Source organism: Bacteroides sp. Ga6A2 (assembly GCF_000702225.1).
In the GTDB taxonomy this organism is placed as follows: Bacteria; Bacteroidota; Bacteroidia; order Bacteroidales; family Bacteroidaceae; genus Ga6A1.
This window is the reverse complement of the sequence record NZ_KL370874.1, coordinates 1-104,832: the sequence shown is the minus strand read 5'-3', so window position 1 is coordinate 104,832 and position 104,832 is coordinate 1. Positions and strand designations below refer to the sequence as shown.

General features: G+C 45.0%; 75 protein-coding genes and 2 pseudogenes. 53 read left to right on the top strand and 24 right to left on the bottom strand.

Annotation, left to right across the window (positions count from 1 at the left end; all coding sequences use genetic code 11):
* The first annotated feature begins 545 nt into the window (after positions 1 to 545).
* A complete protein-coding gene (locus T538_RS0115920) occupies positions 546 to 758 on the top strand; it encodes a hypothetical protein (RefSeq protein ID WP_031535656.1) in 213 nt (70 codons plus the stop codon).
* Positions 759 to 770: 12 nt separating this feature from the next.
* On the opposite strand, the gene T538_RS0115915 is transcribed toward T538_RS0115920, so the two are convergent.
* Complete coding sequence (locus tag T538_RS0115915) at positions 771 to 1,694, bottom strand: DMT family transporter (RefSeq protein WP_031535654.1); 924 nt, start codon at positions 1,692 to 1,694, stop codon at positions 771 to 773.
* 70 nt (positions 1,695 to 1,764) lie between these two features.
* Here T538_RS0115915 and T538_RS0115910 point away from each other — a divergent pair, with 70 nt between their 5' ends.
* The 20 genes from T538_RS0115910 to T538_RS0115815 all read left to right on the top strand — a co-directional run bounded on the left by T538_RS0115910 (position 1,765) and on the right by T538_RS0115815 (position 34,489).
* Entirely contained in the window at positions 1,765 to 2,592 is an 828-nt protein-coding gene (locus tag T538_RS0115910) for an AAA family ATPase (protein ID WP_031535652.1), read from the top strand.
* A gap of 3 nt (positions 2,593 to 2,595) precedes the next feature.
* Positions 2,596 to 3,624, top strand: a complete 1,029-nt coding sequence (locus T538_RS0115905; RefSeq protein WP_031535651.1) for a DUF4435 domain-containing protein — start codon at positions 2,596 to 2,598, stop codon at positions 3,622 to 3,624.
* Between the two features lie 24 nt (positions 3,625 to 3,648).
* Positions 3,649 to 4,548 (top strand): AraC family transcriptional regulator, encoded by a 900-nt coding sequence (locus T538_RS0115900; protein WP_031535649.1) that lies wholly within the window; start codon positions 3,649 to 3,651, stop codon positions 4,546 to 4,548.
* A 15-nt stretch (positions 4,549 to 4,563) separates the two neighbouring features.
* Complete coding sequence (locus T538_RS0115895) at positions 4,564 to 5,856, top strand: glycoside hydrolase 5 family protein (protein ID WP_051656189.1); 1,293 nt, start codon at positions 4,564 to 4,566, stop codon at positions 5,854 to 5,856.
* A 1,604-nt stretch (positions 5,857 to 7,460) separates the two neighbouring features.
* On the top strand, positions 7,461 to 9,002 hold the full coding sequence (locus tag T538_RS0115890; RefSeq protein ID WP_155993320.1) for a hypothetical protein: 1,542 nt from the start codon (positions 7,461 to 7,463) through the stop codon (positions 9,000 to 9,002).
* A gap of 179 nt (positions 9,003 to 9,181) precedes the next feature.
* A complete protein-coding gene (locus T538_RS0115885) occupies positions 9,182 to 10,459 on the top strand; it encodes an acetylxylan esterase (RefSeq protein WP_031535641.1) in 1,278 nt (425 codons plus the stop codon).
* Positions 10,460 to 10,682: 223 nt separating this feature from the next.
* Positions 10,683 to 13,937, top strand: coding sequence for a SusC/RagA family TonB-linked outer membrane protein (locus tag T538_RS0115880; RefSeq protein ID WP_031535639.1), 3,255 nt, complete (start codon positions 10,683 to 10,685; stop codon positions 13,935 to 13,937).
* Positions 13,938 to 13,950: 13 nt separating this feature from the next.
* Positions 13,951 to 15,699, top strand: coding sequence for a RagB/SusD family nutrient uptake outer membrane protein (locus tag T538_RS0115875; protein WP_031535637.1), 1,749 nt, complete (start codon positions 13,951 to 13,953; stop codon positions 15,697 to 15,699).
* A 30-nt stretch (positions 15,700 to 15,729) separates the two neighbouring features.
* Positions 15,730 to 17,259, top strand: coding sequence for a hypothetical protein (locus T538_RS0115870; protein WP_031535636.1), 1,530 nt, complete (start codon positions 15,730 to 15,732; stop codon positions 17,257 to 17,259).
* 90 nt (positions 17,260 to 17,349) lie between these two features.
* Positions 17,350 to 17,898 (top strand): DUF4369 domain-containing protein, encoded by a 549-nt coding sequence (locus T538_RS17405; protein WP_197025809.1) that lies wholly within the window; start codon positions 17,350 to 17,352, stop codon positions 17,896 to 17,898.
* Positions 17,899 to 18,033: 135 nt separating this feature from the next.
* The gene (locus tag T538_RS0115860) at positions 18,034 to 19,878 is read left to right on the top strand and encodes a DUF6057 family protein (RefSeq protein ID WP_031535634.1); all 1,845 of its coding nucleotides are present in this window, start codon (positions 18,034 to 18,036) and stop codon (positions 19,876 to 19,878) included.
* A 15-nt stretch (positions 19,879 to 19,893) separates the two neighbouring features.
* Positions 19,894 to 21,357, top strand: a complete 1,464-nt coding sequence (locus T538_RS0115855) for a TolB family protein (RefSeq protein ID WP_031535633.1) — start codon at positions 19,894 to 19,896, stop codon at positions 21,355 to 21,357.
* Between the two features lie 121 nt (positions 21,358 to 21,478).
* The gene (locus T538_RS18535) at positions 21,479 to 21,619 is read left to right on the top strand and encodes a hypothetical protein (RefSeq protein WP_155993318.1); all 141 of its coding nucleotides are present in this window, start codon (positions 21,479 to 21,481) and stop codon (positions 21,617 to 21,619) included.
* Positions 21,620 to 22,291: 672 nt separating this feature from the next.
* Positions 22,292 to 25,525, top strand: coding sequence for a SusC/RagA family TonB-linked outer membrane protein (locus tag T538_RS0115845; protein ID WP_051656187.1), 3,234 nt, complete (start codon positions 22,292 to 22,294; stop codon positions 25,523 to 25,525).
* Between the two features lie 80 nt (positions 25,526 to 25,605).
* Positions 25,606 to 27,474: a RagB/SusD family nutrient uptake outer membrane protein gene (locus tag T538_RS0115840; RefSeq protein ID WP_031535630.1), complete on the top strand. Its 1,869-nt coding sequence runs from the start codon at positions 25,606 to 25,608 to the stop codon at positions 27,472 to 27,474.
* A 12-nt stretch (positions 27,475 to 27,486) separates the two neighbouring features.
* Complete coding sequence (locus tag T538_RS0115835; protein WP_031541539.1) at positions 27,487 to 28,263, top strand: hypothetical protein; 777 nt, start codon at positions 27,487 to 27,489, stop codon at positions 28,261 to 28,263.
* Between the two features lie 67 nt (positions 28,264 to 28,330).
* Positions 28,331 to 30,106, top strand: coding sequence for a DUF6057 family protein (locus tag T538_RS0115830; protein WP_031535626.1), 1,776 nt, complete (start codon positions 28,331 to 28,333; stop codon positions 30,104 to 30,106).
* Positions 30,107 to 30,113: 7 nt separating this feature from the next.
* Complete coding sequence (locus T538_RS0115825; RefSeq protein ID WP_034539391.1) at positions 30,114 to 31,619, top strand: TolB family protein; 1,506 nt, start codon at positions 30,114 to 30,116, stop codon at positions 31,617 to 31,619.
* 247 nt (positions 31,620 to 31,866) lie between these two features.
* Positions 31,867 to 33,162, top strand: a complete 1,296-nt coding sequence (locus tag T538_RS0115820; protein ID WP_031535622.1) for a hypothetical protein — start codon at positions 31,867 to 31,869, stop codon at positions 33,160 to 33,162.
* A gap of 97 nt (positions 33,163 to 33,259) precedes the next feature.
* Positions 33,260 to 34,489 carry a hypothetical protein gene (locus tag T538_RS0115815; protein WP_031541538.1) on the top strand — a complete coding sequence of 410 codons (1,230 nt, stop codon included), beginning with the start codon at positions 33,260 to 33,262 and terminating at the stop codon, positions 34,487 to 34,489.
* A 99-nt stretch (positions 34,490 to 34,588) separates the two neighbouring features.
* Here T538_RS0115815 and T538_RS0115810 read toward each other — a convergent pair whose 3' ends face one another.
* Positions 34,589 to 35,887, bottom strand: coding sequence for an ATP-binding protein (locus T538_RS0115810; protein ID WP_031535618.1), 1,299 nt, complete (start codon positions 35,885 to 35,887; stop codon positions 34,589 to 34,591).
* Positions 35,888 to 36,876: 989 nt separating this feature from the next.
* Here T538_RS0115810 and ilvD point away from each other — a divergent pair.
* From ilvD to T538_RS18530, 8 genes are all read left to right on the top strand, one after another.
* Positions 36,877 to 38,685, top strand: coding sequence for a dihydroxy-acid dehydratase (gene ilvD, locus T538_RS0115805; RefSeq protein WP_031535615.1), 1,809 nt, complete (start codon positions 36,877 to 36,879; stop codon positions 38,683 to 38,685).
* A gap of 2 nt (positions 38,686 to 38,687) precedes the next feature.
* The gene (ilvB, locus tag T538_RS0115800) at positions 38,688 to 40,385 is read left to right on the top strand and encodes a biosynthetic-type acetolactate synthase large subunit (RefSeq protein WP_031535613.1); all 1,698 of its coding nucleotides are present in this window, start codon (positions 38,688 to 38,690) and stop codon (positions 40,383 to 40,385) included.
* A 7-nt stretch (positions 40,386 to 40,392) separates the two neighbouring features.
* Positions 40,393 to 40,950, top strand: coding sequence for an acetolactate synthase small subunit (gene ilvN / locus T538_RS0115795; protein WP_031535611.1), 558 nt, complete (start codon positions 40,393 to 40,395; stop codon positions 40,948 to 40,950).
* 14 nt (positions 40,951 to 40,964) lie between these two features.
* The gene (locus T538_RS0115790) at positions 40,965 to 41,714 is read left to right on the top strand and encodes an acyl-[acyl-carrier-protein] thioesterase (protein ID WP_031535609.1); all 750 of its coding nucleotides are present in this window, start codon (positions 40,965 to 40,967) and stop codon (positions 41,712 to 41,714) included.
* A gap of 125 nt (positions 41,715 to 41,839) precedes the next feature.
* A complete protein-coding gene (gene ilvC / locus T538_RS0115785) occupies positions 41,840 to 42,883 on the top strand; it encodes a ketol-acid reductoisomerase (protein ID WP_031535607.1) in 1,044 nt (347 codons plus the stop codon).
* A 424-nt stretch (positions 42,884 to 43,307) separates the two neighbouring features.
* The gene (locus tag T538_RS0115780) at positions 43,308 to 43,538 is read left to right on the top strand and encodes a hypothetical protein (RefSeq protein WP_031535605.1); all 231 of its coding nucleotides are present in this window, start codon (positions 43,308 to 43,310) and stop codon (positions 43,536 to 43,538) included.
* A 61-nt stretch (positions 43,539 to 43,599) separates the two neighbouring features.
* A complete protein-coding gene (locus tag T538_RS0115775) occupies positions 43,600 to 45,858 on the top strand; it encodes a hypothetical protein (protein WP_155993314.1) in 2,259 nt (752 codons plus the stop codon).
* An 82-nt stretch (positions 45,859 to 45,940) separates the two neighbouring features.
* Complete coding sequence (locus T538_RS18530) at positions 45,941 to 46,096, top strand: hypothetical protein (protein ID WP_155993312.1); 156 nt, start codon at positions 45,941 to 45,943, stop codon at positions 46,094 to 46,096.
* A gap of 613 nt (positions 46,097 to 46,709) precedes the next feature.
* Here the strand turns inward: T538_RS18530 and T538_RS0115765 are convergent.
* Positions 46,710 to 48,197 (bottom strand): TolB family protein, encoded by a 1,488-nt coding sequence (locus T538_RS0115765; protein WP_081835052.1) that lies wholly within the window; start codon positions 48,195 to 48,197, stop codon positions 46,710 to 46,712.
* Between the two features lie 53 nt (positions 48,198 to 48,250).
* Between T538_RS0115765 and T538_RS0115760 the strand changes: the two genes are divergently transcribed.
* The 4 genes from T538_RS0115760 to T538_RS0115745 are packed head-to-tail and all read left to right on the top strand — an operon-like array spanning position 48,251 to position 54,789.
* Positions 48,251 to 49,855, top strand: coding sequence for a DUF6057 family protein (locus tag T538_RS0115760; protein ID WP_155993310.1), 1,605 nt, complete (start codon positions 48,251 to 48,253; stop codon positions 49,853 to 49,855).
* A 20-nt stretch (positions 49,856 to 49,875) separates the two neighbouring features.
* Positions 49,876 to 51,681 carry a DUF6057 family protein gene (locus T538_RS0115755; RefSeq protein WP_031535597.1) on the top strand — a complete coding sequence of 602 codons (1,806 nt, stop codon included), beginning with the start codon at positions 49,876 to 49,878 and terminating at the stop codon, positions 51,679 to 51,681.
* Between the two features lie 13 nt (positions 51,682 to 51,694).
* A complete protein-coding gene (locus T538_RS0115750) occupies positions 51,695 to 53,158 on the top strand; it encodes a TolB family protein (protein ID WP_031535594.1) in 1,464 nt (487 codons plus the stop codon).
* Positions 53,158 to 54,789, top strand: a complete 1,632-nt coding sequence (locus tag T538_RS0115745) for an RluA family pseudouridine synthase (RefSeq protein WP_031535592.1) — start codon at positions 53,158 to 53,160, stop codon at positions 54,787 to 54,789. Before T538_RS0115750 ends, T538_RS0115745 begins: the two co-directional genes overlap by 1 nt.
* 3 nt (positions 54,790 to 54,792) lie before the next feature.
* On the opposite strand, the gene T538_RS0115740 is transcribed toward T538_RS0115745, so the two are convergent.
* From T538_RS0115740 to T538_RS0115725, 4 genes are all read right to left on the bottom strand, one after another.
* Complete coding sequence (locus tag T538_RS0115740) at positions 54,793 to 55,947, bottom strand: glycosyltransferase family protein (protein WP_155993308.1); 1,155 nt, start codon at positions 55,945 to 55,947, stop codon at positions 54,793 to 54,795.
* Positions 55,948 to 56,152: 205 nt separating this feature from the next.
* Entirely contained in the window at positions 56,153 to 56,878 is a 726-nt protein-coding gene (locus tag T538_RS0115735; protein ID WP_031535588.1) for a DUF3592 domain-containing protein, read from the bottom strand.
* Positions 56,879 to 56,881: 3 nt separating this feature from the next.
* Positions 56,882 to 57,664, bottom strand: a complete 783-nt coding sequence (locus T538_RS0115730; RefSeq protein ID WP_051656186.1) for a M15 family metallopeptidase — start codon at positions 57,662 to 57,664, stop codon at positions 56,882 to 56,884.
* A gap of 131 nt (positions 57,665 to 57,795) precedes the next feature.
* Positions 57,796 to 58,671 (bottom strand): nucleoside phosphorylase, encoded by an 876-nt coding sequence (locus T538_RS0115725; RefSeq protein ID WP_031535584.1) that lies wholly within the window; start codon positions 58,669 to 58,671, stop codon positions 57,796 to 57,798.
* A 308-nt stretch (positions 58,672 to 58,979) separates the two neighbouring features.
* Here T538_RS0115725 and T538_RS0115720 point away from each other — a divergent pair, with 308 nt between their 5' ends.
* The 6 genes from T538_RS0115720 to T538_RS17915 all read left to right on the top strand — a co-directional run bounded on the left by T538_RS0115720 (position 58,980) and on the right by T538_RS17915 (position 65,124).
* A complete protein-coding gene (locus tag T538_RS0115720; RefSeq protein WP_031535582.1) occupies positions 58,980 to 60,440 on the top strand; it encodes a rhamnulokinase in 1,461 nt (486 codons plus the stop codon).
* Between the two features lie 30 nt (positions 60,441 to 60,470).
* Positions 60,471 to 61,724: an L-rhamnose isomerase gene (locus T538_RS0115715; protein ID WP_031535580.1), complete on the top strand. Its 1,254-nt coding sequence runs from the start codon at positions 60,471 to 60,473 to the stop codon at positions 61,722 to 61,724.
* 82 nt (positions 61,725 to 61,806) lie between these two features.
* Positions 61,807 to 62,841, top strand: coding sequence for an L-rhamnose/proton symporter RhaT (locus T538_RS0115710; protein WP_031535578.1), 1,035 nt, complete (start codon positions 61,807 to 61,809; stop codon positions 62,839 to 62,841).
* A 19-nt stretch (positions 62,842 to 62,860) separates the two neighbouring features.
* Positions 62,861 to 63,682, top strand: coding sequence for a rhamnulose-1-phosphate aldolase (gene rhaD, locus T538_RS0115705; protein ID WP_031535576.1), 822 nt, complete (start codon positions 62,861 to 62,863; stop codon positions 63,680 to 63,682).
* A gap of 120 nt (positions 63,683 to 63,802) precedes the next feature.
* On the top strand, positions 63,803 to 64,498 hold the full coding sequence (locus T538_RS0115700; RefSeq protein ID WP_031535573.1) for a hemerythrin domain-containing protein: 696 nt from the start codon (positions 63,803 to 63,805) through the stop codon (positions 64,496 to 64,498).
* On the top strand, positions 64,495 to 65,124 hold the full coding sequence (locus T538_RS17915; protein ID WP_051656185.1) for a response regulator transcription factor: 630 nt from the start codon (positions 64,495 to 64,497) through the stop codon (positions 65,122 to 65,124). Before T538_RS0115700 ends, T538_RS17915 begins: the two co-directional genes overlap by 4 nt.
* Positions 65,125 to 65,235: 111 nt before the next feature.
* On the opposite strand, the gene T538_RS19265 is transcribed toward T538_RS17915, so the two are convergent.
* The 5 genes and pseudogenes from T538_RS19265 to T538_RS0115675 all read right to left on the bottom strand — a co-directional run bounded on the left by T538_RS19265 (position 65,236) and on the right by T538_RS0115675 (position 69,332).
* On the bottom strand, positions 65,236 to 65,376 hold the full coding sequence (locus tag T538_RS19265; RefSeq protein WP_081835051.1) for a FeoB-associated Cys-rich membrane protein: 141 nt from the start codon (positions 65,374 to 65,376) through the stop codon (positions 65,236 to 65,238).
* Between the two features lie 146 nt (positions 65,377 to 65,522).
* Positions 65,523 to 65,918, bottom strand: a complete 396-nt coding sequence (locus tag T538_RS0115690; protein WP_031535570.1) for a hypothetical protein — start codon at positions 65,916 to 65,918, stop codon at positions 65,523 to 65,525.
* A 57-nt stretch (positions 65,919 to 65,975) separates the two neighbouring features.
* Positions 65,976 to 66,389, bottom strand: coding sequence for a hypothetical protein (locus T538_RS0115685; RefSeq protein WP_031535568.1), 414 nt, complete (start codon positions 66,387 to 66,389; stop codon positions 65,976 to 65,978).
* A gap of 994 nt (positions 66,390 to 67,383) precedes the next feature.
* Positions 67,384 to 68,691 (bottom strand): annotated as a pseudogene (locus T538_RS19065) (family 43 glycosylhydrolase); the annotation flags it as partial.
* Between the two features lie 200 nt (positions 68,692 to 68,891).
* Positions 68,892 to 69,332, bottom strand: coding sequence for a hypothetical protein (locus T538_RS0115675; RefSeq protein ID WP_031535563.1), 441 nt, complete (start codon positions 69,330 to 69,332; stop codon positions 68,892 to 68,894).
* Between the two features lie 580 nt (positions 69,333 to 69,912).
* Here T538_RS0115675 and T538_RS0115665 point away from each other — a divergent pair.
* A complete protein-coding gene (locus tag T538_RS0115665; RefSeq protein WP_031541533.1) occupies positions 69,913 to 70,116 on the top strand; it encodes a hypothetical protein in 204 nt (67 codons plus the stop codon).
* A 230-nt stretch (positions 70,117 to 70,346) separates the two neighbouring features.
* Positions 70,347 to 72,728 carry a hypothetical protein gene (locus T538_RS0115660; protein WP_155993304.1) on the top strand — a complete coding sequence of 794 codons (2,382 nt, stop codon included), beginning with the start codon at positions 70,347 to 70,349 and terminating at the stop codon, positions 72,726 to 72,728.
* A gap of 336 nt (positions 72,729 to 73,064) precedes the next feature.
* On the opposite strand, the gene T538_RS18525 is transcribed toward T538_RS0115660, so the two are convergent.
* Entirely contained in the window at positions 73,065 to 73,241 is a 177-nt protein-coding gene (locus tag T538_RS18525; RefSeq protein WP_155993302.1) for a hypothetical protein, read from the bottom strand.
* Between the two features lie 104 nt (positions 73,242 to 73,345).
* Between T538_RS18525 and T538_RS0115650 the strand changes: the two genes are divergently transcribed.
* From T538_RS0115650 to T538_RS0115640, 3 genes are all read left to right on the top strand, one after another.
* Complete coding sequence (locus T538_RS0115650; RefSeq protein ID WP_369795017.1) at positions 73,346 to 76,267, top strand: M16 family metallopeptidase; 2,922 nt, start codon at positions 73,346 to 73,348, stop codon at positions 76,265 to 76,267.
* A gap of 227 nt (positions 76,268 to 76,494) precedes the next feature.
* Complete coding sequence (rbr, locus tag T538_RS0115645) at positions 76,495 to 77,148, top strand: rubrerythrin (RefSeq protein ID WP_081835049.1); 654 nt, start codon at positions 76,495 to 76,497, stop codon at positions 77,146 to 77,148.
* A 339-nt stretch (positions 77,149 to 77,487) separates the two neighbouring features.
* Positions 77,488 to 79,458 (top strand): TlpA family protein disulfide reductase, encoded by a 1,971-nt coding sequence (locus T538_RS0115640; RefSeq protein WP_081835048.1) that lies wholly within the window; start codon positions 77,488 to 77,490, stop codon positions 79,456 to 79,458.
* A gap of 89 nt (positions 79,459 to 79,547) precedes the next feature.
* Here T538_RS0115640 and T538_RS0115635 read toward each other — a convergent pair whose 3' ends face one another.
* From T538_RS0115635 to T538_RS0115600, 8 genes are all read right to left on the bottom strand, one after another.
* On the bottom strand, positions 79,548 to 79,874 hold the full coding sequence (locus tag T538_RS0115635) for a DUF2149 domain-containing protein (RefSeq protein WP_031535551.1): 327 nt from the start codon (positions 79,872 to 79,874) through the stop codon (positions 79,548 to 79,550).
* Between the two features lie 2 nt (positions 79,875 to 79,876).
* On the bottom strand, positions 79,877 to 80,464 hold the full coding sequence (locus T538_RS0115630) for a MotA/TolQ/ExbB proton channel family protein (RefSeq protein WP_031535549.1): 588 nt from the start codon (positions 80,462 to 80,464) through the stop codon (positions 79,877 to 79,879).
* An 18-nt stretch (positions 80,465 to 80,482) separates the two neighbouring features.
* Positions 80,483 to 81,169 carry a hypothetical protein gene (locus T538_RS0115625; protein ID WP_031535547.1) on the bottom strand — a complete coding sequence of 229 codons (687 nt, stop codon included), beginning with the start codon at positions 81,167 to 81,169 and terminating at the stop codon, positions 80,483 to 80,485.
* Entirely contained in the window at positions 81,169 to 85,305 is a 4,137-nt protein-coding gene (locus tag T538_RS0115620) for a cobaltochelatase subunit CobN (RefSeq protein WP_031535545.1), read from the bottom strand. The genes T538_RS0115625 and T538_RS0115620 overlap by 1 nt, the downstream gene beginning before the upstream one ends.
* Positions 85,306 to 85,317: 12 nt before the next feature.
* On the bottom strand, positions 85,318 to 87,642 hold the full coding sequence (locus T538_RS0115615; protein ID WP_031535543.1) for a TonB-dependent receptor: 2,325 nt from the start codon (positions 87,640 to 87,642) through the stop codon (positions 85,318 to 85,320).
* A 13-nt stretch (positions 87,643 to 87,655) separates the two neighbouring features.
* A complete protein-coding gene (locus T538_RS0115610; protein WP_081835047.1) occupies positions 87,656 to 88,165 on the bottom strand; it encodes a calycin-like domain-containing protein in 510 nt (169 codons plus the stop codon).
* A 25-nt stretch (positions 88,166 to 88,190) separates the two neighbouring features.
* On the bottom strand, positions 88,191 to 89,777 hold the full coding sequence (locus T538_RS0115605) for a PepSY domain-containing protein (RefSeq protein ID WP_051656183.1): 1,587 nt from the start codon (positions 89,775 to 89,777) through the stop codon (positions 88,191 to 88,193).
* A gap of 318 nt (positions 89,778 to 90,095) precedes the next feature.
* Positions 90,096 to 90,539: a hypothetical protein gene (locus T538_RS0115600; protein WP_155993300.1), complete on the bottom strand. Its 444-nt coding sequence runs from the start codon at positions 90,537 to 90,539 to the stop codon at positions 90,096 to 90,098.
* Between the two features lie 220 nt (positions 90,540 to 90,759).
* Here T538_RS0115600 and T538_RS0115595 point away from each other — a divergent pair, with 220 nt between their 5' ends.
* Positions 90,760 to 91,647 carry a hypothetical protein gene (locus tag T538_RS0115595; protein WP_051656182.1) on the top strand — a complete coding sequence of 296 codons (888 nt, stop codon included), beginning with the start codon at positions 90,760 to 90,762 and terminating at the stop codon, positions 91,645 to 91,647.
* Between the two features lie 73 nt (positions 91,648 to 91,720).
* Here the strand turns inward: T538_RS0115595 and nifJ are convergent, their stop codons facing one another.
* Both nifJ and T538_RS0115585 read right to left on the bottom strand, forming a co-directional pair.
* Complete coding sequence (gene nifJ / locus T538_RS0115590; protein WP_031535534.1) at positions 91,721 to 95,290, bottom strand: pyruvate:ferredoxin (flavodoxin) oxidoreductase; 3,570 nt, start codon at positions 95,288 to 95,290, stop codon at positions 91,721 to 91,723.
* A 57-nt stretch (positions 95,291 to 95,347) separates the two neighbouring features.
* Positions 95,348 to 96,526 (bottom strand): ATP-binding protein, encoded by a 1,179-nt coding sequence (locus tag T538_RS0115585; protein WP_031535532.1) that lies wholly within the window; start codon positions 96,524 to 96,526, stop codon positions 95,348 to 95,350.
* A 150-nt stretch (positions 96,527 to 96,676) separates the two neighbouring features.
* Between T538_RS0115585 and T538_RS0115580 the strand changes: the two genes are divergently transcribed.
* From T538_RS0115580 to T538_RS0115545, 8 genes are all read left to right on the top strand, one after another.
* Positions 96,677 to 97,876: a hypothetical protein gene (locus tag T538_RS0115580; RefSeq protein ID WP_031535530.1), complete on the top strand. Its 1,200-nt coding sequence runs from the start codon at positions 96,677 to 96,679 to the stop codon at positions 97,874 to 97,876.
* Positions 97,877 to 98,049: 173 nt separating this feature from the next.
* Positions 98,050 to 99,357 carry an inositol-3-phosphate synthase gene (locus T538_RS0115575; RefSeq protein WP_031535528.1) on the top strand — a complete coding sequence of 436 codons (1,308 nt, stop codon included), beginning with the start codon at positions 98,050 to 98,052 and terminating at the stop codon, positions 99,355 to 99,357.
* 134 nt (positions 99,358 to 99,491) lie between these two features.
* Positions 99,492 to 100,730 carry a sigma-54 interaction domain-containing protein gene (locus T538_RS0115570; RefSeq protein WP_031535526.1) on the top strand — a complete coding sequence of 413 codons (1,239 nt, stop codon included), beginning with the start codon at positions 99,492 to 99,494 and terminating at the stop codon, positions 100,728 to 100,730.
* Positions 100,717 to 101,235: an LptE family protein gene (gene lptE / locus T538_RS0115565; RefSeq protein ID WP_031535524.1), complete on the top strand. Its 519-nt coding sequence runs from the start codon at positions 100,717 to 100,719 to the stop codon at positions 101,233 to 101,235. Before T538_RS0115570 ends, lptE begins: the two co-directional genes overlap by 14 nt.
* A gap of 4 nt (positions 101,236 to 101,239) precedes the next feature.
* On the top strand, positions 101,240 to 102,154 hold the full coding sequence (locus T538_RS0115560) for a tetratricopeptide repeat protein (RefSeq protein ID WP_031535522.1): 915 nt from the start codon (positions 101,240 to 101,242) through the stop codon (positions 102,152 to 102,154).
* A 10-nt stretch (positions 102,155 to 102,164) separates the two neighbouring features.
* Positions 102,165 to 102,533, top strand: a complete 369-nt coding sequence (secG, locus tag T538_RS0115555) for a preprotein translocase subunit SecG (RefSeq protein WP_031535520.1) — start codon at positions 102,165 to 102,167, stop codon at positions 102,531 to 102,533.
* 305 nt (positions 102,534 to 102,838) lie between these two features.
* On the top strand, positions 102,839 to 103,795 hold the full coding sequence (locus T538_RS0115550) for a calcium/sodium antiporter (protein WP_031535517.1): 957 nt from the start codon (positions 102,839 to 102,841) through the stop codon (positions 103,793 to 103,795).
* Between the two features lie 186 nt (positions 103,796 to 103,981).
* Positions 103,982 to 104,215: a hypothetical protein gene (locus tag T538_RS0115545; protein ID WP_031535515.1), complete on the top strand. Its 234-nt coding sequence runs from the start codon at positions 103,982 to 103,984 to the stop codon at positions 104,213 to 104,215.
* 125 nt (positions 104,216 to 104,340) lie between these two features.
* Here T538_RS0115545 and T538_RS0115540 read toward each other — a convergent pair.
* Positions 104,341 to 104,826 (bottom strand): annotated as a pseudogene (locus T538_RS0115540) (IS1595 family transposase); the annotation flags it as partial.
* Between the last annotated feature and the right edge of the window lie 6 nt (positions 104,827 to 104,832).

Here is a 104,832-nt window from a genome sequence, read left to right as displayed (position 1 = left end):
GAACGTCCAAGGAACGTCCAAGGAACGTCCAAGGTATACGCAGGGTATATGTAAGCTATATGTTGGCTATATGTTATCTATATTTTAGCTATATGTAAACTATATGTTAGCTATATGTAGGGTAAGCTAGATTAGGTGATGGGTAGATTATGGTGAAGTGAAGTAAGTCGATAGTAAGGGGGTAGTAAGGGGATAGCAAGGGGATAGCAAGACGAAAGGTTCGTCCAATATAGGTTATGGGAAAGTTGAAAATCGAGGATGTAAAACAATCTGGGAGAAGAGAAGAAAGTTGATAATCCCGAACAGATAATTGTAAATTGTCCATTGTCAATTATGAATTCTGAATTGTGAATTCTGAATTGTAAATTGTGAATTGTGAATTCAGAATTAAATAGACGAAGAGCACATTTTATGGCGCGAACCGCTGTAAAATGTGCTCTTTTCTGCTTTTTGTCAGTAAAGTGTATGGAAAAGTACAAAAAAAGTTTGTGCAGAATGTTTAAAATGCTATTTTTGCATAAAATTCAAGCTTTAAAACAAGTATTATGAGTTCAAAACAGAATCACAGTCATTCATTCTGGACATCTAAGCACAAGTGGGATTACTGCATTATCGGACTTAGATATTTCACTTCGCCATTCAGAGTCTACAAGTTGGCTCACGGCAAGGCTGAGGCTCACGAGCACGAGCATAAGATAATGCATGCCCTTAAACTGAAGCATATCGTGCATAGTCGCAGCAATCAGAATAACGGTTAAGGAAGAAGTTTTTTACTTCTTCTTCCTTTCTTCCTCAATCTGTTGTCTTGATTTGCTCTGAGTAACGAGCCATACACCCGAGAATACCGCAACGATTGCTATAGCCTGACTCCAGCCAAATATTCCAAGTCCAACGGCTGCGCTGACAATGCACGAAACTGTTGGCTGAACGTAATTGTACATGCTCACAACGGTAGGGCGGAGCGATTTCTGTCCCTTCATCATAAGTATGTACGAGATGAACGTGGCTGCAAACACAACGTAGAAACATTCGGCCCATGTGGCGATGCCGATGCTTGCCCAGTCGAGTTGCGAGATGTTGCCGTATGATATCGGCAGCGCAACGATTGTGGCATAAAGGAACATCCACTTCATGCAGGTTATGACCGTGTATTTGCTTATCAGTTTTCTGAATATAGCCAGATAACTTGCAAAACTCAGTTGTGCCAGAAGGCAGAGTATGTCGCCCGTAAGGTTACCGTCGCTGCTTGTTGCGCTGCTGCTTCCGATGATGAGAATGAGCGCGCCAACCACGCCAAGTCCCACGCCAAGAATCTTCTTGCCCGTGATAGGCTCTTTCATGAAGATAGCCGACAGTATGAGCGTGAAGATAGGCATCGTCGTAGTAACGATGCTCGCATTTATAGGCGATGTCTTCGACAGTCCCACGATGAAGCAGCATTGGTTGCATACAATGCTCAGCATGGCGGCGAAGAAGAACATAATCATGTCGCGTCGCTCAACCTTTTCTCTTTGTACAAACAGCGATGTTATCCAAAAGCATACGGCTGCTCCTGCCGTTCTGAAAAGAACCATGTCAAGGCCTGTTATCCCGTTTGCCATGGCTGCCTTACCTATCGGCGCCATCAAGCCCCAAATAATGCCTGCCATCAACATGCAGGCATGACCTCTCCAATCTTTTTCCGAATTATCCATTTTTCTCAATTTTTTTGCAAAGTTACGGAAATATAATATATATTTGCAATAAATCCTAAATTAAAGTACAATGGAGAAGGTACAGGCTGAATATATTCAGCAAATCGAAATCTATTCGATGTGGGGACTCAAGCATATTGTTTGGAAACTGCGTCCCGATGTAAATATCCTGAGTGGCGTGAATGGTATTGGCAAGAGTACCATTCTTAACACCTCTGTCAGTTCTCTGTCCGAGATGAACGGCGAACTGCCGATGCCGCAGCATCCGGCGGTACACCTCACGTTCTATCCCGAGAACGCCACGTCTATCCGCTACGATGTGATACGCAGTTTCGACCGTCCGCTCATACACTTCGAACTGCTCGAGAAGATGATTGACCGCAAGGTGCATACTGAACTCGACTGGCAGTTGTACAACCTTCAGCGTCGCTATCTCGACTATCAGGTAAACATCGGAAACAAGATGATAGACATGCTGTCGTCCGACGACCCAGAGGAGCAGGCTAAGGCTTCGAGCCTGTCTGTGCCTAAACGCATGTTTCAGGATATGATAGACGAGTTGTTCAAGGATACGCGCAAGAAGATAAACCGAAAGACAAACGAGATAACCTTCCTGTACGGCAAGGAACTGATATCGCCCTATAAACTGTCGAGCGGCGAGAAGCAGATACTTGTCATTCTCCTTACCGTGCTCATTCAGGACCAGCAGCGGTGCGTCCTCTTCATGGACGAGCCCGAGGTGAGCCTTCATGTAGAGTGGCAGCAGCAACTCATCTCACTCATCCGCAAGCTGAACCCTAATGTGCAGATTATTCTTACCACCCATTCGCCTGCGGTAATAATGAATGGCTGGATTGATGCCGTCACCGAGGTGAGCGACATAACACAAGACATTTAAGTTATGGGAAAACGACTGACTGATAACCTTAGTTCACTTTACATCGGCGCGGCAAACAAGTTGAGGTCAAACAAGACGAGGCGTAAGATTGTGGCGTATGTAGAGAGTTATGATGATATATTGTTTTGGCGAACGGTGCTGAAGGCGCACGAAACCGACGAATATTATTTCGAGGTGATGCTGCCTTCGAAAACATCGTTGCAGCGTGGCAAGAAGGCAGCCTTGATGAATGTTCTGGGCGAGAGTCAGTTGGGCGAGAACATGGTTGCCTGCGTAGATGCCGACTACGACTACATGCTTCAGGGACGCACCCCTACATCGCGCATGATTCTCGAGTCGCCATACGTCTTTCACACCTATGTCTATGCCATCGAGAATTACCAGTGCTGTGCTGAGAGCCTTCACGACGTGTGCGTAATGGTAACGCTCAACGACCACGAGGTTTTCAACTTCGTAGAGTTCATGAAGATTTATTCGCAGATAATCTATCCGCTGTTCATCTGGTCGGTATGGATTTACCGTTCAAACAGATACAAGGAGTTTCCGCTGATGGACTTTTGCGACGAGGTACGCATTGACGGCTTCAATATGTACAGTCCCGAAAAGTGCATCGAGCGACTTCGCCATCGCGTAAACAAAAAGGTGGCTTTCATGCAGAAACATTATCCAAATGCGCGCCACGACTTTGTTCCGCTGAAGGAAGAACTGGAGAAACTCGGCGTTCATCCCGAAAACACATATCTCTTTATTCAGGGACATTTCCTTATGAACAACGTTGTCATAAAGATTCTCGAACCTGTTTGTGCCATGCTGCGCCGCGAGCGTGAGAACGAGATTCGTCAGTCGAGCGGTCACGACAAGCAGAAGTACAACGAACTTACATGCTACGAGCGCAGCCTTGGAAGCGTAGACACCATGCTCCGAAAGAATACTCAGTTTGTTTCGCTGCCTATCTACAAAAAAATGAATGAAAAAATAGATACTTTTTTAACATTGGGAATGAAGAAAAATGTTATATTTGCAAGCGAATAACTGAATTTGACAAAGGCTACTGATATGAAATCACGACAGAATAACATAATACAAGAAATAACCCCGCTCGCAAACCGTGAATGTCTGTATATTGCAAAGAGAGTGAAAGACTATTTCACTTATCCAATACACAGCCACGTAGAGTTCGAGTTGAACCTTATTGTGAATGCACGCGGCGTTAAGCGCATAGTAGGCGACAGTTCGGAGGTTATTGGCAACTATGACCTTGTGCTCATAACAGGCGCAAACCTTGAACATGCTTGGGAACAGTACGAATGTAAGGGCAAGGATATGGAAGAAATAACCATTCAGTTTAACTGGGATTTCGAGAAGGACGATTTCTTCCTGCGCAATCAGTTCGACTCCATAAGGCAGATGATTATCGATGCCCGTGTAGGCTTGGCTTTCAAAGAGCCGACGGTGAAGCGCGTCTATCCGCTTCTCGAAGATGTGGTTAACGAGACCGACCAGTTCCGCGCTCTCCTCAAGTTCCTCGAGGTGCTTTACATCATGTCGCAGAGCGATGATGCTTATCAACTCGCGTCGCCATCGTTTGCCAACGTAGATGCCAAGTCGGACAGCCGGCGTATTCTGAAAGTTCAGTCGTATATCGATTCTCACTTCAAGGAAGAACTCCGTCTGCCTGTTCTTGCCAGCATGGTTAATATGACTCCAGTCAGTTTCAGCCGTTTCTTCAAACTCCGCACGGGGCGCAATGTGTCAGAATACATCATCGACATAAGGCTCGGACATGCTTCGCGAATGCTTGTCGATTCAACCGACTCCATTGCCGAGGTGTGCTACGGCTCTGGATTCAATAACCTCTCTAACTTCAACAGGATTTTCCGTAAGAAGAAAAAATGTTCGCCGAAGGAATTCCGCGAGCAATACCATAAGAAAAACAAAACAAAAACTAAAATTTAAGAATTCGAAAATTGTATGAAGAACACATGCTTTGTGGGATTCCTGTTGGGACTCCTATTGATGGCTTTGCCTTCATCTGCACAGACAAATCCGTTTGTACGTGTTAAGGACGGTCAGTTTCTAAGAAACGACAAACCTTATTATTATGTAGGCACAAATTTCTGGTTTGGAGCAATTCTTGGTTCAGAAGGGCAGGGCGGCAATCGCTTGCGTCTGTGTCAGGAACTCGACTTTATGAAGAGCAAGGGCATAAACAACCTTCGCGTTCTGGTCGGGGCAGACGGCTGCCGGAATGTTCCGTCGAAGGTTGAGCCAACGTTGCAGACGGCTGCGGGTGAGTATAACGATACTATTCTTGCCGGTCTCGACTTCCTTCTCGACGAGATGCACAAGCGCGATATGGTTGCTGTCCTCTACCTCAACAACTCGTGGGAATGGAGCGGCGGCTATGGCTTCTATCTTGAGCAGGCAGGCGAGGGCAAAGCGCCGCTTCCTTCGGTTGACGGCTGGCCTGCGTATATGGATTTCGTCAAGAAATTTGCCCAGAGCAAGAAAGCACATCAGATATTCTATGATTATGTGAAGTTTATCGTTGGCAGAACAAACCGCTATAACGGCAGGAAATATGTTGACGACCCTACAATCATGTCGTGGCAGATTGGCAACGAGCCTCGCGCCTTCAGCGAGGATGCCAAGGTTAAGACAGCCTTTGCCAAATGGATGGCGGAGACTTCGGCTCTTATAAAAGGCATGGACGCCAACCACATGGTTTCGACAGGCAGCGAAGGTCTTCACGGTTGCGAGTATGATGCCGCTCTTCTCGAAAAAATCCATGCCGACAAGAATATCGACTACATAAATTGTCATCTGTGGCCCTACAACTGGGGGTGGGCGCACGAGAAAACCCTTCTCGAGGATCTCGACAACAGTTGCAAGAAGGCTAAGGAGTATATAGACAAGCATCTTGTTCTGGCAAAGAAGTTGCAGAAGCCGCTTGTGATGGAGGAGTTTGGCTATCCTCGCGATGGCTTCCGTTTCGACAAGAATGCTTCGACAAAGGCGCGCGATGGCTTCTATAAGTATGTCTTCGGTCTGATTGTCGAGGATAGTCAGAACAAGGGACTTTTTGCCGGCTGTAACTTTTGGGCTTGGGGCGGATTTGCCAATCCGCAGCACACAAACTGGAAGGTGGGCGATGACTATACTGGCGACCCGGCTCAGGAACAGCAGGGCTTGAACTCTGTCTTTGCATCGGATTATACTACGTTGCAGATAATTTCTGACATGGTTAACAGGTTTGGAAGATGAGTTTGCAATTCACAATTGACAATTGACAATTCATAATTCATAATTCAGAATTGCTTTCTTCTGCATACTTGTAGGCAATTCATGTCACTTAGTACTTAGTCCTGCCGAATCACAAATTCGGCAGAACCGCTCTGTTAAGTCGAATTTGCCGCTCGAACTCTGTTCGCTTGCTACCAAAGGGACGCAAGAATTCGACTTTGAAAAGAATAGGGAATTTGTCGCTCGACCTATGGTCGCTTGCTACCGAAGGGGCGCAAGAATTCCCACCGCTGAAAAGCGTCTGTTTTTGATGCGATATTTTGTCGCTTTGCGACAATGCGAATTGCAAATTCGGCAGAACCAGAGTGGGAATTTGCAAATTTGACTGTGTGGCGCAAGAAGTGTTGGGTATATACATTTATGCTTAAAAAACTACAATTTGTGAAGCATTGCAGACGCTGAAAGCGTCTCCGCTCAATAACCGTAGGTCGAAACGACCTACGGTCTAAGACGCAAATTACGGCAAGCACTCTGAAAGAGTGCCCCGACTGACTCAATATGGGCGACAGCTTTTAAAGTCGATGGTAGTGTAATTTCTGTCCGCGGATCATACTGAAACTTCGTTATTTTTGAACTGTTATGCCTTCTTCATCTTTCTGAAATGTCATTTTATGATGAAGAAAACTGTATCTTTTTCCATGATTTGGCAAGTAAGTATACATGCTGTAATCTTTTATAAATGCTTTTTTCGATATGTATGGTTTGTTAACATGTGTGTGTTTTGTTAACTTTTTATTGATAAAGCAGATAAAATATTATTTTTGTAAGTTGTTGAAAAATAAATATTTATAAAATATAGAAGAAAAATGAAAAATAATGCGAATTATTTGTAACATATTTTAAGTGGATTTTGAAAAATATTTTATAGTTTTGTATCGGAAATAAGAAGTAATTAAATAAAAAAATAGGGAAAGCATATTCTAATATCATTACATTTGAAGTTAATAATTATCGTGAGATATAATTTTGTGCTGTTATTTTGAATTCTCATATTGATTCTAAATTTACAGTTTACTATTATCAAAACTCAAAGGCTTTGCGTGGAGCAAGGTCATGGTGTAAAAAATTACTGTTTATCTAAATTTTATAAGCCTTAAATAAAATTAAGAGCTTTTGGTTTTAAGTGGGTTATAGATTTTAATAATAGCCAAAAAATCATAAATGAACTAGTTTCCGCAAGAATGTTGAGTAAACTTTCTTGCGGTTTTGCTTTTTAGGACTATCTATTCACAGAAAAAGCTTTTTTGCTTCGATTTTACTTGTTGAATTGTCGTAAAACGTAATTTAGCACACTACTTAAACTGAAAGTCCAAAATGCTATATACTTGTAAAACAGGGTTATTTTGTTGAAATCGGTTCACACCTTATTGTATATAATAGATGCGCCATTTGCAATCTCGAAACAACAAAAAAACGCTTTTTTGCTCTATTTGAACTCTTAAAAAATGTTAAAATGTTAAAATTTATCTTAACAAACTAAAATAATTCCGTTTTTATTTGATGGTATAAAAAAAATACTTATTTTTGCCGGTGTAATTCTATTGTAAATCTAAAGTAAGGTTGAGATGAAAAAAATACTTTTCACATTGGCGATGCTTATATTCTGCGCAACGGTTTTTGCTCAGAACTATAACTATACGAGTTTATATAGCCCTGCTAATAGTGTATATACTTCTTCGTCTTGCGATATCGATGCAGGAAAGGAGGCGTATTTTAAACCGACACAGAGTTCAACAGAGTATTCTGGCTTTAAGTTCAATCTGTCGGCTAAGGTCTCTGGCTTGCAGATTATCGTTTACAACAAGTCTAATCAGGTTGTGAATACAGTTACCATGCCTTCTACTGTAAGCAAGTTCGACGTATCTGTTGCAGCTGCTAATGGTGTAGTTGGCAAGATTGGACTGAAGAATACTGGCTCCTCAAAGGTTACTTTGAAGGCTCCTACCGTAATGTTCGTTAAGAGAAAGGTTAGTTCTAATGTGAAAGGTATCTTGTCATACTTCTCTATAGGAAATGCATATCCAGATGCGTCAACAGCAACAATTTCTGCTGCTCCTTCGGGAAGTACAGGTACAGTTACAGCAACCTTTGCTGCTGGTCAGGAGGTTGGATGGGGCGTGCCTCATGATATTTCTGCATTCAAGGCTTTTGTTGTTACGTTGGATGCAGCAGCAACAACAAAGTACATTGTTTCGCTTAATTATAAGAATGGTTCAAAGACTAGTAGCGATACATGCTGGATTTCAAAGGGAAAGACAACAGGTGTTGTGCGCATTACCTCTAACGACCGTGCATATCTTGAAAGTGTGAAGATTAAGGCTGAGGCTGCTGCAAGTGCAGTAAAAATCAAGGCACCGTTCTTGTTGTCAAATCAGACATTTACTGTTGCTGGCGGGCAGGTTACAGATGCAGGCATAGGTACTTCTTGGACTACTCCGGGCGAAGCAGGCGAATGTTCTCTCACCGAACTTTATGATTTGTCTGCACAGACAATGACAACTGCAACATATACTGTTCCGAATTCAACTTCACAGACTGTGGTTTGCGATTTCAACTTCAACGATCGCTTCTTCTTGTGGAATTACCCTACAAAGCGTAATTTCATGAAGGTTACAAATTCCACTTCGTCAAATGTGTTCTATTCAGTAGACTATGTAGTGGTTAAGTTTAAGAATGCTTTGAGCCTTGGCTCAGACGACTATATCAGACTGAGTATTGCACCAAGTGCAACAATGACAGACTTCTGGTCAACTGAATCTACAGTCAGAAATGGTCAGGTAGTTGTTCTTGATGTTGCAAATGCAAAGAACTCAGCCGGTACAAAGATTACTCAGGTTCAGCGTTCAAGCATTCAGTGGATTAAGTTGATGAAGCACTTGAAGGGTACTGGTATCACAGTTGTGGATGCATATTGTGTCTTGTCAAGTACTGGCTATCAGGGAGTTGATGAACTTGAGGCAGACGACCTTGAGGTTGTATCAACAGAGTTCTATTCTGTAAAGGGACAGAAACTTGAAGTTCCTTCACCAGAAGGTGTAACTTTGGTGAAGAAAACGTACTCAGACGGTTCTGTTAAAACCACGAAGGTTTACGGATGCCGATTCTGAGAAAAAAGAAAATTTGTTACTTGAGATTTAAAATAGAATAAGGCGAAGCGAATTTGTTTGTGAAAACAGATTCGCTTCTTTAGTTTATTTGTGCAATGATTAGATAAAATAGTACAATGCTACCAGATCTTTTTGTTCTACCTTTGCGTTATAACAAATACAAAACTATGATTGATAATATGAAAAGACTTATTTTGTCCTTACTCATGGCTTTTATTTGCACCTTATATATATGTGCACAGATAAGAGGCAAGGAAATTAGCGTAATGGTTACTCCTGACCGTGATAACTGGACTTATAAAACTGGTGAAACCGCTACGTTTACAATACAGGTTTACAAGGCGCAATGCCTGCTGAAGGGTGCTGTGATAGACTATGAGCAGGGCGAGGAAATGTATCCCGAAGTTACGAAAAATAATGTCACGTTGAAAGATGGAAAACTGGTATTGAGAGGCAAGCTTTCCAAGCCCGGATTCTATCGCGTGAAGGTGACGGCAAAGGTTAACGGAAGAAATTACGATGGAATGGCTACCGTAGCATATAGCCCCGAGAACATAAAGCCTTGCGCCGAGATGCCATCGGATTTTGATACCTTCTGGACTAATTCGCTGAAGGAAGCCCGAAATACTCCGCTTGAGCCTACGATGGTGCTGCTGCCAGAACGTTGCACAGAAAAGGTAAACGTCTATCAGGTAAGTTTCCATAATATCCGATGGGGCAGCAGAACGTACGGAATCTTGTGCGTGCCGAAGGCTGAAGGCAAATATCCGGCGTTGCTCAGAGTGCCGGGAGCAGGAATCAGGCCATATTACGGCGATGTGCAGACTGCCGAGAAGGGTGCAATAACATTAGAGATTGGAATCCACGGCATACCTGTTACTTATACGCAAGACTATTACGATAAACTTTTCAATGGTGCTTTGTATAACTATTGGGAGAGCAACAGCGACGATCGCGATGCCTTCTATTACAAAAGAGTCTTTGTCGGTGCAGTAAGGGCAGTCGATTTTATCTGCTCTCTGCCTCAGTTCAATGGCAAGCAACTCGGCGTGTCTGGTTCGAGTCAGGGCGGTATGTTGTCTTTCGTTACGGCGGCCCTCGACAGTAGAGTTACATTCTATGCCGTTGTCCATCCGGCAATGTGCGACCATACTGCATCGTTGAAGAAGCAGCCATGCGGTTGGCCACATTATTTTTACGGAAAGAAGGCCGATGACAAGAAAGTGACTGTAAGCCGTTATTACGACGGAATAAACTTTGTTCGCAGAATAAAAGTGCCGGGATGGTTCTCGTTTGGCTATAATGATGATGTTGTTGCGCCAACATCTATGTATGCAGCATATAATACCGTTTCTGCCCCTAAAGAGTTCAAACCTTATTTGCAGACTGGTCATTATTGGTATCAGGAGCAGTATGATGAATGGAATGAATGGATGTGGAAACAGATGGATTTGTAGAAATTAACGTTCGTTTTTTGCTAACTGAACTTTACATTATGCAAAAGTTGCAAATGTTAAATATTCTTAATGATAAAATAGTTTAAAAAAACGAAAAAATAGTATTATTGTTGTATGTACTTAATGTATATTTTTGTAATAGAAGTAAAAGAGAATAGCCATTAATTTAACAAACCAGAGATTAACAAAAAAGGTTATAAACCTTTAATTTAGTACAGTAGATATGGATTTAATTACTAGAAAACAAGCGCTAATGGCAGGAGCATGTATTGCCTTCTTGCTGGGCGGTACTCCTGTGCAAGTATTCGCCTCTAATGCTTCAGTACCTGTTGAAGCAAGCGCACCGACACAGAAAGTCGTGGGTACTGTAGTTGATCAGAGTGGTGACCCGATTATCGGCGCAAACGTGCTGGTAAAAGGTACACAGAATGGTACAATTACAGATTTTGACGGACACTTTACTATTGAAGTGCCAAAGGGAGCAACACTTGTTGTCTCTTACATTGGCTATCTTCAGCAGGAAGTGAAAGTTACCGGCGACAATTTGAAAATTCAGTTAGCAGAGGACTCTAAGAGCCTCGAAGAAGTTGTGGTAGTTGGTTACGGTGTTCAGAAGAAGAAACTCGTAACTGGCGCAACTGTTCAGGTGAAGGGAGATGAAATTGCTAACCGAAACACCGTGAGCCCTCTGAGTGCATTGCAGAACCAGAGCCCGGGTGTTAACATCGTACAGACATCTGGTAAGCCGGGTGCAGGATTCAACGTTAACATTCGTGGTGCGGGTACAAACGGAAATACCACTCCATTGTATGTTATTGACGGTGTTGCAGGTGATATCAACTCTTTGAACCCTGCCGATATTGAGAGCGTTGATGTACTGAAGGATGCCGCTTCTTGTGCCATCTATGGTGCGCGAGCAGCCAACGGCGTTATCTTGGTTACTACAAAACAAGGTAAGTCGGGCAAGGTTTCTGTAAGTTATGACGGAAGCATTGGCTGGCAGAACATGGTTAAGATACCAAAACAACTCAATGCCAAGCAGTATATGGAAGTTATGGACTTGACCAGAATGAACGACGGCAAGGAGGCTCACGACTGGTCTAAGTATATTCCAGCAGATAAATTGGCTGCTTATCAGAACGGCACAGACGAGGGTACAAACTGGCTTGAAATGCTGCGCAACAAGAATGCGGTAACTACAAGTCATGCCTTGACATTATCAGGCGGTTCAAACTATTCTAAGTTTGGTGCTGGTGTAGGCTATCAGTATCAGGACGGTATCATTGGTGGCAAACTTGCTCCGTCTGATTATTCTCGTTTCACTATCCGTCTGAACTCCGACCACGTTTTGTGGCGTTCGGGAGATAGAGACGTCTTGACTCTTGGCGAGAATATATATTTCCAGCACACAACCAACAGAGGTATCCAGATTGGTAATATGTATGCTAATGCAATCTATACAATGTTGCATACTGCACCTATCATCCCTGCATATAATTCCGACGGAAGCCTGTTTACCGGAGACGATGCTACAAGCAACGGCTGGGATTTGATTGGCTTGAACCAGTATTTTGGTAACCCTCTGAACCAGATTCTTAATTCGCAGAATGCGATGAACAAGAGCCGTAATCTGAATTTTAATGCAACAGGATATATCACAATCTCTCCAATCAAGGGACTGACATATAAAGGACTTGTTTATTACAAGAACTCTTCAAGTTTGTGGAAGGGCTATGATACCAAGTACTTCAATAATACTAACGCCCAGAAGACAAACGATGTGTTGAGTGAAAACATGTCTATGGGCTGGAATTGGGGTACAACTCATACCTTGAACTATAAGTTCGACGTATCAGAACATCATTTCGATGTTCTTGTCGGTACTGAGTACTCTCGTGAGGGTAACGGTATGGGTGAAAGCCTTGGAATTCAGGTTGCAAACAATATGTTTGAGAATAGTTGGGAGAATGCTTATCCTGCAAATTTCGAAGGCCGTACCGGAAATACAACTCTTACCGAAGGCAACAACTCGCCATGGGGAGATCACTCTATCTTGTCTTATTTCGGTCGTTTGAACTATGATTATAAGGAGACATATATGTTTAGTGCAATCTTCCGTGCTGATGGTTCTTCTAACTTTGCTGACGGTCATCGTTGGGGTTACTTCCCTTCATTCTCTGCTGGTTGGGTACTTTCTAACGAGGAATTTATGGAAAGCACTAAGAACTATCTCGATTTCTTGAAGATTCGTGCTTCGTGGGGTCAGAATGGTAATGAGAATATTTCTCCTTTCATGTATACAGCAACATATTTATTCGGAGCTTACGGAAATTATTCATTTAATAGTGATAAGGAGGCTGGTACTGCCGGCGGTTACCCAGGTGACCATTTGCCAAATGAAGTAATCACATGGGAACATTCTGAGCAGCTAGACTTGGGCTTTGATGCCCGTTTCTTGGACAACAGACTGAACGTAAACTTCGACTATTATCAGAAAAAAACTGAGAAATTGCTTTTGGATAGACCCATTACTCCAATTCTTGGTGCACCATATCAGTGGCAGAATACCGGAACAGTTAAGAACTCTGGTATAGAACTTGCTCTTTCTTGGAACGATAAGATTGGCTCTGATTTCAACTACAACGTAGGCTGGAATATTGCAACAAACAAGAATGAGGTAACTGAGGTAAACAACAGTATGGGTTATGTTGAGGGCGGTAATGCTTTGCTCTCACAGGGTACTACAATCATGGCGCGTATGCAGGAGGGAGAGCCTTTGGGCTATTTCTATGGCTATAAGACTGCTGGTGTAATACAGAATGATGCTGATTTGCAGAATTATCTCGCTGCAAACTGTGGTGGCGATGCAAGTCATTCTCTTCAGGGTTCAAACATCAAGGCTGGTGACTTGAAGTTTGTTGATACAAACGGCGATGGATTTATTAACGATAAGGATAAGACAAATATCGGTAATCCTCATCCAACTGTAACAATGGGCTTGAATCTTGGATTCGACTATAAGGGATTCGACTTCTCTGTCTCTGGTTACGGTGCATTTGGTATGCAGGTTGCACACTCTTACCGTCGTTTTGGTGATAGCCAGTACGACAACTGGTCTACAAATGTTTACAATTATTGGAACGGCGAGGGTACAGGTAACGGACGTTATCCAATCCTTACTGCCGGTACAAATGTCAACATGATTCAGGTTTCTGATATTTATGTTGATGATGCCGACTACTTCCGTATTCAGTCGCTTACAGTAGGTTACGACTTCAAGAAGATTTGGAAGTCATGCCCATTCCAGAAGTTGCGTCTGTACTTCCAAGCACAGAACCTGTTGACAATTACAGGATACGACGGTATGGATCCTGAGCAGGGTTCATCAATCGCAACGGAATCTTGGGTAACAGGTGTTGATATCAGTAACTATCCAAGTCCAAGAACATTCTTGTTTGGTGTTAATGTTAAATTCTAAAACTGCTTATACAATGAATGCTATAAAATATTTTTTAGGTGCTGCATTGATGGTTGGAGGACTTTCTTCATGTACGCTCGATGCAGTAGACCCTGTAAGTAAAAGTCAGTCAAATTTCCCTGTAACAGAGAAGGATCAGATTCAGGCTCTTGCTGCCATATATCAGAACCTGAATGTGGTTAATGCCAACCCACAGTGTTCGTACTTCTACTATGCAACATTGGCTTGCGACGATGCTTACGGCGGTGGCGGTGAAAACGATATCCTGATGCAGGCAGAAGACCTTCTTCTTAATTCGACTGCCGACATGACAAGACAGTTCTGGAAAGACCGATATGTTGGAGTCGCTCGTGCAAATGCATTGCTTGATGCACTCGAAAAACAAGGCGAGAGTGCCGACCCTCAGACAAAGGGCGAGGCTTTGTTCCTTCGTGCATACTACTACTATGAGTTGGCTTCAATGTACGGAAATGTTCCATTGGTGACAGAGTTTGGAATTTCTATTATTCCAGATCAGCCAAAGGCTTCTGAGGTGTGGGGACAGATTTTGCAGGACCTTTATGAGGCTGCAACTATAATGCCTGCAACGCGCAGAACCGACGGACATGTTGACAAGTATTGTGCAGAAGGTATGCTTGGTCGTGCTTGGCTTTACTACACAGGAATGTACTGTAACGGTGAGGATCTTGCTGCTCTTACAAGTACAAATTATCAGCCGCTTACATCTGTAACACTTCCAAACGAAAAGGTTCTAACAAAAGAGGATGTAATAAAGTGTATCGACGACTGCGTAAACAATTCAGGCTACAGCCTTGTAAAGGACTTCAGAACACTTTGGGCTTATACAAACAGATGTACTGTTGAAGACTACGCTTATACCAAGGGACAGAACTTGGTTTGGGTTGAGAACGATGAGAATGGTACAGCCAACGCTGCACAGACAGAGCGTATGTTTGCCATCAAGTTCAACAAACAGGCTTCATGGAATACAACAATCGGTTATGCTAACGGATATGCCCTTCACTTCGGTGTTCGCGGTACTGCCGTGTTCCCATTCGGAGCAGGCTGGGGTGCTGGTCCTGTAGCAACAAACCTTGTTGATGACTGGACAAATGCAGAGCCAACAGATATGCGTAGAAATGCAACTATACAGGATATGCAGAACCTTGAAGGATTTGCATTTGGCGGTGGTGGCGACTTTATGCAGGAGACTGGCTACTACGACAAGAAACTCTCTCCAATCGAGGCAAAGAAAGAAGACGGAACAATCTCTGTCTGCTTTGAGAACCTTATGTATCCGGGTGGTTGGGATACAGCCGGCGAGGAGAACTTGCAGTTGAACAACATTCACGATTTGGTTTTGATGCGTTTTGCCGAGGTTCTTCTTATGCAGTCTGAACTTAAGGAAGACGCCGATGGTATGAACAAGGTGCGTGCCCGTGCCGGACTTCCTGCTGTTTCTTACTCTCTTGAGGCTATCCAGAATGAGCGCAGATGGGAGTTGGCATTCGAAGGTGTGAGATGGAACGACATCCGCCGCTGGCATATTGCAGCCAAGGCTCTCGACAAGCAGACGGGTACTAAGATTTACAACCGTGGTATTGCTACTACTAACACGCGTACGTCTTATTCTTACTCTGAGCGTTATAACGCAACTGCCGGCTTTGCTAAGATTCCTGAATCAGAGTTACTTCTGTTGGAAGGCTTATACACACAGAATCCGGGTTGGGACGAGTCTGTTTCAACTTATGCCAAGTGGTAATCATTATTGTTGAACTTTAATTGAAAAGCAATGAAAAAGATATATATAGCAATTCCTTTGGCAGCAATGATGCTGGCATCTTGCGACCCTTCGGAAATTGACTTGGGCTCACCAAGTGCTGCATATTCAGAAAGTGCTTTGTCTGAGGGCTTCAGCTTTGTTCAGTACAGCGACGAGGCGCACACTCAGCAGGCTGCTGACGGTAATTACTTTACTTATACCACAAATCCAAATGAGCCTGTACAGATTGTTACTGTAAATGCTGATGGCGAGGAGACAATCATCGGCTATGGTACAAACGGCTCGTTCAAGATTGTGCCAAAGCGCGGACAGAGTTCGGATGTTCAGTTCTTCGTTCGCCTTAAGAATCAGGACGGTTCTGTAACGCAGGTAGAGAAAAGTGCCAATGTGTATGTCCCTGCTGAGTTGACTCCTGAGATGCGCTATCTTGTAAGTGACGCATACGGCGAAAAGATATGGACTTGGGATACCGAGTTCCGTGCCGACGAAGGCTGTTGGGGTAACATCGGTTATGCAGGCTGTTCGGGCGAGGAGTTTGCTACATCAGGTAGTTGTATATGGTGGGGCGCAAAGCCTGAGACACTTGCTGATGCCGACCAGCGCGGTAATGCCGACCAGGTAGAACTTACCGGTGAGGAAGACCGTAACGCTTACATGGTATTTACCGAAGACGGAAAGATTCTGACATACGATGCCAAGGGCAAAGAAATCCGTAGTGGTAGATTCGAAGTTCAGGGATATACAGGCGAGCGCAAGTATGCATCAATTGATGGTAGTCAGGCTGCATGGTCTTTGGGTACATTCAAGACAACAGCAGGTTCTATTCTGTTCCCATTCAAGATTAACGGCAAAGGTGCGAAGCCAACTGACTTCGAAATCCTTCAGCTCGATGCAAACCACTTGAAACTTGTGTATGTTGCTCCGGGCACAGGCTCATGGGCCGAGGCTACATGGTGGGCGTTCAAGAGCGTTGGCGATGCTGAGGCTTCGCTTACAAACTTTGGTTCTAAAGACTGGACTTGGGATACCGAGTTCCGTGCCGACGAAGGCTGTTGGGGTAACATTGGTTACGCCGGCTGTTCTGGTGAGGAATTTGCTGCAACAGGCGGTTGTATATGGTGGGGCGGTAACCCTGAAAAACTTGCTGATGCCGATCAGCGTGCAAATGCAGGCGGTGACCCTGTTTGTGGTGAGGAAAATCGCAATGCTTATATGACTTTCGACTGGAAGAATAGCACAATCTCTACTTACGATGCTTCTGGCAATAAGATCAGAGGCGGTAAGTTTGCTATCACAAACTGGAAGAACGGTAAGCGTTCAATTTCATCTATCGATGGCGGACAGCCTGCTTGGGCTCTTGGAACTCTCGAAACAGACGCAGGTTCAATCTTGTTCCCATACAAGATTAACGGTGGTGGTGAAAAGCCAAAGTCATTTGAGATTCTTCAACTCGACGGCGACCACTTGAAACTTGTGTATGTTGCTCCGGGCACAGGCGCATGGGCCGAGGCTACATGGTGGGCATTTAAAAAGAAGTAATAAACTTTAAAACTATTATGCTCCGTCTGTGTCGAAAAAAGGATGCAGACGGGGCTTTTATTCTTTATTTTTGTGATGATGAGAAAAAAAGTGATTTTTTTGTTGCTGTGTGTTGCTTCCTTGTCGATAATGATGTCGTGCCAGAGCAACGACAAGAAGTTATGCCGTATTCACGGTGTGATGGAGTCGTCAAGATGGAACGGAAAGCAGATTTTCCTTGTTCCGATGTTTGGTCCGCAAGATTCAGAGCATGTAGACTCGGTTGTGATAAAAGACGGCAGTTTTGAGTTTGTAGCCGACACTACCGAGATGAAGGTGATAAGGGTTGACTATCATTTCCGCGACGGAGCGCAGGAATTGCTTGTCGTGTCTGAACCGGGAGACGTGTACGTTAAGATTGGCGCAAACAGTACATCGCACGGAACGCCTCAGAATGATTCGCTTCAGGTATGGAAAGAGCATATAGAGCGTTTTAACAGCGAATATAATGCTTTGCGCGCGCAGGCTCACAAAGACGGAAACGGCAACTTGTTGATGACCAAAGGAAAGGAGATACAGCGAGAGTTGAGGGAATACAATGCCAAGATGCGCGAAAACATGAAAAGTGGAGTATTCTATGACTTTCTGAAAAACAGATAAATAATGGCAGACAAACGGTACTTCTGCCTGTTTCATCTTTGGCAGAGAAAGGTATCGCTTGTCTGTTATTACATGTTTGCTATTTCTCAATTTTAGTATTATCTTTGCTGAACCTTTCTGAAAATTACTAAGTAAATGATTGCTTTAAAACTTTTCTTCAAGAAAAATGCAAGACTGTTGATGACGGTTGTGTACGCCATAGCCGTGTACCTGTGGTGGGGAGTATGCCATCCGGCAGACTTGGCGTTTCAGGAACAATATCAGATGTTTCTTTTTAACTGCGGATATCTGGTTGAACGCGTATCGGTTGCTGGTGGAGTGGCAGACTATGTTGCCGAGTTCATCATCCAGTTCTTCTACTATCCACGTTGGGGAGCATTATTTATGGTAGCCTTGTATGTGCTGCTTCAGCATACAACATGGCTTTTGCTTAAAAGAATATCAGGGAATGACGACTTTTTTGTATATATGGCATCGTACATTCCAGCCGCATATCTGCTGTATGCTATGGGTGATGTTAGCGTTATGCTGTCTTTGCCTGTTGCTTTGCTGATTGCCGTAGCCGTATCTTTGCTTTATATCCGATGGCAGACGGATAGCAGGCTTCTGCAAATTTCAGTCTTTGTGCTGTTTGTTCCTTTTCTGTATTGGTGCATCGGTCCGATGATGTTTCTTTCTGTTGCCGTTGTTTTGTGCGACAGACTGCTTTCTTCCGAGGGAATGTTTGGCAAGGGCGCAAGGGCGTTTTTCATGGTTGTTTATAGTCTGCTGACGGTTTTCTGCATCTCGTACTTCTGTATGAAGCAGTATGTTTGGTACGACGTGTGGTTTGGCATAAACTACTATCGCGTGCCAATGGCTATGATGCAGCGCGTACCATCGGTAATATACACGCTTCCGCTTGTTCTGCTGGCTATTCTGCTATTGGCACGGTTGGCAGGGAGGCGGCTGGACGGCATATTGGCTTCTGTCATTATGCTGATATCCGTTGCCGTAATGTTCTGCTTTGCTGCAATAAAAGGCTATGACAAAGACGAGCACGAACTTGTAGAGCAAAACTATCTGCTGAGGCAAGAGAAATGGGACGAGATAATAAGTCGGGCTGAGAAATATCAGGTGCGTGAGTCATCGAGCGCGGTTACGGTCAATCTGGCTCTCGCAAAGAAAGGGCTGCTTGCCGACAGAATGTTCTCCTTCTACCAATGCGGTACAAACGGACTTATAATGCCGTTCGTACGCGATTATATGACGTGCGTTTCTACTTCCGAAGCGTTCTATCAACTTGGATTCGTAAACTCGGCATTACGCTTTAGTTTCGACATTCAGGAATGTACGTTCAACAATCGCAAGAGCGGACGGTTTACGAAACGCATGGTCGAGATTTACATCGTAAACGGCAGGTACGATGTGGCTCGCAAGCATATTGACAGACTGAAGCAGACGCTTTTCTACTCATCGTGGGCAAAAGAGGCTGAAACGTATCTTGGCAACGAGCAGAAGATAAACTCGCATCCAAGGTGGGGCGTTCTGCGCAAAAAACGCTATAAGGACGATTTCTTCTATAACATAAACGAACTCGACAAGATGCTGGGCTTGCTCTATATGAACGATCGCGATAACCGCATGGCTCTCGATTATTTCTTGGCATCGCTGTTGCTGAAGGGCGACTTGCAGCAGTTCTGCGGATATCTGCCGGGATTGGCAAACGACCTTAACGGCTATTTGGCGCGACACTATCAGGAGGCATTCGCTATGTTCTGGGGCAATAGCCATAGCAGTTTCGAGGGCGTTCCCGTGCCTATTAGCCAACAGGTTGTGCAGGATATGCAGAATTTTGTCCGGGTAACGGCCCAGCACGGCGATTATTCAGGCGCAAACGCATATCTGCAAAACACATATTGGGCTTATTATATGAAGATGATGGAGCAGGCAGCAGACAACGTAGATGCCGAGAGCGGTGCTTCAACTCTTAAACACTAAAGACTTTTTTGGATTATGAAGAATTTTGTAACCTGTATATTCGCTTTTCTGCTCGTTGTCGCGTGTTCGTCTACTCCGAAAGACGTTATGCTGGTAGATGCACAGCCCGACATCTATCCCGATTATATTGGCGTGACTATTCCAGCAGGCATCGCCCCGATGAATTTCAATTGCGCCGATGCAGATGTAGAGTGCGTTGATGTGGTTGTGACAGGTAGCAAGGGCGGAAGTCTGCATACAAACGGCGACTATGCCGATTTTGATGTAGACGACTGGCACGCTATAACCGAGCAGAACAAAGGCGGCGAACTGACTTTTACCGTGTGCATGAAACGAAACGGCAGATGGACGCAATATAACGACTTTAAGATGTTTGTAAGCAATTATCCGCTTGATGACTATGGACTTACATATCGGAAAATAGCCCCCGGCTATGAGGTGTATTGCAAAATCGGAAACTATCAGCGCAATATTCACAACTTCGACGAAGAGCCGATAATTGAGAATACTGCCGTTCAGGGGCAATGTATGAGTTGCCACACAGCCAATCAGACAAACCCAGAGCAGTTCTTCTTTCATCTGAGGGGAAAGCATGGCTGCACGCTTATTCAGCGAGGCGGAAAGCATGTGTGGTATAATGCCAAGACCGATTCGACCATAGCCAATCCTTCTTATGGCTATTGGCATCCGTCGGGCAGATATTGCTGTTTCTCGGTAAATAAGATTCATCAATGTTTCTTTACAGGAAATAAGTCGATGATTGAGGTCTTTGATACGGCTTCGGACCTTGTTGTGCTCGATGTTGAGACAAACCAGTTAATCTTGTCGCCCCTGTTGCAGGGTAGTGAGAGTTTCGAGACATATCCGGTATTCTCGCCCGACGGCAAGACTATGTATTTCTGCGTGTCTAAGGCTTATGATATGCCGCGCGAGTATGACAAGGCGAAATACAACTTGTGTAAAATAAGTTTCGACCCTGATAAAGGCGTTTTTGGCAACAAGGTCGATACGGTGATAAATGCCGAGAAGATGAACAAGAGCGTAACTTTTCCTCGCCCTTCCTACGACGGCAAGTATCTGATGTATTGTCTTAGCGATTTCGGCAACTTCCCGATAAACCATGCCGAGGCTGACTTGTGGATGCTCGATATGAGAACAAACGAGAGCATAGAACTGAAGAATGCCAATTCTCCGCAGTCGGAGAGTTTTCATAACTGGAGCTCAAATTCACATTGGTTTGTAACGGCAAGCCGCCGCGAGGATACGCTTTACGGTTTGCTCTACATAGCGTGCATCGACGACAATGGCAACGCAACCAAGCCGTTCCTTCTGCCGCAGCGCAATCCGCAGAAGTTCTATCACGAGTCGCTGTTCAGTTATAACGTGCCTGATTTTACGAAATCACATGTAGATTTTGATGTCAGAAAAGCCTACGACGAAGTTTATTCTGATAAACGGCAAGTGGTTACTATAAAATAGTGTGTGAGTTCGGGATAAGAAACTTCCTTCTCCTATTTTAGGAAATGATTATTCAGAATGACGCTGAAAGCGTCACCTCTCAGTAACCGCAGCATCCGTAGGATCTGCGGACAGAAATGATATGGATATTTTCGACCCTGAAAGCGGTCGCCCGTTGCGAAAGATGGGGCACTCTTTCAGAGTGCTTGCCACCTATAGTTACTTATTCCGCAGGTCGTTCCGACCTACGGTTACTAAGCGGAGACGCCTTCAGCGTCTGTAATGAGTATAATACACAGATAATCAGCTCTGTGATGTCTTACGAAAAACAACAAACTATGCCTTGCATAAGTAAGGAATGTATAATTTATCCCGAATTCGCGTAAATAATGCGTGGCAGGAAAAAAACGGGCGCGAATTTTCTCGGGTTTCGTTCGGGATGCGTTCGGGTTTTCAACGTTTTCCTTTCGGAAATAAAATCGACAAAATCCATATATATTAGTGTTATCGTTAACAGTACAAAGATGAATTAAAACGGATTGGAATCTAACTACCCTTAATTTGTAACGTGTACTTTGCATATTCCCAAAATTGAAGTGTTAAAATTTCTTAAAATAGAATTTGTATCAAAATTAGATAAAAAAATATCATTTTTTGATGCTCTATATTTCTATTTTTGTGACGAAGTAAAAAAGAGGAAAGCCATTACTTTAATAACCTAACATGAGTTTAACTTCGAATAAGGTGATGAAAGAAAAAACATTGCTTTAATGACCTAACACGAGATTAACCCCCAAGGTGATAAAGAATAGCCGTTAATTTAATAACCAGAGAATAACAACAAAAAGGTGCAAGCCTTTAATTTAATATCCTAACAAGAGATTAACAAAAGGTTAAAAGCCTTTAATTTAGTACAACAGTATATATGGATTTAATTACTAGAAAACAAGCGCTAATGGCAGGGGCATGCATTGCTTTCCTGTTAGGCGGTACTCCTGTGCAAGTATTCGCCTCTAATGCTACAGCACCTGTTGAAGCAAGCGCACCGACACAGAAAGTCGTAGGAACAGTAGTTGATCAGAGTGGCGATCCAATTATCGGCGCAAACGTGCTGGTAAAAGGTACCCGAAATGGTACAATTACAGATTTTGACGGACGCTTTACTATTGAAGCGCCAAGTGGAGCAATTCTGGTTGTCTCTTACATTGGCTATGTTCAGCAGGAAGTGAAAGTCACCGGCGACAAGTTGACAATTCAGCTCGCTGAGGACTCTAAGAGTCTCGAAGAGGTTGTAGTAGTTGGTTACGGTACAATGAAGAAAAAACTGGTTACCGGTGCAACTGTTCAGGTAAAGGGTGATGATATCGCCAAGTTGAACACAACTAATGCACTCGAGGCTATGCAGAGCCAGACTCCGGGTGTGCAGATTACACAGTCTTCTTCACAGCCGGGTAAGGGCTACAAGGTATTGATTCGTGGTGCCGGAACTATTGGTAATGCTGCACCTCTTTATGTTATTGATGGTGTAGCAGGTGGTAACCTCGATGGCATCAACCCTAACGATATCGAGAGTATCGATGTCTTGAAAGATGCCGCTTCTGCTGCAATCTACGGTTCTCGTGCTGCCAACGGCGTTATCCTCGTTACAACAAAGCAGGGTAAGGCTGGTAAGATTGAAATCAGCTACAACGGTGCTATGGGTTGGTCTAATGTTTACAAGCGTCCACAGCTTCTTAATGCTAAGCAGTACATGACTATCATAGATGAGTTCACCTTCAATACTTCTTCTGCTGATAAGTATATGGATTGGGCAAGCTGGGTTCCTCAGGATATCCTTAATAAGGTAGAGAATGGTTGGGAAGGTACTGACTGGTGGGACGTATTCCAAAATAAGAATGCTCAGCAGCAGAATCATTCTGTAACAGTAACAGGTGGTTCAAATCGTTCTAAGTTTGCAATGTCTTACACCTATACTGATAATGAAGGTATCATGGGTGCAGACAAGGCTTCTTTCTATAACCGTCATACAATCCGAATCAACAGCGACCATGTGCTCTTGAGAGTTAAGGACTTCGATGCTATCACTGTTGGTGAGAACATCTCTATTGGCTATAGCAAGAATCACGATTTGGCAGAGGATGGTATGTATTGGAGTTATATTCACAGTTTGCTTCAGACAGCTCCGATGTTGCCACAGTATACAGACGACGGTAAGATATATAACAATGCCAATGCGGGAACAGGCTGGAACTCTGTATTGTTCAATAACCCTTGGGAGAACCTTGAGAAGGGTGGTTTCAACTCTATGGCAGAAAGCCGCAGCATCAATGCCGCAGCAACTGCGTTCTTGGTTATTCAGCCAATTAAGGGTTTGAAGTGGCGTTCTCAGTTTAACTACAACTGGAGTGCAGGTGCTTATCGTGGCTATGCAGAACCGCGTTCTCCGAGCCCAGGTACTGGTACAGTTACAGAGTATAGCCTTAGCCAGAACACTTGGTTGAACTCTAATTTCTCTTTTGAAAATACTCTTACTTACGATCTTCCTGTAATTAATGGTCATAAGTTTAGTGCCATGGTTGGTCAGAGTTTCCAGAGTACAGCTTGGAGCACAAACCTTTCAGGCTCTAACAAGGTTGCCGCTGGTGAGCAGCTTGCAACGCTTAAGGGCTGGAATTCTGCATGGTTGTCTAACTTTAAAGTTGGTGACTCTGGTGCTTCTTTGAGTGGTGGTCCAAATGATGAAGAATACCTCGCTTCTTGGTTCGGTCGTTTGAACTGGGACTTGAATGAGAAGTATATGGCTACCGTAACTATGCGTTATGATGGTTCAAGTATCTTTGCCGATGGTCATCGTTGGGGCTTCTTCCCATCAGTATCTGCAGGTTGGGTAATCAGCAATGAAAGCTTTATGGAAAGCACTCAGAACTGGATGGATTTCTTGAAGATTCGTGCATCTTGGGGTCAGAACGGTAACAACCAAATTTCTAAGTACCAGTATCTTGCTACAATTGCTCAGTCTGGAGAGTATAACGACAATGGTTACAAGTTTGGTTCAAGCATGGAAAACTCTGTTGTCTCAAAACCTAATACAGGTGCTTACGCAAACATCGTTCCTAATCCAGACCTTACTTGGGAAACTTCTGAGCAGCTCGACTTCGGTTTCGATGCTCGTTTCCTTAGCAACCGTTTGGGCGTAGTATTCGACTGGTATAAGAAGACAACTAAGGACTGGTTGATCGTAGGTCCACATAAGGCTGTTATGGGTACTAACCCAGCTTACATCAATGGTGGTGACGTTGAGAATACAGGTATTGAGCTTGCTCTCACTTGGAACGACAAGGTTGGAAAAGACTTCAACTATAATGTAGGTGTTAATATTGCTACCAATAAGAATAAGGTAACTCGTATCGCTAACGAGAATGGTTACATCAATGGTCCGGATAATGTCCTTTCACAGGGTACAGACTATATCTACCGTGCAGAGGTAGGCAAACCAATTGGTTACTTCTATGGTATGTCATATAGTGGTATCTGGCAGAATCAGGAGCAGATCGAAGCTGCACGTCAGGCTGGTAAGGCTGTTCTCGACAATGCACAGCCGGGTGACTGTATTTGGGATGACTGGAATGGTGATGGCGTGATTACAAATGCTGAAGGTGCGACTTGCGACCGCCACGAGATTGGTAATCCTAATCCTGATGTAACTCTTGGTATCAACCTCGGTTGCTCATGGAAGGGCTTTGACTTTGCAATAAACGGTGCAGGTGCATTTGGTATGCAGGTTATGCGTTCATATCGTTCTTATTGTGATACCCCATATCACAACTACGATACCACAATCTTGAACCGTTGGCATGGTGAGGGTACATCAAATAGTGTACCACGCCTTTCAGGAACAGGTCATCCAAACACACTTTATGTGTCTACCCGTTATATGGAGGATGCAGACTACTTCAAGATTAAGGCTGTAACTCTTGGTTACGACTTCAAGCATATCTGGAAGTCTTGCCCATTCCAGCAGCTTCGTCTATATGTTCAGGCTCAGAACCTCTGCACATTCACTGGTTACACTGGTCTTGACCCAGAGGTTGGTTCATCTGGTGGTACTGACAGTTGGGCATCTGGTATCGATTTGGGTCTATACCCACCATCTCGTACATATATGGTAGGTGCAAGTATTAAATTCTAATTCGACTAATAAGTATGAAGAAATATATTTTATCAGCATTAATTGTTGGTTCAGCAACTTTGTTAACATCTTGTAACGACATGCTGGATACAGATCCACGTGTTACAGAGATGACCCAGGCTACTTTCCCGGGTAAGCCTGCGGATGTTGAGGCATTGAATGCTGCTACATATAGCATTTTGAATGTCTTGGGTGGCGGTGATAAAGGCGGTTTGCAAAATAACCCTAACTACTGGTGGGAGATTATGTCTGACAACTGCTTCGGTAGTGGTGGTTTGCAGGATAAGGAGGTTAAGTCTCTTCATTATCTTGTAGAGGCAAGTGCCAATCAGTTCGAATCATTGTTTGTAACTCTCTATGGTGGTATTGCGCGTGCAAACAACCAAATTGAAACTATAGACAATGTGCCTTGGACAGAAGGGCAGAAGGAACAGCGTAATCAACTTCTCGGCGAGGCTTATTTTATGCGTGGTCTCTATACTCTCTGGCTCACACAGTTGTACGGTGACGTTCCATTGGTTACTTCTACAACCATTACTCCAGAGATGGAGCAGGAGGTAAGTGCAGAGGATGTTATCTATCCTCAGATTCTTTCAGATTTCGTTTCAGCAAAGAACCTTATGAAAGCTGAGAGAGCAAATGGTTCTGGTCATGCCGATAAGTATGCTGCCGAGTCGTTCATTGCCCGTGCTTATATGTTCTGGGCTGGTTTCTATAAGAATGCAGGCGAACTTGCAACAGCTTCAGTTCCAGCCATCAACCTTGTAGAGCAGGAGGGCTGTAATGTTGCATCTCTTTCTAAGGATGATGTTATTGCAAACCTTAAGGATGTAGTCTCAAATGGCGGCTATAAACTTTGTGAAGATTTCCGTTCACTTTGGCAGTATTCTAATAGTCTCCTTTGGGATGAGGCTCACGATGGTGAGAATGGCGAGAATGCTGCGGGAACTCATGCTTATAACTTCATTGCAGACATGAAGCGTGAGAACTGCTTCGACCAGCCTGGCATGGGTAATGGTAATACCGAGGAGATTTTCCAGATTCAGTTTATGAATGCTTCTCACTGGAATATTGGAACTGACTTCTACAAGAATCAGCGCCAGTATTCTAACTATGTGTCATGTTTCTGGGCTCTTCGTTGTAACGGTAATAATGGTGATGTTAATCATACTTATCCTTTCAACGAGGGCTGGGGTCAGGGAACTCCTTCAACAAACATCTGGAATGATTGGACTGCAGCTGAAAAGGCAGGAGGTTATACCGATATTCGCAAACTTGGTTCTTTGATTGACTGCGATAATGAACTTGCAGAATATACATACGTTAAGGACGATTGTGAGGAATCTGGCTATTCTGTTAAGAAGTATGCTCCTGTAACTCTTGATGCTTGTGTCGATGATAATGGTAACCATAAGAAAAACGATACATGGTGGACTAAGGCTCCTGGCTTTACTACAGGTTCGCTTGGTAACAGCCAGCAGGGTGACCACTTTGAGGACTTCTACTTGATGCGTTATGCTGATGTTCTTCTGATGCTTACCGAGCTTACAGGTGATGCTCAGTACATGAATCAGGTTCAGAAGCGTGCAGGAGTTCCTGAAACTCCATACTCTTTGACTGCTGTTCAGAACGAGCGTCGTTGGGAGTTTGCATTCGAGGGACTTCGTTTCAACGATATGCGCCGTTGGAGTGGTAAGAACCCAACAGCAGATTCTTACGCACCTAAGGCTCTGCAGCGTCAGGAAGGTCAGAAGATTGTGTGTCTTGGCGATAAGGCAAACAAGCGCGAAATGAAGCACATGACTTGCTCTTGGACCGAGCGTTACATTGCTACCAACGGTTTCTTGGCTAAGCCTCAGTCTCAGATTAACCTTATGAATGGTAAACTTGTGCAGAACGCTGGTTGGGATGCTGCTGATGCTAAGACACAATACGTTTCACTTTATTAATAAGAAATTAAGATGAAAAAGATATTATCATTTTTGTTTGCTGTCACGGTATGTGCTTTCACTGCTTGTGATCCAACTCACGAGGATATCAGCAATGGCGGTCACATCTCGGTTGACGAGCTCAAGGCAATGACTTCTGTTACTGTCGACAATGATGGTCAGGGTCATAATGGAAACGTCATTACTTGTTCGACATCAGCACCTGTCAATGCAAGATGGGATGTTGGTGGTAAGGAGTTCCTTGGAAATTATGCAAAAAGAAAAATGAGAGTTGGTGATTATACCGTTACTCTTACTGCTCTTTGTGCAGATGGTACTGAAGTCAAGGTGGATTACCCTATCAAGTGTGAGGTTGAAACTGATATAATCAAGAAGTTCTGGATTTATGGTGAAGATCCTGCAAAGCAGCCAGAATTCTGGCTTGAGTCAGGTGACGCCGGAGCTGGACGTTTCAGCGATAATGAAGGTAAGTATTTCCCATATCTTAACAAAGAGACCTATTTTGGACTCAAGACACTTGTCTTTGAAATTACCGATACAGAAGAGGGACAATTTATCTGGGAAACCGAAAAAGAGGATGTTGGTCTTACTATACGTGTCATGAATGGTTGGTGGAGTACCAATTATTATGATAATGAGACTCCAACAAAAGGCTATTGGGAACTTCCAATCACCGAAGAAATGGCTAAGGAGTGTGCTGCTGAAAAAGATGGTGGTGCTGGTAAAGACCTTGACCTCTTGATGACACGAGGAAGAATTAAGATCAAAGCTTGTTACTATGAGTATTAATTATTCCTTATAGGAAATATTCAGGGCTGACTCAATTAAATGAGTCAGCCTTTTTATACCAAAAAAGATGATAAATATCAGCAAAGTTTCTAATGGCATTCTGTGTGTGAGCCTGTTGGCTTTCATTTCTTTTGTCGCATATATATTATTTATAAATCAGGAGGTATTCTATACCGCTCACGACCGTTCTGAGTTCATCTTCGGAGCGCCTTTCTTCCATAGACTTCTGTCTAAGCCTTTTGGACTTATTCAGTATGTGGGAGCCTGGCTAACACAACTTTTCTATCGTCCTGCCTTGGGTGCAGGAGTGCTGGCGGCTATCTGGGCTCTTATATTCTATGTTGGTTCTAAGGCATTCAGGTTGAATGGAAGTGCCGCTGCCATGATGCTCTTGCCTGTAGCCTGTCTGCTCACATCGGTTGTCGATTTGGGCTATTGGGTTTATATCTCAACTCTGAGGGGCTATTGGTTCTCGCAGTCGGTAGGTTATCTCATTACGCTGTTGCTTTTGTGGACGGCACGTTGCACTCCGCGCAAATGGCATATTATATGGTATGTATTTGGTTTTGTCGTCTATCCGGTGCTTGGGTGGTTTGCTTTGCTTTTTATTCTGTGTCTTGCGGTTGTCGAGAAAATTACATGGCGTGAGATTGTGGGCATAATCTTGCTCATTTTTGCCGCCCTTATCTGGCACCGCTTATTCTATTCAAATCTGAAATTCGACGATGTCGTGTTTGCTGGTTTGCCTCGCTTTGTAACTCCAACTGACAGTAGTACGCACGCTTCCATTCCGTTTTGGGTGCTTGGTGGCATATCTATTCTCATTTCGCTGTGTGGCAGGTATCTCGACAAGTGGATTGTACCGGCGTTGTGTTCTGTAGCCGGTATCATCTTTGTTTCGTCGTTGATGTTTAAGGACAAGAACTATATCGACGAGATGCGTATGGTGCGCTATGCCGAAGATGACAACTGGAAAGAGGTTCTTAATATCGCAACTGATGCTAAGAAGCCAACGACTACGATGGTATTCTTGAAGAATATAGCCCTTATGAACGAGGGCGGTTTGCTCGACCGTTCATTCAAAATGGGCAATATAGGTGCAGATATCACCAATCCTGATTCGCTTTTTGTCAGTCTTTTGAGTATTGCATCCCCTTTGGTATATTATAATTATGGCTTGATGAATGAAGCCATCCGCCTGAATTTTGAAATGGCAGTACAAAAAGGTTTTTCGCCTTTCTATTTAAAAATGTTTTCGCGTTGTGCCTTGGCTAATGGAGATGAAAAACTGGTTGAACGCTATACTACATTGCTGCATCATCATCCGTTTTATGCAAACTGGCAGCCTGCCAAGGTCGCGAAAAATGTTGTAGACTTACAAAAGGCATATTCCGACGAACTTACGGGCGTTGAGAACAGCGATAGTTACATTGTTAATACAGTTAGCCTGTGGCGCGATTCGGATATAAAGGTCGCATCAGAACAAGCGTTGTTCTATTCGATGTTGCGTTGTAACTCACAATGCTTCTGGCCATCGTTGCGTAATTATTTAAAAATGCATGAGGGCGGGGATTTTCCTCTGCATGCGCAGGAGGCTTATATACTGTTTGTTGATAGAGCCCCGGAAGAAAAGCGTATGATGATTCCTGTTGAAGAGGAAATTTATAATCGCTATAAGCATTTTTGTGATATATTGTCGAAACAAGTAAAGCCTGGAAAGACTATTGGAAAGGTTGCTGAAGAAATGCGTGAAGAATTTGGAGATACCTATTGGTATTATTACTTCTTCGGAAGGCAATATTCTAATACCGTTAACAGTAAAGATAGCGAAATAGCATCATAAGAAAATCATGAGAAAAAATATATATTATTGTTTGTTTGGAGTTCTGTTGCTCCTGTCATCGTGTGTAAGTCATCCTGATGTTCCTTCAGCATCTAAGGATGCCAAATGTCAGCCCGACATCTTTCCCGATTATTGCGATGTTACCGTGCCTTGCAATATCGCTCCGCTCAACTTTATGCTTCCAAAAGATGGGTATGAAGAGTGTGTAGCGCGCATCACCATGCCCGACGGCAAGCAGCAGACATACGGCGATGGCGTTAAGGTGCAGATTCCAGAGGATGAATGGCACGATATGCTCGATGCTTCGAAAGGCAAGAGCATAAAGGTTGAGGTGTGGGGCAAGAAAAAAGGCGAGTGGCTGTCGTTCAAGCCTTTTGAAATACGTGTTGCCAAAGAGCCTATAGACGAATATCTGTCGTACCGCCTTATTGAGCCGACATACGTTGCATGGAGCTTTATGGAGATTGCCCAGCGCAACCTCACCACGTTCGAGGAGACTCAGATTTTCAACAACGAGATTACGATGAATGACAGGGCAAAAGGTCAGTGCATAAATTGCCACAGCTATCAGAACTATAAGACCGACAACATGCTTTTCCATGTTCGCCTGTCTAATGGTGGAACTGTGATTGTAAACGACGGCAAGGTTTCGAGGGTAAACATGAAGCGCGACTATACCATCTCGGGAGGAGTTTATCCGGCATGGCATCCAACGGCTAAGCTGATTGCCTTCTCGACTAACCAGACTCGACAGGCATTCCACACGGCGAACGACAATAAGATTGAGGTTTACGACCTTGCCAGCGATATGATTCTCTATGATGTGACGACCGACTCGGTAACAATTGTAAGCAACGACCCAGAGCTTCTTGAGGTTTATCCAACATGGTCGCCCGACGGTAAGTATCTCTATTACTGCAAGTCCGTTCCGCTTCCCGAGGAGATGCGCGACAAGGATATAAGAACAACATATCCGAAGGTGCAGTACAACCTCTATCGCCGTTCGTTCGATGTGGCAACGCATAACTTCGGCGATGAAGAACTTGTCTACGATGCCGCATCATCTGACAAGAGCGTAACCCTGCCGCGCATCAGCCCAGATGGCAGATATCTGTTGTTTGCACAAGGTCAGTACGGCTGTTTCCATAGCCGTCATCGCGATGCCGACATCGTTTGCATACCTATGGAGAAGTTTTCGGGTACGCCTCTCACAGTCGAGGCAGCTTCGTTTGTCGACCTTAGTGCTCTAAACAGCAAGGAGAATTCTGACAGTTATCCTACATGGTCGAGCAACGGACATTGGATTATGTGCGCCAGCCGTCGCGACGACGGAAATTACAGCCGTGTGTATTTCTCGTACTTCAACAACGGAAAGGTTGAAAAGGCATTCCTTATGCCGCAGGAAGACCCCGAATACAATACCTTCCTGCTGAAGAGTTACAATCGCCCAGAGTTTATGGTTGAGCCTGTAAGGATTAGTGTTGATGAATTTAGTAAGGTTTTTGACCGATAGCATAATAATGAATCTTCGCGGAGTGAGAACTCTCGTTTTTTTCAATAAAAATATCATATAAAAATTGTTATATTTTGTTTTATTTGTGTACTTTTGCAAACCTTTCAGTTTCTATTGTTTATGGTTTGCAGCACATTCACAAGCAGAATATTGACAAGGTGAGTTACTGTTGTTGCATTTGATCTTTATAAATCAGGTAAATCCCAAAATAAGTATTAAAATCTTGCTGCGATATTTTTGAAAAACAATGAAGAAAATCATTCTTTTCGCGCTGTTGGCTGTTTCAGCCACAATGGCGATGGCGCAGATCAATCCCAAATCGGGAATAATCATTACAAATTCAGGCGACACAATCAGAGGTATTATCGACTTCCGTACAAACGAGACGCTCTCAAGAGAATGTGAGTTCTGGGCAGAAGGTGAAAGCGAGGGTAAGACTTACGAGCCCGGTGACATCGAAGGCTTCAGGTTCGACGGTAACGGCAAATATTTCGTTACGCGCAAGCTTGATGTCGACGGCAAACCGCGTCTGTACTTTGCCGAATTTATGGTTAAGGGCATGATGAACCTTTACTGTGTGGCCGACAATCCTAATGAGTACTTCTTCTTTGAGCGCGAGGATGGCGAGATGGTAAAACTTACCAACATACCGCATTCCTCTTGTTTGTCGACATTTCAGGAAGAAGAGGATTTTATGCGAATAAAGAAGGAACAGTACGGAAAGGTGAGATACCTTCTGAAAGATTCGAAGACGGCTATCGAAGATATAAAACAGAAAAACTTGCTGAAAACAAACTTGTCAAGAAAGGGACTTGTAAATGTGGTACGTGACTATCACAATGATGTATGTACCGATGGTAGCACATGTATGGTGTACGAGTACGATGAAAAATCCGACAAGCCAAAGTTCCGTTTTAAGGTATTTGCAGGTTTTGCATACTATTCTAAAGTGAGGCCGGAACTTATGATTTTTTCACAAGACAGAAACGCTGAGATTTGGAAAAGTGTCAGTTATTCAGGGTCTTCATTCGAATTCGGTATTGGAATAGAAAAGGGTATTGAGCGATTTATGAAGAACGGCAGCATAGAGTTGTGTCTGGCATATTCTCCAAAGTGCAGTTTTGAACGTAAAGACGTAGCTTTTGACGGGAAAAGGCATTATGACGCAAAATACGAAAGTGATGCCAGAATGGCTCTTTCTTTAGGTTTAGTCAAGCCTTATGGTAAAGGCAAGATTCTTCCGCTTGTTCGTGGTGGTGTAATGTTTGAGCCTACCGTAAATTCCGGAAAAGAGAATTTACTTTATGCAGACTCTAAGTCGTATGTTCCCTATAATAGTGCAGGTTCTACTGACGTTGGCATTTGTATTGGCGAGAAGAAGACGGATGCAGGTCCGAAGATTGTTCCGTCTGGGGTTGGCATTTATCTCGGAGCTGGTGCGCAGATGGCGGTAGGCAAGCATTTTGCCAGACTGCATGCCAACTTATATAGTGATTGGAATACAACGATAAAGTGGGGCATTACCGCAGAGTTCGTACTGTAACAGACTAAGCATAGAACGAAAGAATCCCATGGCTCTACTATTTTGCCATGGCGTTCTTTTCGTTTTTGGTAAACACTAAACATAGGTTATTTATATAATGAAAAAAATCATTCTTTTCGCGCTGTTGGCTATTTCAGCCACGATGACGATGGCGCAGATCAATCCAAAATCGGGAATAATCATTACAAATTCAGGTGACACAATCAGAGGTATTATAGACTTCCGTACAAACGAGACGCTCTCAAGAGAATGTGAGTTCTGGGCAGAAGGTAAAACCGAGGGTAAAACTTACAAGCCCGGCGACATCGAAGGCTTCAGGTTCGACGGTAACGGCAAATATTTCGTTACGCGCAAGCTTGATGTCGACGGCAAACCGCGTCTGTACTTTGCCGAATTTATGGTTAAGGGCAAGATGAATTTGTACTGCGTGGCCGACAATCCTAATGAGCACTTCTTCTTTGAGCGTGAGGACGGCGAGATGGTAAAGCTTACCAACATTCCGCATTCCTCTTGTTTGTCGACATTTCAGGAAGAAGAGGATTATATGCGAAATAAGAAGGAACAGTACGGAAAGGTGAGATACCTGCTAAAAGATTCGAAGACAGCTATCGAAGACATGAACCAGAAAAACTTGCTGAAAAAGAACTTGTCAAGAAAGGGACTTGTAAATGTGGTACGTGACTATCACAATGATGTATGTACCGATGGCAGTAATTGTATGGTGTACGAGTACGATGAAAAATCCGACAAGTCAAAGTTTCATTTAAAGGCATTTACGGGGTTTGCATACTATTCAAGAGAAAAACCGGAACTTTTGGATTGGTATGCTGAAACTCATTCTCAGGAATGGCAAGGTGTCAGCTATTCTGGTTCTACATTCGAGATTGGTATAGGAGCTGAGTTTGGTATCGAGCGAATTGTGAAGGACGGTAGCATGGAGTTGTGTCTGGCATATTCTCCCAAAAGTAGCTTTGAACGTAACGGCATAACTTTTAATGGGAAGAGACATTTTGATACAAAATACGAAAGTAAGGGCAGAATGACTCTTTCTTTAGGCTTGGTTAAGCCGTTTGGTAAAGGAAAGATTCTCCCGTTTGTTCGTAGCGGTGGAATATGCGTTGTTGATTTCGGAGAAAAGGAAACAGCCTACGAAGGCTCTTGGATGTATAATTGCTACGCTATGGGAAGTACATGGTTTACTGGTGCTTATCTTGGCGGTGGTGCGCAGATGGCGGTAGGCAAGCATTTCGTCAGAATGCACGCCGACCTGTATGCCGATTTGCATACTATGACAAAGTGGGGCATCACCGCAGAGTTCGTATTATAATAATTAAGTATAGAGCGGAAAAAACGAGGAGTCAATCCTTCTTTTTCCGCTCAATGTTTTTTTGCAGCATTTCGGCTAAGATGGCAACGAACTGAAATGTCATTCCTCGGAAATGTTGTGCATACTTAAAGTATAGAGAGGAATGTTTGTGAGCCAGTCTTGACGGCGGTAGTCAGCCATCGATATGCGGATTCCGTGCAACCCTTTGAATTTATCTACAAAGAATTTAAGACTTTTGGCTTTCAGATTTTCCTCTGCTTTTACTTCTATCGGCAGGATTTTGTTGTCGCTCTGCATTATGAAATCCAGTTCGCCACGCGAGTTTTCTGCAGACCAATAGAAAATGCTGTCGGCGCTCGGCTTTAATTGCTGGTAAACGTATTGTTCGGTGAGTGCTCCTTTAAATGTCGAGAACAGTTCATTTCCGTTTATTATAACGTTTGCCGAAATTTTGCTCATGGCGCACATTAAACCGATGTCGAGCATGTAGAGTTTGAACGCGCTGAAATCTTCGTAAGCATTCAGTGGAAATTCTCCGCTTTTTGTTCGGTTTACCTTGCTCACAAGACCTGCATCTATCAGCCATTCTATAGCCAGTTCAAATTCCTTTGCCCGTCCTCCGTCCTTTAACATACCATACAAAAATTTGCGGTTCTCCTTTGCAAGCTGACCAAGAATAGAGTTCCATACCATTCTTATTCGTGGCACTTCGTTGATTGGTGCATGCTTCGAAAAATCGTTGCTGTATGTTTCAAGAATGTCGTCTTGCACGGTTCTAACGTCAGAAAAATCGTTAGTCTTGCAATAAGTGTCAACAACTTCTGGCATTCCGCCGACAACGTAATATGTCTTCAGCCATGAAATAAGTTTGTCTTTTATGGTGTGTATAAGTTCCCAGTCGCCCGACTTGATAAGGTCTACGTATTTCTTGCCAGCCACAGCGAGAAGAAACTCTTCGAAATTCATTGGCGACACATCGATGAAATTAACTTTGCCAACAGGAAACGAGTCGTTGTTATGCATGGCTATTCCTAGCAGCGCCCCAGCACAGATAATGTCGTATTCCGGAGCATTCTCGCAGAAGTATTTTAGCGATGTTATTCCGCGCGGCGCAGCCTGAATCTCGTCGAAGATAAGCAGAGTTTCGGAATCTATGTCTATATCTTTTGCAAGACTTATGGTTGTAATTATGCGTTTAGTGTCGAAGTCCTTCAGAAAAACATTCTGAAGCATTTCGTCTTCTTCGAAGTTGATGTAGACGGATTTCTCGTATGCTTCTTTGGCAAACTCCTTGATAAGCCAAGTTTTGCCAACCTGCCTCGCACCTTTAATAATGAGTGGCTTGTGCCTCTTGTTTTCCTTCCACTTGTATAAATCTTTTATTGCAAGTCTTTTCATAAGCCAGATATTTTCTGCAAAAATAGTAATATTTTTCGCATCTTTTACACTTTTAAGGACGAAAAAGTGTTAAACCTCTACACTTTTAAGGACGTAAAAATGTAACTTATGTTGAAAATCAGACGTTTTACTGTTTTGGGGGATTTCGTATAAAATACGCGAATTCGGGATAATTTATACATTCCTTACTTATGCAACGCATGGTATTGTTGCTTCTGTAAAATATAATAGATCTGACTATCTGTGTATTATACTCATTATAGACGCTGAAAGCGTCTCCGCTTAGTAACCGTAGGTCGGCACGACCTGCGGAATAATAGCCATCAACAATAAGCACTCTGAAAGAGTGCCCCATCTGTCGCAATGGGCGACCGCTTTCAGGGTCGAAAATATCCATATCATTTCTGTTCGCAGATCCTACGGATGCTGCGGTTACTGATAGGTGACGCTTTCAGCGTCATTCAGAATAATCATTTCATGATATATGAATATAGTTTTTTTATTCAGAACTTAATATAAAACGCCGCTGATTAAGTTCTGCAAATGTGGAAATTAAAATAGTAATCTTTTATAGAATGTCATGACTGGGAGATTCATTCTTTACAGCTGTCAATAAAAACTCGGCAATCAAGCATCTGGAAGAAAAAACGCAGGGCTCTTCAGTAACACTTTTCAAGCAGCATCAGCCGAAAATCAAAATAAAGTATCGGCATAGGCTCTTAAACATTATTTTTTATCAATAAAATTTGTTTATGTAAAGAAGATTGTTTATTTTTGCGCTCGATTGATTAAAGACTGTAAGTTTTTTAATGTTAAAAGTAACTAAATATAATCATAGCGTGGTGATTCGCCTCGTGGTCGTCGTGGGAAACCCTATGGCGTGAGAAAGGCGTGACCATATGTAGTATGATTGCAAGATATACAGAAGCCTTTCTTTCACGAGAAGGGCTTCTGCTTTATATATGCTAAACTAATAAATAAGATATAAGATGAAACACCAGTTACGAAGTGCATTCAGCACAGAAGGTCGCCGCATGGCAGGAGCCCGCGCTCTGTGGGTTGCCAACGGTATGAAGAGAGAGCAGTTTGGTAAGCCAATTATTGCTATTGTCAATTCATTCACACAGTTTGTTCCGGGACACACACACCTGCACGAGGTGGGACAGCTGGTGAAGGCTGAGATTGAGAAACTGGGCTGTTATGCTGCTGAATTCAACACTATCGCCATAGACGACGGTATTGCGATGGGACACGACGGAATGCTCTATTCGCTTCCTTCGCGCGACATCATCGCCGACTCTGTTGAGTACATGGTGAATGCGCACAAGGCAGATGCCATGATTTGCATCTCTAACTGCGACAAGATTACTCCGGGAATGCTCATGGCCTCTATGCGTCTAAATATCCCAACAGTTTTCGTTTCTGGCGGTCCTATGGAGGCTGGAAAGTGGAAGGGCGAGAACATCGACCTTATATCTGCAATGATTAAGGGTGCTGACGAGACAGTTTCTCAGGACGAACTCGACCAGATTGAGGAGCACGCTTGTCCGGGTTGCGGTTCATGCTCAGGTATGTTCACCGCCAACTCTATGAACTCGCTCAACGAGGCTATCGGCTTGGCTCTTCCGGGCAACGGAACAATTCTAGCAACACACACAAACCGCATACAACTGTTCAAAGATGCAGCTGCACTTATAGTAAAGAACGCATACAAATATTACGAGGAAGGCGACGAGAGCGTTCTGCCAAAGAGCATAGCCACTCGCGAGGCATTCCTCAACGCCATGACGCTCGACATTGCCATGGGCGGTTCGAGCAACACCGTGCTTCACCTTCTTGCAATTGCAAACGAGGCTGGCGTAGACTTCAAGATGCAGGATATTGACAACCTTAGCCGTAAGGTTCCGTTCCTCTGCAAGCTTGCGCCAAACACACAGAAATATTCTATTCAGGAGTGCAACCGCGCCGGCGGTATCCTCGGAATCCTTGGCGAGCTTAACAAGGCTGGCTTGCTCAACACATCGCTCAAGCGCGTAAACGGCGCAACCCTTGGCGAGGACATCGCTAAGTACAGCCTTACAGGTGCTACTATCGACCCAGAGGCACAGCGCATCTACGAGTCTGCTCCGGGCGGAAAGTTCAGCACAAAGATGGGTTCGCAGAGCAGCAAGTGGACATCGTTCGATACCGACCGCGCAAACGGATGTATCCGCGATGTTGAGCATGCTTACTCAAAGGACGGCGGTCTGGCTGTTCTGTTCGGAAACATCGCTCAGGACGGCTGTATAGTAAAGACTGCCGGTGTTGACGAGAGCATCTGGCACTTCGAAGGTCCGGCAAAGGTGTTCGACTCTCAGGAGGATGCCTGCGAGGGAATCCTTGGCGGAAAGGTAGTTAGCGGCGATGTGGTGGTAATCACTCACGAAGGTCCTAAGGGCGGTCCGGGTATGCAGGAGATGCTTTATCCTACATCCTACATCAAGAGCCGCCATCTCGGCAAGGAGTGCGCGCTTATTACCGACGGACGCTTCTCGGGCGGTACATCAGGTTTGAGCATCGGACATATATCTCCAGAGGCTGCATCTGGCGGCAACGTGGGCAAGATTGTAGACGGCGACATCATCGTTATCGACATACCTTCACGCTCAATAAACGTGAAACTGACTGACGAGGAACTTGCAGCCCGTCCACAGCGTCCGATGACAAGAAAACGTATTGTTCCAAAATCGCTCAAGGCATACGCTTCGATGGTAAGTTCTGCCGACAAGGGTGGTGTTAGAATTATTCCAGAAGACTGATTATGAAAGATCCAATAACAGGTGCTGAGGCTCTTATGCGCTCGCTCGAGAACGAAGGCGTTGATGTTCTCTTCGGATATCCGGGCGGTGCAATTATGCCTTCATTTGATGCACTATACGACCATAAAAAGAAGTTGAACCATATTCTGGTTCGTCACGAACAGGCTGCCGCACATGCCGCTCAGGGCTATGCGCGAGTAAGCGGAAAGGTGGGCTGCTGCATTGTTACCAGCGGTCCGGGCGTAACAAACACCATTACGGGTATTGCTGATGCAATGATGGACAGCACTCCGCTCGTTGTAATTGCCGGTCAGGTGGGCGCAGCCTTCCTTGGCTCTGATGCCTTTCAGGAGGTCGACCTCGTCGGCGTTACTCAGCCAATCACAAAGTGGGCTTATCAGATTCGCCGTCCCGAGGATGTGGCGTGGGCTGTGAGCCGCGCATTCTACATCGCAAAGAGCGGTCGCCCGGGTCCTGTGGTACTCGACTTTGCCAAGAATGCACAGGTGGGCACTTGCGAGTACGAACCTCAGCACATCGACTTTATCCGCAGTTATGTTCCTGTTCCTGAGATGGATAACGATGCCGTTCAGGTGGCTGCCGACATGATTAACGCCTCACGCCGTCCGCTCGTGCTGGTTGGTCAGGGCGTAGAACTTGGCGGAGCGCAGAAGGAACTTGTCGACTTCCTTGAGAAGATTGATGCACCTGCCGGCTGTACTCTGCTCGGCTTGAGCGCGCTGGCATCAGACCATCCGCTCAACATGGGTATGCTTGGTATGCACGGAAGTCTGGCATCTAACGTAAAGACTCAGGAGTGCGACCTGTTGATTGCCGTCGGAATGCGTTTCGACGACCGTATCACCGGAAAACTCAGCACTTACGCAACTCAGGCTAAGAAGATTCATTTCGATATAGACCCTTCGGAAATAAACAAGAACGTGAAGGTCGATTTGGCTGTTCTTGGCGATTGCAAGGAGACTCTTGCAGCCGTTACCGAGATTGTTAGCAAGAAATCGCATCGCGAATGGATTGACAGCTTCGCTCCGTTCAAGGAGAAAGAGCAGAAGATGGTCATCGACAAGGAAGTTTATCCAACCGAAGGACCGATAAAGATGGGCGAGGTCGTAAACTGCGTTACCGAGGAGACAGGCAACAAGGCAATCCTCGTTACCGACGTTGGCCAGAACCAGATGATGGCTGCCCGCTACTTCAAGTTCACGCAGAAGCGAAGCATCGTAACATCGGGCGGAATGGGAACGATGGGATTTGGAATTCCTGCTGCCATCGGCGCAACATTCGGTGCACCAGAGCGCGATGTATGCCTCTTCCTTGGCGACGGCGGTATGCAGATGACCATTCAGGAGTTCGGCACTATAATGGAGCAGCAGGCACCAGTCAAGATAATTCTTCTTAACAACAACTATCTTGGCAACGTGCGCCAGTGGCAGGCAATGTTCTTCAACCGCCGCTACTCGTTCACGCCGATGACAAATCCCGACTTCGAGAAGATTGCAAGCGCATACAACATACCTTGCCAGACCGTTGTAGACCGCAAGGACTTGAAGGATGCCGTGAAGAAGATGATGGCAACCAAAGGCCCTTACCTGCTTCAGGTGGCTGTAGAGGAAGAAGGAAACGTGCTGCCAATGTGCGAGCCGGGACACGATGTCGATGATATGACGATGGAATTTAAATAACAGAAAGATGGAACAGAACAACAGAACATTATATACAATTCTTGTCTTCTCGGAGAACCTTGCCGGACTGCTGAACCAGATTACAGCCGTGTTCACTCGCCGACAGGTAAACATCGAGAGCCTTAACGTTTCGGCTTCGAGCATAAAGGGCGTACACAAGTACACCATCACATGCTACAGCGACAAGGAGACGGTTGACAAGATTACGCGTCAGATTGAAAAGAAAATTGATGTTCTTCAGGCAAACTATTTCACCGACGACGAGATTTTCATCGAAGAGTGCGGACTGATAAAGATTTCTACTCCCGTGATGCTCGAGAATCCGCAGGTTAGCCGATACATCCGCATCCACGATGCCAACATTGTAGAGGTTAATCCAACGTACAGCATCATCACAAAGAACGGTCTTACCGAAGATATCGAGTCGCTCTATCATTCTCTGAGAGACTGCGGATGCGTGCTCCAGTACGTGCGCTCGGGCAGAATTGCCATCACAAAGAGTTGCATAGAGCACCTTACCGAATATCTTTCTGAACGCGAACAGAAATATATGGCTTCTAAATAAAAAAAGAAAGAAAGATGGATAACGTAAGTAGTACACCATACGTTGCCGAACCCTTTCAGGTCGACTTCAACGGCAAACTGTTCATGAGCGTGCTTGGCAACAACCTGCTCAACACAGCTGGTTTCCATGCCAACGACCGCGGCTTCGGCATTGCTACGCTTAACCAGAGCAAGTACACATGGGTGCTCTCCCGTTTCGTAATCGAGATGAACGAGATGCCCAGCCAGTACGAACACTACTCGATAGAAACGTGGATTGAAAAGGTGTTCAGGTTCTTTACCAACCGTAACTTCGCCATCAAGGGCGACGGCGGAAAGGTGTATGGCTATGCCAAGAGCATCTGGGCGATGATATCGCTCGACACACGAAAGCCCGAAGACCTGCTCGTTCTGCACGGCGGAAGCATTGTTAATTATGTTGTACCCGAGAAGGAGTGTCCCATCGACCCTCCCGGCAGAGTGAAGGTGACAGATGCCGAGCCCGTGTTCACTTACCGCAGTTGTTACAGCGACATCGACGTGAACGGTCATGTAAACAGCGTAAAGTACATGGAGCACATGATAAACCTGCTTCCGTTCCAACTTTTCAAGGAGCATTTCATAAAGCGTTTCGAGATTGCCTACGTTGCCGAATCGTATATCGGCGATGTGCTTCACTTCTTTCTGCATAAAAATTCAGAACTTGAATATCTGATAGATGTGCGCAAAGAAGCTGAAAATGGCACTTTTGAAACCGTGTGCAGAGGCTTTATTCAACTAATTTAAAGTTTTTGCATAAAAAAAGTGATAAATTTGCACGGAATAGAGCAAAAAAGTGTAAATTTGCAAGCGAAAAACGTAAACTAATAATAACGCGCTATAAAAGGCGCACAAAAAACATATAATATAAAATGGCACAGATGAATTTTGGCGGTGTTATTGAGAACGTAATGACCCGCGAAGAGTTTCCTTTGGAGAAGGCTCGTGAAATACTTAAAGACGAGACAATCGCAGTTATTGGCTATGGAGTTCAGGGTCCGGGCCAGTCTTTGAACTTGCGCGACAACGGCTTCAACGTAATCGTTGGTCAGCGTCCGGGCAAGACTTTCGAGAAGGCAGTTGCTGATGGCTGGGTTCCGGGTGAGACATTGTTTGGTATCGAGGAGGCTGCAGAGAAGGCTTCTATCGTAATGTGCTTGCTTTCTGATGCTGCTGTAATGTCAGTATGGCCTACACTCAAGAAGTACCTTACTCCTGGCAAGGCTCTTTACTTCTCTCATGGTTTTGCTATTACTTGGAACGACCGCACAGGCGTTGTTCCTGCTAAAGATATCGACGTTATCATGGTTGCGCCTAAGGGTTCTGGTACATCACTCCGTACTATGTTCCTTGAGGGTCGTGGCTTGAACTCTTCATACGCTGTATATAATGATGCTACAGGCAAGGCACTCGACCGTACTTTGGCTCTTGGTATCGGTATCGGTTCTGGTTACTTGTTCGAGACTACATTCCAGCGCGAGGCTACTTCAGACCTTACTGGTGAGCGTGGTTCTTTGATGGGTGCTATTCAGGGCTTGCTTCTTGCTCAGTACGAGGTACTTCGCGAGAACGGTCACACTCCATCTGAGGCATTCAACGAGACTGTTGAGGAGCTTACTCAGTCGCTTATGCCATTGTTCGCAAAGAACGGTATGGACTGGATGTACGCAAACTGCTCAACAACTGCACAGCGTGGTGCTCTCGACTGGATGGGCCCATTCCACGATGCTTGCAAGCCTGTAGTTCAGAAACTTTACGAGTCTGTTAAGTCTGGTAACGAGGCACAGATCTCAATCGACGCTAACTCAAAGCCTGACTATCGTGAGGGCTTGGAGAAGGAGTTGAAGGCACTTCGCGAGAGCGAGATGTGGCAGACTGCCGTTACAGTTCGCAAACTTCGTCCAGAAAACAACTAAAAGAACTTTTGGATATATTTGATTAACAAAAAAACTCGGCTGGATAGTGAACTATTTCATTTCCAGCCGTTTTTTTTGTTTGTCCGCTTGCGAAATATCTTGTCGTAGCGGCAAGATGTGCGATTTGTATAAAAAACTGTCTGAAATGGTGTTTCCAATCCGAAAAATTTTGGCATTTTTTAGTTTGATTTTTGTTTTAAAGTTATGATATTTTGTTTTTTTAGCATTTTTTTAGAATAAATGTTTTGTAGCGTATTTATTTTTTTTGTTATTTTGCAGCCGAATGGCATAAAATCATGGTTAATACCGTGTAGTGTGCCTTGACAAGTCACTGGAAACACTGGAAATGCGCCCCTAAAACAAGCAAAATTAAAAGGGGGCGTGAGAATTCTTTATAATAAGTATATTCTGTTAATAAACAAGAATGATGGGGAAAAACTTCGTAAATTCAAATGTGTCGCAACTTGCTGGTGCATCAGGTAAGGAAACTCGCAACAGATATGTTAAACCCGTGTCTGCCGAGGTTGCTCTAATTACTGATGCTTATTTTCTTAATGTAAGTATGGAAGATATCGATGAAGGTGATCATCTCGCCAAGAAAAGAAGAAACGAGAATATCACTACCATGACAACTCCTGATGAAGGTTACCAGTAACACCATAGTTATCACTATTTTTATGTCGTATTTTAATGAATCTTTAATAAAACCAGGTATTATGAATAGGTATTTAAAAGTATTAGGGTTGGGGGTGGTACTCTCAGCCGTAATTTCATGTACTGATGACGTGTTGCCCGCCGGTAACCAAACTGATGCTGAAGGTGTATACAAAATAAATATAACAGAACCTGAAACTCGTTTTGTCTACGATGCAAATAGTGAAAATCCATCAAAAATTGTCGTAAACTGGGCTGAAAACGACCAGCTTTCTGTATTTGTTGGTGGAGGGAATATTGGTGCATTGTTCGACCTTACGGGTGGTGCAAACTCAAAGCAGGGCGAGTTCTCTGGCTCATTTAAGTGTACTGGTAACGCTCCTAAGGATGGCGACCGCATCTACGCTTTCTATACTGCCGAGTCTAACATCGTTGTTCCTAAAGTTGTTAACGGACAGCTGGTTACTGAGGTTAAGAATGGTACAACTGTTGAGGCTTCTGAAGAGAAGACAAACACAGCAAGCCGTATTTATTGCAGTTTCCGCAATCAGGTACAGGGTGCAAACGCAATACCTGAATTTAAGACAAGAAATGGACGTTCTGTAGATTTTCGCTACGGATCTGCATATTATTACGAGGATATGGGTAAGAACCTTCCAAGCATGAGACTAAACTCGCTTTCGTCTTATATCTTGGCTAAGTTCAAGCTGAAGGATTCAAGTGGCAAGCCTGCTGGTAAGGGCTGGAAGCCTTACAAGGTTTCGCTTATTACAGAGAAGTGCTATTTCGATTCTTTGGTATATGTTGACCTCGCTCCAAAAGACGGTGGCGAGTTAAAGGATATTGCATTCCAGCCTTATGCTGTTGTAACAAGTACTGGAGTAGAGAATACTGGTCACCAGACATCTTACATGACTGTGGCTCTAAACGAGAAGGATAAGAATGGTAAAATTACAAAGGATTATTGGGATGTAGACCTTTCTACAACCGATGAGACTTTCTATGTTTACTTTGCAGTTCCTCCAACAAACATTCCACAGGGACAGCACTTGCAATGTGTTGTCTCAATGGTAAATGTTGATGATGAAACACCAATTGTTAAGTCGTTTGCTTATCCTATTGAGATTACAAAGGCAACAGGCTTTAATTTGGAGGCTGGTAAATGCTCGAGTGCCGACTTTACTCGTCCTGTAGAAAGCAAGGAGTTCCTGCTTAACGGTGAGTTCTTTATCAACCCTGTTTACAATCCGGATGATAAATCTTGGGCTTATCAGGGCTTGTCTGGTTTGGGGAAGATTTATCCAAACTATTTCTCTGGAGGTTCACCTGATAGAAATGAGGTAAGACAGTCAACTGTATCCTTGTTTAAATATAATTTGAATAACTTGGCTTGTTATGATACCTCTTTCGATGGTATGTACATTAAAACTTACAAGGACGGAAATGTAATAAAAGGTTCTATCACACGATATACAAGCTATCCTGTGTTTGGGTATCAGTATGAGGGCGATGACGCAATTACTCCACGCCCAAACCAGCCAATTCATGCAATCCTTTCTAATGTAGGTGATCCACACAATCAGGAATGGTTTGCAAGAAACACTCATGCCATTGCTTCTGCGCAGAGTTTGTGGCCTCGTAAAGATTGGCTGAATGCTTGGGGAGAATTTTATGAAAATATAAAAAGTAAGAGTTCTGCTCCTTTGATTTCAAACAGCAATTCAACGGACTTGGCTTTGCCTGGGGTTAGCATAAATGATTTTCAACAGAACTTCTGTAGATGTCCATTTCTTCCAAATGCAGAGCATAATTTTGAATATTGCTGCGTAGAGTCTTTGGGAGATTATTGGAATGGCTATTCTGGTGTAACTTCATGCAGCACAAGCAAACTTGTTCAGAACGAACTTGATAAAGATTATGCAAATTTAGGCACATACCTTGAAAATGAAAGAGGTACTGGTGGTAATAAAAATATTCCGATGGCTACATGGTATTCTGAGTATTTGATTAGAAATGGTGCTCGTATGGATGACTACTATATAAACTATGGTGAGTTTGAAATAGATTTCACAAAGCACTATTACGATACAAAAGTAGAACTTGACAATGGTATTTGGACATACAAAGGTGGCGTTTCATTCCCATTAGCATTCTATTTGCACCATTTTGGTTATCAGGCTCCTGCAAATATTCGAGATTATGGTATTTCTATTCTTGATGGTGAGGAGTTTAGATTGACACATACGAATGATGGTCTGCGTTCTGGTCCAACTGTAAACCAGTGGGCTCCATCTAACATTTGGTGTTTCAAGCGTAAGTAAAAATATAGAACTATGCAGCGGCATTATAATTGCTGTTGCATAGTTTGTTTTAGTCAATATGTTTAATACTAAAAATCGGATTATGAAACAAATGTATGTTAAGCCAGAAATGGCGGTAAAAGAGGTGATAGAGCGTTGCTCAATCCTCGAAAGTTCCGACGACGACAACTGGACAATCAGTCCGTCTGTAAAGAACGAGGACAAGCATGGGAATCCTCAAGCATTTTACAATGCCTAAATGATGTACAAACAATAATATTTTCGAGCAGTTCCGCCAGCAATATGGCAGAGCTGCTTTTTTTGTTATGAAATATTTATAGCTTGATTTTTTTATGCTTGTTCGGATTTATAATGATGCTTGCGAGTTCGGAAAGTGTGCAAGTGCTCTTCGTTTGTAATCTATTTCTTCGTTTCAATTAAAAAGATTTTTCAGCTTTCACCCCCTCATTTTAAATTCCATATAGACCCTAATTCAAAAAAATCCACCTTCATTTTTAAATTTTCAGCTTTCAATTCTCAAATTTTAACTTAGAATTGTCCGAACCTTCCCCGAACCTTCCCCGTAGCTACTCCGTTCCTACCCCGTAGCTACAACGTACCTTGAACGTACCTTGAACGTATCTTGGACGTACCTTGCGGCTTGCTACCCCGTATCTACCCCGTAGTACAGGCTTGCTTCCCACTTACTATCGGCTTGTTTCTTCGTATCTTCCCCATAGCTTCTCCGAACTCAGAAGCTATGTTGAATCTACCTTGACATAATCTTTAAACTTTCAATTTTCAACTTTCTCTAATTATGAAAGCAATTTTGAATTATGAATTATGAATTGTGAATTATTCATTGTCAACTGTCAATTGTCAATTGTTCTCGTTGAATCCTCCTCGGTTATTGAGAGCACATCGGCCTTTTGCGCCTGCGTATTGAAATAGACATTCTTTATGTCGTCGGCATTGAAGTTTGCTGGCGTATTGCTTAGCTCAGGAATGTTGAAACTCTTAAATGTGTTGTCGTAGAACGTTGGATGCTTCTGCGGCAGGCAGAATGCCTTGCTTACATTTCCTTTGTCGTCAACATATGCAAAGTAAGGCTTGCCGTACATTCCGTCGTCGCGCTTGCTGGCAAAGACAAACCAGTGTGCGTTGGTAGACCATGAGTGATAAGTATCAGAATTAGACGAATTTGTCTCGCTTAGATTGTTGACTTTTTTCGATGCTATCGCCATCATCTGCAAGTCAGCCTCTTTGTGCCAGATAGGGAATGTTCCGCAGTCCGAGATGGTGTAAAGAATGTATTTGCCGTCGGGCGAGCACTTTGGAAACGAAACAGAATGACCGTTTTCCTTGGCGTTGTAGAGCGTATCTACAACATCGCCCGGCATTCCCGTAACTTGGTCGAACGAGACGCAGCAAAGGCTGTATTTCAGGAATGGAAGGTCGGCAGCCTCGCCCTTTCGCGCGCCGCAGAACAGAATCTTTCTGCCGTCGGGCGTGAAGGTAGGGAACGACATGAACGTGATTGAGTCGCTCAACGCCTTGTTTGTTACTATACGGTTGTCTTTTGTGTCTACCACCACTAAGTTTGATGAGGCATCGTAGACCTCGAGTCTTTCTGCTCCTTTGGTGTGCAGGGCAGGGATGATGGTATTTGTTGTGTAGACAATGAATCTGCCCGAAGGATGAAAGTCGCCGTAGATGCACGGATCGTTCAGTTCGTCCTTCAGTAAGAGTTTTTTCAGTTTGCCGTCGTTGTTGATGATTGTTCCGCCGTTTTTTCCGCGCAGGTGGAAGAACGACAGGTTTCCGCTCTTCTTGCCGTAGGTGTGGCAGTTCATGCAACTGTTGTCAACATCGCGGTTGTCTATGAGTACGCGCTCATCGAACGACTCGATGTTTCGCTCGCAAATCTGAATGTGGTTCCACACCTCGTAGCCCGGCTCTATCAGACGGTAACTGATGTAAGAGTCGATAGGCTCGTTGACTATAGTCCAAGTAGACGACTTGAACAGAAGCCATTTGCCGTCTTTCTTTCCGTAGACATTAAGTTGGGCATTCTTTCCCTTGTTTCGTTGAAGAAAGTCGTGCCAATCGCCCTCGTCCCATATCAGTTCTGTGCTTCCGCTTGCCTCAATCTCGTCGGCATCGCATTTTGCCTTGGCGTATATTTCGGAATATCCGCCGCGAAGCATGAAGTTGAGCGGAGCAATATTGTAGGGGAGAGTTATGTCGGTATAGTCGGGAAACATTGGCGCTGCGGTGTTAGTAGCGGTGTAGTTGCCCGGTGCGCCATTACAGGCACATAAAATAAACGCTGCAAGTGGGTAAAGTAAGTGTTTGAACATATTTTAATAATTCAGATTGCAAAGATAACAATAAAAGTGTTATTTTTGCAACTATGTTAAACAAATCGATACAATGGAGAAGGGCAATAATGTGCGTCGTAAGCCTTTTGGTGTTGGGCGGTATCTTTGCTTTTTTCTTTATACTATATCCTAACCATTTGTATGTACGCGAACAGAACATGATGTTTCTGCTCGATAATGAGTACATCAGGCACTACTTCACAAAGCCGGGGTGGTTTGCTTGCCTTGCCGGCGATTTCGTTACTCAGTTTCTGTATTATGTAGGTGGAGGCGCGACGGTAATAACTATTCTGCTGGCTCTGCTTCTGCTGGCACTCTATGGCGGACTGAAGGTGTCGCTTCCGCGGTGGGTGGCGTTTGCTGTTGCCTTGCTTGCCGTTGTTTACGAAGGGCTCAGAAACATCGACACGTTCTATCCGCTGGCATCTACCGTGTCGCTGGCTGGCGGTGCGGCAATGTTTCAGTTTTATGTCTACGGTAGTTGCAGCCGCTATTTTCATGCCTTCATCGGACTGCTTCTGATGGTTATTTCATATTGGATGCTCGGCTACGGATTTCTGCTTCTTGGAGTGCTTATTCTCGTTCATTCCGTGCGATACCGTCTTTGGGCTCAGCCGATAGCTGTAGTTCTTGCCGCCGGATTCCCGTGGCTGATGGCGGGACACTATCAGTTTGACGAAGAAAAGGCATACACCTATGCTTCTGGAAAATGGTTCTGCCTTCCAAACTGGTACGAAGAAGACCTCTATTCGGTTATAAACAGTTATTATTTCGGAAATTACAGAAAGAGCGCGACCGATGCGCTGGCTTTTCAGAAGAAATACGGTCCGGACAGATATTTTGCATATTACTACAATCTCGGCAATGCCATGCAGAATGCCCTGCCCGATAATCTGCTTAATAGCCCTTATTGCTCGGCAAAGGGATTGGCGGTGGAGATGTCAAACAATACCAACTATCAACTTATGGGCTGCGGATGCGACCTATGGCTGGCGATGGGGCATACCACGGTTGCCGAACATTGTGCCATGCTCGGTCTAATCTTCTCGCCCGAAAGTAGAAATGCCAAGATGGTTCGCAAACTTGCCGAGATAAACCGTCTGACTGGCGAGAAGGAAGTAGAAAATAAGTACAGACGGATGTTGGACAAGATGATTTGCTATCGGTGGGCAGCACATTCCGTGGCAAAAAAAACGCAGATGATTCTGCCTGAAAACGATACGATTGTAACAACAAACGATATCCGCGGATGTTTTGAAAACATGGCACAGAACAGGTTGCCAAACCGAATGGCGATAGACTATCTGCTGTGCTACGACCTTCTGACGGGTGCGCTTCAGCCATTCTGTAATGACCTTCAGGCGTACGGACGGAAAGTCTATTCGGGCAATCTGCCGCGAATATATCAAGAGGCTCTCCTCATTGTCTACGCATCGGCAAAGCAGCATGGCGACGAGCAGTTGGCAAGTCAGATTCAGCAGTATCCTGTGATGCAGGAGACGATGCGCGAATTTTCTGACTTCAACAAGGCGTTTGCCGAGACAAACGGTAACAAGCAGGCTCTCGAACCACGTTTTGGAAAGACGTACTGGTTCTATCTGAAATTCAGAGTCAGGAGAGTCGGGAAAGTTCAGTAACTTAAAGCTTTTATAGTACAATGATAAACATTAAAGACCCAAAGTGGATTCCGTGCGTTGATGCGGTGCTGTCGGCTGCGTTTGCCGCGGCTGTTTTTCTGTTCTTTTGGCTGAAATATCCTTATCACTTGATATTTCAGGAACAGTATCAGATTTTTCTGTGTACCGCCGATTTTGCGCGGCAGTTAATCTTGCTGCCCGGCGGACTGTCGGCTTATGTTGGCAGATTTCTTACGCAGTTCTTCTTCATGCCGGCTTGCGGAGCGGCGATAATGGCGGCTCTTCTGCTTGCCGTGCAGATTCTTTCGGCCTCGTTGCTGCGCCGTCGCAGTCTGCTAAACTATTCGCTCTCGTTCATTCCAGCGGCAATTCTGATGGTTTTGTATCTCGACGAAGACGTGCTTCTGCCGCTCGCCGTTTCCGAAATTCTGCTTCTTCTTGCAGCAAGAATTGTCGTTTCTGTTGAGGGGGATATTCTTCGCCGGCTGCTTTTTATTGCACTTGTTCCGTTGCTCTTCTTCATGCTCGGAAACATAAGTGTCGTTTTTGTGCCGATAGTCCTTGCCGATGAGTTTCTGCACAGAAAGATGAATCTTGTGAAGTGGCTGATTTTGATGATGGTAGCCGTGGCTGTTGCTGTTGCGTGCCCGTTTGTGGCGCAGCATTTCTGTAGTTATCAGTCGGACTGGCTGATGTTTGGACTTCACTATTACCGTCCTCGCTTTGCAACTCCGTATTATCTGTGGCTTTCTGCCGCCGTCGTGCCATTGGTTCTGGTGGCTTCGGCAATGATAAAACTTGGCGAGAAAGCCGAAAAATACATAGGATGGTGCGCCGTGTTAGTGATTGCCGTCGGCGCAGTCTATGCCGTTAATAAGAAGGCGATGCCGAGCAAGGAGATGGCGATGAGATACTCAAAACTGATGTATGATCAGCAGTGGAACGACATCATCGCCCTTGCCAACGAGCAGCCTCCAACAAATCCGATGTCGGCAATCTGCTTGAATCTTGCGCTGATAAAGACCGGCAATGCCAACAGCCTCTTCTGCTATCCGCAGCACGGAACGCAATGCCTTCTGCCTGAGTTTACGAAAGACTATGTTGCGCCGCTTGTTACGGCTCAGGTATTCTATCATCTTGGAATGATAAACGATGCCATGCGCTCAACATTCGAGGCGCAAGAGTGCATTCCCGACTATCAGAAAAGTGCGTTCTGCTACAAAGTGCTTGCCGAGTGCAACTTGATTACGGGTAACTATCAGGTGGCAAAAAGATACGTCTCACTTCTGAAAAATACGATTTGCTACCGCAAATGGGCTGAGGACGTCAGCCAGTTACTGTGGCACAAAGGAGCATCGCCTTCTGCCGAGAAACTGCTGACAGACAAGGCTGTAGAATCGCATCCGGTTTATGGACATCTTAGGGAGTTCCTAATCAGAAAGGAAAACGATTTCTTCTATTCCGAGACGGAGACAGACTCGATGCTCGGCAATGTCTATCTTACAAACACAAGCAATACGATGGCATACGACTATATGATTTCGTGGCTGCTGCTTGGCAAGAACGTGCCGCGTTTCGTGGAAGTTTTTGATGTGAACCACGACCTTTACGGAAAGCCTCTGCCACGCCTCTATCAAGAGGTAATTGCGCTGGCGTGGGCAAAGGGGCATCGCGACTTCAGCGGAATCCCTTATCCGATAGAAAAGGACATCCAGATGAGTTTTTCCAACTTTATGCATGCCTACAAAGGCAAGGCTCCCGAGAGTTACATGAAGGCGAACTTCGGCAACACTTATTGGTACTACTTCGCTTTTGCAAACAATTAAAATGAAATATCTTATGAAGACGATTATATATTTTGCCGTATGCTGTATGCTGATGACTTCGTGTGGTATGGAGGCGGTGAAAAATGCTCGAACAGACGGCAATTTTCCGAAGATTTATCCTGATTATGTTGATGTTACCGTGCCGGCACAGATTGCACCGCTGAACTTTGCAATGGCTGACGATGCCGCATCGCTCATTGATGTCGTTGCAACTGGCGAGAAAGGCGGAAATATCCATGTTCAGGGAGAATATGCCGATTTTGACGAGGCTGAATGGAAGGAACTTCTGCAACAGAACATCGGCTCGAAAATATGGTTCGAAGTCAGCGCAAAGACCGACGGCGGCTGGACTACGTTCCGCAAGTTCAGCATAAGCGTTAGCGGCGATGAGATTGATTACGGCATTGCCTACCGTAAACTCGCGCCGGGCTACGAAGTGTTCAGCAAGATGGGAATATACGAGCGCAATCTGTCGAACTTCGACGAAACGGCGGTGCTCGAAAATACGCAGTTCGACGGTTGCTTGAACTGCCACGAGTTTAACAAATGCAATCCCGAAGGACTGACGATGCACATCCGCGGCGACCACAGTGCCACGCTTATAAGAACGCAAGGCGGCATAGAGGCTCTGAACACGAAGACCGACAGCACCATCGGATTCTGTGTTTATCCGTACTGGCATCCGTCTGGAAAATTCATCGTTTACTCTACAAATACCACGCGACAGATGTTCCATTCGATGCCCGAGAAGATAATCGAGGTCTTCGATTTGGAATCGGACTTACAAGTGTATGATATTCAGAAGAAAGAACTGATTTTGAGCAACTCGGTGATGCTTGCCGACTCGTGGGAGACATATCCTACATTCTCGCCAGACGGCAAGACGCTTTACTTCTGCACAGCCCAGAAAGCCGATATTCCTTCGGAACTGAAGAACGTGAGATACAGTCTCTGCAAGGCTTCGTTCAACTCCGAAACAGGAAAGGTTGGCGAGGATGTTGATACGCTTGTAAGTGTGCGCACTACGGGCAAGAGCGTCACATTTCCGAAGCCATCGTACGACGGACGCTATCTGATGTACACGTTGTGCGACTACGGATGCTTCTCAATCTGGCATCACGAGGCCGATTTGTACCTGCTCGACCTTAAAACGGGCGAGAGCCGTGCGCTTTCATCAGCCAACAGTAGCGACACCGACAGTTATCACAACTGGAGCACCAACAGCCGTTGGTTCGTGTTCAGTTCGCGCCGCGACGACGGTCAGTTTACGCGCCTATACTTCTCGCACATCGGTGCCGACGGAAAGGAGAGCAAGCCGTTCATGCTTCCGCAGAAAAATCCGAAGAAATATTATGCTGAGTTAATGCTTTCGTACAACGTTCCGGAGTTCGTAACCGCGCCAATAAAATTCGACCGTATGGAAGCCGTTGAAAGGATAAATTCTGCCGAACGAACCACTTTAAAAGTCAGACGCTGATGTTTCATAAACTGAAAATCGACAAGAATACCGAACTTCCTGCAAAGTTCAACAATCCTTTCTGTTACACACCTCATCCGCTGTGCCTCGCTGCCGCCGATGAGGTGCGGAACTATATTGCCATGCGCACCGACTGGCACAATGAGTTGAACCAAGGCAAGATGTTCGGCGTTCTGGTTTGCGAGAGCGCATCGGGCGAGATTGGCTATCTGGCAGCCTTCAGCGGAAATTTGGCGCACAGCAACAATCATCCGTTTTTCGTTCCGCCAGTCTACGATTTGCTCAATCCGCAAGGATTTTTCAAGCAGGAAGAAAGCAATATTTCAGCCATCAATCATCGGATTTCGGAACTTCAGAACTCGGAGGAATTTCAGAATCTTGTCGACGAATTGAGAACGAAAGAGGCTGAAGGACGGCAGAAAATTGATGCTTTCCGCCAGCAGATGAAGGCAGACAAGGCACGTCGCGATGAGTTGCGCAAGACTTCCATCGACAAAGAAACCATCGATTTGATGATAAAAGAAAGTCAGTTTCAGAAAGCCGAACTGAAAAGACGCGAGCGCGATTTGAAACTTCAGCTCGACGGACTGAAAGAGAAGGTCGATGCCGTAAAAATCGAGATTGAACGACTGAAACAAGAGCGCAAGCAACGCTCGTTCAGACTTCAGATGCAACTTTTCGACGAGTTCCGGCTACTGAATGCCAAGGGCGAGGCGAAGGGAATCTGTACGCTCTTTGCCCAGTCGCCAGACCATCCCGACATTCCGCCTGCTGGAACGGGCGAGTGCGCTGCGCCAAAGCTTTTGCAGTATGCCTATGCCAACGGCTTTCGTCCTGTTGCGATGGCTGAATTCTGGTGGGGCGAGTCACCAAAGGGCGAGATTCGCCGTCATGGAAACTTCTATCCGGCATGCCAAGGCAAGTGCGCTCCGCTGCTCAGGCACATGCTCATCGGACTTGACGTTGAGGAAAATCAGCATGAAAAAGAGGCATCGCGCAACCATCAGCCAAAAGTAGTTTTCGAGGACGAATGGCTGCTTGTTGTAGATAAACCGTCTGGAATGTTGTCCGTTCCGGGAAAGGTGAGCGAAGTGTCCGTTTATCAGTGGGGTGCCGATAATTATCCAGATGCCACCGGACCGCTGGTTGTTCATCGGCTCGACATGGCAACATCGGGCTTGCTCGTAATTGCCAAGAACAAAGATGTTTGCGCTATGATGCAGCGTATGTTCGAAGGTCGCGAGGTGGCGAAAAAGTACGTCGCGCTGCTCGAATCGCGCGGAAATCTAACTGAAAGTGAGAGTGGCAAGATAGAGCTTCCGCTCGCGCCCGACTACATAAACCGTCCTCGTCAGAAGGTCGATTTTGAGAACGGAAAAACGGCTGTTACAATGTACAAGGTCGTTTCTGTCGGCAACGATTATGTCCGCGTCGAACTGTTTCCGAAGACTGGACGCACGCATCAACTTCGTGTTCATTGCGCAAGCATTCAGGGGCTCAATGCCCCGATAATCGGCGATGAGTTGTACGGTATCCGTGCGAGCCGACTCTTTCTCCATGCCGAGCAGATTTCGTTCGTTCATCCCGTAACAAAAAAGAGCCTCACCATTGTTAGTAAGGCTCCTTTCTGACGACTATGATATTGCTTCGTCTTTTCTAAATTTCCGGTTGTAAATCTGTTCGATTGTGTATGCCGCAAAAATAATCAGCACGAACAAAAACGGATAGTGGTATCTTGCCATAACTGGCATCAGAACAGTTCCGCCTGTGCCGATTATGATGTATGCAAGAAGCGAAATATACGCTTTCTTGCGATTTTTGTATAAGTCTTTTCTGTAAGCAACAACGCCGAACAGTGCAAGAATAAATACGATGTAATAAGGTATGTTCTTAAAAAACATTGATATTGCGTATTCTCTTTTTTCTTTATTGTCAGACGATGTCTTTCTGTAATAGTAGTCTCTTATCACAAGTCTTTCAGGCCAGCTGTCGTCGGCATACATATACGGAACTTTGTAGAAAAACATTTTGAAATATTTTCCGGGATTCTTTTTTATCCATTCAATTCCGGCATCGTGCCACATCTTGTCTTTTTCGAAAACGGTCTTGTCTTTGTTGTTTTTGTATGCGTATTTCGATTCCTTTAATTTAATAATTTTGGATCCTTTTGTCGTTGTTCCGTCGGCGTAGTCGTTAGCGGTCTGCAAAAGGTTTGTGCCACCGGTTGTCGATTTGCTTACGTAGTAGCCCATGCGTGCCTCGTTAAACTTTCCGTATCCGAAATTGAGGACGAAAAACGGAATGAAAAGTAATAGATAATGCTTCCAATTAACTTTGCTGAAAGCGAAGAAGATGACAATCGTAATAATAAACAGTATGCTGAGAGGACGGATTGTGTTGGCTATGGCAAACAGAACTGTTGCAATTAGCACATTGTACCATTTTGTGGTCAGGCACAGACATAAGCCAGTCATACCTAGAAACATGAATGGTATTTCGGTTCCCCATATAAGTATGCCAAGATAGTTCGAATAAACAAGGCAATATAATATCGCTGCGATGTAGCCAACTGTCTTTGAAAAGAAGAATTTGGCGATGTAGTAAACCTCGTAAAGCATTGCCATATTCATTGCAAACTGGAATACACCATTATAGTCCATTGTTCCCAAAAGTTTTAGCTGAAAAATCAGAAAGTTTATCAGGCCTGGAGCAACGATATAACTATCGTATAAGTTGTTTGCCGTTGGATACAGTGAATTCTCGTTAAATGCTCCTGTTGCTAATCTCATGTGTACAACTTGGTCGGAAAATTGCGGAGATTTGAAGAATACAATCAGTAATACAATTTGAATAATCATGAATAGGGCAATTGCCACCTTTGTTGCCAAATCTAATTTTTTCATTTACATCTGATGTTTAAAATTGAATGCAAAAGTAATAAAAAAACGTGCAATCTGATATCTTTTTGTCATTTTGTTTTTATGGGAGAAAAACTTATCTGAGTTTGTGCTTTGATTTTTTCATGTCATGCCTGATGAACATTCCTCCGCCGCAGAACAATGTGCCCACGCTGAACAGAATGATGTGCCACAGCAGAAAATCATTGCCCATGCGACAGCGTATCGGATTGTTGCGGTCGCAATATACGGTAACCTGCGAGTCGTAGAAAAATTCCGAAACAGTTACTTGGCTCATATATTCTTTTCCGTCAATCTGATATTTTAGTATTGCGAAATAATGCTTTACCTTTTTGCTGCTGCCCTTGCTTCTGATCCACGAACTGTATGTATTCACCACGGTAGCTTCGGCTTTTATCATAGATTGGCGTGATGTTATGTCCCATGTCAGCAGTCCGCCGCCAATTATGAGGAGCAGCAGTCCTATTCTGATGAATACTTTTGGCAGAATGTCTTCGTCGTTAGATTCTCTAAAACCGAGGATGCCGGAAATCCATATCCCGAATTTCTTTCCGATTATCTTCATCATCATCATTCCGCCAATGATGAAAGCCGCGGCGAACAGATAGCAGAATACCAGCATTCCGATGACGAATGCTGGGTTGTATTCGGTTGTCTCGATGCCGTTTACGTTGCTCGTAACGATGTAGAAATCGTCTGTTCCGCCTTTCGCGTAGATGTAGTACGACGGGATGGCTAATGAGAAGATTCCTATCAGCAGAAAAACAAGTCCTAAAGCGTTGATTTTGTTTGTTGCGCTCATGTGTTATTTCTTGATTTGTCTGACTGGAAAGTTGAAGTAAGTGTCGGGGAACGGTTCGTCCTTCAGCGTGAAGTGCCACCACTCGGTGTCGAGTGGTTTGAAGCCGTGACTAAGCATTGCGCGGCGCAGAATCATGCGGTTTTTGAATTGCTCGGCTGTGATGCTCTTGCCTGTCGGACTCTTGTGATTGTCGCCTGTAAATTCGCCTGTTTCGGGATTTCCGCAGAAATCAGGGTGGCTCTCAGGACCGAACCAGTCGAACGTTCCGCCCATGTCGAGTTCCTTCTCTGTTTTCATGTCGAAGAGCGTAAGGTCGATGGTCGAACCGCGCGTGTGTCCGCTATGCGCCATGATGTATTCCTGCTCAAACAGCACGCTCTTGTCGAGGTCGGGATAGAAGTAAGTCTTCATCAGCGTGTCTGATATGTTTTCGGCCCATCGCACAAAGTGGTCTACGCCCTTCTGAGGGCGGTAGGCATCGTAAATCTTCAGTCTGTAGCCCTGCGACATCAGTTCGTCGCTCACGGCGCGCAGACTGTCGCCAGCTTTCTTGGTGATGAGTGCGGTTGGCTCTTCGTATCCGTCGATGCGCTGCCCGACAAAGTTGTATGTGCCGAAATATCTTATCTCCAGAATGGCATCGGGCACGGCATCGGTAAGGGTTACAAACTGGCTCATGTCCTCGGTTGGATTAACGGCTTGCTTCTTGTTTCCCGAACAGCCCGAAATAAGCCACGCACAGCAGATTGCTACGAGTGCGAGCATCGAAAGATTGGTCTTTTTCATATTTCTTAAACTTAATTGTGATTACTGCCGGGAGCAAATATAAAACATTTTTTCATGCCGAATATCTTTTGCCCGAAAAACATAACAAAAACGGCTGCCCTTGTGATGAAGAACAGCCGTTCGAATGGAGTTTAAATCTTATTCAAAACCTTTTCAATCAAGTCTGGCATTCCCGACTTGTACGATGTGTTTGCCTCTTTTGCCAGTCGGTTGGCAATAACCATGCAGACTGTCATTGCCTTGTGCCCCATCAGACGGCTCAGACCTGCCACGGCAGACGATTCCATCTCAAAGTTGGTAACCTTGTAGCCCTTGTATTCGAACGATTCAATCTTCTCGTTAAGATGAGGGTCGGCAAGTGGAATGCGAAGCTCTCTTCCTTGCGGACCGAAGAATCCGCCGCAGGCGATAGTCACACCGCGAACCATGTTCTCACCGTCAATACGGTCGAGCAGTTCCTTGTCGGCATCAATAACATAAGGTGCTGCAAGTTGCGGAAGCCATTGAGTGTGTTTCTTGAAAGCCTCTTCGAACTCAAGGTCGCAAACATCGTTTCTGCCGGCATAGAAGTTAAGCAGACCATCAAAACCGATGCTCTTCTCGCTCATGATGTAAGTGCCCACCGGAGTGTAAGGCTGAAGTCCGCCGCAAGTGCCTATTCGCACTATTTCGAGAGTGCGGTGCTCTGACTTCTCCTCGCGGGTGTTGAAGTCGATGTTTGCCAAGGCGTCAAGTTCGTTCAGCACAATGTCTATGTTGTCGCAGCCAATACCGGTGCTCAGCACTGTTATTCTCTTGCCCTTGTACGTTCCGGTTATGGTGTGGAACTCGCGGCTCTCAACGTCGCATTCCTTGCTGTCGAATAGACTTGCAACCAAGCTAACTCTGCCCGGGTCGCCAACCAGAATCACCTTGTCTGCCAGCTGCTCTGGCTTGAGGTGAAGGTGAAAAACAGAACCATCCTCGTTGATGATGAGTTCTGACGATGCGAAATACTTTTTAGCCATAGTATTCTGTATTTTATATGTTCTATATGAACTACAAAGGTATAAAATAAATCCGATTATTTTGCATGAATTTTGAATAATATTGCTTTTCAGGTCTGAAGAAGAAAAAAACGTGTGCGTACAACATTTTACAACTGTGTGAGCAGCAATGACAAAAACATAATCAGTCTGTACCTTTGTTAAGCCCGTAATTTGATTATGATATTTTTAACTCGGAAATTTGATATTTCCGAAAAATATTTGCATTTAGATATTTGCCGTTAACGCAAAAAATGTATCTTTGCGACATTACAAATACTATTTAGCCAATGAAAAAATGTTTCTTCGCGGTCGATCTTGGAGCCACAAGCGGCCGTACAATGTTGGGTTCTTTTGCCGATGGCAAGTGCGAACTTCAGGAGGTTAACAGATTTGCCAATCATCTTGTTGAGATGAACGGACATTTCTTTTGGGATATATACGAACTATATTATAATATTGTAGAAGGACTGAAACTTGCGTCGGCAATGGATGTCGAAATCACATCGATAGGTATTGATACTTGGGGCGTTGATTTTGTTACCGTCGGAAAGGACGGAATGTTCCAGCGTCAGCCATACGCATATCGCGATCCTCACACCGAGGGTGCGCCAGAGAAGTTCTTCGAGAAGTACGACCGCAAGAAACTCTACGAGCAGACTGGTATTCAGGTGATGAATTTCAACTCACTTTTCCAGTTCGACACGCTTCGCCGCAACAATTGCAGCGCGCTTGCTAATGCCGACAAAATCCTTTTCATTCCTGATGCCCTGAGTTATCTTCTTACAGGACAGATGGTTTGCGAGTACACAATAGCAACAACAGCGCAGATTGTAAATGCGCGCACATTCAAACTTGAACCAGAAATTCTGAAATCTGTTGGACTGACAGAGGACAGTTTCGGAAAGTTCGTATATCCGGGCGAGAAGGTCGGCGAACTTACTGCCGAGGTGCAGAAGCAGACAGGACTTGGAGCAATCCCTGTGATTGCCGTTGCCGGACATGATACTGGCTCGGCGGTTGCTGCCGTTCCTGCCGTAAGCAAGAATTTCGCTTACCTCAGCAGCGGAACATGGAGTCTGATGGGTGTTGAGACAGAAGAGCCTGTCATCACAGCCGAGACAGAAAGACTGAACTTTACAAACGAGGGCGGTGTTCAGCACACCATCCGCCTTCTGAAAAATATCTGCGGAATGTGGCTGCTGGAGCGTTGCCGTCCTAACTGGGGCGAGACAGACTACGGTCAGCTCATTGCTGGTGCTGAGGCTTCTGAGCCGTTCAAGTGCCTTATCGACCCAGACGACCAGATGTTTGCAAATCCTGCCGACATGGAGACTGCAATTAAGGATTATTGCAAGAAGACATCGCAGCCTGTGCCTGCAAACCGCGACGAGATTGTACGCTGTATCTTCGACAGTTTGGCATTGAGATACCGCGAGGTTCTTGAGATGCTTCGCACACTAACTCCAAACAGCATCGAAACGCTTCATATCATTGGTGGCGGAAGCCGTAACAAGTTCCTTAACCAGTGCACAGCCAACGCCATCGGATTGCCAGTCGTTGCCGGTCCTTCAGAGGCTACTGCCATCGGAAACATCATGGTTCAGGCTATGGCATCGGGCGAAGCATCAGACCTTTACGCTATGCGCAAGGTTCTTGCTTCAACTCTCCAGCTCGATAAGTTCGAGCCTCAGAATGCCGCTGCATGGGATGCTGCATACGCTAAATTCAAGAAAATTGTAAACAGATAATATTAACTATAATTTTAATATAGAAAAGTTATGAAAGAATCGCTTATTCATTCAGCTTACGAGGTAGCAAAAGAACGCTACGCTGAACTTGGTATTGATACAGAGAAGGTTATCGCACAGCTTCAGGACTTCCACCTGTCTATGCACTGCTGGCAGGCAGATGATGTTCACGGCTTTGAGCCAAAGGCTGGCGCAATGTCTGGCGGTATCCAGAGTACCGGCGACTATCCGGGTGCTGCTCGCAATATCGACGAACTTCGTGCCGATATTCTTAAGGCTAAGAGCCTTATTCCGGGAACACACCGCTTGAATCTTCACGAGATTTACGGCGAGTTCAACGGCAAGTTCATCGACCGTAACGAGTGCAGCGTTGACATGTTCAAAGGCTGGATGGAGTGGGGTAAGGAAAACAATACCAAACTCGACTTCAACTCAACAAACTTCTCTCATCCAAAGAGCGGAAACCTTACAATCTCTAACCCTAACAAGGAGATTCGCGAGTTCTGGATTGAGCACATGAAGCGTTGCCGCGAGATTGCAAACGCAATGGGTGAGTATCAGAACGATCCATGTATCATCAACCTCTGGATTCACGATGGTTCTAAGGACGTTACTGTAAACCGTATGCAGTACCGCGCTCAGTTGAAGGAGAGCCTCGACGAGATTCTTGCTACAAAATACAAGTGGGAGAAGCCATGCCTTGAGTCAAAGGTATTCGGTATCGGTCTTGAGTCAATGACTGTTGGTTCTAACGACTTCTACAACGCATACGCTTCAAAGAACAACGTGATGGTAACTCTCGATACTGGTCACTTCCACCCAACAGAGTCAATCGGCGACAAGGTAAGCTCTTTGCTTCTGTTCGTTCCTGAGTTGATGCTTCACGTTTCACGCCCAGTTCGTTGGGATTCAGACCATGTAACAATCATGGACGACCTTACAACAGAGTTGTTCTACGAAATTGTTCGTGCAGGTGCTATCGACCGCGTACACTATGGTCTCGACTACTTCGACGGCTCAATCAACCGTATCGGTGCATACGTTGTTGGTTCACGCGCTGCTCAGAAGTGTATGACTCGTGCATTGCTCGAGCCAGTTCAGCAGATTCGCGACATGGAGAACGCTGGTCAGGGCTTCGAGAAGCTTGCTACTATCGAGGAGCACAAGGCAATGCCTTGGAATGCAGTTTACGATGAGTTCTGCCTCCGCAACAATGTTCCTGTAGGTCTTGATTTCATCAAGGAGTGTCAGGAGTACGAGAAGAACGTAACATTGAAGAGATAATAGAAAAGGATTTTGTACCCCTTGCCCCTTCTTTCTACAAAGGATGGGTTTGGGGTATTTCTGTATATAAAAATTCTGTTACATGGAATTGATTATAGGACTTTTGATAATTGCTGTCGGTGCATTCTGCCAGTCATCGTGCTATGTGCCGATAAACAAGATAAAGAACTGGAGTTGGGAGAGTTACTGGATTGTTCAGGGCGTGTTTGCTTGGGTTCTGTTCCCGTTCTTGGGTGCACTGCTCGCCGTTCCTGAGGGACACAGTTTCTGTGAAATGTTTGCCGAGACAAGTTCGTTTAACATCTGGATGACAGTTCTGTTCGGCGTTCTGTGGGGCGTGGGCGGACTGACCTTCGGCTTATCTATGCGCTATCTTGGCGTGGCTCTCGGACAGAGCATCGCGCTTGGAACATGCGCCGGACTTGGTACGGTAATGGGACCAGTTCTGCTGAATGTGTTCTTCCCAGAACTTGATGCACTTTCATCGCTTACATTTGCCGTAATCTTGGGCGTTGTCGTAACGCTTGTGGGCATCGCCATCATTGGTGTTGCCGGTTCGATGAAGGCTTCTTCGCTTTCTGAAGAAGAGAAGAAAGAGGCTGTTAAGGATTTCAACTTTCCTAAGGGTCTTGCCATCGCGCTGCTTGCCGGCTTCATGAGCGGTTGCTTCAACGTTGGTCTTGAGTTTGGAAAGGACATTCATTTTGCCGAATCAGACCCAATGTTTGCTACACTTCCGGCTACGTTGCTCGTAACTCTCGGCGGATTTGTTACAAACCTTATATATTGCTTCTATCAGAACAATGTAAACAACACATGGTCTGACTACAAGAAGGCTGATGTATGGGGAAACAACATCTTGTTCTGCGCCTTGGCTGGTGCTTTGTGGTACAGCCAGTTCTTCGGACTGTCGCTTGGCAAGGGCTTCCTTACATCTTCTGAGACACTCACAACATTGGCATTCTGCATCCTCATGGCTCTAAACGTAACATTCTCAAATCTTTGGGGTATTATCCTGAAGGAGTGGAAGGGCTGTTCGCAGAAAACTATAACGGTGTTGGTGATAGGCATCATCGTGCTTATTGTATCAACATTCATTCCGGTTTTGGTAGGATAATTAAAACATAATAAACAAAATGAAAAGTATTCTTGACGGTCGCGACGGTTTGAAGGCTGTCGTTGACCAAATTGCCGAGGTCACCGGTTACCTTTGGCAGAAAGGTTGGGCAGAGCGTAATGGCGGTAACATTACCGTAAATGTTACTGAGTTTATGGATGACGAGTGCAAGGCTATGCCTGCCATTGCACCTGTTAAGCAGATTGGCATGGTTCTGCCACAGCTTAAAGGCAAATATTTCTATTGCAAGGGTACTGGCAAGCGTATGCGCGACTTGGCACGCTGGCCTATGCAGAACGGCTCTATCGTTCGCATCTGCGACGATTGCGCAAGTTACGAGATTATTGCCGACGAGCCTGTTGCTCCTACATCTGAGCTTCCTACACACCTCGCATTGCAGAACTATCTGCTCGAGACTGGCTCATGCTATAAGGCAACTCTGCACACTCATCCGATAGAACTTGTGGCAATGAGCCACATTCAGCGTTTCTTGCGCGACGATGAGATGACACGCGTGCTTTGGTCTATGATTCCAGAAACTCTTGCCTTTGCTCCGCTTGGCATCGGTATCGTGCCTTACGGTCTGCCTTCATCGGTAGAACTTGCAAAGGACACTTTGGAGAAGATTAAGACTCACGACGTAGTGCTTTGGGAGAAGCATGGCACCGTAGCCGTAGGTCAGGACATCATGGATGCCTTCGACCAGACTGATGTGCTCTGCAAGGCTGCAAACATCTATATGTGCGCCCGCAGCATGGGCAGCGAGCCTGATGGTATGACTGCCGAGGCTATGAAAGAAGTGCAGGATGTGTTCAACCTGCCCAAAAAGCGTCCGTGCTAAAAATGTAAAATATTAAGAGCGAGGGTAGCAGTTTTTTATTGCTGCCCTCGTTTTTTTGCTTCTTTCGGCAAAGCCAAGACGGATAAAATTTGTATCTTTGCACAAACACAAATTTTGCTTATGATTCAGAATAGAAAACTGTTTGTTGCCGACGACAAAATGGCAAACATGGTAAACGAGTTTCACGACATTATACTCGTTTTGCCGCGTTTCGGCATCAATCTCGGCTTTGGCGACCGCTCTGTTGCCGAGGTGTGCAACATGTATAACGTAGATGTGGCGTTGTTCCTGATGGTTGGCAACATCTACGGAGTTGAGGGGTATTATCCCGAGTCGATTCTGAACGAGCAGCAACTGAAAGCTTTGATAGACTATCTGATGAAATCGCACCGCTACTATCTTGACGAGCGCGTGGGACACATCGGAAATCATCTTCTGCACATAGCCAACAGCATAGAGCCAAAGTTCGGCAATATCCTGAAGAAGTTTTTCGATGACTATCGCACCGAGGTTGCCAGTCATTTCAGTTTCGAGGAAGATAGTGTCTTTCCTTACATCGACTCTCTGCTGAAGGGCGAGGAGAAAGTCACGTTCAGCATCCGCCAGTTCGAAGAAAACCACAGCAACATCGAGGACAAACTCGATGATTTGATAAACATCATCGTTAAGTATCTGCCCGGCGATTCGCTGCCGCGTGAGCGCACATCGGTCTTGTTCGATTTGTTCAGGCTGTCTTCAGACCTGAAGAAACACGCTCTTATTGAGGATTATTTACTTGCTCCATCGGTTGAGGCTCTTGAAAACGAGATGAAATGAAGAAGAAGGTAGTACTATTAAGTGATTCGGAAATTGTGTCTTTGGGCATGAGTGCGATAATTGGCAATATGCCCGATTTTGTTTTGGTTGAGCGCACATCGTCGCTCGAGTTGGCGCAGTCGGCAGTTATCCACAACCGTGCGGAGATGCTCATCGTAGAGCCGCATATCATCGATTATTCTACCCGAAATGCCGTGCGTGGCGTTCTGCACAACATTCCGTCTACCATCGGATACAGCCTTGTTGCACTTATGACACACTATGTTGACAGAAGTGTTCTGAAGCAGTTCGACGGCTACATCGAACTTTCAGACGGTGCAGAGCAGATTGAGGATGTGCTTCGCCAGTGCATATCAGGCGACAAGCCTAAGGATTTGGCAGAACCAGTGGTAGGAACAAACGCTTATGCCATGAACGAGGATTTGTCGGAACGCGAAATCGAGGTGCTTGTGGCTGTGGCAAAGGGCTTGCAGAACAAGGAAATTGCCGAGACTCTGAATATTTCGGTTCACACTGTAATGTCGCACCGAAAGAACATCATAGCAAAGACAGGGATTAAGTCTATTGCCGGTCTCACGGTCTATGCGCTGATGAACGGCTTGATAGAGGAATCGGCAATAAAGTAAGCCGAAGGGAAAAAATATAAGACGCATCATGTTACACAACAGGATGCGTCTTTTGTACTAATAAATAAAATAAACAAACTTATGTAATAAACGACTTAATCTAAACTATGGCTAATCTTTATGGCAGTTGCACTTCTTTCCGCAAGAACTGCAGTTGCATTTTCCCTTACCACTTGCCGCTTTCCAGAAGTGGTATGCTGCGTAACAAACTGTTGCAGCAACGATAGCGTAAACTAATATATCTTGAAACATGTTCTGTATCTTATTTACATTTGCAAAGATAGAGGTTTTTAATGTTGCCGGCAATACCTAAAATTAGTGATTTAAGCATTCCGAAGTCATTATTTATAGTGATAAAAAAAACAGCGCATTGCTGTGATGCGCTGTTTCTGAGTTGGTTACACGAGTTTGTTCTTTATGAGCCTTGCATCATCTTCTTCGAAAAAAATTACGTCAGTAACCGGCGAATATTTAAGCGAAACATATCTGAAAAGTTGCAGTGCTGCAAAATTTCCGTCGCGCGACGTGCACAGTTCAAGCAGGTAGTTTCCGTTAACCGTTGTAACGGGATGGAAATTCTCGAGCGTGCTTACAAGCTTGTCGTGCGGCATATTCAGAATGGTGTTGAGCCTGCCGCCTATCTCTGGCGAATATTCGAGCGTCTTGGCGTCAATCTTGCTGTTTGTCGGCATAAAAATCGCCTTGCAGCATAGTCCGAAGAATGATTCGGTAATCTTAATTCGCATATCGTTGCAGACGGTTTCTGCCATCTGCAAGTTCTTGATTTTTGTCATAAATGTTTCTTTAAATTCTTTGTTAATAATTTTTTTTCTCGGGTGATGAGAGTATGACTAACAAAGAATCCGTCTCAACGCAATAATGTAGTAATGGCGAGGAGACGCGCCACCTGTTTGCCGAACGCAAATTTTTCGGCACAAGTGGAGAAACTTAATGTTTTTGAGTGAATATTGATGTTTGCTTGAAAAATGTCCCGAGCCATTGTTTGGTCCGAAGCCGTGCGTCGGAATCAGACGCGTATTGCGGTTGCTACTGTAGCGTTGTGCTCCTTCATCTGTATCAAAAACAACGCTCAGCGGCTGATTGCGCTCTTCTGCAATACTGTTAATCAGATTGTCGTATCGGCTTACCTGCGCATTATTTTGCGGCTGCCGGCCGATGTTTTCGGCTTGCACACCACCATAATGGCTGATGCCGATGAACAACATCGCAATTACAAGTCTGATATGTCGAGCAATCTTTCCCATTTTTCTGAGTGCAAAAATAAGAAAAATACCGAATAAACAATGTTTTACAACGAAAAAGGTAGCGTTGCAAGTCATTCTTACTAAACTTGGATGAATGTGCACGCTACCTTATTATATTGTCGTTTTGATATTCTGATATTTATTTGTCAATCAACTGGTTCTTTTCAATCTTCCAGTCCTTGCGCTGCGACAGACCGCATTTCTCGCCCTTGAACATCTTGGCGGCCTCTTGGTCGCCCTTCAGTTGCCAGTTGAGCCAAGCTACTGCAGGGAATCTGAATTCGCCTCCGTGAGGCTGACGGTATGTTCCGCCGTGACCAACAGGATAGTTGGCTGCAAATGCTGGAACATCTTTTATACGGTGGAAGTCGTCCATTCCGTTGTTGTAGGCAATGTCAGTCTCACCGCCCAGAATGTAGATGATAGGCGCATGAACGCTCTTCAACTGGTCTTTTCCCGGCATCGGCATGTTTGGCATTGCTATTGACGGGTCGATAAACAATCCGCTGTTGCAAATCATGTATGTCGAAATTCGCTTGTCGGCGCAGTTGTAAAGCGTTTGCAGACCGCCGCACGACATTCCAGATGCGCAGATTGCCTTTGTGTTGATTTTTCCGTAGAGAGGGCTGAGTTTGTTGCTGTTCTGTGCAATTGCCCAGTCAATCGACTCAATCTGCTGTTCTGGCTTTGACATTTCGCCGTTGTAAGGCTTCTCTTCCTTTGGAAAATATCCGGTTGCGATTACCAGATATCCGTGCGACGCAATCTCGTTCAGGAACTTGAAATGCTCCCAAGGCGAGTTTGTGCATGCTCCGTTGCCCCAAACCAGCACAGGCAGAGGATTCTGCTCGCTGAATTGCGACAAATCCTTCGGCATGAATACTGTGTGTGCCTCCAGGCCGTTTATTTCTTGCATCACGGCTGGATATTTGCCTGTTCCGCCGTCCTCAACAACTTTTTCGAGGGTTGCGTAGTTGGCTGGGATGCCGGTAATCTTCCACCAGTCAAGATTGAACAGATTCTTGCCCTTCGCGCCTCTGAACACGATGTAAAGGTCGTGAACTCCGCCAACGGCTGCGATGCTTGTCTGGAATTCCTTGTATTTGTCATCGCCGCCAGTACTTTTTATTGTAGCTGTACCGATAATCTTTCCCTTTACGCCGTCTATGTGGAATTCTGCCTTTCCGCCAACTGTCGATGCTGCGCTTACGATGAGTTTGTGAGCCATTTTGTTGCCGAAATCAACATTCTTCAGCAAGATGTATTCGCCGTCGTTCACGTCGGTAACAATGATGTCTTCGATGCCTCTCTTCACGGTTTTCAGACCGTAGCCCCAAGCCATCGTCTCGGCCTCGACTTTGCGGAACGGATTGAATGTTCCGATTGGCTCGACCTTAACATCTTGGAAGTAAGGCGATTCGATGATTGTTCCGTCGGCATTATATGAAAGTGGAAATGCGCCTACGTTTCTGCGCTCCTTGTGCTCCTTTATGCTGATGTTCTTAAGGTCGTAGTTTAGACCGAATCCGAACGATTTGCCTCTGTAGTCGATAATCCCCGGATGGTTGCCTCGCGTGCGGGGAGTCGGTGCCATTACATATCCTTTGAAAGTCCAAGGACCGAGGGCATTGTCGCTCATGGCGTAGCCAAGTCCTTCAGGGCAGCAGGTCGATGCGTATGCCAGATAGTATTTTCCGTTGCGCTTGTAGAACCAAGGACCTTCCTGATAGTGCTCTGGCACATCGTGAAGTTGCATGGCATCGCTCTTCAGCGAAATCATGTCCTCGTTCAGAAGGGCGCAATATAGTTTCGGATTTCCCCAGTACATATAAGCCTGTCCGTCATCGTCGATGAAAACCGAAGGGTCGATGTCGTTCCAGTGCTCTTTTTGCCATACGAGCGGCTTTCCTATTGGGTCTTTGAACGGTCCGTAAGGCGAGTCTGCCACCAGAACGCCAATTCCGTGTCCGTGGATAGGGCAGTACATGTACCATTTGCCATTGCGTTCAACCACGCACTCGGCCCATGCGCCGTTCTTTCCGTCGTACCACTTAAAATCGTCGAGTGATGCCACGGCTCCGTGGTCTTGCCAGTTCACCATGTCGGTAGATGTGTACAAAAGCCAGTCGTACATCTTAAAGTTTTCGGCGTCGTCCTCGTCGTGGGTTGTGTAGAGATAGATGGTGTCTCCATGTACATAGGGCGCAGGGTCGGCGGTGTATTTTGTCGAGATTGTGGGTTGTTGTGCCCACGAAAATCCCGCAAGTCCCAAAGCCAGACCTGCCAAAATGTTTCTTTTCATTGGATTAAATTAAATAGTATTTGTTTGTTAATTGTTTGTAATAATGCAGCAAAGGTATGAATAAAGAATCGAAATTTCGGTCGTTTTGTGTTTCCAAACGCTACCCATAATGTTACATTCGTCAGAAAAAAGGCAGGCGTGCCGATATCTGCATCGGCACGCCATTATTTCTTTGTATATAAGGTTATAATGTTATATCGTTAGTCTTCGAGCAATTTCTTCAAGAAATCGTTCAGCTCGTTGTCAAGACCTTTCAGAAGTTCCTTGTTAAGGATTTCGGTATCTCCGTCTACGAAAAGAAGTTCGGAAATCGTTTCCTTGTCATCGTCAACAAGATCTATTGAATATGGCTGCATTATGCCAAGTTTCTCCAGATTTTTCTTCTTTGAGTGAATTCTCGAACCAAGGAAATGCTTCACTTCGTCAATGAAATGATCGGAATTGGAGTTTGCCCATTCCTCAATAATAACTTGTGCCAGCATCTCGTCATCATCGTTGAAAGCCATCAGTTCGCCAGTGTCCTGATGAGGCTGAAGGTGAATGTCTGTAACAATTGTTGACTCATCTGTTTCTGGGTATTTTGCAGCAATCTCGTCGAGTAACTGGTCTACCAAAACGTTCGATTTAATACTGAATTTCATTGTCGAAGTGTTATTTTGAAGTCAAAAGTATACATTTTTTTTAACATAAGAGGATTTTTGGATTAAAAAAAATAAAAAATATTCGTTCGTCCATTTTTCTCGTCTTTTTGTCTTGTAATGCCAAGGAATTTTTTAGAAGTTTTTGCCGGCAAAAGAATGTTGATGTTATTGTATTTTATAACCGTTTTTTTCATAATTGCTAAGTGTTTAAAAAAATACCATGTTAAAAATACAATAAGTTTTATTGCAATTATTTCAGTAATAACGCTTTTTAGTGAGTTTTCGACTAAAATAAAACTGTCGATAATTATCCGTGTTCAATATTTATAAAATGTCAAACAATACTCATAAAATAACATTTTTTAACATTTTGATATAAGTCAAGAAATACGAGTTTTCTTGTGCTTATTTGATATATTTTGTTTGTTGTTTGTTATATTTTTATTCTCTTTGCGGTCGAAAGTAGAAGACTATTGAAAATGATGCTACTGAGATGCTGAAAATATAGGTCTAAGACCATGCTGAAAAACGAGTGTTGATTTTAAATTACTAATAAAAGTTTAGGTAAACTGTAAATTTCATGAAAAAAATTAAAAACTTGGGTTCTGCTGATTTTAACAACAGCGGCAGTAAGAGGTATATCAAGCCGTCATCGGTTGCCATCGAGCTGCTGTGCAGTGGCAATATTGCCGATTTCTACATCTCTGGCGACATTCCGGTAGAGAATGGCTTGGCTAAAGAGCGTAGGCAAGAGATGAACGACCCTACAAAGGTTTTTTATTAAACTACCGTTCCCTAAATAGATTATGAAATAAAAACAATAAGATTATATTTTCTGAATTTATGAATTTTTTGGCTTTTAAGAATTTTCCGAGACTTATTTTCGCTACATCTATCTTTGTAGTGTGTTCGTGCGCTGACGAGAATCTGTTTACAGATAACACGTCGGAAAAAACAAAAAAAGGTGAGGAGTACACTGTACTTATGTCGCAAGGCAAAAACACCAGATTGGATATGGTTGCAAAAAACAGTTGGTCTGATTTGCAGATGAACTGGAGCACCAACGATAAGTTGGCAGTTTATACAACTACTTGCTGTGTGGTTAACAACGTTGCTGCAAGTTACGATTGCGTGCGAAACGGCATATTCAGTGTAGATGTAAACAGCGAAAACGGCAGTTTTACCCCGAGTACAAATGCAATGTTCAAGGGTTCTGTAACAGGTACACCGGTGGCGGGTTCTTATATGTATGCCATTTATCCTTGGAACGAACGATATACCGAGATTATTGCCAATGTAGACGGAAAGTGTAATTTTACTTTTGGCGAACTCGATTTCATGAATCAGACACAGCAGGTTGCAACCTTGTCTGACATCTCAATGTCTGATGTGTCAAACCTCTGTGTTCTTGGCGGTTCGGGCATTGTTAATCAGGAAAATATAGATACGAAGACGCTTCCAAATGTCAAGATGGACATGCTTGTTCCTATGTTCCGCATTCAGGTTAAGGTTCCGGCAGAGAAGCGTGCCGACGGCAAGTTCTCTCATCCTACAAGAGCTCAGTTCAGCGGTCAGGATGCTTGCTTCTTCTCAAAAGGACGCATCGAATGTGAAAATCACTCTCTTAGGGTTGAGGGCGCAGGCGAGAAGACATCATACTTCGAACTGACTCTAGGCAACGGCGATACAGGCGAGTATAGCACAAGCGGACTTAACAATCCTATTGTTTACGAAATTCCTTTCTCAAGCCTTTCAAACAGTCAGAAGAAGGCAGAAGATGGCAAGTACGACTATGTTATCACAAAAGAGGAGGACGGCTACTATATGCACCTCGATCTTTACATTGCAATGCCTCCGGTGGCTGTAGACAGACACATAACTGCTCCTGACGGACTGACTGTAAGTTACGAGGAACTCAGAAGAAGACTTTCGGTTATCGTCTTCACTCGTGTTGACGATGGCGTTTCTACAACATCTAACGATGTTCTTCCTACAAACTTTGACGAGTTTGTTTATTCAATGAAGATGGTTGGCGAAGGTGCAAAGGAATATGTAGCAGGAAAGTGCTTCAGTTTTAACTATACAGAGCAGCCAGACGACAAGAGTATTCTTCTTAACGGTAACTGGCAGGGCGAAATGATTGATACAAACCGCGGTCGTGCTTACTGGGGACAGGGTTACGCAGGCGAGAACCTCAACAGCGTAGATTTCTACGGATTGAGAGACTATATGAAGATGAACTTTGAGGCTTGCAAGCCACAGGGCATCAACCTGAAGTTGTTCTACAGTAAAAACGGCAATTATGAGCGTATCGACGTAAACGACAATGACTTGCAGGAGACAACCAAGGCAATGTTCGTAAACGAGGTTCAGGAGCACCTTGTAAGTGATATGTCTCAGCATTACAATGGAAACAATTATTATGTTGCCGAAGGTATTGAGAATTTGGTATTCTTTGCATACACAAACGGCAAATACGAGGTTTATACAGGCGAGACAACATACGATGCTGCGTCTAAGAACTATTACGGAACGGTAAACGGAAGCAGACAGCAACTTTACTTCCATCTGATAGAGAGTCCTGACAAGAGCGAGTTGAACAAGGATAATTCAGACTTCTGCATAAAGGACAACGGTACGTACTCTTACAAGAAATGTAAGTATGTAATGCCAATCGACGATATGCTGAGCATCAACTTCTCATTGTTCGTAACAAACTCTCAGCAGACAAATTACAATGGTAAGAAGGGCGTTATCTGCAACGGTATAATAGACCGCGGAACAGAAGTTACATACGACTATGTTAAGAATCCGGGCGATTTGTGGTATGAGTCTAACGGTAATACAGGCAATGCTAACACTGGTAATTGGGCTGGTAACCTTTACACCGAATCTATTGGAAAATCGTTTTATTCAACTCTTGGCAATTATAGCCTTGCTTACGATGCCTATGCAAAGAACGACGGCACTTCAATGTTCTTCCGCAATGGAGGAAACTTGAGTTACAAGGATATTGATTTCAAGAATCTTTGTATTGTAAAGAGTAACTTCAACTATGTTACTTACAACACTCCAAAGGCACGTTATGGTAATTTCAAGATTTATCTGGGCGAGAGTTTCGACCTGTTCGATGGTAACAGAAATCTTGGCGATGTTGAGTCACAGCGCAGATTCTCAAAGGTATACGGAATCTATCACTACGATGGTGGAGCAACATTCCCATTGGGACGTTTGGCTTACAACATGGTTCCTGCTAATTTCGAAGATTATAATATTATATATGTAGATGCAACACACTTAAGATTATCCGCACTCGATCCAAAGACAAAAGTTGATTCTTCTAATAAGGTGAATTACACATGTCGGGCAACCAATTGGCTGTTCAAGAAGCAGTAAGTAGAATTTATGAAGCAATTATATGTAAAACCAGTGGCTATTGTACACGAGATTATAGAGCGTGTATCGATATTAGAATCAAGTGACAATGCTTCTGAAGAATGGCATTTTGGCGGATATACAAGATAATCTTATAAGAAAACGGCGGGGCAGTGATGTTCTGCCGTTTTTTTATATACGAAAAAAGCGAAAGAGACTTTTGGTAAAAAGGACAATTCCGCTTAGAAATATTTTTCGGTGTGAAAAATACGACTGTGAATTCGGCGACTTCAGTTAAATGCAAACGACTTAGACTCTTTCATGCGAAGAATGTTGTCGACTGCATTGTTCGTAAATCTAAATCTCCTCAACCGGAATGTCGCCGAGAGAAAAGCCTTTCTCATCGTCCTCGTCCGACGGAGTTGATGGTTCTTCTGTTTCAGGAACATGCTCTTCTGGAATGTCATCATCTTTATGGCAAGCCGACATCGTTGCCAAGCAAAGCGCCAATATGATTGTTGCTTTTCTGTTCATAAGTCTATAATTAAGAATTTTATGCAAAAATATACAAAAATGTTTGAAAAAATAGCGTTTGTTTAACATTTTTTTATTTATTTTGCGCGTTCGAGAAGATTATAATGTGTAAAATGAAATATTTTAAGATTTTCATCATTTCTGTGCTGCTGGCAGTTGTCTGTAACGCGGCAGATGCGCAGAAAAAGTATAACTATCAGACTGTTGACGGCGATCCGCTGAAGGCTCGCATCTATACACTCGACAATGGTCTGAAAGTATATCTTACTGTAAATAAGGTAGAACCACGCATTCAGACTTATATCGCAGTGAGAGTCGGCGGTAAGAACGACCCTCACGAAACAACTGGTCTGGCTCATTATCTTGAGCATCTGATGTTCAAGGGAACTACTTCGTATGGTACAACCGACTACAAGCGCGAGAAGCCTTTGCTCGACAGCATCGAGGCTCGCTACGAGGTTTATCGCCACACTCGCGATGAGGCTAAGCGCAAGGCTATCTATCATAAAATAGACTCGCTCAGTTACTTGGCGTCAACCATCGCCGTGGCAAACGAGTACGATAAACTGATGGCTCAGATTGGTTCGGTTGGAAGCAACGCCTACACAAGCGAGGATGTTACTTGCTACATCGAGGATATTCCAAGCAATGAGGTTGATAATTGGGCCAAGATTCAGTCTGATAGATTCAAAGATTTGGTTATCAGAGGATTCCATACTGAGCTCGAAGCCGTTTATGAGGAGTACAACATCTATCTTACACGTGATTTTGACAAGATTTTTGAGCAGACAAACAAGATTCTGTTCCCAAACCATCCTTACGGAATGCAGACTGTTATCGGAACTCAGGACCATCTTAAGAATCCTTCGATAACAAACATCAAGAACCACTTTAAATATTGGTATGTGCCTAATAATGTGGCAATCTGTATGAGTGGTGATTTCGATTTCGATGAGGTTATGGCTACAATTGACAAGTATTTTGGCGACTGGAAGCCAAATCCACAACTCAAATATCTCGACATTCCTGCCGTTAAGCCGCTAACTGCTCCTGTATATAAGGATGTGTACGGACGCGAGGCTGATATGGTTACTGTGTCATGGCCTTTCCCTGGAAGTAGCAGCAAAGAGGCTGATTATCTGAATCTTATCGAGAAACTTTTGACAAACGGAACTGCAGGGTTGTTCGATTTGAATCTTAACCAGCAGCAGAAAGTTCTTCAGGCTGAGGCATATAACAACTCGATGAGCGATTATTCTGTGCTCTACACAATAGCCGTTCCAAAAGAAGGTCAGACGCTTGAACAGGCTCGCGACTTGCTCGTTGCCGAAGTTAAGAAAATTGCCGAGGGCGATTTCAGCGAGGAACTTCTGAAGGCGGTTATCAATAATCTTCGTCTTTCAAAGATGAAGGCTCTCGAAAAGAACAGCAGTCGTGCAAGCATGTTTGTAAGTGCATTTGTCGATGGTGTTGACTGGAAATATCGTGTTGAGGAAATCGACCGCCTTTCTAAAATTACAAAGGCTGATCTTGTTGCATTTGCAAAGCGTACGCTTACAGATGGTTATGCTTGCATCTATAAGCATAAGGGTGATGATCCTAACGAGAAGAAGATTGAAAAGCCTGCCATCTCGCCAATTGAGATGAACCGAAATAAGTGCAGCGACTTCGTAAAGAATGTTGCTGAAACTAAGGTTGAGAAGATTGAGCCAAAGTTCATCGACTTCAAGAAAGACTTGAGCGTTTCTGACTTCAAGAACGGAAACAAACTTTTTTATAAGCAGAATTCAGACAACAGTCGTTTCAAACTTTCGTACATTGTTGAGCACGGAAGCAAGAACGACCGCGAGTTGAGCGTTGCATCAGACTTGATGAATTACGCAGGAACATCGAAGTTGAGTGCCGAGCAGATTCAGCGAAAACTCTACGAACTTGCTTGCGAAATTTCTGTCAGTGTTTCGCCAAAGCGCACAACGGTTGTCATCAGCGGTTTGTCTGAAAATATGAAACCTGCGATGGAACTTTGCGAAAAGTGGCTTGCCGAGGCAAACGTTAGCAAAGATGTTTACGCAGATTTCGTTGCAAACACAATCGAGTCGCGAAGAGTAAGCAAACTCGACCAGCGAAGCAACTTCTCTCATCTTCAGACTTGGGGAATGTTTGGTGACAAGAACAGTATGACAAATATTCTTTCGCAGAAGGAACTCGAGAGTGCCGACCCAAAGACTCTGCTCGCACAACTTGGCAAACTGAAGGATTATAAGCAGACAATTTTGTATTACGGTCCGCTTTCAATGACTGAGGTTGTTAAAATGGTCGATAAGTTGCATAAGACTGCAAAACAAACCAGACCAGCCGAGGTTGATAATGATTTTGTAAAGCAGGAAGTTGCAAAGACTGAGGTATTTATCGCTCCTTATGAAGCGAAAAATATATACATGCAGATGTATTCTAACGATGGTCAGAAGTATAATACAGCCATTGTTCCAGAGATTGAGTTGTTCAACAACTACTTCGGACAGGACATGAGTTGCGTTGTTTTCCAAGAATTGCGCGAGGCTCGTGGATTGGCTTATTCGGCATCGGCACGATATGTGAACGGAGCTGGCAAGGACAAGACAAATTCGTTCTACACATACATCATTACTCAGAATGACAAGATGAAGGATTGCGTGAGTGTGTTCAAGGATATTATCGAGAACATGCCGAAGAGCGAGACTTCGTTTGCAATGGCTAAGGAGGCTCTGCTGAAACGACTTGCCACAGTCCGAACATCGCGCGAGTGGGTTCTGAACTCATATTTCAATGCTCAGGATATGGGACACGACCACGACATCGATGCCGATGTATATAATAAGGTACAGGATATGACGCTCGACGATCTTGTTGATTTCCAGAAGGAAAACGTGAAGGGACGTACATATCGATACCTCATTCTCGGCGATTCGAAGGAACTCGACATGGACTTTTTGAAGAGTCTTGGCGAGGTTCACGAAGTGTCTACCGAAACCATCTTCGGCTACTAAATTCGTAACAGACATTTACAAAATATAGGGTTGTTTCTCAACGAAATATTGGGAAACAACCTTTGTGTGTTTGTATGTCAAAGTCCTTATTTTGTAAATGAAAACGATCTAAAATAAATTAAATTGGAAAAGAATGTGAATTTTATTTGTTTAATTGTGCAAAATATTATTATCTTTATCCCCCAGATAAATACAAACAAGTACTAACCAAAAATAAACAAACTATTATGGCAAAAAAGTATGTATGCACAGTGTGCGGTTATGTTCATGAGGGCGATTCTGCACCAGAAAAATGTCCAAAGTGTAAAGTTCCTGCAAGCAAGTTTAAGGAAGTTGCAGACGAGAAAAAGAGCCTGAAGGGTACTCAGACAGAGAAGAACCTTCACGAGGCATTTGCTGGCGAGTCTATGGCTCGAAACAAGTACACTTATTTCGCTTCTAAGGCAAAGAAAGAAGGCTTTGAGCAGTTGGCAGAGATTTTCTTGAAGACTGCCGACAACGAGAAGGAACACGCCAAACTTTGGTTCAAGGAACTGAACGGCATCGGTACAACAGCCGAGAACCTTTTGGCTGCTGCTGAGGGCGAAAACTACGAGTGGACAGACATGTACGAGGGCTTTGCAAAAACAGCCGAGGAAGAGGGCTTTACAGCCCTTGCAGCTAAGTTCCGCATGGTGGCTGCCATCGAGAAGCGTCATGAGGAGCGTTACCGTGCTCTTCTGAAGAATATTGAGATGCAGGAAGTATTTGCAAAGAGCGAAGTTAAGGTTTGGGAGTGCCGCAACTGCGGTCATATTGTAGTGGGCGAGAAGGCTCCAGAGGAGTGCCCAGTCTGCAATCATCCACAGGCATTCTTCGAAATCCACGTTGATAACTTTTGATTCCTGAAAAAATTGCGTTTGTAAAACGTATAATATCAGTTTTTTGAAAAGAGACGAGAGGCTGCATTTTTATGAATGCAGCCTCTTCTTTTGTTAAAAATGCTTAAAAATGGCGCAATTCTGAAATGTTTTAATAAAATAAATTGCTCTAAATGATAATCTGTTTAGAAAAAATACTATCTTTGCCAGCACGAGGAAAAAGTCGATTTTCCGTTCGTAACTTTTAAAGATAATACCAAATAGTCATTGATTTCGCATTTTCTTCCTTATTTTGGGAGATGCTATGAAAGCGGAGTTGGGCGTGAACTAAAATAATATAAATATAATACAATCATTTCTATGAAAAAAATTATCCTAATAGCATCTGTTATAGTGATTTTTTCATTCTTCGGATGTGGACAAAGTGGCATTGAGGATACCTATTGGCGAAACGAAAAGACTGGCGAATGGTTCGTTGGCTTTGTCGACAATCAGGTTATTTACGACAGTAAGTGTTGGGACGTCGTCTCGCGCAGCGATGACAAGGATTGCTATGTTTTGCGTGCTGCAAACAATGGCGATACGCTGCAAGTAAACGTTGGTGCAGCCGAATCGGGCATTCGCACGATTTCTGTCGGCGCAGATAAGGCCGAATGTAGCCTTATAAAATCGTCGACCATGCCCGACTATCCCGAGAAGGACAATCGTACAGAAATTGTCGATAACAATTATTGTAAACTCGACAGCGTAACAATTTCGGGCTTGATAAGAAACATGCCAGAAGGAGTGCGTGAAATTAGATTGAAAAAAGACGGCGGGTGTATTGACTCGGATGATGATATAGTTGTGCCGCTCGATTCTGTAGGCAGATTTAGCTTGCGTATGCCTGTGCTGAATACTACGTTTTATTGTTTGAGGTGCGGTGGCTTTGAATTTTCTGTATATAATATTGCAGAGCCTAATAAATCGTACTTTCTTTTGTATGATGTAAAGGAGAATAAACAGTTGTTTATGGGCAAGGATGTTCGTCTGCAAAACGAAATAGCATCCTACGGATTTTCCGGTTTGGTTGCCGATCCATTTGTAGATTTGAAGGATTTTCACCTGGACGATTTCTTCGAGAAGGTGAAGAATGAGACTGATAAGGAAATTCAGAAAATGGCAGAATTATTTTCCAAGCATCCGAACTTATCTGGCAGATACAAGACTCTTAGAGAGAATGATATATATGTGTCGGCAGCACGTTTCTTAATGAAGAGTAAAGATGTGGCAAATGGCGATTTCTCTGACAAGTATCTGAAAATAGTAGAGAAACAGTATCTAGAAAAAGTCCGATTGCCTTACTCTGCAACTTGGCACGGCAGAGGATTGATAGAATATTATTGCTCAATATTTGTTTCTCGAGTTGGGGAGAAAAATACAATGAGTCTAAAAGAATGTCTTGTGATGGCTGAGAAAAACGGCATTTTGAAACTATCGGCAAGCGACTTGGAGGCTGCAGAGAAATATGATGTCGCAAGTCTGGCATTGCAGAAGAAAATGCAAAATGTGTCTGGCATTCAGCAGAGACAGCTGGAAAGAGAATTCGACACAAACGACTTTGTTCAGAAGATTAACGAGCTGCTCGACGACAATTACTCGGAGTTCTTTCTAAGAAGAGGAATAAAGGCTTTGTCGGAGGAGATGAGATGCCGCGGAGTGAGTAAGTCGGCACGCGATGTTATTCTTTCTGAATATCTGAAATGGGTGATTGTACCAGATAGCAAGCCATTAAAAAAAGAAACCCTTGCCCTTGTAGATTCGCTTATTTCGACAGATGGCTGCCGCGAATATATTCATGCTATGAACGATAAGTATGAATGTCTTGACAAGATGGCTTTCGACTCAGACTGTCTGAAATCGTCGGACGCAGTTAAGGGCATGACCGACGGCGCGAAGATTCTGAATACGCTTACAAAGCCTTATAGGGGCAAGATAATTCTTATTGATGTGTGGGGTATATGGTGCGGTCCTTGCAAGCAGCAGCTTTCAAAGTCGCAGGAAGAATACAAACGTCTGAAGCCGTACGATATGGTGTTTATGTATTTAGCTAAACAATCGAACGAAAAGGGTTGGAAGAATGTGATAAAAGAGTACAATGTTACGGGCGCAAACGTGGCGCATTATAATTTGCCCGACGCACAGCAAAAATTGCTCGAAAAATATGTCGGTGTACAAGGCTATCCAACATATCGGCTTATTGACCAGAACGGAAATCTGGTTAAAGTGGAATCAAGGCTATGGGAGCTCGATGAAGTTGAGAATGAAGTAAAGAAATTGTCGCGAAGATAATAATATTTTAAAGGTTTTTAGATTTTTTAGAAGTTCACAGTCGCATTTTTACGGGCGACTGTGAACTCGTTTTTTTAGAAGAGGGTTATTTATTCCGGAACATAGATAATCTCGCCGTTTTCGAGTTGGTAGGCAACTCCTACGCGTTTTCCCTTGTTTCCGTCTTTCGACGACTGGTCATCAGACGGAGTGTATTTGTTTATCTGTTTTCCTTCCTTGGTTATAATCTCCATGTTTTCCTTTCCCGGATTCTTAACCATCGTGAAGTCCTCGGTGCTGAACATCTCGGTCATGTTGAATCGTGTAACCAGTGCAACCATCAGCGCGACGGCAAAAACCATTGCAACATCGAACAGGTTTGACACCGTAGACATCGGGTCGTCTTCCTCGTTATTCTTTAATAGTCTGTGACGCATATTTATTTTTTTAGGATGTCTGAAAGATATTCAAGATTAGTCATGTCTTGCAGATACCAGCGTTGCTTTACCTGCTGGGTAACGTAGCCGATGGCTGCCGCAACCAGTCCCGTAACTGTTGTTGCGAAGGCAACCTGCATGTTGCGTGCCATAGACTCGATGTCGCCCGATGCAAGCCCTGCAAGAGCCGGTCCCATTGGGATGAGAGTTCCCATAAGTCCGAGCATCGGACCGAGCTTAGAGAGCATCTTGCACGTTGCGATGTCTTTGTCGGCTGCAATCTCGAACTCGGCAAGCAGACGCTTTACCTCAGCATAGTTATCCTTGCTTTCAATCATTTTCTTTACGAATGAAACGACAAGCATGTCGCTCTTTTTAGGCAGATTTGCCGTAACGCTGTCGATGTTTTCAGAAGAGATGCCCGTAAGAGCCTTTCTTATCTGCGCAGCCGACTTGCGTATTGCCAGATACTGTCCGAAGAAACTGCCTATGAGTAGCAGCGAACGCAGAAAAAGAAGGATAAGTGCAACGATTACAGGAACAAGCAGCCCTGTGCTTATCCAATAGAGAATATCTGAAATTATTTCCATAATGATGTTTATTGTTTATTAGTTTGATTTTCGGATTTTATATTGTCTGATGAGAAAGCCGACAGTTCCGCACACAAGGGCGATAAGCGTGAATGTGCCCAATGCCGCCCATTCTATCGGGTCTGAGCCTTTGAACGTTGTTGAACCGTTAACCGTGGCTATTATGCCGAGAATGAGAATCATCGAAGCGCAGAGAAACAGAATCTCGAGCCTCAGCGGTTTCTCGGGCAGCAGAAAGCGGATTGTGTATGCTCCGGATGGCATCAGCAGAAAGACAAATGCCGCCATCGTCCATGCAACGAGCGAGAAACTAACCCCGGTAAAGGCATATACGGTCTGAATTAGCGCATAAAACAGTACGGGCAGTATAAGTACCCCTGGAAAGAATCTGAGCACACGATAAGCGAAAATTGTGCGTCTGCCAACCTTCTCGCCGTAGAGCAACTTTCCAGACAGAAGGCAGAAGCACATCTGCCACAGAACTTCAACGGTCAGCACAACCGACGTGTCGAGCATCAGTCTCTGGTTGCCGAGCCATTCGCTTATTTCGTTTCGGCTTTGCTCAATGGCAATGCGCCACGTTAGCACGATGAAAAGCGAGCATATAGCAGAGATTACTGCTATATGCCATGCTTTCAGGAAGGATAGTTTCAGCCATGTCATGAACATGACCAGAAACATCAGTACAAGAACTACTATTTCCATCACTCTTCTTCCTCTTCGGTTTCTTGTTTGCGACGCTTGCGTATTATTACGGCAATTACTGCAAAGGCAACGAGTGCGAAGGCTATCACAACCGAGGCCGTAACGATGGTTGTGCTTGTCTCGGCAGAGTCGGAGAGAGTTTCTTTCTTCATAACCGTGCCGTCGTTGCTGTTATCCTTGCCCATGTTGTCGTGCATACGGGCTTCAGCCTCGGCATGGAGGTCTTGCTCCAGTTTCTGAAGGCTTTTCAGTTTCTCTGGCGAAGCCTTCCACAGTCCCTTCTGTATTGTCTGAACCATGGTGTGAGCCATCTGTTCCATAGCAGCCGGATTTTTCTCCTTCATGAACTTGTCGATGCCCAGATTCATCTCGTCTTTGACGTAGACGTTGTAGATTTTCTCCCACATCTGGTTGTCGATAGCCTTAGGCTTCATTACGTTCCAGCCGTAAGTATTCTCAACGATGTCGGCAATTTCTGAAGCCTCGTTCGCGCCGCCCTTCATCTTCTCCTTGATGTAGGTTGGGTTGAAGATTGTTGTTCGGCTTTCAACGCCGATGGCTTCCTTTACCTCTTGCATGCGGTTGTTGTTGCGGTTGCGATAGTCGGCCAGATAAGCGTCGGGGTCTTTGCCCGTAACGTTTCGTACGGCAAGATTCATTCCGCCCATAAACTCGTAAACATGGTCGAGCGATAGTGCGCCCCACGAGTTTGACTGGCGCGGCTGAACCACGGCATCGGTGCGCGTCAGGGCTGCCTTGAAAGCCACTTTCGAAGCCTTCTCCCAATATTCTTCTGAGCCGTAGAAGGCCGACATGTTGTTGATGTAGGTGTTGGCAATCTCGTCTTCGGTCTTCCAACTGCTGCCTTGCTGAACCATCTCCTGAATGCCCGTTCCGTAGCCGCCGTTAAGTCCGCCAAAGATGCGGAATGTAGACATCTCGCGGGCATCTTTAGGCGAAATTCCCGATTCGGTTAGGGCGCGTTCAGATTCCTTTACGCCCTCGCTCACCATGTTTTCGAACTTGTCGCCTTTTGCCTCGGCAGCCATCTGTACGGCGCGGTTTAGAAGATACAGACGCGATGCTGCAATGTCGCGGAACTGTCCTGATGTCTGAATAACCACGTCGATGCGCGGACGCCCGAGTTCCTTGCTCGGAATGAGGCGGATGTCGGTAACACGCCCGAAGGCATCCCGAACAGGCTCGATGCCGAGCAGATAGAATGCCTGAGCCATGGTTGTTCCGCCAGTCTCGATAAATTCAGACGACCAGAAGGTGAACGAAACCTTTCGCGGAATGGAGTCGTGATGACGCTCGCGATACATCTTTATCGTATTTTCGGCAAGCATCTTTCCCTTCTCCCAAGCCTGCTCGGTTGGAGTGGCTTCGGCATTTATTCCGTACAGATTGCAGCCAGTTGGAAGGGCGCGAGGATTGGAGATGACATCGCCTCCGCTGCTTGGGCGAGTATATCCGCCGTTCAGGGCATTCATCATAGATGCCAGTTCGTGCCTTGGCGCGTCGAGAAGCTGCTGCTTGTATGCTTTCACGTTCTTCAGCGTGCGCTCAACCTCCATTATGGCGTTGGCAAGATACGTTTCTTCCTTGGTGTACGACTTCTTCATGGCAGCCATTTTAGCCATCATGCCGCTTACGTTGTCGTTCTTCGTGCTGTTTGTGCCCAGTCCCATTGCGGCAGCCATCTTTTTCAGAGCCTCGGGGCTTGCTCCGGCCATCTTTGCCATTTGCAGAGCCTTCTTTGGGTCCATGCCCTTTCCGGCTTCCTTCATCTTTTTCATAGCCTCGGCATCGGGCTTCTTTTCGGCCTTTGATGCGGCTTCCGGCTTCGATGGTTTTCTGCCGCTCTTGTCCTTGTCGTTGCTGCCCATCATTGCCATCATCATCGACATCATATCCGACGGATTGTTCTGCGAACTCTCAATCTCGCGAGCCTTGTCGAGTTGCTGCTGAGATATTCCAGCGGTGCGGCAGATGAAGGCATCGCTCACGTCAGCCGAGCCGTTGAGGAGTCGGCCCACGAGAGCCTTGGCTGGATTGAGATACTGCGATGTGAAGAAAGCCTTGTGCTTCTCGGCATCGCCCTTGGCGCGCTTCAGCTGTTTGTCGAGACTAAGCAGGCTGTATGCTATTGGGTCGGTACACATGGCGTAGACGGTCGATTCTATGCGCTTTGCCTCGTAAGGCTCGCCGAGCGTGTACAGCTGACCGACAATCTTCTCGTTGGCAATCTCCTCGCCAAAGTGCTCAACCTTTGCAATCTGGTCGGCTGTCCACGGCTTTGTAAGGATAGAATCCATTTCGAGGTCGCGATGTATTCCCATGCTTACGGCAATCTTCTTTACGGCTATTGATGCCGCATCCGAAGGCGATTTTTCGTAAGTCTGAATGGCATCTGTAAGCGATTTGTATGTGTTTCGCAGATTGCTTTCGAGATACGGAGGCGTGATGTGGCTCTGGATTCCGGCGTATGTGCGTCGCTTGGCAATGAGAGCCTCGCCCACGTTGCCGATGGTGTAGAGATAGTAGTGTGGAATTGTTCCTACAAGTTTGTCGGGCCAGTCGTTGCTCGATAGTGCCACCTGCTTGCGCGGAGTGAATTCAAGTCCTCCGTGTGTGCCGAAATGTATCATGGCATCGGCCTTGAAAGAGTTCTGAATCCAGAAGTATGCATTCTGAAATTCCTTTACAGGGTCGGCATCCGTTCCGTGAACAATCTGGAACGTGTTGTCGCCGTGTCCTGCAAGAGGCTGGGGAAGAAGTGCGATGTTGCCAAACTGAATTCTCACAACCGTGTCGGGGTGCTGCTCGATGATGCTGAGGTCGCTTATTGGTGCTCCCTTCTTCATGATAATCTTCTGAAAATCGGTTACCGAAGATGGCAGTCCGCTTGTGTTGTAGCCCTCGCTCTGAAGTCGCTTGAGCATGTTGTAGAGCGATGGCACAACATCGAGTCCCGAAGCCGAGAGAGCTTGCTCGCCCGGACCTTTGAAGTAGACGATGGCAATGTGCTTGTCTTTGTTCGCCTTCTTCTGGAGCGCGATGTAGTTGTTAACGGTCTTTACGAACTTGTCAAGTCTGTCGGGAATGGTGTAAGCCTCGTGTAGTCCTTCCTTGTTTATCCGCTGTCCGAAGAGGACGTAAGGTCGTATTGCACCGTCAATCTCGGGCGTTACTATGCTCTGGCTCATAAAGCCGCCCTGCATTCCCTGCTTGTCTTCTTCCCATTTTGAAGTCAGGCGATTAACGTTGAGCGTTCCGAACAGCGGAATGTTCTGCTGCGCCAGCCATTCAACAGCCTTGTCGCCAAGTCTGCCGTGGGCAAGGTTCACCACCGCGTTGAACTTCATGTCGGGGCGTTCAGCCTCTATCATCTTCAGAAATCTGACGAACATTCCGTTTACGCAGTAAACCGTGTTTCCGCTCTTTTCGAGGGCAAGAACCAGTTCGTTCGGATTGCCCATCGCGCCAGTTACGATTACTCGCGGAGCATCTTTCTCAACCAGATTGTGCTTTTGCAGATATGCCTCGTAATCCTTGATGCTTTCGAAGAAAACATCCTCGTCGTTGGGATGTTCGATGTTGGGGTGAGAGAACATTCCGGTTGGCGATGGAGTGGCGGCGTCGATGTCTCCGCAGAAGATGATTTTCTTGTCAACATTTGTGCGGATGTAGTTGAGCATCGAGCGGTAGTTCTGTCGGCTTGCTCCGCGCAGATAAGTGTTTAATGTGTCGGCTGTTATGCTGTCTACGCTTATGATGTAGTTGTCGGGATTTGTAGCCATCGTTGTGAGGATGTTCGTTCCCGTCCAGCCAGCCATCTGAATCTTGTCGCGCTGTTCCTCGGTAAGGCGAATGCCCATGGCGTTTACGAATACCATGTCGTAGTCGTCAATGTCGTCGAGTTTGTCGAGTGTCAGTTCTTCAATCTTGATAAACGGATTGTCGTTAGCCTTGCTTATCTCGCCAAGCGTTGTAACCTGATAGTTTACGAAGGCGATGCGAGTGCGTCCGAACCAAGTGTTCCATACGGCTGCTAAGGCAGCGACGACCGTAAGGGTCAGCACTGCCAGTCCTATCCATTTCCAAATGCGTTTTGCTTTCTCGGATAATTTCATTGTTGCAATATGTTATTTCTCAAAAAATCTGTCAATGTTAAGCGATAGTCCCACGCTCCAGTTTCTTCCTGTTGTGAGTGGAGAGTTGTAGTGATAGGCTTTCGGAACGTAGTTGAACAGGTTGTCTACGGCAAAGTTCAGCTTAATGCCTTTCATGATGTGCTGCTGAACCATGCATTTCCATATTGAGTAGCCCTGCTCAACATCCTTGCGTCCCGACTGCGGAGCTCCGAGGGCGCGTCCCGATAGTGTGATGCTTGCCTTGTAGTTTTTGCTGAAGCGGTGCTCGTAGTCGGCGCTCCACGTCATAGAGTGCGAGCGTGGCTGAGTGAACTGGCTGTCTACCACGTTTCCGCTCTCGTGCATGTACGAGTAGTTGTATTTCAGTCCAAGACCGAAGTCGAAGTTGTATTTCGCGCTCAGTTCAAGCCCGTAAACCTTCACGCCGTCCTCGTTCCAGTAGAGTGCGCTGCTCAGAGCCTCTTTTACCGTTCCGTCGTCGGCTGTGTATTTGTATGTTATGTCATCGGCCGTTTCGTGCGATGTAAGATGCTTGTCGTCGGCAGTAATCTGAAATCCGCCTTCGGCCTTGCTGGCATCTACCACCCAATATCGCTCAACTGTTGTTATGCGTTTGTCGAACACGTTGCAGTAGCCCATCAGCGTTATGTTGTAGTTTCCGTCGATGATGCTGCCGTTCTTCACGCTTCCGTTGTGCTCTACGGCAATGTTGTAGTTGTTGCTCTTCTCGGGCGAGAGATCGGGATTTCCGATTATCATGTAACCCATGTTGCCCATGTCGTAGTGCATGTACATCTCTTTGAGCGACGGCGCGCGGAATCCGCTGGCATAGTTGGCTCTTAGCGTCAGATGCTTGAGTTTGTACACGGCGGCGAGTCGGGCGGTAACAGACTGGTTGTCGGATGCCGAGAAATAGTCGTACCTAAGACTTCCGACGATGTTCAGTTTCTGTGTTGGATTGTAGTCGAACTGTGCGTATCCGTCGGCATTGTTCTGCGAGTTCTCTGCATTGTTCAGAAACTGGTATGTAGTAAGATAGTCGTGCATGAAATCCGCTCCGACCGTAAGTGTGTTCTTGCCAAGCAGATGGTTGTAGATGGCATGGCCAACGTGCTGAATGTTGCTGTAGTCGTGGTCGTGAGTGCGCTTTCCGCTGGTGTCGAAGTTAGCCTTGTCGTATTGGTCGAAAGCATACGACACTTCGAGATTGCTGCCGTTAGCCGCCGTGTAACGCCCCTTCAGACCTGCGCTGTAGGCATTGAAGTGATAACTGTATGTGTCGCGCTGACTGTCGCGGAAGAAATATCCGCCGCGAGCCACGAATTTCAGTCTGTCGCTTGCGCTGAATGTGAGCCGTTCCTTAACGTTGAATGTCTCCTGACCATACAGACGCTTGATGTCCGATTTGTCCTCGTCAATTGTCTTGCCTTGCAGAATTGCCAGTGCCTTTTCTGCCGATGATATTCCGGTCGAAAGCGTTATCGGCTCAATATCCGTATGCTGAAAATTTGTCTGTGAGTTCCATTTTCCTTTGTTCAGAGAGAAGTTCGCACCGTTGCGCCATTCGTTTCCCATCGAACTGTAGCGCGAGTTTACGTTTGCCGTCCAAGGCTCGGTATTCTCGCGACTTATGATGTTTATCACTCCTCCAACGGCATTCGAGCCGTAGAGAGCTGACGATGCGCCCTTCACAATCTCTATCCTGCCCACGTTGTCAAGGTTCATTCGGTTGTAGTCAACATTGTCCATTGTCTCGCCAGCCATTCGTTCGCCGTCGACAAGGAACAATACTGCGTTGCCGCCAAATCCGCTCATGTTGAGCGATGTTTCCTGACTCATTGCCAAGCCGAACTCCAGTCCCGGAAGTTCTTGCGTAAGCATGTCTTGAATGTTGGTGGCATCAACCTTCTGAATATCCGACAGGGTGATGAGGCGCGTAACCACGGGTACATCTTTCAGAGCCTTGGCGGTGTGTGTTGCCGTAATCACTACTTGGTCGAGCGAGTGCTCGTCTTCAACCATTTTTACGTTCTTGTCCACATCGCCGTTGTTTACCAATACGTTGAATGTCTGGGTTACATATCCAACGTAAGATACCGTTATCTTGTAAGACTTGTTGCTTCCAACCTCAATCTTGTAGTTTCCGTTAGCATCGGCGGTCGTAACAAAGTTCTTCGTGCCCCTGACCGTTATGTTTGAGCCGGGCAGAGGTTCGCCGCTTGTGCTCGTGATTTTACCCTTAATAACATGACTGGCCGCCAGCACAGTCGAAGCCATGCTGACGGACAGAATCAAAATAATAAGCCTTGATTTCATCTATGAAATATCTTTACTTTCTTGTTCCCTGGAACGTTGCTTCCATAGCCATTGGCATCTTGCCATACTTCAGAGTGTAAGTAACAACGCAGGCATTGCCAGTAACTGCTACCGAAAGGTTTGTGATGGTGTAGGCCTTCTCCTCGCCGTTTACTGTAATTGAGCCAGAATAACTGTCGAGGGTGGCTGTGTAAGCCTTAACCTTCTGGTCGCCAACGGTGATTTCGGTCTCGGCTGTAGTCTGAATGTTCTTTACGTCGAGCGATGGCAGAGCCATTGCGCCTTCGCCTGCTGCCGGCAATGTAAGGTCGATGTGAGTGCCGTCTGCCTTTGTTACCTTGAAAGTGCCTTCGCTCTTCACCTCAGTACCCATCACGCTGATGCCGAGGTCGCCATTGTATTCGCCAGCCATTGCCTCGGCTACTGATACTACCTTGTCGTCATCGTCATCACCGCATGAAGTTGTACCAACCAACAGCGCAACAGATGCGAACATCATTGTAATAAAACTTTTGAGTCTCATAATTTTTCTGTTATTTTATAAATGTTTAATAATTAAGTGATTTTTTCTTTGTCTTTATTCTGATGATGTATCCCGAAACGAGCACGAGCGTCAGCAGAAGTCCGCTGATGAATACGAACAGGACCGATAGCACCGACCCCAGAAACGGCTCATAGCATCTGCCTACATGCATTTCGAGTGCGAAGTTCCACAGCGACATTGGCTGATTTTTCAGAACATCGGGCATCTCGGGCATCTTTACGTTTGGCGCAGCCGAATATTCGAACACCACCGGAGTCTTGCCCTTCAAGTCTGCCGTGAAACCCGTAACGGCGTGGCTCGCAATCGGAATGCCTTTCGGCACAACCGGGGGTTTGCCGGTGAACCAGTCGGTCTGTTCTGCCGTTGCCGGATTCCATCTTGTCAGACCGTTGAACGAGCCTATCAGCCACTCGTTGTTGTTGTCGGGATTCTTGCAGAACACGTTTATTCCCATCGGACTTACTTTCGGAGCACCATTCATCTTCTTGGGTGCTGAGGAGAAATCCTTGTCTGCCGTGTAGAATCCTTCACTCGTTCCCAGAATCCACTTCTGCAAATTCGCGTCCCATCTTATGCCTCTCATTTTGTCGCAGAACGCGTTTTCGCTCGATAGGGTAGAGCCGGGTATTGGCGAGACTTCCGTCATCACCAGCGGAATCATCAGTGGCGGACGCAGGCACATGCCCGTGACCGAAAGTATCAGCGTGAACACTATCAGCCAAACGCCCAGTTTGTTGTGCCATTTCATGTTCCACCTCATCCAGCCGGCGTATGTCTTTATCGTTTTCTTTAGTCTTTCGGCTTTCTCTGCCGAACTGTTCTTTGCCCGTTTGCTCAGGTGCTTAACCGAGTTGGTTAGCATAAAGAAAACGATGCCCGAGATGCAGAGAATGATTATCACAATGGCTATGAAATCGACAAACAGCCGTCCTGCCAGCCCAAACATGTCGCCGCTGTGAAGCATCCAGAATGTCTTGAACAGCGTTACCTTGCAGCTGTGTCCTTCGGGCGTTTTTAGCCTGCGCAGAGCGAAGTTGTAGCTTGGCGCAACCGCCTCGTATATCTCCGAGCGAGTGGCAACGACTATCGTGTCGTTTCCGCGCAGCGCAATGTCGCTCACACGCTCGTTGTTTCCGGGTAGCGTAACCTTGTCCCAACATTCGTTAGTCTTGTCGTATCTGTAAACATCGTAGAGGGCAGAGCACCACAGAGTACCGTCGCCGGTTCTAACAATGTTTGTTATCTTGCGGTTGTCAATGCCTTTGTCCAAGCCTTTGTTAAGGTCGTGCCAGTTCCCGAAGTCGCGGTCTGTAAGCCATATCCCGGCTTGTCCGTAGGCAATTATGCGGTTGCTGTCTGCTGGCAGAGTGCCTTTTATTACGCTCTGGTTCCAGTCTTTAATATGATAGTTCGAGGGCATCCACCATCTGCTAACCTCGCATGATGAGAATAGCCGACGGTGATTCAGTATAATTCCGCTGAAGCAGAATACAATAATGAAAACAGAAAATACCAAGCCAATCCATTTGTGCGTTGAACGCCATCTTGTCTTTCCTTTCTTTTTGCCTGTCTGAGGGTTGGTTTTCTTCATTGTTTTTTATTCCGAAATTTCCGCTGATATGTATCCTTTTACCATCTTTCTGAATTTGTTTGCAAAATTATTTCGATAAAAACAATGTATCAATCATTAAAAATAGTGATTTTACTGTCTGATATCCCCAAAAATAGGGATAAAATCTTGTAAAGATGAATATTGTTGCATTTGTTCTGCATACCAGACGCTTTGCTTGCTTCTTGTTCGGTTTTGCGTCTCTCTGCTGAGGCTCTTTGTTTTAGGCAAGAAAAAAGACTCACAATCGTCAAGCATTGTGCGATTGTGAGTCTTTCTTTATGATGAAATCAGCTCTCCTTATTCGTAGCGAACGTTTACGTTTACCTTCTCGTTTGTTATTTTCGGAACAGTGTAGCCTACATACCAGCCCATTATAGGATATGTCAAATCCTGCATTACTGTAATGTCTATATAATAGTCATTGTCATGTTTTTCCAATTTCCTCTCAATATCATCTATGCCTTTGTTTGATGCTCCATATACCATTATTATGGATTTCTTAGAGAAGTTAACTTTGCTTCTTTTTGGAGTTTGATTGGAAATATCATCTATATATTTACTGATAAAGTCTTGATATTCCTTCTCGCTGTTGATAACCACGGTTTGGTAAGTCTGTAACTGCTGATAATCACTCGTATATGAGATCTTTTCAAACACTTGATTCTCCTCAATAAAATCTTCTGAAGAGTCGTCGCTGCACGACATGAATGTCAGAGGAAGTGCCAATAGGTATAAAAACAATTTTTTCATTTTAGTTTATTTTATTCTTTAATGCTGTTTGGCATTGTAAGATATTAGATTATTCTATGCAAAAGTAGTAAAAAAATAGATAAAGTACAGGCTTTGGTGGTTTTTTATTGTATTTTTGTTAGTGATTTTGTACTTAACTGAATTTTTACGCTTGCGAAAAATCGGTTTCTGAATTCTAATATAATGTAAATCAAATCTTTATAAAACCATTATGACTAATACAAGACATTTTCTAAGACTGTCGTTCGTTGCTGTTGCGGCAATGTGCTTCTCTTCGTTTGCTAAATGCAAGGAAGGTAAACCTAAGAAACCTAAACGTCCGCCTCTTGAGGTTATTCAGACAAAACTCGATAGCATTTGCGAAGAAGGCTACAATCTGTATCATGCCGAGCGTGTAAACTGGATATCTACCGACTCCATGTTGGTACATTATGGTAGAGAGTCCATTGGCAGAAATATTATCTGGCAGCCAACAAAGGATTCTTGGGGAGTCGTGTTTTTTGACCATGAGCAGAAAAACTGTGTTTTCGAAATGTGCTATAATATTCAGAACGGAAAGATGATGGTTTCGTACGACAAACGTCCTATAAGAAAGGAAGAACGTAGTCGCCTCGCTTTGAAAATGCTTATGCTCAAAAACGGATTGGAAAAATATGGCGAACAAATTGGTTACGACAAAAATTGTGGCGGTCCAAACTTCGATTTTGTACGCATCAACGACAACATCATTAGATTGTATATTCTTCAGGGCACGATGCATCATAACACCATTCCGTTTGGAAACGACTATTCAATCGATTTTGACAATGAAGGCAATGCGTTGTGCTTCAGACGGTATCACAAGTCGCTTTTGGCTATGAAGACTGTAGATGATTCGGGAAAGCCTGTTGAAACTTTATTGCATTCTCATACTCCCGACAATCCTTATATCACTGCTACCGATATCTGTAATTTCTTGCTTTACAGAGGCGGTATGGCATCAACAACTGTTATAAGTACAGCACTTGACGGTCAGATAATCTATCATGCTGATTCTAAAAGGTGTTTCTTCTTTTCAAATGAAGCGTTGAAAAAAATATCGAATCATAAAAATAAGTAGAATATTTCTATCAAAAAAAGGCTGCACCTTCTGAAAGATGCAGCCTTTATATTTATTCTGGATTTGTCAGAGATTAGATAACTGGCTCTGAGTAATCCATCTTGCTCATACGAACATAGCTTGCGTAACGCTCCTGAGCGCACTTCTTTGCCTGATCGAACAACTCCTGAGCCTCTGCAGGGTAAGCCTTCTTTACTGACAAGTAACGAACCTCGCCCTCGAGGAATGCCTGGAAGTTATCCCAGTTAGGAGCCTTAGAATCGAGCTGGAATGGGTTCTTGCCCTCTTCTGCCAATCTAGGGTCGAAGCGCCACAAGTGCCAGTAACCGCACTCAACAGCCTTAGCCTCCTCAGCCTGGCTCTTACCCATGCCGCCCTTAGCCTTCAAACCGTGGTTGATACATGGAGCGTAAGCGATGATCAATGAAGGACCGTTGTATGACTCAGCCTCGCGGAATGCCTTCAAGCACTGTGCTGGGTTAGCACCCATAGCAACCTGTGCAACGTAAACATAACCGTAAGTAGCCTGCATCAAACCAAGGTCTTTCTTGCGTACTCTCTTACCTGCAGCAGCGAACTGAGCGATTGCACCAAGTGGAGTAGCCTTAGATGACTGACCACCAGTGTTAGAGTAAACCTCAGTATCGATAACGAAGATGTTAACATCCTCGCCAGATGCAAGAACGTGGTCGAGACCGCCGTAACCGATATCGTAAGATGCACCGTCACCACCGATGATCCACTGTGAACGCTTAGTCAAGAAGTGAGAAAGTTCCTCGAGCTGAGCGCATACAGCGCAACCAGCAGCTGCACCAGCCTTGATTTCAGGAATCAACTTGTCTGCAGCAGCGCGGCTTGCCTTAGCGTCGTTCTGACCAGCAATCCACTCCTTAGCAGCCTCCTTGTAAGCCTCTGAAGTCTTGTCAGAAGCAATCATCTCCTCCAACAAACGCTGGATTCTTGCCTTCATCTTCTTGTTTGCAAGAACCATACCCATACCGAACTCGCAGAAGTCCTCGAACAATGAGTTAGCCCATGCTGGACCCTGACCCTTCTCGTTCTTAGTGTAAGGAGTTGATGGGATAGAACCTGAGTAGATTGAAGAACAACCTGTTGCGTTAGCTACCATCTCGCGGTCGCCGAACAACTGAGAAATCAACTTAACGTATGGAGTCTCACCACAACCAGAGCAAGCACCTGAGAACTCGAACAATGGAGTAGCGAACTGGCTCATACGTGGGTTAGAAGTAACGTCAACAAGATCCTGCTTAGACTTAACGTTCTTTACGCAGTAGTTCCAGTTGTTAGCCTCCTTAACAGCGTCCTCTGATGATGGGTCGAATGGAACCATCTTCAAAGCCTCTGCATCCTTCTTAGGACATACGTCAACACAGTTACCGCAGCCCAAGCAGTCCATAACGCCTACCTGAATACGGAACTTCATGCCCTTGAATGCAGCAGGAGCCTTCATCTCAAGAGATGCGCCGTTTACGCCAGCAGCCTCCTCGTCGGTCATAACGAATGGACGGATACAAGCGTGAGGACAAACGTATGCACAAGAGTTACACTGTGCACAAGTCTCAGCATTCCATACAGGAACAAGACCAGATACACCGCGCTTCTCGTATGCAGCAGTTCCCTGCTCCCAAGTACCATCCTCGATGCCCTTGTATGCAGAAACTGGAAGCAAGTCACCAGCCTGTGCGTTGATAGGACGAACGATGTTTGTGATGTACTCTGGCTCGTCGCGCTTAACTGGCTCGTCATCTGGAAGAGATGCCCATGCTGGGTCAACAGCCAATGTCTGGTACTCACCACCGCGGTCAACAGCAGCGTAGTTCATGTTTACAACATCCTCACCCTTCTTGCCGTAAGACTTAACGATGAACTTCTTCATCTGCTCTACTGCCAAATCAACTGGGATAACCTCAGTGATGCGGAAGAATGCTGACTGAAGGATTGTGTTAGTACGGTTACCAAGACCGATTTCGCGAGCAATCTTAGTAGCGTTGATATAGTAAACTGTGATGTTGTTCTGTGCGAAGTAACGCTTAACGTTGTTTGGAAGAAAGTCGATCAACTCCTGTCCCTCGTAGATTGTGTTCAACAAGAACTGACCGTTCTTCTGCAAACCACGAGTTACATCGTACATACGAAGGTATGCCTGAACGTGGCAAGCAACGAAGTTAGGAGTCTTAATCTGATATGTTGAACGGATTGGGTTGTCACCGAAACGAAGGTGTGAACAAGTGAAACCACCAGACTTCTTAGAGTCGTAAGAGAAGTAAGCCTGACAGTGCTTGTTAGTGTTGTCACCGATAATCTTAACTGAGTTCTTGTTAGCACCTACAGTACCGTCGGCACCAAGACCGAAGAACTTAGCCTCGAACATACCTGCACCACCCATAGGAATCTCAACCTTTTCAGGAAGTGAAGTGAATGTTACATCATCGTTGATACCTACAGTGAAGTGATCCTTAGGCTGTGGCAATGCAAGGTTCTCGAATACGCCAGTAATCATTGTTGGAGTAGTGTCGCATGAACCAAGACCGTAGCGACCGCCAACGATAACTGGAGCATTTGGCTGGCCATAGAATGCATCCTTTACGTCAAGATACAAAGGCTCGCCGTTTGCACCCGGCTCCTTAGTTCTGTCAAGAACTGCAATCTTCTTAGCAGTCTTTGGAACAGCAGCAAGCAAGCGCTCTACTGAGAATGGACGGTACAAGTGTACTGAAACCATACCAACCTTCTCGCCCTTAGCTGTCATGTAGTCGATAGCCTCGCGAGCTGCCTCAGTAGCAGAACCCATAAGGATGATTACGCGGTCTGCATCAGCAGCACCATAGTAAGTGAATGGCTTGTACTCGCGGCCAGTAATCTTAGACATCTCAGCCATGTACTTCTCAACGATTGCAGGAACAGCATCGTAGAAGCGGTTACAGCTCTCGCGGTGTGCGAAGAATGTCTCAGGGTTTTCAGCCATACCCTTAGCCTGTGGGTGCTCTGGAGAAAGAGCGCGTGAACGGAACTCAGCAAGAGCCTTCTGATCGATAAGACCCTTAACGTCGTCCTCCTCAATCATCTCGATCTTGTGGTACTCGTGAGAAGTACGGAAACCGTCGAAGAAGTTGATGAATGGAACGCGAGCCTCGAGTGCTGCAAGGTGAGCAACTGCTGAAAGGTCCATAACCTCCTGAACAGAACCCTCGCAAAGCATAGCGAAACCAGTCTGGCGGCAAGCCATAACATCACCGTGATCACCAAAGATACAAAGAGAGTGAGATGCAACTGTACGCGCAGATACGTGGAATACAGATGGAAGCAACTCACCGGCAATCTTGTACATATTTGGAATCATCAACAACAAACCCTGTGAAGCAGTGAATGTAGTTGTAAGTGCACCAGCCTGAAGAGAACCGTGTACTGCACCAGCAGCACCAGCCTCTGACTGCATTTCCTGAACAGATACAGTGTCGCCGAACAAGTTCTTGCGGCCCTGAGCTGCCCACTCGTCAACATGCTCCGCCATTGGAGATGATGGAGTGATAGGGTAGATGGCAGCTACCTCTGTGAACATATACGCGATATGTGCAGCGGCTTGGTTACCATCACAAGTGATAAATTTTTTTTCTTTAGCCATAATTTGATTAAATTATTATTAGTAAATTGATTATCCTCAACTTTTTGTCTTTATCCATTAGTACATGAACCCGAAGAGCCATAGCGGAATCTGGTTGCCACGGCTAATCTCAGTAGGGTGCTGTGCATAGATGATGTTCGGATGCGGCTTGAGCCTGTTGCTCTCTGTGCTTATGCGGAACCTGTACTCACCGTCAACGATGAAAGAGGCTCCCTTGTCGCCCTTGTACACTTTATGGTCTTTCCACATAGTGTTTACAAAAAAGGTCTCAAGAACATCCTGCTGCTCTACTTTGATTGGGTAGATGGCATACATCAGGTTTGTGTTGTGCATCATTATCTTGGCTGGTTTCTTTGGGAAACCCTCACCTTCTGGGTAGACCATATTTATCAGTCTCGCATCGGCAAGATATTTGATATAGTTCATCACAGTAGCTCGCGATGTCTCAATGTCGTTAGCAAGCTGGCTTACGTTTGGAGCCGACGGACCGTCTACTGCGAGCAAATATAGTAATTTTTTTATTTTAGACAAATATTTCAGCTCTATTTGTTTAATGAGCAGAATGTCCACTTCCACCATCATGTTCATTGTCTTGAGCAAATTCTCCGAGAAATTGCGTTTTTCAAGAAAGAATGGGTAGAATCCGTGATGCAGGTAATCCTGAAAATAATCGAGAGGCCTAACCTTCGGGAGTATCGACTTTATGATGTGCTCGTGGTTGTTCAGTATCTCCTCAAGGGTGTACGACGGGAAGTTGTTTCCTGTCTGGAGATTGATGAATTCACGAAATGAAAATCCTCTTAGGTTATAACTCTTTACGATTCCGTTCAGTTCGGGGTTCTCGTCCTTCAGGCGCATTACCGACGAACCGCTGAAAATGATTTTTAGCTGTGGGTATAGATCATAGCACTTACGCAGTTCCTTGCTCCATTCGGGCTGCTTGAATACTTGGTCGATAAGCAGTACTTTTCCGCCCTTTCTGACAAAGTCGCCTGCAAAATCGGCTATTCCTCGGCCCTGAAAATAGAAGTTGTTGGTATTGATGTAGAGACATGATGGGTCGTTGCCGAATTTCTCCTTGGCATACTGCAAAAGGAATGTTGTCTTGCCAACTCCTCTGCTGCCTTTAATGCCAATCAGACGGTCGTCCCAGTTAATCTCGTCCATCAATGCCCTGTGTACGGGAGCGTTGGTGTGCTCAATCAAATAAGCATGGGTTCTATAGAAAGCATCCATTCGATTTATTTTGTAATTGACTGCAAAGATAGGTAAAAAATATAAATTTGCAAACTTGACTTTGCAAAAATCTTGATTTTTTTTATTGCTGCATATTTTTGGTTGTATTTATGCAAAAAATGTTAATTTTGTATCCATTATTGTTGTATTATGAAGATACTTGTATTTAATCCTGAGCACGATATGGCTCTGGCAGACAATAAGTCGAGCTTTCTGCCACCGGCTGTTATTCGCAAGATGGCAAACGATTTGTCGTTCCTGCCAACGTGGATAGCCGAGCCGGGCGATATTGTCATCGTCGATTCGGTTGAGAGGGCTGAGATTTTCCGCGATTCTATATATAATAAGGTGAAGAAGAAGGTGGGCGAGGGCGTCTGCTTTGCTTCTTTCAAAGAACCGTTCAAGAATGTGTGCAGCCGGCTTTCCATTGACGTTGACAATGCCGAACTTGCTCCGTGGGGTTGGGACGGCTACATCAAGCGTAAGTTCGAGAAATGGGGCGTTCCGCAGTCAATGCTCCCATCCGAAGAGAAACTCGAAGGCATCCGCAACCTTTCGAGCCGTCGTACGGCGGTGCAGATGCTTCCGCAGATAGTTGATGCCATCGGACGTGATTTCTGCGTAGGCGAGTCGTTCGTAATCACCAGTCTCGAAGAGTTCTTCCCGTTGGCAGAGAAATACGAAGGTGTGATGATGAAAATGCCGTGGTCGAGCAGCGGAAAGGGCTTGAACTACTGCTACAGTACGAATATAACCGAGAAGGTGAAGGGCTGGGTAAACAATGTCATCGAGAAGCAGGGATGCTGTATCGTTGAGCCTCTGTATAATAAATTCGGCGATTATGCGTTAGAGTTCAAGGTGTCTGAAGGAAAGGTCTCTTTCTTGGGGTATTCCAAGTTCGATACTGCCAACCAAGGCACTTATCAGGGCAATGTTTTGATGACCGACAAGGAGATTGAGGACTATATGTGCTATATCTTAGGCGTAGACGTTGATAAAATCCGTACTGTACGCAAAGTAGTCGAGGAGAATGTGCGCAATCTGATTGCACCTTATTATAATGGAGTTTTGGGAGTTGACATGATGATTGTGAGGGATTATGAGAAGGGTGACTTTCTGCATCCGTGCGTAGAGGTAAACCTTCGCAACAACATGGGCATCTTGGCGCACGAACTGAAAAGCCGATGGATAACGAATGCCGAAAGATTCGATATCCATTACAACAATTTTATTCCTAACGATAAAGGGTTGGATTACATTCCTCTTGTTCCCGAGCACGATAAGTCGAAATACACGGCTCGCGCATATTTGCAGGACAAAAACTGGTTTGATAATGTGATATTTGGCTAATAACTCGCTTTTTTTGTGCAAAAAGGAACTTTGTTCTCTCAAAATAATCTTTAATATGAAGATATTTTGAAGATTTAATGCCAAAAGTTGCTCAGTTACGCTCAAATTTAATACATTTGCATCGGTAAAAACTTAAACCTCAAAAAAAGTTTTCTAAAAAGATATAAAAATAAATGGCAAATCAAAATGTAAAGCCAGCCACCGGTAAACTTGGTGTGATGGTTGTAGGTTTGGGAGCTGTATCCTCAACCTTTATGACGGGCGTCTTGATGGCCCGCAAAGGCTTGGCAAAGCCTGTAGGTTCAATGACTCAGTATGACAAGATTCGCGTGGGCAAGGGTGCCGACAAGCAGTACAAGAAGTACGGCGACATCGTATCTATCGCAAGTCTTAACGACATCGTTTTCGGTGCATGGGATGTTTATCCTGCTAACGCTTATGAATCGGCAATCAACTGCGAGGTACTGAAAGAAAAAGATATCAATCCGGTAAAGGACGAATTGGAGAAGATTGTTCCTTTCAAGGCAGCATTCGACAAGAACTACGCTAAGCGTCTTGATGGCAACAACGTAAAGGATTGTAAGGACCGCATGGATATGGCAGAGCAGATTCGTGCTGATATCCGCAAGTTCAAGGCTGATAACAACTGCGACCGTATCGTAGTTCTTTGGGCAGCATCTACCGAGGTGTATGTTCCGGTTGATGAGAAGATTCACGCAACTGTTGCTTCGCTCGAGGCTGCAATGAAGGCTAACGATACTGAGCACGTTGCTCCATCTATGTGCTACGCTTATGCAGCATTGAAGGAAGGCGCTCCATTCATCATGGGTGCTCCTAACACAACAGTCGACATCCCTGCAATGTGGGAGTTGGCAGAGCAGACTAAGCTGCCTATCGCAGGTAAGGACTTCAAGACTGGACAGACTCTTGTAAAGAGCGGTTTCGCTCCAATCATCGGCACTCGCTGCCTTGGTCTTTCTGGTTGGTTCTCAACAAATATCCTTGGCAACCGCGACGGTCTTGTACTCGACGAGCCAGCAAACTTCCGCACAAAGGAGGTTTCAAAGCTTTCTACTTTGGAGTCAATCCTTGTTCCAGAGGAGCAGCCTGACTTGTACACAGACTACTATCACAAGGTGCGTATCAACTACTATCCTCCACGCAACGATAACAAGGAAGGCTGGGATAACATCGATATCTTTGGCTGGATGGGCTATCCAATGCAGATTAAGATTAACTTCCTTTGCCGCGACTCTATCCTTGCCGCTCCTCTTTGCCTCGACTTGGTATTGTTGAGCGACTTGGCAGCACGCGCAGGCAAGTACGGCATACAGCGCTTCTTGAGCTTCTTCCTCAAGAGCCCAATGCACGACTACACTAAGGGCGAGGTTCCTGTTAACCACTTGTTCCAGCAGTACACAATGCTTAAGAACGCTATCCGCGAGATGGGCGGATACGAGGCTGACGAGGAGATTGACTAATCCGAAACTCTTTAGTTAACATATTGTTTGTTCCCGATGCAGATTTTTCTGTGTCGGGACTTTTTTTTAGCCTATATGTGGTTTTTCTTTTTTATTTTGTTTACCTTTGTACGCTTTTAAAGAATTTTGCGGTAATGAATACTTCGGAAATACAGAAGAATAAGGCCCGATATGGCATTATAGGAAACTGTGAAGAACTGAACAGGGCTATAGACATGGCTCTGCAGGTTGCCCCAACCGATTTGTCTGTGCTTATTACGGGCGAGAACGGTTCGGGCAAGGAGGTTATACCGCGACTGATTCACGACAACAGCGCGCGCCGCCACAAAAAGTTCATGGCGGTAAACTGCGGCTCAATTCCCGAGGGAACAATTGATTCTGAACTCTTCGGACACAAGAAGGGCTCGTTTACTGGCGCACTTCAGGACAGAGAGGGATATTTCGGCTCTGCCGATGGCGGAACGCTCTTCCTCGACGAGGTGGGCGAACTGCCGATGGCTACGCAAGCCCGGTTGCTGCGTGTGCTCGAGACGGGCGAATACATAAGAATGGGCGAGGATGTTGTGCGCAAGACAAACGTCAGAATCGTTGCCGCAACAAACGTCAACTTTCAGAAGGCTATAAGCGAGCGACGCTTCCGCGAGGATTTGTTCTATCGCCTTAACCAGATTCCGATTTTCATTCCGCCTTTGCGCAAGCGAGGCGACGACATCATAAAGCTCTTCATGAAGTTTGCCATGGACGTGGCTGAGAAGTACAACATGCCGCCCGTGCAACTTGCTGAAGATGCCAAGCCGCTCCTTTTGGCTTACAAATGGCCGGGAAACGTGCGCCAACTCCGCAATCTGGTTGAGCAGATTTCGGTCGTATCCGAAGAACGTCGCATCACTCTCGAGGTGCTTAAACGCTATGTTCCCGAGGATGCCGAGACAACCGAGGTGCTCGACATAAACCATAACAAAAAGGAGGAGCACTCGTTCAGCGAGGAGCGCGACATGATTTACGGCTTCATCTACGAGCTCAGAAAGCAGGTTGCCGACCTTCGCAACCGCGTTGCCGAACTCGAGGGCGGACAGCCGCATAAATCTGACAGCGTGGCTAAAGTTCCGGCAGGTCTGCCTGCGCCAAAGCACCTTACTACGGATATTCCGGTAGTAACGCCGAGCAGCAGCGATTACGGCTCGTCCGACTGGATTGATGTAGAGGACGTAGAGCCTTCGGAAGGCGCACATTCGGCTGTTGAACAGGCCGAGAAGAAGATGATTGAAGATGCCCTTCGCAAACATCACAATCGCAGAAAAATAGTGGCCGACGCTCTTGGAATGTCTGAGCGCACGCTTTATCGTAAAATTAAGAAATATGGTCTCGAATAAGAATATCGTAAAACTGATTCTCATGCTCGTGCTGCCTCTGGTGGCAGCGTGCAGCGTGTCGTACAAGTTCAATGGTTCTTCAATAGATTATACAAAGACAAAGACCATAAGCATTGCCACGTTCCCAAACCGTGCAGCCTATGTGTGGGCTCCTATGGCGTCAATCTTCAACAACGAACTGGTTGATGAATTCAGCAAGAAGACTCGCCTTCAGCAGGTTAGGCGAAACGGCGACTTGCAGATAAGCGGAGAGATAACCGACTACACTCAGGCAAACAAATCGGTATCTGCCGACGGTTATTCGTCTCAGGTTGAGTTGAAGATGACCGTCAACGTGCGCTTTGTTAACAACAGCAATCATTCCGAGGATTTCGAGCGCACGTTTAGTGCCTCGCAGACATACGATTCGTCTCAGCCTCTCACATCTGTTCAGGACGACCTTGTGAACCAGATGGTTAAGGACATAACGAATCAGATTTTTAACGCAACGGTAGCAAACTGGTAGCCCAATGACAGATTTGACAGAATACATAAGTCACCCCGAACGACTCGACCGCAACTCGCTGTTCGAACTGAGAGGCTTGCTGGCTCGCTATCCGTACTATCAGACGGCTCGCCTGCTGTTGCTCAAGAATCTGTACATTCTTCACGACTCGTCGTTTGGCGATGAGTTGCGAAAGGCTGCCTTGTATGTAAACGACCGCCGCCAGCTCTTCATGCTCGTTGAAGGCGCAAACTACATAATCCCTAAGTTTAAGAGCGAGGAAAGCTCGGTTGCCGATGGCGGATTGTCGGTAGACCGTACCATGTCGCTCATCGACGTGTTCCTCGACAGTCTTCCGGAGGAAAAAGAAGAGAGGCGAGAGGAGAAGAACGATACGAAACCGGTTGATTTGGCTACCGACTATGTTTCGTACCTCAAGCAACTCGACGACATAAAGCCCGAGGAGGGCGAGGGCGATGCCAACAAGATGCAGGGACAGAGCCTTATCGACGACTTTATAAAGAAGGGCGATGAGCGTCTGATGCTCGACATCGGCGCACCTCGCAGAAAGCCTAAGCACGTTCTGCCAAAATTCAGCAGCAATGCCGACTCTGAGGATGATGCTCTTGCCGCTGAAGATGAGGCTGTATCGCCGTCCGTTCAGGATGAAATGCCGATGGTTGCCGAAGAGCCTAAAAAGAAGACGATTTCATTCGTTCATTCCGACGATGATGCGCAGCAAAATGCGCCCGAAGGTGTGAACGAAAGTGCTGATGATAAGTTTTTCACCGAAACTTTGGCGAAAATCTATATAAAACAGCAAAGATATGATAAGGCACTTAAAATTATTCAGCAATTAAGTTTGAAATATCCAAAAAAAAATCGTTACTTTGCAGACCAAATAAGATTTTTAGAAAAACTGATTATTAACAGTAAATAATTTATAAGAAATGTTATACGTATTTTTAATTGTTTTGATTGTATTGGCAGCCGTTATAATGTGCTTTGTCGTATGTATTCAAGAGTCAAAGGGCGGCGGCTTGGCATCAAGCTTCTCAAGCTCAAATGCAATCTTTGGTGTGCGCAACACTAAGAGCGGTTTGGAAAACATCACATGGTTCCTTGCTGCATTTATGGTTGTCATTAGTATTCTTGCAGCATACAGTTTGCCATCTGCAAGCGGCGAAAACTCAGTCATGACAAAGCAGGCTACCGAGAGCAGTAACGTAAACCCTAACAACATTCCTGCAATGCCATCGGCACCTGCTCAGAATGCTCCAGCAGAGAGCGCACCTGCTCAGAATGCTCCTGCTAAGTAATTTTAGGAATAAAAGCTGAACAGAAATATTCGTCCCGATATGCGTCAAGGCGCATGTCGGGATTTTTTTTGCCTATTTCCTGATGGGGGGGATAAAAACGAAAAACTGCCCCATCTCACGATGAAGCAGTTTTGTATAACATTTTCAATTGAATTAGAGGTAAAAAGATTGTTGTTAAATTATCTGTAGCAAAAGTATCGACTTTTTATGTAAGTTCAAAATTTTTTTGTATGTCCTTCAACATAAAGAGGATGTATTTCGGCATATTTGTTATATTTGCAGTCGAATTTTCAATAAATAACAATATGATTGTTTCGTTAGCGTTGCTCATTGCTGGAATAGTGATGATTATTGTTGGTGCCGACAAACTTACCGACGGTGCTGCCGCCATAGCCGCACGCTATGGCATTTCGAGTCTTGTAATCGGTCTTACGGTCGTGGCGTTCGGTTCGTCTATGCCCGAGTTTGTAATCAGTTTTATATCCTCGCTCAAAGGAAGCACCGAGATTGCCATCGGTAATGTGGTTGGAAGCAATATCTTCAACATTCTCTTTATTGTGGGCTGTACGGCTGCCGTTTTCCCAATCAAGGTAACGAACCGCACGGTTTACAAAGACCTTCCGTTTGCCGTTCTGTCGTCGTTTGTGCTGTTTGTCGTTGCGTGCGATGCTTTTATCGACGATGCCCAGTGGAATGTCATAACCCGAAGCGACGGCATGTTGCTCATCTGCTTCTTTGTGGTGTTTATGTTCTATACGCTTGCCACGGCTCGCAGCAGCGAGGGCGCGAGCGAAGAGCCTGTTGCCCCTGAAAGCATCATGCCTGTGTGGAAATCTGTGCTGTATGTGCTTCTTGGCTTGGCAGGACTGATTTTCGGTGGCGATTTCTTTGTCGATGGCGCATGCGATGTTGCCCGTCTTCTTGGCGTTAGCGAATCGGTTATAGCCCTCACGCTCGTTTCGGGAGGAACATCGTTGCCAGAGCTTGCCGCATCGCTTATGGCTGCACGCAAGCGCGATTCGGGCATGGCGATAGGAAATGTTATCGGTAGCGTTGTGTTCAATGCCTTCTGGATTCTTGGTGCGAGTGCAACGGTTTCGCAACTTCCGCTCGGACACATCACGATGTTCGACTTGTTTACGCTTCTTGTTGCAAGTGTTGTTATGTGGATTTTGGCGCGTACAGGCAAGATTATCAATAGGGTAGAGGGCTGCATCATGGTGCTTATGTATGTGGGTTACATTGCGTATCTGTTAAATTAGTCCATAAAACACCAAAAAATCCCCGATATTTATGTTGTGTAGCATAAAAAGAGTTGATATTAGTCAAGAATTTGAGTATTTTATGCTAAAAAACATTGTTTTGTGATTGTTTAATGATTTTTCTTCTTATCTTTGCAATGTCTTTAAGAGAGACAACTAAGTGTAACAATAAAAAATTGAGGTAAGATGAAAAGATTGTTTATATTCACTGCAATGGTCGTTTGCTTTGCGATAGCAAATGCTGAGACTAAGTTACCTGTTAAGGGTATAGCAAACATGAATGTCGGCAAGATAGCAGCTAACCTTAAGGCGCTTCCTGCTAATGCTAATACAGCCGATGCAGTTCGTGTTGCACTTGAGCAGAAGGCTGACAAGAATGCAGCCGCTGCTTCTGAAAAGAGTTTGGATTTAAAGAAATAAATATAGCTTTACAGGCTAATCAGTAGGAAAGATAGAGCATTCGCTCTATCTTTTTTTGTTTGTATGCGGTTTGGCAAATCCCGAACGCATCCCGAAGGAAAGCCGAAGATTTCTTGACATATCGACTTGCGTTGGCTGCCAAGTCCCCTCTTTTGATTCTCGTCCTCATCTTCATCCTTTGCAGAGTCGTTGTTTCTTGTAAAATAGCCCTCGTCCAGTTCTATTGTTCCTTCAAGATTGTACTTTGAGTCGCGCTCGCCCATAACGCTGCGGAGTTTGTGCATCATCTCCCAGATAGGCTGATAGCGCTTGTGCCCGAGCTGTCGCTGCATCTCGGCTGCTGAGAACGTCTTTTTTGTGGACGTGAGCAAGTGAATGGCTGTGAACCAGTATAGCAGTGGAAGGTTGCTGCCGTGCATAACCGTGCCCGACCTGAGGGTAGTCTCATGTCCGCACTTGGCACACATCCAGCGTTTGTGGCAACGGTTCCAGTACTGTTTCTCGCAGCCACAGCGGCTGCACTTTATACCTTCTTTTTCGCGAGTTTCCTTGAGGTACTTTTCACAAGCTTCCTCGCTGTCGAAATGTTTTGCAAAATCCAACAACTTCATTTGACT

Excerpts from the sequence above, each read along its gene's own strand:
- T538_RS0115920 (WP_031535656.1), top strand. The coding sequence starts at position 546 with ATGAGTTCAAAACAGAATCACAGTCATTCATTCTGGACATCTAAGCAC.
- T538_RS0115915 (WP_031535654.1), bottom strand. The coding sequence starts at position 1,694 with ATGGATAATTCGGAAAAAGATTGGAGAGGTCATGCCTGCATGTTGATG.
- T538_RS0115910 (WP_031535652.1), top strand. The coding sequence starts at position 1,765 with ATGGAGAAGGTACAGGCTGAATATATTCAGCAAATCGAAATCTATTCG.
- T538_RS0115905 (WP_031535651.1), top strand. The coding sequence starts at position 2,596 with ATGGGAAAACGACTGACTGATAACCTTAGTTCACTTTACATCGGCGCG.
- T538_RS0115900 (WP_031535649.1), top strand. The coding sequence starts at position 3,649 with ATGAAATCACGACAGAATAACATAATACAAGAAATAACCCCGCTCGCA.
- T538_RS0115895 (WP_051656189.1), top strand. The coding sequence starts at position 4,564 with ATGAAGAACACATGCTTTGTGGGATTCCTGTTGGGACTCCTATTGATG.
- T538_RS0115890 (WP_155993320.1), top strand. The coding sequence starts at position 7,461 with ATGAAAAAAATACTTTTCACATTGGCGATGCTTATATTCTGCGCAACG.
- T538_RS0115885 (WP_031535641.1), top strand. The coding sequence starts at position 9,182 with ATGAAAAGACTTATTTTGTCCTTACTCATGGCTTTTATTTGCACCTTA.
- T538_RS0115880 (WP_031535639.1), top strand. The coding sequence starts at position 10,683 with ATGGATTTAATTACTAGAAAACAAGCGCTAATGGCAGGAGCATGTATT.
- T538_RS0115875 (WP_031535637.1), top strand. The coding sequence starts at position 13,951 with ATGAATGCTATAAAATATTTTTTAGGTGCTGCATTGATGGTTGGAGGA.
- T538_RS0115870 (WP_031535636.1), top strand. The coding sequence starts at position 15,730 with ATGAAAAAGATATATATAGCAATTCCTTTGGCAGCAATGATGCTGGCA.
- T538_RS0115860 (WP_031535634.1), top strand. The coding sequence starts at position 18,034 with ATGATTGCTTTAAAACTTTTCTTCAAGAAAAATGCAAGACTGTTGATG.
- T538_RS0115855 (WP_031535633.1), top strand. The coding sequence starts at position 19,894 with ATGAAGAATTTTGTAACCTGTATATTCGCTTTTCTGCTCGTTGTCGCG.
- T538_RS18535 (WP_155993318.1), top strand. The coding sequence starts at position 21,479 with ATGGATATTTTCGACCCTGAAAGCGGTCGCCCGTTGCGAAAGATGGGG.
- T538_RS0115845 (WP_051656187.1), top strand. The coding sequence starts at position 22,292 with ATGGCAGGGGCATGCATTGCTTTCCTGTTAGGCGGTACTCCTGTGCAA.
- T538_RS0115840 (WP_031535630.1), top strand. The coding sequence starts at position 25,606 with ATGCTGGATACAGATCCACGTGTTACAGAGATGACCCAGGCTACTTTC.
- T538_RS0115835 (WP_031541539.1), top strand. The coding sequence starts at position 27,487 with ATGAAAAAGATATTATCATTTTTGTTTGCTGTCACGGTATGTGCTTTC.
- T538_RS0115830 (WP_031535626.1), top strand. The coding sequence starts at position 28,331 with ATGATAAATATCAGCAAAGTTTCTAATGGCATTCTGTGTGTGAGCCTG.
- T538_RS0115825 (WP_034539391.1), top strand. The coding sequence starts at position 30,114 with ATGAGAAAAAATATATATTATTGTTTGTTTGGAGTTCTGTTGCTCCTG.
- T538_RS0115820 (WP_031535622.1), top strand. The coding sequence starts at position 31,867 with ATGAAGAAAATCATTCTTTTCGCGCTGTTGGCTGTTTCAGCCACAATG.
- T538_RS0115815 (WP_031541538.1), top strand. The coding sequence starts at position 33,260 with ATGAAAAAAATCATTCTTTTCGCGCTGTTGGCTATTTCAGCCACGATG.
- T538_RS0115810 (WP_031535618.1), bottom strand. The coding sequence starts at position 35,887 with ATGAAAAGACTTGCAATAAAAGATTTATACAAGTGGAAGGAAAACAAG.
- ilvD (WP_031535615.1), top strand. The coding sequence starts at position 36,877 with ATGAAACACCAGTTACGAAGTGCATTCAGCACAGAAGGTCGCCGCATG.
- ilvB (WP_031535613.1), top strand. The coding sequence starts at position 38,688 with ATGAAAGATCCAATAACAGGTGCTGAGGCTCTTATGCGCTCGCTCGAG.
- ilvN (WP_031535611.1), top strand. The coding sequence starts at position 40,393 with ATGGAACAGAACAACAGAACATTATATACAATTCTTGTCTTCTCGGAG.
- T538_RS0115790 (WP_031535609.1), top strand. The coding sequence starts at position 40,965 with ATGGATAACGTAAGTAGTACACCATACGTTGCCGAACCCTTTCAGGTC.
- ilvC (WP_031535607.1), top strand. The coding sequence starts at position 41,840 with ATGGCACAGATGAATTTTGGCGGTGTTATTGAGAACGTAATGACCCGC.
- T538_RS0115780 (WP_031535605.1), top strand. The coding sequence starts at position 43,308 with ATGATGGGGAAAAACTTCGTAAATTCAAATGTGTCGCAACTTGCTGGT.
- T538_RS0115775 (WP_155993314.1), top strand. The coding sequence starts at position 43,600 with ATGAATAGGTATTTAAAAGTATTAGGGTTGGGGGTGGTACTCTCAGCC.
- T538_RS18530 (WP_155993312.1), top strand. The coding sequence starts at position 45,941 with ATGAAACAAATGTATGTTAAGCCAGAAATGGCGGTAAAAGAGGTGATA.
- T538_RS0115765 (WP_081835052.1), bottom strand. The coding sequence starts at position 48,197 with ATGTTCAAACACTTACTTTACCCACTTGCAGCGTTTATTTTATGTGCC.
- T538_RS0115760 (WP_155993310.1), top strand. The coding sequence starts at position 48,251 with ATGTTAAACAAATCGATACAATGGAGAAGGGCAATAATGTGCGTCGTA.
- T538_RS0115755 (WP_031535597.1), top strand. The coding sequence starts at position 49,876 with ATGATAAACATTAAAGACCCAAAGTGGATTCCGTGCGTTGATGCGGTG.
- T538_RS0115750 (WP_031535594.1), top strand. The coding sequence starts at position 51,695 with ATGAAGACGATTATATATTTTGCCGTATGCTGTATGCTGATGACTTCG.
- T538_RS0115745 (WP_031535592.1), top strand. The coding sequence starts at position 53,158 with ATGTTTCATAAACTGAAAATCGACAAGAATACCGAACTTCCTGCAAAG.
- T538_RS0115740 (WP_155993308.1), bottom strand. The coding sequence starts at position 55,947 with ATGAGATTAGCAACAGGAGCATTTAACGAGAATTCACTGTATCCAACG.
- T538_RS0115735 (WP_031535588.1), bottom strand. The coding sequence starts at position 56,878 with ATGAGCGCAACAAACAAAATCAACGCTTTAGGACTTGTTTTTCTGCTG.
- T538_RS0115730 (WP_051656186.1), bottom strand. The coding sequence starts at position 57,664 with ATGAAAAAGACCAATCTTTCGATGCTCGCACTCGTAGCAATCTGCTGT.
- T538_RS0115725 (WP_031535584.1), bottom strand. The coding sequence starts at position 58,671 with ATGGCTAAAAAGTATTTCGCATCGTCAGAACTCATCATCAACGAGGAT.
- T538_RS0115720 (WP_031535582.1), top strand. The coding sequence starts at position 58,980 with ATGAAAAAATGTTTCTTCGCGGTCGATCTTGGAGCCACAAGCGGCCGT.
- T538_RS0115715 (WP_031535580.1), top strand. The coding sequence starts at position 60,471 with ATGAAAGAATCGCTTATTCATTCAGCTTACGAGGTAGCAAAAGAACGC.
- T538_RS0115710 (WP_031535578.1), top strand. The coding sequence starts at position 61,807 with ATGGAATTGATTATAGGACTTTTGATAATTGCTGTCGGTGCATTCTGC.
- rhaD (WP_031535576.1), top strand. The coding sequence starts at position 62,861 with ATGAAAAGTATTCTTGACGGTCGCGACGGTTTGAAGGCTGTCGTTGAC.
- T538_RS0115700 (WP_031535573.1), top strand. The coding sequence starts at position 63,803 with ATGATTCAGAATAGAAAACTGTTTGTTGCCGACGACAAAATGGCAAAC.
- T538_RS17915 (WP_051656185.1), top strand. The coding sequence starts at position 64,495 with ATGAAGAAGAAGGTAGTACTATTAAGTGATTCGGAAATTGTGTCTTTG.
- T538_RS19265 (WP_081835051.1), bottom strand. The coding sequence starts at position 65,376 with ATGTTTCAAGATATATTAGTTTACGCTATCGTTGCTGCAACAGTTTGT.
- T538_RS0115690 (WP_031535570.1), bottom strand. The coding sequence starts at position 65,918 with ATGACAAAAATCAAGAACTTGCAGATGGCAGAAACCGTCTGCAACGAT.
- T538_RS0115685 (WP_031535568.1), bottom strand. The coding sequence starts at position 66,389 with ATGGGAAAGATTGCTCGACATATCAGACTTGTAATTGCGATGTTGTTC.
- T538_RS0115675 (WP_031535563.1), bottom strand. The coding sequence starts at position 69,332 with ATGAAATTCAGTATTAAATCGAACGTTTTGGTAGACCAGTTACTCGAC.
- T538_RS0115665 (WP_031541533.1), top strand. The coding sequence starts at position 69,913 with ATGAAAAAAATTAAAAACTTGGGTTCTGCTGATTTTAACAACAGCGGC.
- T538_RS0115660 (WP_155993304.1), top strand. The coding sequence starts at position 70,347 with ATGGTTGCAAAAAACAGTTGGTCTGATTTGCAGATGAACTGGAGCACC.
- T538_RS18525 (WP_155993302.1), bottom strand. The coding sequence starts at position 73,241 with ATGAACAGAAAAGCAACAATCATATTGGCGCTTTGCTTGGCAACGATG.
- T538_RS0115650 (WP_369795017.1), top strand. The coding sequence starts at position 73,346 with ATGTGTAAAATGAAATATTTTAAGATTTTCATCATTTCTGTGCTGCTG.
- rbr (WP_081835049.1), top strand. The coding sequence starts at position 76,495 with ATGGCAAAAAAGTATGTATGCACAGTGTGCGGTTATGTTCATGAGGGC.
- T538_RS0115640 (WP_081835048.1), top strand. The coding sequence starts at position 77,488 with ATGAAAAAAATTATCCTAATAGCATCTGTTATAGTGATTTTTTCATTC.
- T538_RS0115635 (WP_031535551.1), bottom strand. The coding sequence starts at position 79,874 with ATGCGTCACAGACTATTAAAGAATAACGAGGAAGACGACCCGATGTCT.
- T538_RS0115630 (WP_031535549.1), bottom strand. The coding sequence starts at position 80,464 with ATGGAAATAATTTCAGATATTCTCTATTGGATAAGCACAGGGCTGCTT.
- T538_RS0115625 (WP_031535547.1), bottom strand. The coding sequence starts at position 81,169 with ATGGAAATAGTAGTTCTTGTACTGATGTTTCTGGTCATGTTCATGACA.
- T538_RS0115620 (WP_031535545.1), bottom strand. The coding sequence starts at position 85,305 with ATGAAATTATCCGAGAAAGCAAAACGCATTTGGAAATGGATAGGACTG.
- T538_RS0115615 (WP_031535543.1), bottom strand. The coding sequence starts at position 87,642 with ATGAAATCAAGGCTTATTATTTTGATTCTGTCCGTCAGCATGGCTTCG.
- T538_RS0115610 (WP_081835047.1), bottom strand. The coding sequence starts at position 88,165 with ATGAGACTCAAAAGTTTTATTACAATGATGTTCGCATCTGTTGCGCTG.
- T538_RS0115605 (WP_051656183.1), bottom strand. The coding sequence starts at position 89,777 with ATGAAGAAAACCAACCCTCAGACAGGCAAAAAGAAAGGAAAGACAAGA.
- T538_RS0115595 (WP_051656182.1), top strand. The coding sequence starts at position 90,760 with ATGACTAATACAAGACATTTTCTAAGACTGTCGTTCGTTGCTGTTGCG.
- nifJ (WP_031535534.1), bottom strand. The coding sequence starts at position 95,290 with ATGGCTAAAGAAAAAAAATTTATCACTTGTGATGGTAACCAAGCCGCT.
- T538_RS0115585 (WP_031535532.1), bottom strand. The coding sequence starts at position 96,526 with ATGGATGCTTTCTATAGAACCCATGCTTATTTGATTGAGCACACCAAC.
- T538_RS0115580 (WP_031535530.1), top strand. The coding sequence starts at position 96,677 with ATGAAGATACTTGTATTTAATCCTGAGCACGATATGGCTCTGGCAGAC.
- T538_RS0115575 (WP_031535528.1), top strand. The coding sequence starts at position 98,050 with ATGGCAAATCAAAATGTAAAGCCAGCCACCGGTAAACTTGGTGTGATG.
- T538_RS0115570 (WP_031535526.1), top strand. The coding sequence starts at position 99,492 with ATGAATACTTCGGAAATACAGAAGAATAAGGCCCGATATGGCATTATA.
- lptE (WP_031535524.1), top strand. The coding sequence starts at position 100,717 with ATGGTCTCGAATAAGAATATCGTAAAACTGATTCTCATGCTCGTGCTG.
- T538_RS0115560 (WP_031535522.1), top strand. The coding sequence starts at position 101,240 with ATGACAGATTTGACAGAATACATAAGTCACCCCGAACGACTCGACCGC.
- secG (WP_031535520.1), top strand. The coding sequence starts at position 102,165 with ATGTTATACGTATTTTTAATTGTTTTGATTGTATTGGCAGCCGTTATA.
- T538_RS0115550 (WP_031535517.1), top strand. The coding sequence starts at position 102,839 with ATGATTGTTTCGTTAGCGTTGCTCATTGCTGGAATAGTGATGATTATT.
- T538_RS0115545 (WP_031535515.1), top strand. The coding sequence starts at position 103,982 with ATGAAAAGATTGTTTATATTCACTGCAATGGTCGTTTGCTTTGCGATA.